Here is a 104702-nt window from a genome sequence, read left to right as displayed (position 1 = left end):
GCGACGACGATCGCCGAGCAGATCGGCTATCCGGTGATGATCAAGGCCTCGGCCGGCGGCGGCGGCAAGGGCATCCGGGTGGCCTGGAGCCGCCAGGACGTCGAGGAAGGCTTCCCGGCCGTGCGCGCCGAGGCCAAGGCCAGCTTCGGCGACGACCGCATCTTCATCGAGAAGTTCATCGAGAGCCCGCGCCACATCGAGATCCAGGTGCTGGGCGACAAGCACGGCAATGTCGTCCACCTGTTCGAGCGCGAATGCTCGATCCAGCGCCGCAACCAGAAGGTCATCGAGGAGGCCCCGTCGCCCTTGCTGGACGAGGCGACCCGCGCGGCCATGGGCGCCCAGGCCGTGGCCCTGGCCAAGGCGGTGAACTATGACAGCGCCGGCACGGTCGAGTTCGTCGCCGGCCAGGACAAGAGCTTCTTCTTCCTGGAGATGAACACCCGCCTGCAGGTCGAGCACCCGGTCACCGAGCTGATCACGGGCCTGGATCTGGTCGAGCAGATGATCCTCAGCGCCGCCGGCGAGAAGATGGCCTTCGCGCAGAAGGACCTCTCGATCAACGGCTGGGCCATCGAGAGCCGCATCTACGCCGAGGATCCCTACCGCAAGTTCCTGCCCTCGATCGGCCGCCTGGTCCGCTACGCCCCTCCGGAGGAAGGCGACAAGGGCGGTTACACGATCCGCAACGACGCCGGCGTGCGCGAGGGCGACGAGATCTCGATGTACTACGACCCGATGATCTCCAAGCTGTGCGCCTGGGCCCCGACCCGGCTGGCGGCGATCGACGGCATGGGCCGGGCGCTGGAGGACTTCCACATCGAGGGCCTCTCCCAGAACATCCCGTTCCTGGCCGCGGTGATGGACCAGGCGCGGTTCCGGTCCGGCAAGATCTCGACCAACTACATCAAGGACGAGTTCGCCGACGGCTTCGCCGGGACCGAACCGACGTCTGAGCAGATCGACATCCTGACCGCCGTCGGCGCGGCCATGCAGCGGGCCTACGCCGCCCGCGCCCGCTCCGACGTCTCGGGCCTGGCCGGTCCGCCGCGCGCCGAGTGGATCGTCGCCGTCGGTCCCGCCAAGCGCCGGGTGAAAGTGGCCGGGGAGAACGGCGAGGTCTCGGTCGCGCTGCTCGACGAAGGCCGCGCCCTGGTCCTGACCGACATCGACTGGCGTCCGGGCAAGCCGGTGTTCAAGGCGGCCCTGGACGGCAAGGCCTTCACGGTCCAGGCCGCGCCCGCCGCCGAGGGCTTCACCATCCGCCACCGCGCCGCCAGGGCCCGGGTGCTGGTCCTGACCCCGCGCAACGCCGAACTGCACGACAAGCTGCCCGAGAAGCAGGCCGCCGACACCTCCAGGCTGGTGCTGTCGCCGATGCCGGGCCTCGTCGTCTCGATGGACGTCGTCACCGGCCAGCAGGTCCGCGAGGGCGAGGTGGTCTGCGTGCTCGAGGCCATGAAGATGCAGAACATCATCCGCGCCGAGCGCGACGGCGTCGTCAAGGCCGTCAACGCCAAGTCCGGCGATCCCGTCGCGGCCGATGAGGTGCTGGTGGAGTTCGCCTGATGAATTACCTGGCTCGTGACCCCTACGCGCCAAAGCGCCTGATCGACATAGGCGACGCCGCTCGCGGGCTGGGCGTCACCACGCGTACGCTGCGCTACTACCAGGATCAGGGCTTGATCCGATCTCATCGCCTGGCCCGCAATGTCCGGGGCTACGACCTCGCGACCATCGAGCAGCTCAAGGCCATCGTCGCGCTTCGGGCGGTCGGGCTGCCGGTCGCCGCCATCCGCGCCATTCTGTTCTTGCGCGATCAGCCCGACGCCCAGCGTCGCGCCTTGCGTTCGGCGCTGGCCGAGGCGCTGCGCGAGCAGCAGGCCCAAATCGAACGGTTGGCGGCCCTGGCCGATGGCGTCGCCACCGACGACGCGGGGCTGCCACCGGCTATCGCCGGGCTGCAAGCCGCCTCCGCCGCGTGGCCGACGACGAGTCCGTCGCCCGACTGAACGCCGTGATCCGGCCGTGCAGGCGTTACGGTGAGCCCTATCGCCCCGCGGGGCGATCGCCGCGCGGGGCGATCGCCGCGCGCGGCGTTCACAGCGATTGGCCGTCGTCGATGGTGAAGTCGGCGCCGGTCACGCCCTTGCTCTCGTCGGACAGCAGATAGACCAGCATGGGGTCCAAGGCGTCCTCGTCCAGGATCCGGCGACGCGGCCATTTGCTCATCTGCTTGCGGCCGCCCTCGGTGTCAAACCAGTCGCCCGCCAGTTCGGACCGGATATAGCCGGGGCAGAGGTTGTTGACGTTGGGCCCCGTCCGCGCCCATTCGCGCGCCAGGTGGCGGCCCATGTGGCTGACGGCGGCCTTGGAGGCGCTGTAGGCGGTCACACCCGGCGTCACCATCCTGGCGGTGATCGACGAGACCAGCACGATGCGGCCGCGCTCGGCGATATCGGCCTTGCGCATTCGCCGCGCGCCTTCACGGGCGGTCAGGAACACGCCCCGGACATTGACCGCGAACACCTGGTCGAAATCCTCGACGGAGAGATCCGCGGCCAGCCCCTCGGCCGTGATCCCCGCATTGGCCACGACGCTGTCGACCGGCCCGAAGGCGGCTTCGGCGGCGTCGTAGGCGGCGATCGTCGAAGCCTCGTCCGCAACGTCCAGAGCCACGGCCAGACACCGCCCGCCCGCCGCCACGATCTCGTCGCGCAGGGCCTCCAGCCGATCGACGCGCCGCGCCCCGATCACCACCGCCGCGCCCTCGTCGGCCACGACGCGCGCGAACCGGGCGCCGATGCCCGAAGAGGCGCCGGTGATCAGCACCGTGCGGCCGGCCAATCGCTGGATCTTGCTCATGTCTCTCGCCTCGGGCCTCGCCCGGTCGCCGCCCGTGACGACGGCGACCAAAGCATCACGGAACTCTCTATCAGCCCTGGAGGCGTTCGATGATGATGGCCGGGGCCATGCCGCCAGCGGCGCACATGGTGACTAGGCCATAGCGGCCGCCGGTGCGTTCCAGCTCGTCCAGCACCGTGCCGATCAGCATGGCGCCGGTGGCGCCGATCGGATGGCCCAGGGCGATGGCGCCGCCGTTGACGTTGACCTTGGCGCGGTCGAGACCCAGGTCGCGGATGAACTTCTCGGCGACGACGGCGAAGGCTTCGTTGATCTCCCAGAGATCGATGTCCTCGACCTTCAGGCCCGCCTTGGCCAGCACCTTGCGAGCGGCCGGAACCGGCGCGTTCAGCATCAGGGTCGGATCATCACCCATATTGGCCATGGCCACGACACGGCCGCGAGCCTTCAGGCCATGCTTCTCGGCGTAGGCCGGCGAGGCCAGCAGCACCGCCGCCGCGCCATCGACGACGCCCGACGAGTTGCCGGCGTGGTGGACGTGCTCGATCTTGAGGTCCGGATAGCGGCGATTGATCTGCCCACGGAAGGTCGAGCCCTTCGCGTCATAGGGATAGTCGGCGATGGCGGTGAAGGCCGGCTTCAGCTGGGCCAGCCCCTCGGCGGTCGTTTCGGGACGCGGATATTCGTCGTGGTCCAGGGCGACGCTGCCGTCATGGTTCAACACCGGCACGATCGACTTGGCGAAGCGGTTCTCGGCGATGGCGCGGGCGGCGCGCTTCTGGCTCTCGAGGCCAAGCGCGTCGAGCTCTTCGCGGGTGATGCCCTCCATGGAGGCGATGGCGTCGCCGCAGACGCCCTGGTGCGACTGCGGATGCACCGTGTCCAGATGTTCGTTGCCCGATCCCATCAGGCCCGGCGGAAAGCCCGCCGCCTGCTCCTTGGCGGCCATGGCGGCGGTCAGGCTCATCATCTCGACGCCGCCGGCGACGACCAGATCCTCCATGCCGCTCATGATCTGGGCGGCGGCGAGGTTCACGGTGGTGATGCCGCCGCCGCAGAAGCGGTCCAGCGTCATGCCCGAGGCCTTGACGTCATAGCCGGCGTCCAGCGCCGCCATGCGTCCCAGGTCCCCGCCCTGCTTGCCCTTCTGCGTCGAGGTCGACCAGATCACGTCGTCGACATCGGCGGTGTCCAGCCCGTTGCGCTCGGCGATGGCCTTGAGGACCGTGGCGGCCAGGTGTTGGGGGTGCAGATGGGCCAGCGCGCCCTTGCCCACCTTGCCAATGCCGCGCGGCGTACGCACGGCGTCGATGATCAAAGCCTCGGCCATGGCAGCCTCCTCCCGCGTCTTATTCGTTATTCGAGCGATTAATTGTTCGATTAATTGTCGTCAAGCGGTTTGCGAATGGGGCGCGCCAGGACGCCATAGAAGACCAGGTCCATGACGTGCTGGACGTATTGCTGACGAACCTGCTCGGTCAGTTCGGACAGGCCCAGCGTGGTGGGCAGCGCGTAACCGGCGTAGAAGATGTGCTCGCAGGCCCCGACGACGCTGTAATACAGCATGCCCGGATCGAGCGGCCGGAACGTCCCGTCGTCGACGCCCTGAGCGACGATCGCGCGATAGGCGGCGATCATCGGCTCGACGAAGATCTTGACCACCCGTTCGCTGGACGCCTTGTCGCCCCGGACGATCATGTAGTTGATCAGACGGTTGACGTAGGGCGATCGGTAGTAGGTGTTGATGATGCCGCCGATGTGGATGCGCAGCTTCTGTTCGGCGGAGATTTCCATGCGGACCAGGCTGGCCAGATCGGCCATCGATCGCTCGGCCACGCGCTCCAGCAGCGCCAGCAGCAAGCCCTCCTTGCCGCCAAAATAGTACTTGATCAGCGCCGAGTTCAGGCCGGATCTCAGCGCGATCTCGCTGAGCGAGACCTCGATCGTGGATCGCTCCGAAAGCAGCGCCGCGGTGGCGTCAAACAGAGTGGCTCGGGAATCTCGCCGCTCAAGACCCGCTTCCTTAGCTCGCGTTCGCGCCATGCTTCATCCAACCTTCGAGATTGGACTCAGCTAATCGATTGACTAGAAAGGTCAATCAGATTTGGCTTTGAGTCCCGGCCGGAGAGACTTCAGCGACGGGCGCGAGCATGTTTCAGTGTCGCCTGGTCGAGAAATCAGCCCGCCTTGGCCGACGGGCACGACCGCGCAGACGCCAGGCCCGCCGCCCATGCCTTCGGCCCCTCGGACCGCACCTTGGCCAACATGTCCGGCGCGTCGCTGAACGCCCCGTCGATCCCCTGGGCGAACAGGCGCCGGGCCTCGGCCTGGACGTCGCCGGACCGGTGGTCAAAGCCGGGCTTGGTCGGATCGCCGCAGCGCAGATCGACCGGCAGGTCCAGATTCTCCGGATTGACGCTCCAGACATGGACTTTCAGCCCCGCCGCGTGGGCGTCGGCCACGAAGGCGCTGGGCGGCAGGCTGCGGCCCTCGGCGTCGCGCGGCAGGATGATCTGGGTCTCGGGCCCGACAATGTCGGCGAAGGCGGCGATCTTCTTCAGGCCGTCCGGCGACCACACATCCGACCATCTGGCGATATGGTTGGCGGCCAGGATCGAGGCCGGCGGCGGCTGACTGTTGACCAGGAACATCAGCTTGATCGGCGTCATCTGGCGCAGGGCGATCAGCGCCGACGGGAAGAACGACTGGATGATCACCGGCGCGTCGGCGGTGTTGAGGCCGTTGGCCGCCAGGACGTCGATCAGCGCCTTCTCCATCGGCAGGCCGATACGCCGGAAATAGTCCGGGTTCTTCAGCTCGACATAGAGGCCCACCGGCCGGCCGCGCGCGGCGCCGGCCTTGGCGATGTCGATGATCTCCTGCAGCGTGAACACCGACTCCCGGCCGTCGTACCGAGCGCTCCCGGGTCGCGCCTCGGGCCGGCGCTCGCGCGATCGCAGGGTCTTCAACTCGGCCAGGGTGAAATCCTCGACGAACCAGCCGGTGAAGGTCTCGCCGTCGATGGTGCGCGTGGCCTTGCGGTCGGCGAACTCGGGATGACTGGCCACGTCGGTGGTGCGGCCGATCTCGTTCTCGTGCCGCGCCACCAGGACGCCGTCCTTGGTCATGACCAGGTCCGGCTCGATGAAGTCAGCCCCCATCTGGATGGCCAGCTTGTAGGACATGGCGGTGTGCTCGGGCCGGTAGGCGCTGGCGCCCCGGTGACCGATGACGATGGGCGCGGCGGCCGGCGTCTGAGCCATGGCGGGGACGGCGAAGGCCAACAAGGCCGCGGCCGACAGCAGAAGGCGTCGCATGATCTGGCCTCTTCCCTAGTGGTGGATGGTCAGGCGCAGGCCATAGACGCGCGGCTCGCCCAGCACGTTGGTCGGCAGGCCAATCGACTTGCCGGCGCTCCCCGCGCCCTTACGGTAGATCTCGTCGGTCAGGTTGCTGCCGAAGGCCTCGACTTCCCAGTCGCCCCGCTCCGGCGCGTAGCTGATCCGGGCGTTGAGCAGGCCAAAGCCGTCCTGGAACTCGTCCTGGCCGGCGTCTGGAACCAACAGGCCGGCCTGCAGCTCGGGCCGGTCGTTGTCGTCGGCGAAGAAGATCTTCGAGCGCCAGGTGTAGGTCGGCCGGAAGTCGAACTTGCCGCCCAGGCCCGTCCAGCGGACAGACGCCCCCAGCGAGACCATGTGGTCCGGCGAGCGGGCGAAGTGGTTGCCCTCATAGGCGCCGCGCGTGAAGCGGGCATGGTTGTAGGCATAGCCGCCGAACAGGTCGAGGTTCGGCGTCACCGCGAAGTCGGCCTGGCTTTCGAACCCGTAGGCCCGCGCCGTGCCGGCGTTGGTGGTCACGAAGGTCGAGCCGCGCTGCTCGCGGGTCTGGAAGTTGTCGTAGTCGTAGTAGTAGAGCGAGCCGTCGATCCGCAGGCGGCGATCCAAGAGGTCGGCCTTGATCCCGGTCTCGTAAGCTTGCGCCGTCTCGGCCGGCGCGATGGCGAAGATCGGCGTCCCGTCCGGCGCGCCCGGGGCCCCGGCCGACAACACCCCCGGCCGGCGGCCGCGCGAATAGCTGGCGTAGAGGTTGGCGGTCGGGCTGAGCGCATAGCGGCCGGTCAGGCGCCAGGTGACGCCGTCGTCGCTCAGGTCGCGGCTGGTGAAGTCGCCATTATGAGCCGTGGGCTGAGCCGACACCCCGAACAGCGGAACCGGACCGTCCAAGGTCGCGCCATAGAAGCTCATGCCCTGGATCAGGGCGCGGGCCGTGGCGATGCCGGCCGGCGCGCCGGTGGCGGCGAGGCCGGCCGCGCCGATGGCGCCGCCCAGGATGCTGCGCCCCTGCACCGAGCTCCCCCAGATCGTGGTCTTCTCGTCGCGGCTGTAGCGCAGGCCGCCCGACAGCTCGAAGCGGTCGGTGAGGCGGAAGGTCATGTCGCCGAACAGGTCATAGGCGTCGAGGTCGGACTCGTTGCGCGAGGTCTCGACGTGGCGCGGGTCCAGCCGCGCGGCCAGGGCGGCGGCTTCGGCGCTGGTCAGCACCAGATTGCCCTTGCTGGACTGGGCGACCAGACCCTGCAGCAGCGCGCCGGTGAAGGCGGTGTTGTCGAAAAGGGCGGCCGGGGCCGGCGTGGTCTTGGGCAGGCCGGTGAGCGGTCCGCCGCTCAGCATCCCCGCCGCCTGGGCCAGCAGCATCCGCTCGTCGAAGCGGACATCGACCCGGGCCTTGGAGCGCTCGCGGTAATAGTTGGCCCCGGCGAACCACGAGACGCGGCCGCCCTTGTCGTAGTTCAGGCGCATCTCCTGGCTGAACTGCGTGCCGCCGACATCCTCCATGTTGGTGAACAGCGGCAGCGACGTGCCGTCGGCGTCGTAGACCTCGACCGCGTCGATGTCGCGGTAGCTGGTCGTCGCGTTCAGGGTCAGGGCGTCGGTGAGCTTGTACTTCACCAGCGCCATGACGCCGTTCTGGTACTGGTCGACGCCCAGAGGGTGGCCGAGCGCGAAGTCGGCGGGCTTGGACAGCCAGACCGGATCGTTCACCCGCGCGCCCGCCAGCACCTTGCCCGTCGCCGGGTCGGTCGGGCTGACGTACATCGACTTGAAGCCGGTGCCGTTCGTCTTGTCGTCCTGGTGGTTGTAGATCAGGTCGGCGCTGAAGCGGTCATTCGGCTTGAAGCCGAGCGCGACCCGGTAGGCGTTGGTGTCGATGGCGTTCAGATCGCCGTCGGCGTTGGGGTTGAGGTTCTTCTCATAACCGTCACGGCTCTTGCGCCGCCCCGCCACGCGCAGCGACACCGTGTCGGACAGCGGCAGGTTCAGCATGCCGTCCAGCTGGTAGTAGCCCAGGTTGCCGGCCTCGCCCGCCACCGACCAGTCGAGGTCCGGACCAGCCTTGTTCTGGATTACGTTCAGCGCGCCGATCAGGGCGCCGCGCCCGAACAGCGTCGACTGCGGCCCCTTGGCCACCTCGACCCGGGCGTTGTCATAGAGCTCGATGTAGGAGCCGCGCGACTTGGAGATCGACACGCCGTCCTGGAACACCGACACGCGCGGCTCGGTGAACGAGTCCCCACCCGACGAGGTGATGCCGCGCATCACGAAGATCGGATTGTTGGGCGATTGGTCCTCGACCATCAGGCCCGGCACATGGGTCGACAGCTCGCGGAAGTTGGTGACGCCCAGCCGCTCCAGCGCCTTGCCGCTGTAGGCGGTCAGGGCGAACGGCACGTCGATGGTCTTCTGCTCGCGCTTCTGGGCCGTGACCAGGATCTCGTCCAGGGCCACGGCGGCGTCGCGCCGGGCCGGGCGCAGCGAGATGGTGCGGCCGTCGTCGGCTGCGATCTCCAGCTCCCCAGCGGCCAGCAGCTTCGACAGCGCGGCGCGAACCGGCATCGAGCCCTTGATAGCCGGAGCCTTGCGGCCCGCCAGCTCGGCCGAGGGGAAGAAGATCTGCACGCCGGCCTGGCGCGCGAAGGCGTTGAGCGCCGCGGTCAGGTCGCCGGCCGGGATGTCGAAGGTCGCCGCCGGAGCCTGGGCCAAGGCTGGCGCATGAACGGCGACGGCGGCCGTCGCGGCCAGCAGGGCCGCGTAGCTGATGTCCCTGTAAGTCATCGAAATTCCCCGAAAGCCTCGCGCCACGGCGCGGTCGATGGGGAGACGCTCAGGGGCGCGGCCACCGCCAAGTTCGGCGGAAATTATTTCGCGCGGGTCAGGATCACGTCGTCGCCGGCCTGGCGAGAGGTCACCCCCAGGCTGGCCGACAGAGCCTGCAGAAAGTCGGCCGGGTCCGACGAGGTGAAGCGCCCCCCGACCCGCACCGCGGCCAATTGCGGGTCGACGATCATCAGCTTGCGCGTCAGGTATCGGTTGTATTCCTCGACCGCGGCCGCCAGCGGCTCGTCCTCGAACACCACCTCGCCGCGCCGCCAGGCTTCGATGGCCTGCAGCTCGGGCGCGGCGGTCGGCCGGGTCAGGGCGCCGCTGGCCGTCAGGGTCAGGTTGTGGGCCGGCGCCGCGGCGACGGAAGACGCGGCGGCCTGACCGCTCAGCACCGTCACGTCGATGACGGGTCCCCGCATGCGGGCGTTGTAGCGGCCGCCTGGCCGCAGTCGCGCCGTCTCGGCGACCGTGCGCAGCAGGAAGGGCCGGCCGGCCGCGATCAGGCCGACCTCTCCCCGCTCCAGCCACACCTCGACGCCGTCACGGCCCTCGCGCCAGCGCACCTCGGTGTCGGTGTTCAAGGTCATCACCGCGCCGTCGGCCAGCTTGCGGTCCAGTCGCTGGCCCACGCCGGTGACGACGCGCTGGCGGGCGAAGGCGCGCGTGGCGACGCCGCCGCCCAGGATCGCGACCGCGCCGATCCCGGCCGCCTCAAGCAGTCGCCGACGCGACGGCCGGCGCGCGGGCGCGGCGACGGGCGCGGCCACGGCCCTTCCCATCCGGGCCAGGTCAGACCACAGGGCCGCGACCTTGGCGAACGCCACCGCGTGGCGCGGATCGGCGCTCCGCCACCGCTCGAACTCCGCCTCGTCCGCCACGCCCGTGTCCAGTCGCGCCAGCCAGGCGGCGGCCTGGGCGGCGATGGAATCCGGAGCGTCGTCCATCGGAGGTGGCGGAAGGGAATCGGGCACAGGCAGGGTCTCGGTCGCGATTTCACCCTAGAGACGCGCGAACCGCGACGCACCTCCACTTTGACGCCTGGGTATTATTCAGTCGCCGCGAACGCGCCGTCCGAGCGTGTTCCCCGCCGCCGCCGAAGGCGGCGTCTCGGCCGCCGCCCGGACGTCCGCCTCCATGGCCTGGGACAGCAGGAACATGCCCCGCGCCAGGCGCTTTTCCACGGTCGACAGGCTCAGGCCCAGTTGCCGGGCGATCTCCTGCGGCGGCTTGTCCTCGAAGCGGCGCATGATGACGATCTGGCGGCAGCGGTCCGGCAGCCGCTCCACCGCCTTCAAGAGGCGCCGTAGCTGTTCGCGGTCGATGGTCTGGCGTTGGGCGTTGGGCGCCTCGTCGGCCAAGTCGCCGGCGTCCAGACCCGCGATCTGTCGGATGCTGACCACCCGCGCCCGCCGCAGCTTCTGGATCGCGAGATTGCGGATCATGGTCAGCGCATAGGCCTTCGGGCTGGCCAGGCCGCTCCAGTTCTCCAGCCCGAACAGCTTGGCGTAGGCGTCCTGCACCAGATCGGCCGCGTCGTCGGCATTGCCGCAAAAGCGCCGCGCATGGGCCAGGTAGGTCGCCTCGTGCGGCAGCACCTCCTCGATGAACCATCGGTCCAGGTCGCGTAGATATGACATGGGGAGGCGATCCTGACGACGTTCCGTCGGGACTTAAGAGGGGCCTATGTCACCTGTATGAAGGGCGATCCGCCGCGCCGAACCGAAGATCGCCCTTTGGCCGGCCGACTATCCCAGGTAAGTCGCTCGCAACGTCGCGATCTTCGCATCGGTCAGGCCGAAGCGCGCCTTCACCAGGGCGACCGGTCCGCCGAACCTGGCGTCGATCGCCGCCAGGGCCCGACGCATGACCTCGGGGTCGGAGCCCATGATCACCTGCAACACCTCCGGCGGCAGCTTGGCCAACGCCTGGGCCTGCTGGGCCGAGACGCTGGTGTTGGCCGCGCCGTTCGCCATCTGCTTCATGTAGTAGGACGGCGGCGTATAGACCTGGGTCAGGGCGTAGTCCTCGATCACGGTCGCGCGCGGCGCGCCCAGCACCGACAGGATCAGGGCCGAGGCCATGCCCGTCCGATCCTTGCCCGCGCTGCAGTTGAAGGCCAGCGGGCCTTCGTTGGCGACCAGGCGCGCGAACAGGTCGGTATAGTGCGGCGTCAGCATGTCGAGGAACGACACGTAGCTGTCGGCGAAGCCCTGGATGGCCTCCTCGCGCGTGGTCATTCGCGCCAAGGCGGCCATCGAGGCGCTCATGTCGTAGTCGGTGGCCACGACCTTCGGCGCCCCGGCCTTGCCCAGGAACGGGCTCGGTTCGGAGGCGCGCTCCTGCGGGCTGCGCAGATCGCAGATCGCGGTGACCCCCAGCCTCGACAGATAGGCGTAGTCGGCCAGGGTCAGACCGCTCATCACACCCGAACGATAGATCTTGCCCCATTTGATCTGGCGGCCGTCGGCGACACGCCAGCCGCCGACGTCGCGGAAATTGCGGCCGCCTTCCAGCGGCAGCAGGCGCTCGGCGACCCGGGTCTGGCGACCGTCGGCCGCCGTCACCAGGAAATACGGGCGCGGCGAGATCGGGGCGTCCAGATCCGCCGAAGCGCCGGCGGCCGTCTTCAGCGGGCGCATGGCCGGCTTCCTGGCGTCCGGGTCGGCGGAGACCAGGACCGAAACCGCCCGAGCGTCGGTCCAGTCCAGGCGAACGGCTGTCGGCGAAGTGCGGGCGGCCTTGGCGTCGAGGACAGTGGCGGCGCGGGCGGCCGGGGCCAGCGCCAGAGCGCCGGCCGCGGTAAGAAAGAGACGACGATCCATGGTGATCCCTCCGCTTAGAACTTGACGTTCAGTTCGACGCCGTAGGTGCGCGGCTCGTTGTAGATCCCGTAGGTCCCCAGGGCGGCGTTGTAGGCCCGCATGAACAGATGGGCCTCGTTGAGCAGGTTGCGCGACCACAGCGAGAGCTGCATAGCCGGACCGTCCTCGCTGACCCGGATGTCGGTCAGGGCCAGGCGACCGTTCACGATCATCGAGTCGTCGCTGAGGGTCGGATCGGCCGTGTTGGCGTACTGGGCGTCGGCATAGGCCGCGTCCAGGTGGGCCCTCAGGGTCGCGCCGAAGGCGGGGCGCTCATAGTCGACCGCCAGGCTGGCGGCGTTCTTGGGCGTGAAGATCGGATAGATCTTCGAGCGGGCGTTGATGAACGGGTTGAAGGCGTCCGACAGGGTGGTCTTGGTGTAGGCGTAGCCGGCCGTGACCGTCAGGCCTTCCATCACCGCCAGGGTGAAGTCGGCCTCGAAACCCTTGGTCTTGCCCGTCGCGGCGTTGGTGGTTTCCAGCGTGCCGCGATTGTTGTTGAGGATCAGGACGTTGAAGTCGACCTGGGCGTCCTTGATATCGCCGCTGTAGGCCGCGACGTTTAGGCGGGCGCGGCGGTCCCAGAACTCGGTCTTGGCGCCAAGCTCGTACATCTTGACCACTTCTGGATCGAACGGGCGGTAGGTCAGCGAGCGCGAGTTGGCGCCGCCGGCCTTATAGCCCGTGCTCCAGCGGCCATAGACGTGGACGCTGGGAGCGACGTCATAGGCCAGGGTGACCAGCGGGTCGAAGTGGCTCCACGATTCGTCCAGCGGGATGACGCCAACGATCGTGTTCTTGTTGGCGTCGACATAGCTGGGGATCGCGCCGTTGACGACGTCCAGCGAACCCTTCTTGGCGTCCTTGGTCAGGCGACCGCCCAGCGTGACATGCAGGGCGTCGTCCAGCACCGGCGGCGTCCACACCGCCTGACCGAACACGCCGTAGCTGGTGGTCCGCACGTGGCTGAAACGGTCGAAGGGCACCGCGTTGAGGTTCAGCGACAGAACGCTGTAGCCCGTACCCGTGGCGTTCCACTGCAGGCTGTTAGGAGTCTGGGCGTTGTCGCTGACCTTCTCGCGGAAGTAGAAGGCGCCCAGGACGTAGTCGAGACGGTCGAGCTTGCCGATCGCCTGGAACTCCTGGCTGTATTGGTTCTGATAGGTATTGGCGATGCTGTAGCGAGCGAACGGCGCGTTGGGCGCGAACACGCCCAGGATCGCCCCGGCGTTGTCGTATTGGCCTTGTTTGAGTTTGCGGTAAGAGCTGATCGACTTCAGCTCCAGGGCGTCGTTGACCTTCCAGTCCAGGCTCAGGCGATGGCCCCAGGTGAAGCCCTCGCTGAGGCGCAGCGGCACGCCGACGGTGGCCGCCTTGGCGCGCTCGGGCTGCGGCGGCGCGATCGGGGCGGTCGGATACAGGCCCTTCGAGATCAGCTGCACCAGATAGGGCGTGCTGCCATCGTAGGAATCGTCGAAGGCGTAGTCGGCGCTGAAGCCGTCGACGGGCTTCCACAGGGCTTCGATCTGGAAGCCGCGCTTATCGTAGCTGTTGAAGTCCGGCTGGCCCGAGGTGGTCGGGTTCTCCGCCGTGCCGTCGCGCTTGCTGAGCAAGGCGTCGACCTTGACGCTGACGTTATTGTACTCGGGCAGGTCGATGTGGGTCTCGGCCTTGTAGGAATTGAAGTTGCCATAACCCAGCGTCGTGCTGGCGCCGAACACGCCGGTCGGCGCCTTGGTGACGATGCTGATCGCCCCGCCTTCGGTGTTGCGGCCGAACAGCGTGCCCTGCGGTCCCTTCAGCACCTCGATGCGCTCGACGTCGTACAGCGCCGAGCCCAGACCCTGAGCACGACCCAGATAGACGCCGTTGATATAGACGCCGACCGCCTGGTCGCGGGCCGGCTGGTTGGCGTCGCCGGACGAGCCCACGCCGCGCATGCCGATCGTCAGGGCCGATTTGCGCGAGAAGAACGGGGCCACGCGCAGGGTCGGGATCGAGCCGTCGCCCAGATCCTCGATCGACTGGACGTGGCGGGCCTTCAGGGCCTCGCTATCCATGGCCGAGATCGCGATCGGAGTGTCCTGCAGGTTGGTCTTGCGCTTTTGGGCCGTGACCACGACCTCCTCGAGGCTCACCGCGCTATCCGCGGCGGCGGGTGCGGCGGCGCTGAGCTCGGCCGCGTGGGCCGCGCCGCAAAGCGCCAGAGCGGCCACGCCGGCCAGCAGGCCGGCGCGCAACGCCGACGTCTCAAATCCCCGATTCATGGTGTGTCCCCTGGATGCCCGAACGACTGTCGGCGTCGAGGCGGCATCTAGGCTTCGCACATGAACTTAGAACGAATGTTATGTTTCAGTTCCATGAAGCTCGGCATTATCCAGCAGCCAAGCTTGCGATCCTCGTCCGACCAGGGAATATGCGACATGCCCTTGCGCCCGCCCTATTCCTCCTCGGCCAGATCATCCGCCAGCGCGAACGTTCTGGAACCTCAGGACAATACACGACAGCGCTTGATCGCCGCCGCGGCGGCCCTGATCGCCGAGGGCGGAATCGCCGCCGCCTCGGCGCGCGCGATCGCCGCTCAGGCCGGATCCTCGGCCAGCGCGATCAACTACAATTTTGGCAACATAGAACGATTGTTACTGACCGTCTTCGAGCAAGGCGTCGAAGAGACCCGCGTCTGGCTGGCCAGTCGCACGCGCGAGATCGCCGCCCTGCCCCGCACCGCCGACGGCGCGGTGTGGGCGCTGACACACGTGATCCTGGCGTGGACTTCACAGGGCCGCTCACGCGCGCTTGTTTACCAGGAAGCCCTGGCCGCGAACGCGGGTCAGGGCGCCGCAGCCGCCTGGACGCGCCTGTGGCAGGATTTCTGGACGGAGACGGCGGCCCTGTTCGAGCTGGATCCGATCGATGGCCGAATGATGCATGTCCTCTTCGAGTCGGAGGCGCTCTATCACCTGTCGACCTGGTCGCCGGCCCTGGAGGCCGCGGCGCTGACCGAGATGGTCGAGCATTTCGCCTCGATCTGGCTCGACACGCCCCCTCGCGCGCCCTGGGGCGCGGCGGCCCTGGCCGCGGAGGCGGCCGGCGCCCGTCCGTACAATTCCGTGCCGCCAGCAGCCTTGCGCATCGCGAAGGCCGCCGCCGAGGTCGTGGAGGAAAAAGGCCTGACAGGACTGACCCACCGCGCCGTCGCCACCCGCGCGGGCGTGACGACCGGCTCGGTCACCCACCACTTCCGTTCGATCGAGGACCTCGTCGCCGGCGCGATCCGCGGTCAGGTGCAGTTGATGACCGAACAGGTGCGCGCCCAGAGCAATCCGCCGCCCTCGGTCGACGAGATTCAGACCGTCGAGCAATATTTCGAGGCTCTGCGCCACCACGTGGCGTCCGGAGCGCCGCCCAGTCCGGTCCTGCGTCGCCGACGCCTGTTCCTGGCCGCCGTCCGGCGCGAGGATCTGGCCGCCTCGGGCGCGGTCATCCGTTTCTCACAGGGCGGCACCACGCGCGACACCCTGGAGCGGATCTTCAGCCTGCCCGAGAGCGACCTAGTTCTACATGCCAGCGTGGTGTCGCGCTTGCTCTCGGCCATCTGGTTCGCCTGCGCCGGCGACGCTGAGCCGGCGCGGGCGCGGACAGCCGTGTTCGATCGGATCGAGACACGCCTGCGCGCCCGGCTGACGCCGCCAGGAACCGAGGGCGCAGGCGGCGGGTAGAGCGGGTTGCGGACCTCGCTGCTCGTCAGCGCGACGAGGCGGGATCGCTGAAACTGGCCCTCCCCGCCTCGACGTGCCCCGCCAAGCGATAGCTCAGCCCGGCGGCGCTGATCTCGAGATCGTACCAGTGGGCGCTTTGCTCAAGGCTCAGGGACCGAATGACCCGTGCGCTGGAACGGATCGACAGGGATTGCGACGCCAGGTCATACCGATCGCGAATTTCCAGGTCCAACGGGCCCGCGCCCCGATTGCGGAGATAGAGCTTCAGCCCGCCGTTGGCCAACGCTCGCAGACGAACCTCCAGACCGACGTCTTCACCGCCCTCGAACGCCCGATAGAAGCCCGCGGGGCCCTGCACGATCAGTGCGTGGCGCCCCTGGGTCGTCTTCCACAGATCGGAGAGCGAACGCCGGGAGCCGACCGTGAACCGCCGCGGCGGCGCCTCGGGCGCCAGGCGATCGGACACGTAGAAGCTGGCGCCCGCCTTGCCGTCGTTGACGAAATCCAGCTCGACGCCGCCTTCGGCCTGGCGAAGGTCGACGGCCAGCCTGTAGGGCAGCGGCCGCCAATTGCGCGGCCCAGGCTCTACTATCGGATCCGGCGGCGTCGCCGGCGCCACGGGCTTGGGCCTTTTGCCGACCACCGCCTTATAGGCATTGAACGCCGCCTGGTCGGGCAAGGCCAGATCGGCGCTGATCGTGGCCAGCTTGCGTGGCGTCTCGCCGTTCGGCGTATTGAAGTCGAAGGCGGCCGTCAGGTCACCGCAGACCGTCCGACGCCATTTGCTGATATTGGGCTCGCGCACGCCGAACCGCGCTTCCAGGAAGCGGATGACCGAGGTGTGGTCAAACACCTCCGAGCAGACCCAGCCCCCACGGCTCCAAGGCGAGATCACCAGCATCGGCACCCGCATGCCCAGGCCATAGGGCTGCCCCGTCGCGGGGTGGCGCTCATCGTGGGTCGGCACGGTGCTGAGACCCTGCTCGCGGTTCAGCGGCGGCGTCGGTGGAACGACGTGGTCGAAGAAGCCGTCGTTCTCGTCATACATGACCAGGAAGACGGTCCTGCTCCAGACCTCCGGGTTGGAGGTCAGGGCGTCCAGGATGCGGGCCAGATATTCCACGCCGTAGGCGGGCGGCCAGTTGGGGTGTTCGCAGAAGATGCGCGGCGGCGTGATCCACGACACCTGCGGCAGGCGATTGTTCTGGACGTCGGCCTTCAGGGCCTCCAGCCGACGCGGCTCGGCCCCGGCGTGATACAGTGGGTCGCCGGGCTTGGCGGTGTGAAACCGCTCGAACGCCATCAGGGTGTTCATGCCGCCGTCGCTGTCGTCGTCACTGGCCAGGTCCGTTCCCTGCCGATAGACGCGCCACGAGATCCCGGCGTCCTGCAGCCGCTCGGCATAGGTCTTCCAGCCGGGCCCAAACACCACGCCGTCGGGCTTTTGGGTGATATCGATGTTCGCAATCACCGGCCCGCCGCCCTTGCCGTGGTGATCGACGCAGCCGGTCATCAGATAGAGGCGGTTTGGACAGGTCGGCCCCTGCAGCGACGAGAAATAGGCGTCGCAGACCGTGAACGCGTCGGCCAGGGCGAAGTGATAGGGAATATCCTCCCGCGCCAGGTAGCCCATGGTGAGCCCGCCCTTGGCCGCGATCCAGTTATCGTAGCGCCCCTCGTTCCACGCCGCGTGGCCGGTGGCCCAGTCGTGATGCAGGCTTTTCATCACAGGGAAGTTGGTGCCGTTGGTGTCGAACCTGAACGGCGCCGCCGCGCCGCCCTTTCCGTCCGGTTGCCGCCAGACCGCGCCGCCGCCGGGCAAGGTCCAGGGAAAGCGGTCGGCGAAGCCGCGAACCCCGGACAGGGTCCCGAAGTAGTGATCGAAGGAGCGGTTCTCCTGCATGAAGATCACGACGTGCTCGACGTCCATGATCGTGCCGGTGCGGTGGGCGGCCGGGATCTCCATCGCCCGAGCGATCGCGCCGGGCCAGAGCTCGGCGGTCGCGGTCAGCCCCATCGCCGCGCGCAGAAACGCACGGCGTGTGGCTTCGTCTTGGTTCGCGCTCATCCGGCCGGCCTCAGTAGCGGTATTTGAAGCCGGCGAAATAGCTCCGCCCGCCGCCAACGCTGTTGTAGATGGCGTCCGTCGCGCCGGTGGTGATCGTCGTATAGCTGTCGGTGATGTTGCGCGCCTCGAACGTCACCTGCAGTCCCTTGGCCAGGCGCCAGTTGATCTGGGCGTCGAGCTGGTCGGTGGGCTTGATCCACTGGTCGCCGGTCGGCGTGGTTCCGAAGGTGGTGGTGAACGCGCGCCCCCGGACCCGATAGTCGACATGCAGATCGACCTGTCCCAGGTTGTAGCTGACCCCGACATTGCCCAGATACTTCGGCTGGTTGCGCAGGGAGTCGATGGTCCGCACCGTTCCGTCGGTCAGGATCACCGTCCAGCGGCTGTCCAGGTAGGTATAGTTGGCGCTCAACCCCAGACGGTTGAACGGCGCGGGCAGAAAGTCGAGCCGCCGCTTGGCGAACGAGGCCTCCACGCCCGTGACCCGGGCGCTGCCGCTGTTGAGAGGCGTGGTCTGGGTGAGGATCACCGCACCCGTGCTGTCCAGCGTCAGGGTCTTCTGGCTGAAGGTCTCGTGGCTCAGGTCCTTGTGAAACACGGCCAGCGAAACGAAGCCGCCGGCGAGATAATATTCCACGCTGGCGTCGTAGTTGGTGGACAGGCGCGGGCCGAGCTTCGGGTTGGACCCGCTGATGACGGGGTTGCCATTGGCGTCCACCCCAACCGATCGCCCCGGCGCGATGTCCGCGAAGTCGGGCCGCCCGATGGTCTTGGTGAAGGCCGCCTTCAGCTTCAGACGCGCGGTCAGGTCGTAGCTGCCCTGAATGTTGGGCATCCAGTTGCCGTAGTGGTTGATCCGGCGCGACGGGGTCGAGACGCCGCCGACGGTGTCGCCGGTGTCGTCCTGATCATGGGTGTTCTCGTAACGCAGGCCGGCGATCAGGCGATAGCGCTCGCCCGACAGATAGGCTTCGGCGTGACCGGCGAACACATCCTCGACCAGGGCGTAGTCCGAGGCCGGCGCCTGGTCAGTGGTCTTGATTCCGTTTGCGTAGACATAGGTCCAGAACTTGTCCCAGTTCATCCTGATCGCGGCGTTGTCGGCCATGGTCGCGCCCGGCGCGGCCACGTCGGACAGCTTCAGCACCGTACCCTTGGGTAGCAGATAGTTGGCCTGGCCCTGGTCATAGGTGCGGTCCAGCCGGGTCCAGCTGGCGCCGGCCGCGAAGCCCAGTCCCCGCGCCTCGGGGAAGGTGTTCTGACTGTAGTCGGCCTTCACCGCGCTGACCTTGTCGCGCAGGTCCTGATCGCGGACGTAGGAGGCCGTGGTGTTGCGGTTGATCCAGTTGGCCGGGTCGTTGTAGGTCGCCGGACTGTCGTACCGGGTCGTCGGCAAGTCACCGTTCAGGTCGTAGTGACCCGACAGATTGCTCAGCTGAAACGTCTCCGGGTAACGGGTGACGATGGTGTTGTTGAAGTCGGTATAGTTGGCGCGCACCGCCAACACCCCCGCGCGACCGACCTGATAGTCGACGCCGCCGCCCAGCATCTTGGCTTTGCGCTTGATGTCGTAGTCGTACTGCTTGGTCTGGCCGATCGCCTTGTTGAAGTCGGCGGCGCCGTTGCTGAAGTTCGTGGTGCGGCCGGCGGTGTTGTAGATGTAGGTCCCTTCCCGATCCAGGTACTGGCGCCGGGAGTCGTCGATGATCGTGCCGGACAGGAAGGCGTACAGCCCGTCATTCTTGCGCATCTCGACCTTGGCGTAGCCGACCGCGTTCCTGACGTCCTTGTCGTAGAGACTGTTGCTGTAGAGATTGCTGGCGTTGACCTGGTCCTCGCCATTGACCTGCGCATAGGTGTCGACGCCGCCGTATTTGTCGGAATTTCGCATCCGCTGGGCGTTGAAACCCACGACCACGCCATATTGACGGTCAGCGCCGAAGGTCGTCTTCGCGGCCCCGTAGAGGCGCATCGACGGACCGGAATTGACGATGCTGTCCTGGTCGAAGCGGCCGATGCGGCCGCCCAGCGACAGGTAAGGCCGGCTGCCCCCGTCGAAGGCGCGCAGGGTGCGCAGCGAGATGTGACCGCCGACCGAATTGCCGTCCTGGTCGGGCGTCACCGTCTTGTAGACGCTGGTTTCCTTGATGATCGACGATGGGAAGACGCCGATCTGCGCGCCGCGATTGTTCTGGCTGCTGAACCAGATCGGGTTCCCGTCGATGTCCATGCTGTTGTAGCGGGAATCGAACGCCCGGACCGACACATACCCACCGTCGCTGGTGCCGTAGTACTTGTCGGCGCTGACGCCGACCACGCGGTCCAGCGCTTCGGGCAGGGTCGTATCTGGCGTGTTCTCGATGTCCGAGACCGTCACCGAATCCGAGATCCCCGGGGTCAGCCGCTTGATCTGCTCGTGGGGCGTATCGATGGTGCGGCGGCCGATCACGACGACCGCGCCGATGTCGGCCACGTCCTGCGCCGCCGTCGCGCCCCCCTGGGCGGCGACCCGGATGATGAAGCCGCCCGTCGCCGTGCCCTCGAACGTAAGGCCCGACCCCGCCAGCAGGCGCCGCAGGGCCTCCTCGTTCAGATACCGCCCCTTGAGCGAGGGCGCGGTCTTGCCGCGCACCAGACCGGGGTCGAAGACGATGTCCTTGCCGCTCTGCAGCGCGAACACGCGCAGCGCCGAGCCCAGCGCCTGCGGGGTGATCTCGAACGCACGGGCCTGGGTTTGAGCGCAGGCGGTCTGAGCCGATAGGGCCAAGACAATCGCCAAGGCCGAGCCGCCCATGAACTGGGCGGGCAAGAATTTCTGCTGCATGGTCATCCCCGTCGACCGGTCCTCGCCGGCAGATCAGAAGACGCAGCCCGCTCTCCTTACCCCTGAAATCTTATCGTGAACTTTTGACGACATCTGGCGCCTGGATACGAGCATCCGCGGCCTGCGATCCCAGGACGATTTGCTTGTCGTCGTTCTTGACGATCCTTATCGGGAAGGCGCCGACGACCTCGCTCACGACGTCATAAGGTCGCCCGGTATGGAACACGCCGCTGATCCGGATATCGCCAAGCCGAGGATCGGCCAGCACGATCTGGGGGCCGCCGTAGCGATTCAGGTCCGCGACCGCCTCGTCCAGTCTGACATTGTCCAGCACGACACGTCCGTACCGCCACGCGCTGGACTGAACCACGTTGGCCTCCCGCGCGACGGAGGGTTTGGCGCCGTCGAGATCCACGGACTGGCCGGCCGACAGGTAGAGCGCCGGCTTGACGGCGGGAACGGTCGAGGACTTCGCCAGGAGGCGCTTGCTTTCCGACGGATCGACGCCGTGAAAGATCGCCAGACGCCCTTCCTCCAGCACCACCTCGGCGCGGTCCTCCAGTCGCCGCACCTCGAACGCGGTTCCGACGGCCCGGACCTCGTCATCGCCGACGAACACCCGAAACGGCCGCGCGCTGTCCTTGGCGACCCGGAAATAGGCCTGGCCATGCTCCATGAGCACGCGGCGCTCGCTCCGCGTGAAACGCGTGCTGACCTTGGAATCGGTATTCATCAGCAAGGTCGACCCATCGCTCAGCGAGATGGTCCGCAGTTCACCGGGCACGGTCGCGTAGTGCTGCGTGGGCTGAAGCCCTCCCGCCAGGAAGAAGACCAGCGCCGCGGCCGCGGCCAACCCTCCCGCGCCGACTCCCCATTGCGCCAGCCGCCGACCAAATCCCGACCACAAGGGCGAGAACTGCAGCACGGCGCGCGCCTTGGGATCGTCGCCCCACGCCGCCACGGAATCCCAGATCGTCACGTGAACCGAGAAGGCCTCCACATGGGCGGCGTCCGCCTCCAGCCAGGCGTTGAAGGCCTCCCGATCAGCCTGGGTCCGTTGATCGGAATGCAGGCGCACGACCCAGGCCGCGGCCTCTCCTTCAATGCGTTCAGCGTCGGTCATGATCAGGAAGCCGTTGTCGAAGATGACTGAGAGCCTTGCCCATCTCGCGTTCTATGACCTTCACATTGACCGCGTAGCGGGCGGCCAGCTGGGTGTAGGTCAGGCCGTCCAGCCGGTTCAGCAGGAAGATGTTGCGGGTCCGCTCGGGCAGCTCCCCCAGGGCCTTGGCCGCCTGTTCGAGCGCTTCGCGCCCTTCCAGGATCCGCGAGGGCGAGCCTTCGGGGCTGATCAGCTGGAAGTCCGCGATCGGGTCGTGCTGCCCTTCCCGCCTGACGTTGGCCCGGCGCGCGCGATCGATCAGGACGTGGCGGGCGACCTTGAACAGATAGGCTTCGGAGTTCTCGACCTCGGACTCCGCCACCCGCGCGAGGCGCACGAAGACGTCCTGGACGCAATCCTCGGCCGCCTCGGGCGACAGCGCCCGGCGGGCGAAGAAGCGCAGCAGCGGCTTGCGATAGAGCTGCGCCAAACCGGCCAGCGAAGCCGCGACGGGGGCGTCCAGGCGATCGGTCTGTCTCAACGCCGCCCCCCCATCACGTCACATTTCCCTCAAGGATCACGGCGCCAGATGACGTCTCCAAGGTATGAAGACGCAGCGTGACGGATATCCCCCGAGCCAACGGCGAAATTCTTCCCGGACAGTCCCGCTCAGGCTCGCCCCAGCCGCGCCGTCGCGCATTTCCAGGGGCGCGTCGACGGCGGACTTCAAGCCCTGACCGCTCCGGCGCGACCATCCTCGACGACCCAGGTGTTCAGCGTGGCGACCGTGGCGCGGGGGTCTCGGACATCCGAGATCGCCTTGTAGCGGGTCGTCATCCGGCCTCGCCCCACGTCGATCGACATGTAGCCGCGCACCCGGCTGTCGAAGAACTTGATCTGCGGATTGTTGGGCATGGCCGCCATCAGACCTTCATACGGCGGCCCCGACGAGGTGATCGAGGTGCCGACGAACTCGGTGGCGATGGTGGCCGAGGCCGGATCGTCCGCGTTCAGCTTGACGTCATTGGTCCAGAACGAGTGGTAGTCGCCGCTCAGCACCACCGGGTTGCGCGGCTTCAATGTCGTGATCGCCTGGGCCAGGCGGTCGCGCGCGCCGGGGAAGCCGTCCCAGGTGTCGGTCCAGAACTTGGTGTCGGGCCCGCCGTCACCGAAGCGCAGGCCGGCCATCACCAGGTCCTGCCCCAGCACGGTCCAGCGCGCCTGGGTGTTGGCCAGGCCGTCATACAGCCAGCGCTCCTGGTCGAAACCCAGGAACGTGCGGGCCGGATCGCGACGGTCGGGACAGGCCGCGTCGGTGACGATCTGGCCCTTGCCGCCGTTGGGACCGTCGGCGCAGGGCTGGCGCGAGCGGTACTGGCGGCCGTCTAGCATGAAGAACTCGGCCAGCTTGCCGTAGCGGACCCGGCGGTAGATCGGCATCTGCAGGCGCGCGTCCAGCCGCGTGCGGCGGATCGGCATGGCCTCGTAGAACGCCTGATAGCCCGCCGCGCGGCGGCGACGGAAGCTATCGGGCGAGACGCCCGGCGTCTTGGACCAGATCCCCGAATAGTCGTCCTGGATCTCGTGGTCGTCCCAGGTCGCCAGGCACGGCGCGACCTGGTGCAGGCGCTGCAGGTCGGCGTCGGTGCGATGCAGGGCGTAGCGGTTGCGATAGCCGGCCAGGGTCGTGGCCTCTTCCAAGCCGTAGGGGCGGACGATCTGGTCCTTGCGGTCGGGGCCCATCGAATATTCGTAAATATAGTCGCCGAGGAACAGGGTCAGGTCCGGATTCTCGTCGGCCATGTGGCCATAGGCGCTGAAATAGCCGCGCTCCCAGTGCGAGCACGAGGCCACGGCCAGGCGCAGGCGGTCGATGTCAGCGTTCGCGGCCGAAGCGGTGCGGGTGCGGCCGACCGGGCTCTGCTGGCCGAGCGCGGTGAAGCGGTACCAGTACGGGCGGCCGGGGCGCAGGCCGGCGACCTCGACGTGGACGCTGTGGGCGGCGGCGGGCTCGGCCATCGCGTCGCCGGCCATGACCACGTGGCGAAAGGCCTCGTCGGCGGACACTTCCCAACGCACGGGGACAGCGGCGCCCATGCCGCCCAGGCCGTCGGCGGCCAGGGGATCGGTCGCCAGGCGGGTCCACAGCACCATGCCGTCGGGGGCCGGATCGCCGCTGGCCACGCCTAGCGGAAAGACATAGGCGCCACCGGCCTGGGCCTGGCCGAAGCGCAGCACGGCCGGGGCGACGATCAGGCCGGACAGCAGCGCGCGGCGGTTCAGGGTAAGCGAAGACATGACGACTCCTAGAGCTGGGTCCAGGCGCCGACGCCCTTGGCCTCGGCGACCGCGCGCACGCGGCGCTGCACCGGGGTGGGCGAGCCGGCGACGCGCGGGTTGGAGACGCTGACGAAGCTGGCCTCGACCGCCTCGCGCGTGACATGGACGGCGACGAAGCCGATCGCCAGGTGATCGCACCAGACGATGTCGCGGTTACGCTCGGCCAACCGCTCGCCGAAGGGCGCGTCCTTCATGGCCAGAACCACGCCCAGCGACGGACCGGTGAGCGTGCTGGTCGACAGCTCCACAGCCACCCGCCCTTGCTCGTCGTGCAGTTCGTTGACGAAGGCCATGTGGCTGTCGCCCGACAGCACCACGGTGCGCGCCCCGCTGGCGCGGATGGCATCGTAGACCCGTTGTCGCTCGGCCGCGTAGCCCGACCAGGCGTCAAGGTTCAGCAGCGGCAAATCGAGCTTGGTCAGCTCGAAGAAGCCCTTCAGGGCGCCCGAGGTCGGAGCCCAGCGGCTCATGTCCGGATAGGCGTAGTCGGCCATCACCGTGGCGCTGCCCAAGAGCACCCAGGGCCGGCCGGCGGCCACCGAGCCGCGCATCTCGCCAGCGATCCAGTCCACCTGCTGCTGGCCCAGCATCCGGCGCTCCGGGTCGGCGATCTTGCGGCGGAAGCCGTCGAGGTCGGGGCGCTGGTCGGGCAGCCGGTCCAGATCCTTCGGCAGGGCCAACTGGGCCTCGCGGGCCTTCAGCCGGGTCTCGGGCACGATCAGGGTGACCAGGTCGCCAAACGCCACCGCGCGCTGGATGGCGTAGGGATCGGCCGGGTCAGGATCGCGGATCGGCATCCACTCGTAATAGGCGCGGACGGCGGCGACCTTGCGGGTTTCCCAGTCGCCGTCCTTGGCCGGATCGTGGTGCTGGGCGCCGTGCATCCAGTCGTCGTTGGCGATCTCGTGGTCGTCCCAGGTGCAGATCCACGGCGCGCGCTGATGGGCGGCCTGAAGGTCGGCGTCCGTCCGGGCCTGGGCGAAGCGGCGGCGATAGTCCTCGATCGTGACGGTGTCGCGCGGCGGATCGGCCGGCCGCAGGGTGGGCAGGCCCGGATAGGTCGAGGCGCCGTACTCGTAGATGTAGTCGCCGACGAACAGCACCGCATCCAGCTTCGGCCGCTCGGCAATGGCGCGGTAGGCCTGGAAATAGCCCATGGTGTACATGGCGCAGCAGGCGACCACGAGGTCGAGCTGGTCCAGCCGTCCGACCGGCAGGGTGCGGGTGCGGCCGACCGGCGAGCGCTGGTCGCCAGCCTCGAACTGGTACCAGTAGTCGGTGGCGGGCTTCAGCCCTTGCGCCATGACCTTGACCGTGAAGTCCCGCTCGGCCAGGGCGATGAAGCGCCCTTCTCCCACGACCTTGCGCATGGCCGGGTCCGTGGCGATCCACCAGCGGCCGTCGACTTCACCCAGGCCCGTGACCCGCGTCCACAGCAGCATCCGGTCCGGGCCCGGCTCGCCGCTGGCCACGCCGTGGCGGAAGGCGGTCTCGGCGGCTTTCGCGCCGGAGGCCAAGGCCGCCGCGCCCAGGGCCAGGCCCGTCCCTACGACCCGTCTGCGATCGACCGTCATGACAAGCTCCTATCCAGAACGAGGAAACCTCGCCGCGGCGCGAAACGCGCGCCGCGGCGAGGCCGATGGCCGAAGGGGAAACGGCCGTCGATCAATAGCGCCAGCTGACCCGAACGCCATAGGTGCGCGGCTCGTGCGGCGAAGCCGTCGCCGCCGAGATGAAGGCGTTGCGGGTCTCTTCGAAATAGTCGTCGGTGGCGTTGTTGACCCAGACGCCGACCGCGTACTTGCCGTTGGCCGGGCGGGCCGTCAGGCTGGCGTTGAACAGCCAGTAGTCGCCGATCACCGAGTTGGACGACGTGCTGAACATGTCGCTGCGGTAGTTGTAGTTGGTCTCGGCCTCGACCTGCCAGGCGCCGACGTCCATCACGTAGCTGATGGCGCCCTTGTAGTCGGTGCGCGGGAACGGCAGGCGCTCGCCCGAGCGGTCGCTGTAGACGATCTTGTTGTATTGGCCCGTCACCGGGTCCTTGGCCGCCTCGGTGGCGGTGGCGTTGACGAAGAAGAACTCGTCATACTGACCGTACTTGTAGCCCAGCGACTGGCTGATCGTCAGGCGCGCCGTCGGCTTCCAGGTGATCTCCAGCTCGCCGCCCTCGATGTGCGACTTGGGGACGTTGATGATCCGGCCGACGCGGCCGGTCTGGGTGTAGAGCACGCCCTGCAGCTGCTGGTCGCGGTAGTCGTAGTAGAAGGCGGCCAGGTTGACGCGCAGGCGGCGGTCGAAGAACTCCGAGCGCAGGCCCGCCTCGTAGGCGATCAGCTTCTCCGGATCGAACGGGTCCAGCTGCGTGGGCAGGCCGCTGTTGTAGGTGGTGAAGCCGCCCGACTTCACGCCGCGCGCCACGCTGGCATAGCCCAGCACGTCCTTGGTGAAATGGTACTCGCCGCCGACCTTGCCGGACCATTCGCCCATGTGGCGGTCCTTGTCGGTGTTGGCCAGCCGCGAGTAGGTCGGGGCCAGGATCTCGGTCTTGAAGCCCTTCAGCTCGCGGGTCTCGTCCTCGTAACGCAGGCCGCCCGACAGGGTGAAGCGGCTGGTCAGGTCGTAATCGAGGTTGAAGAAGGCGCCCGTGGTCTCGACGTCCTGCTTGTAGGTGGTCGAGAACCAGTTCTTCAGCGTCGAGGCTTCCGAGAAGTCCGAATAGAAGCCGCCGTCGACGGACTCCGTGGAGTGGTAGAGGCCGGCCAGCCAGCGGAACGCCTGGTCGCCACGCGAGGCCAGGCGCACTTCCTGCGACAGGGTGTCGATATCGTTGAAGAAGAAGGTGCCGGCTTCGTTCGAGGCCGTGGCGTCCCAGTCGTTGAACTCGCGACGCTTGAAGGTCTCGTAGCCGACCACCGCCGTCAGGGCGGCCCAGCCGAAGTCGTGGCGCAGGCGGACGTTGGCGCCGACGCCCTCGTTGTCGCGGAACGGCTTGGCGTTGGTCGAGGCGCCGATCAGATTGGCGAAATAGGGCGTGATGCCCCAGCCGGTGATCCGCGGGTCGCTGTCGATCGGGTAGAGCTTACCGATCGGGGCGTAGTTGTGCGACTGGAAGGCGCGGGTGACCAGACGCAGGCCCAGGCCGTCGGACTTGTCGCGGTTGTAGCGCAGCGAGCCGTCGATCTCGGTGACGTCGCTCGGCTTCCAGTCCAGCTTCAGCCGGGCGGCCCAGCGGTCCTTGTCGCCCAGCTTTTCATGGGTGTCGCGGTGATACTGCCAGGCGCCGCCCTGGTCGGTGGTCATGGCCAGGCGGGCCGACAGGGTCTCGGTCAACGGACCCGAGACGAAGCCGTCGACATGGGCGGCATTGAAGCGGCCGTAAGACGCGGTCAGGCCCGCGTCGAAGGTCTGGGTCGGGGCGTTGGTGATGACGCTGACCGCGCCGCCGGTGGTGTTACGACCGTAGAGGATGCCCTGCGGACCGCGCAGCACCTCGATGCGGGCCACGTCGAACAGCGCGCCCTGGGTCATCGAGCCGTAGGGATAGGCGACCTCGTCGACATAGACGCCGACGGTGCCGGTATTGTTGGCGGCATAGTCGGTCAGGCCGACGCCACGGATGCGGAACTGCGGCTGGCCGCCGCCCAGCTGGCTGGTGACCTCCAGGTTCGGGACGCTGTTTTCCAGGTCGTTGACGGTCTGGATGTTGCGGCGGTCCAGTTCGGCGCCGCTGACCACGGTCAGGGCGGCGGCGACCTTCTGCTCGGATTCGGCGCGGCGTCGCGCCGTCACCGTGACCTCGTCCAGACGGGTGGAACTGGCCTCATCCGCCGCCGGAGCGACCGCCTCGGCCGCCATGGCCGGCCCCGCGAAGATCGCGGCGCTTCCCATCAGCAGAGCCACGAATTTCACTTTCGACAGTACACGCATCACGCCCCCTCTTCCCGACGACAAACGGCCGGAAAAATCAGTTGTTCGACATCGAAGGGGATATAGGAGCGGCCCGTGTCGCTTTGATGAAGCCCGAACGAAGGAACTCTTTCACGCGCCCCTGGGCGAAACACAACCAATGAGAGAATTGAATAATATCGTTCGTTCGACGCGCTACGCGGTCACGGGCACCAGGGCCAGCGCCGCCGCGCCAAGCCGCGCTTCCGCCCCTTGAGCCTCGGTCTCAGGGAAGGCCGCGCTCAACAGGGCCGAGCCCTTGATCCAGATCGCGAAACGCATGGCGCCGAGGCGGGTCATGTCGAACGTCGGCGGCCACACGGCCTCGCGCCGCGCATAGGTGCCGCCGCCTTCGGGGCCACGCAGCAGCATGGCCATGTTCTCGAAGGCGGCGTCGCGCCGGGCGATCAGGCAGATCTGCGCGATCAGGCGGGCGTACTTGACGTAGAAGCCGGCGCGCCCCGGGTCTTCGGATGATCCCGGCCGCAAGGTCGGCGCCAGCAGCGCCGCCAGGCCCTCCAGGTCGGCCGGCCGCTCGCGGTCGCGCGGACTGCGGGTGTCCAGATAGTCGGGGATTTCGCGAAACACGCTGTGCCAGATCGCTTCGGTCAGGAACGAGCGCATGTCGGCGAAATGATAGAGGATGGTCGAGGTCGAGACCCCGGCCGTCTGGGTCACGGCGCGGTTGGTGACCGCCCCGATGCCGCGCTCCAGGATCTGGTCGGCGGCGATGTCCAGCAGACGCATCTTCACCGACCCCGGCGCGTGACGCTTGCTGGGCGGCTCCGGCAGAACCAGGGCGTCGGTGAACCATCGCGCCACCTTGGCCTCGCCGCCGGACGGCTCACCGAACGCCATGGCCAACAACCCCTCCAGGCTCTCGCGAAGCAGCAGTTCGTAGTCGAGCCGCCGCGCCAGGGCCGCGGCGTAAAGCTCTTCCATCAGCAGATAGGGCAGATAGACCGCGCCCAGGCGCGCGAGCCGGGCGTCACGGGCCAGCAGCCCCTCCAGCTTGCTTCGCCGCATCGCCAGCCAGCGCGCCAGCGGTTCGCGCGCCGCCTGGGCGGCCTCGGGATCGATCAGAACCTCTTCCCAGATCCGGGCGAAGCGCGCCGAGGGCTCGGCCCGCGCCAGGACGTAGCGCGCGGTGATGTCGACCATTCGCCGCTGATCCAGGACCAGTCCGTCGACCTGGGACAGAAAGGCGTCATGGAACGCCAGATCTTCCTCCATCGCCGCCTCGACCATGGCGCCCAGCACCCCGGCCTTGGTCTGGAAGAGATTGAAGATGACGGTCGTGCTCTTGCCGATCGCCGCGGCGAGGTCGCGCACCGACAGCGCCGCCAGCCCCTGCCCCGCCACGATGTCCATGGCCGCCGCCACCGTCCGCGCACGGGCGTCGTCGCGGTCAGGAGCGGTGAAGGCCATCGGGTCCGATCGTGCTGGCATCGCGCTATGTAAGCCAGATTCCGGCGCGCGCCGCGCGTTTCTGCTCGCCCGCCCGACAACATTCCGCCCGTTGCACGGCGGCGTCAGTCGGATCTCATGGCGCAATCGGCCGATCCGTCCCAGAGCACCGCCTTAAGGCCCCTTAGGCCTCCCCCATCACCGAACGTCGCCCCGGTCGTCGCCGCACTTCACGCTCCAGCGCCACGGCGTTGACCAGCACGCCGTCCCTGTCGTGGATCGGAAAGACCTCGACCTCACACCGATAGGCCTCGCCCGACTTGCGATAGTTGATCAAGGCGACCTTCATCCGCTTTCCTTCGCGCAGCGCGCGCGCCAGCGTGCGGCGCGTCGCGAGACTGGTCTTCTCGCCTTGAAGCAACCGGGGCGTTTGCCCCACCAGTTCCGAACTCGAATAACCGGTCATGCGCTCGAAGGCGCCATTGACGTACAGGATGGTCGGCCCTGGATGCGAAAGCTCGCCATCCGTGACAACCACCGCCGTCTCCGAGGCGGCTGTCAGGGCGGCCACTAGATCCTCTAAGCCCATACTCTCACAACCCACGCACTGAACTCACCCACCGCGACTGCGGCTTAGATGAGATCGGCCAGATTGCAATTCACTTGCTGTTAACCGTGGCCAATCGTCGCGCTTTCAGGTGGTTGCTCAGTTTGGGGAGGCTTTGCCTGCGTCACATCTGCCCTTTGAATAGGAAATTAGCACCTCGTTAGTATTTTGCAGCAACGTTCATGCAACAATGTTCTTAGAGCGAAATCGAACCGCCATGCTGTTTTCGAATACGGCCAAGACCAAGCAAGCCGCCATCGTCGCCGAGCTGCGCGAGCTAAAGGCTCAGGTCGCCGCCATGGACCGGTCCCAGGCGGTGATCGAGTTTAAGCTCGATGGAACGATCCTTCGGGCCAACGCCAACTTCCTGAACGCCCTGGGTTACCGGGCGGAGGAAGTCGTCGGAAAACACCACAGCATTTTCGTCCCGCCAGCCGAAGCGGCGAGCGCCGACTATCGCGCCTTCTGGAATGAGCTCAACAGCGGACAGTTCGTCGCGCGCAAGTTCCTGCGAATCGGCAAGGGGGGCGCCGAATGCTGGATCCAAGCTTCGTACAACCCCGTGCTCGATGAGAACGGCAAGCCCTATAAGGTCATCAAGTTCGCCACCGACGTCACGGCCATCGAGAATGAGCGAATGCGTTCCGAGGGCGAGCGGCAACGCGCGGCGGAAGAGCAGGAGGAGGTTGTCGCCAATCTCGCCGAAAGCCTCAAACGCATGGCGCAAGGTGACCTGACGGCTCGGATCAGCGCCCAATTCCTGGGTCGCTATGCGCAAATCAAGGACGACTTCAACGCCGCGATCGACAGCCTGCGCGAAGCCATGAGTGGGATTACGGCGACGACGGGCGGCTTGCGCGCCGGCGCCGATGAAATCTCCAGCGCTTCGGACGACCTGTCGCGCCGCACGGAGCAGCAGGCCGCCAGCCTGGAGCAGACGGCTGCGGCCCTGGACGAGATCACGGCCACCGTCAAGCGAAGCGCCGAAGGGGCCAAGCAGGCTTCATCCGCCGCTTCGGGCGCGCGAACCGACGCCGCCCGCTCGGGTGAGGTCATGCGCGACGCGGTCTCCGCCATGGGCGAGATCGAGCAGAGTTCAGGTCAGATCACCCAGATCATTGGCGTGATCGACGAAATCGCTTTCCAGACCAACCTCCTGGCCTTGAACGCCGGCGTCGAAGCCGCTCGGGCGGGTGAAGCCGGGCGCGGCTTTGCCGTCGTCGCCCAGGAGGTCCGGGCTTTGGCCCAGCGGTCGGCTGAAGCGGCCAAGGAGATCAAGACCTTGATCGCCAGCAGCACCGCCCAGGTCGAACGCGGCGTCAAGCTCGTCGGCGACACCGGCCAAGCGCTGACCGGGATCGTGACCAAGATCGCCGAGATCGATGTCCTGATCTCCGAAATCGCCACGTCGTCGCAGGAACAAGCCACCGGCCTGAATGAGGTCAATACCGCTGTCAATCAGATGGATCAGGTCACCCAGCAGAACGCCGCCATGGTCGAGGAAGCCACCGCCGCGGCCGCCAATCTGAAAACCGAAGCCGCCGAGCTGGCCTCGCTGGTCGCGCGCTTCCAGACCGGCGCGCCCGCCACGCGCGTCGAACGCGCTCAGCCTGGTCGTCATGCGCCAGCGGCCAATCCCGTGGCGCGAGCCCAGGCCAGGATAGCCGCTTTCGCGCGGCCCGGTGGCGGCGCTCAGGCGGCGGCGCAGTCCTGGGAAGAGTTCTGACCCGCGTCGAGGGAGACGGCCAGATGGTGAGCGAGAGCAGCCTGCCCAGCGCGGGCAAACTGGAGCTGATCTCCTTCGAGATCGGCGGCCAAGAGTTCTGTATCGACATTCGCAGCGTGAGAGAGATTCGGGGTTGGACCGCGGCGACGCAGATGCCGCACACCCCGAGCTACATGCTGGGGGTCATCAACCTTCGGGGCGCGGTGATGCCGGTCATCGACCTGCGCTGTCGCTTGGGTTTAGGCATGACCGAAGTCTCGTCGCGCCACGTCATCGTCGTGATCCAGCACGGCGCGCAGTTGGCCGGCGTCCTCGTCGACGGCGTTCAGGAAACCTTCCAAGTGGACGCCAGCGTGCTGCAGGAGCCTCCGCAGATCGAAACCACGACATCGGACCTTTTCGTCGACGCCATCATCCCGATTGGGGATCGCTTGCTCAGCCGGCTGGTCGTGAGCGCGCTTCTGCCAGCCCAGCGTCTCGTCGCGTAGGAAGCACTCGCTTCAGCCCCCACTATCAAGAGCGGCCAGCGTTACGATTGTCCGCTCGCGAGCGGGTTCGGCGCCTGACCCGGGTGGCCACCGCTCGACCGCTCCAGTTCCTGCCGCATGCGCAGCACCTGGCCGCCGAGGCTGGTGATGTCGTTCTGCAACTGGGCGTTCCGGCGCTTGAGATAGTCGTTCTCGCGACGCATCGCCTGGGCGTCTTCGTCGGTCATGGGCGCGCCTCCCCGATCGTGGACCGCGGGGTCATGCGAATGACCGCCCGCAGCAGGGCCGCGCGATCGGGATGGAGGCCCGGCGCCAGCAGTTCCTTCCGCGCCCCCTCCCGGATCTCGCCCTTGTGCCGACCGCCAAGGAAGAAGGCCTCGGCCCGCACATCCCGCATCGAAACCTGGCGCACGCCGAAGATCGCCAACACGGCGCCCCACGGGTTCATTGAAATACCGCGCGCGTGAGCTCGCGGACTGGACTGTTCGAGGGGGAGGACATGACGTCCCTCCAGGCCGACGAGCCCGCATGGCGCGGGGTAATCCGTGGCCCGGACAAGATAGCGCGATCCAAGGCCAATAGCTCCCCACGACGCAATCTTTTCCCCGCCCCGCGGCCGCGCGTGCTAGGGTCTTGCCGAGGCGCGCAGTAACGCCATCCGGCCCTGCCCCTCCCAGCGGACGGTCCCAAGGTCCCGAAGCCGGGGCGCCCAGACGCTCTCTTCCAGACATCAAATCACGGTCGACCGCTTCAGGTCGGGCTTGGCCCGGCCTCCGCGCGCACGCTCGCCCCCTCCCCCACGGCCCTTGAAAGGAAAACTCTCTTGTCCAAAGGCAATCGTGAAGTCCGCAAACCCAAGACCGCCAAACCCAAGGTGATCGCCGCCGCCCCCCCGACGCTCTCGCAGACCCTGGCGCCGCGCAAGAAATAGCGGCCAGCCCCCAGACGACCGAGCGCCGCGGACCGGCGCGCTCGACGAAAAGGCCACGCCGTGAACACCTCCCCCGGAACTCGCCCCTCGGGCCCTAAGGGCTTGGAAGATCTCCGCTCGACCAGCGGCCAGCCCTCGCGACCCCATCCCATCGCCCCCCGGGCCCCGCGAGGCGCCAGGTCTTGATCCAAGCCCCCCGCCGCGCGCCGCCGACAATCGCCTACCTGATCCTGGTCCATCGCTATCCCGAACAGTTCAAGCGGCTGTTCAAGGCGATCCACGATCCGGCCAACCACTACCTCGTCCATGTCGATAAGAACGCCGGCCCTGAGCTGGAGAACGACCTGCGCGCGTTCCTCGCCGCCTATCCCAACGCCGCCGTCCTGGAGAGCAAGCGCGCCCTGTGGGGCGGCTACAGCCTGGTCGACGCCGAGCTGCGCGGCATGGCCCGGCTGCTCGAGATGGACGCCCGGTGGGACTACTTCATCAACCTGAGCGGCCAGGACTTTCCGCTCGCGACGCAGGGCCGCATCCGGGACTTTCTCGACGCCAACCGGGGCCGGGAGTTCATCCGGGTCCTCGACCAGGCCAGGAGTCGCCCCGAAACCATGGGCCGCGTTCTCGGGCACGTGGTCGAACAGGGCGGCCGCATCATCGACAGCCTGGTCACGCGGCTCTTCTTGAACGACGCCACGCCCTATATCGGCAATCAGTGGAAGATCGTCAGCCGGGCGTTCTGCGAGTTCGTCTGCCATGACCCGTCGGTCGATCGCTACAAGGCCTTCTACCGCAACACCTTCATCGCCGATGAGGGCTTCTTCCAGACCGTGATGATGAACACCGCCATGCATGGCGAGATCGTCAACGACGACCTGCGGATGATCGACTGGGTCCCCGACGGAGACATCAAGCTTCGCCCCCGCACGTTCACCAAGGCCGACGCGGACAGGCTGACGTCGAGCTCGGACCTCTTCGCGCGCAAGTTCGACGCCGAGGTTGATGGGGAGATCCTCGACATCCTGGAATCCCATCTGCGGACCCAGCTCGTCGCCAGCGAGCGCGCTCTGGCGGCCGTCCCCGATCCGCTCGCGATGTTGGTGGCCTAGACACCGCGAACCGGTGTCTCCTTCAGTCGATCAAGGAGTCGCGGCTGGATTGTCCTTCTGAAGGCCATCCAGCCGGCGCCCGGCTAGCGCGACCGCGACTCCAGGTCTCCATCGCCCTAGATCCCGCTCCCGCCACCGCGGGCACATGGACAGTCGACTAAGAGCTCGCGCTATTCGAGCAACACGTCCAGGAGGCGGACATACTGCTGCCCGCTGTGCATATCGCGCTCGACGACGCCACCTTGGGGCGACTTCCTGGGATAGGAGATCTTCAGCACGCTCAGGGAGTCGACGGCGAAGCGCTTCACCTGTGTCGGATCGGCGCCGTAGGCCTCGCCGATCGCCTCGGCCGAGAGCGCGGGCGCGTCCTTGAACCGCGCATAGGACTCCGGTCCGTCGAAGAAGACGTCAATCGTCACCCAAAAGGGCCCGGCGTTCTTCGAGCGCACCTGGTGGCAGACCTCACGCAGCGTGACCATGGTCCGCCTCCTTGCCTTGTTCGAGGTTGTCCTGGTCAAGGTCGACCCAGCGCGTGCGAACCAGTTCGAAGGGATCCGTGGTCTCGACAACATGATTGAGCTTGAACTCGAAGACCTGGCCCCGCTCGATCTCGGCCGGGGAGAACGGGAAGGCGTAGCTGGGCAGCTCGATGCCCATGCGGACAGGAAAATGGAAGAAATAGGGATTGCAGGCCTTGGCGATCTGGGTGGCCAGGGCTTGGCTTTCGGCCGTGGCCACGAACAGCAGGCCCACCTCACGCGGCGGCGGGGTTCCGGCTCCTGGCGTCTGACCTGAGACAGCGTTCCAGCCATAGGCGCGTAGCGAAATGTCGAAGTCGCCGGCCGCGTCGCCCATGGCGCGATGGATGCGCTCGTTTAGCGCCTGCGCCATTCGCGCCATGAACCCTTCGAGATCGGCCAGCACCGCGGGGTCCTCGATCCCCACCAGCATGACCGTTTGAAATGGCCCGCCAGCGGCCCCTTCCAGCTTCATGGTGTAGGGTCCGGGCGTCCATCGCGAGCCGGTGACCCGCACGCTGCGATCGTCCAACGCGAGGTAGACCGAACCGGTGACGTCCAGCACGCCGCCGGGTTCAACCAGACGGAACGGATCGCTGTTCTCGTAGAGCATGTGGGCCGAGACGGTGTGCGGCTCGCAGCGGTTGTCCGGCGAAAGCGGCGCGATGTCGAAGCCTTCGTCGTCGACCGAGAACAGAATGCCGGGGTTCATCGGATTGACCGTGCATTGCCCCCCGCACTCGGCGACCTTGGCGCCGTGCCAGGCCGGACCGGCGGCGGCGCCCAGCATCAGAGGCACGGCGGCCAGGACCGCTGTATCCGTGGTGCGTCCGCCCAGCACGATCTCGGCGCCAGCCCGCAGCGCGGCGACATAGGGCTCGGGCCCAAGCAGGGCGACGATGTGGGCGCAGTCATCAATGACGCCGTCATCCAGCGCGCCCAAAGGCGGTAGAGGATAGATACGGCCCTGCGCGTTGCGGGCCTTCAGCACGGCCTTGTCCTGCTCGGAATAGAGCACCGCGATCCTGGGCGAGATCCCCTGCTCGACCGCGATCTCCCTCACGATCTCCAGGGTCCAGTCGACGGCCTCGTCACAACCAGAGGTGCCACATGAACCGACCAGCAGCGGGATTCCGGCCCTGGCCCGGGCCGCCATCAGGATCGAGAGGTCGCGCTTGACCGCCGCGCGGCTGTACTTGGACTTGCCCGTGCCCAGATACGCCGGGCCGCTGTCGGTGGAGCCGGCGTCCAGGGCGATGGCGTGGGCGCCGGCGGCCAGGCCCGCCTCGACCTCGTCGGGCCGCACACCGCCGCCCAGCGCCCCACAAGGCACCAGGACCTTGACGCCGCCCTCCGGTAGCTTGCCGTCGTACATGGAGACATCCTTCGGAAAATCGTTTCGAGCCACTAGCCGGCTCGCAAGGGGAAGGCGCCGGTGGCCAGGGCGGCGACCAGCAGCAGGAGACAGGCGGCGATCGCCCACTTCAGCGAGAACCGCTGGGCCTCGCCGACCTCGACCTTCAGCAGACCGGTGACCAGGTAGATCGCCGCGATCAGGGGGCTCAGCCCGTGCACCGGCTGGCCGACCAGCGAGGCGCGAGCGATCGCTTCGGCCGGCACGCCGAATTTCGCGGCCGTTTCGGCGATCACCGGCAGGACGCCAAAATAGAAGGCGTCGTTGGACATGAAGAAGGTCATCGGCATGCTGATCAGGGCCGTGATCGGGGCCAGATAGGGCCCAAGGCTTGGCGGGATCGCCACCAGGGTCGCGTCGGCCATGGCCTTGACCATGCCGGTCCCCGAAAGGATGCCGGTGAAGGCCCCGGCCGCGAAGATCAGCAGGACGACGCCCAGAACGTTGTTGGCGTGGGCGGCCACGCGCTTCCGCTGGCTGGCGATGTCGGGATAGTTGACGATGGCGGCGATCGCGAAGGCGCCCATCATCAGCACCGGCAGCGGCGCCAGACCCGTCACCAAGCCGGCCACCAGGGCCAGGGTCAGGGCCAGGTTGAACCAGATCAGCTTGGGGCGCTTGATCGTCGGGTCGTCGGGGAGGTCGAGACGCGGATTCCCCCCCTCCCCCGTCACGACGGGCTCCAGCCCCAGGCGCCCCAGACGCTTACGCTCCCCGTTTCCCAACCACCAGGCCAGGACCAGGACGCCGGCTAGGCCGATCAACATGGCCGGGATCATCGGCAGGAACACCGCGCTGGGCTCGAGACGCAACGCCGTGGCGGCGCGCGCGGTCGGTCCGCCCCAGGGCGTGAGGTTGACGATCGTGTTGCTGAGCCCCAGCAGCAGGGCCAGGATCAGCGGGTTCAGCTTCAAGCGGCGATAGACTGGCAGCAGCGCCGAGATCGTCACCAGCGCCGTGGTCGCGCCGTCGCCGTCCAGCGACACCACCATCGCCAGCAAGGCGGTGCCGACGGTGACGCGGACGGGGTCATCCCCCACCGTCTTCAGCACGAGCCGGACCAGCGGATCGAACAGGCCCGCGTCGATCATGACGCCAAAATAGAGCACCGCGAAGGCCAGCATCAGGGCGGTGGGCGCCAGCTGGGCGACGCCTTTGATGATCATGCCGCCCAGATCAGGCCCCGCCCCCGCCAGCAGACCGAACAGGATCGGCACGACGATCAGGGCCGTTACGGCGGACAACCGCTTGGTCATGATCAGCGTCATGAAGCTGATCACCATCAGGAAGCCGAGCAGCGCCAGGTTCATGACCGCCTCCAGGGTTTGGCGATCATCCTAGTACTTCCAGTTCAGGGTCGCGCCGAACGTCCGCGGCGCGCCGAAAGTGACGAGGTCCGCGCCCTGGAACACGACCTGGTGGGTCCGATAGTAGCGGTCGGTCAGGTTCTTGCCCCACACCGACAGGTTCCAGTGGCCATCGGCGCTGTCGTAGACCAGGCGCGCGTCGGCCAGCAGCTTGGGCTTGCGGACCGTGATCGGGTTGTTGTCGATATCGTCCCAGACCTTGCTCTCGTAGGCGAGGTCGACGGTTCCGGTCAGGCGCGCGCCTGAAGCGAAGGGCTGTGCGTAACTGGGCGACAGGGTGATCTTGTGCCTGGGGCTGCGGGTCATGTGGTTGCCCGAGCGATCCTGCCCGCGATCGACCAACTCCAGGAACTTGCCGTCCGTATAGGCGTAGCTGGCGCCGACCCGCATCCGCGGGCTCAGTCGCGCGTCCAGCGAGGTCTCCAGACCCCGGATGCGCGCGGTGCCGGCGTTGGTGGTGATGGTGTCGAAGCCCCGGGTGCTGCGCACCTGCAGGTCCTGGTAGTCGGTCTGGTAGATCGAGGTGTTCCAGGTCAGGCGACGATCCAGCAGCGTGGTCTTGGCGCCGAGTTCGTAGAGGGTGGCGGTCTCGGGATTGAACGGGGTGGCGGCCGAGGTCGCCGTTGACGGCGTGTCCTGGTAGCCGCCGCTCTTGAAGCCGGTCGAGATCACGCCGTACAGCATGACGTTGTCGCTGGGTGAGACGTCGCCGCCGATCCGCCAGGTCAGCTTGTCCCAGCTGTGGCTCGTATCGATGCTGTAACGGGCCGCGGCGCGCAGCAGGGCCGTGGAGTCCAGGTTGTTGAGCGCGTAGTCCTTCTTGTCCTTGGAATAACGCAGGCCGCCGAAGACATTGATCTTGGCGGTCACCGGCCAGGTGGCGTCGCCGAACAGCGCCCAGCTGGTCGTCTGGGCGTCCTGGTGGAAAAGGTCCTTGGCCGCATAGGTGGCCGGCGGCGTCGGGCGCGACTTGATGTCGGCCAGAAGACTGTCGGTCCGCTGCGTGTCCGCGCCAAAATAATAGCCGCCCACCACCCAGCGCAGCTTCGAGCTGGGCAGCGCCGAGGCCCGTAGTTCATGGCTGTGGAAGTTGGTGTTCTCGTCCTGGCCGCCTCGAAAATTCAGGGCGTAGATGCTCGGATTGCCGCCGTCGAAGTCCTCGGCGTAGTGGTAGGTCAGGTCGCGATACGAGCCGATATAGGTCAGGGACGCGAAAGGCAGGTCCCAGCTGAGATTGGCCCGCACGCCCCAGGTGTCGCGGTCGTTGCGGCCGTTGTTCTCGGCGAAATACTGGTCGCGCTGGCCGTTGATCCGCCACAGGGCGCCGGCCGGTACGCTGGGATCCACCTGCACGACGTGGCGCGCGTCGCCATTGCCGCGATCGCGCGTGCCGTCGACGGCCAGGACCGCCGAGAAGGTCTCGCTGGGCTTCAGCAGGAGCTGCACGCGGCCGCTGTTGGTGGCCTGGTCCTCGGCCGCGCCGCCGGCGAAGGCGTTCTTGGTGTAGCCGTCGTGGTTGCGCGAACTTAGGCTGACACGGACCGCCGCCTTGCCGTCGGCCAGCGGGGCGTTGACGAAGCCAGCGCCCTCCACCCGTGAATAGTTGCCGACCGTGATCGACGCGCCCGCGTTGAACGCGGCCGTTTCGGGCTTGTGGTTGATGATGCTGAGCGCGCCGCCGACCACGTTCTTGCCCAGCAGCGTGCCTTGCGGCCCCTTCAGAACCTCGATGCGCTCGACGTCGAAGGCGTCAAAGGCGACGGCGGAGGGGCGACCATAGTAGACCTCGTCGATGAACACCGACACCGACGGGTCGCCGGCCGCGCCTCGATCGGACGAGCCGATGCCACGCAGGGTCGGGCGCGGCTGGCTGCTGGGGAAGGTGTCGAAATTGAGCCCCGGCGTGCGGTTGGCCACGTCCTGGACCTGGACGATGCGCGCCTGCTCGATCTCCTTGGCGCCGAACACCGACAGGGTCAGCGGCACGTCCTGCAGGTTCTCCGAGCGCTTCTGGGCAGTCACCACCACCTCGTCGATGATCGAGGCCTCCGGCGTCGGTGACGCGGTCTGTGCCTGCGTCGCCGAAGCGGTCGAAAGCGCCAGGGCGCAGGCGGATGCAAGCAAGGCGTGACGAGCATTCATGGGTGTTCCCTCCGCTGCGCTTTCACATTGACAATTTTCGTCAATGTATATTTTGATATCGCGCTTGAGGTGATACAGAGCCCTAATGATCTGACTCGTCAATCTGTACGAAAATCATCAATATGAATGACGACGCGCTCTTCATGGACGCCGGCGAAGCCGCCGAGACCTTGGGCGTCAGCCTGACCACCCTCTATGCTTATGTCAGCCGAAAGGGCATCCGCTCGGAAAAACAGCCGGGCTCGAAGAGCCGCCGCTACTGGCGCGCCGACGTCGAACGGGCGCGAAAGCGCGGCAAGCCCGCCGATCCCTCGGCCGGCCTGATCAAGTCGACCGCCGTCACGCTGATGACCGCCAAGGGCCCGTTCTACCGCGGTGTCTCGGCTATCGACCTGGCCGAGACAGGCGGCATCGAGGAGGTCGCTGGCCTGCTCTGGAACGCACCCGACGCCTTCGCCGCAACGGCGCTGGTGCTGCCGCCAGACTACGATGAAGCCGCCAGGGTTTTCTCGTCCCTGCCCCGCACCGCGCGCGCCATCGCCCTGTTTAGCCTGATGGAGCAGGCCAACCCTCGCGCCCATGATCTGTCGCCCAGCGGATATGCCCGCGCGGGCGCCGGCGTCGTCCGCTGCTTCGCCTCGATCGTCTGCGGCGGCGCGCCCTCGGAAACGGGGCCGATCCACGAAGTCCTGGCGCGCAATCTGGGCGTCTTGCCCGCCTATGCGGATATCATTCGCCGCTGCATGGTCCTGGCGGCCGATCATGAACTGGACCCGACCACCTACGCCGTCCGCGCCGCCGCGAACGCAGGGGTCACCCCCTATGGCGCGGCGATGGCCGGTCTGGTCGCCGGCCGGGGACGACGCCTGCACCAAGGCCGCGCCGAGACCGTGGCGCGGTTTATCGAGGAGGCGATGAATGGCGATCCACGCGAGGCGGTGCTGGCCCGATTCCGGATCGGCGAGCCGATCCCCGGTTTCGGCGGCCACCTTTACGCCGACAAGGATCCCCGCGCCCAGGCGCTGATCGTCGCGCTCGAGCGCGTTGTTCCCGAACCCCTCTTCGCGCGCCTGCGGATTGTCGCCGACACGGTCGAGGATCTGACCGGCGCGGCTCCCGACTTCATCGTGCCGACGGTGTTCCTGGGCAAGATCCTGGGCCTAAAGGGTGAAGAGCTCGCCATTTCGACCGTGGGCCGCATGGTCGGCTGGATCGCTCACGCCATGGAGCAGTATCAGGACAACGAACTTTTCCGCCCGCGCGCATCCTATGTCGGACGCCTGCCGGGCTGAGAGCTAAGGCGCGACGCCGCTGTGGAGGCTGATCATATGCATATGGCGAAGCATAGATCAGCCCGCCCGGTCGGCCGGATTCGGCGGGGACAGGCTGACGCCGCCGCCTCGCGCCCGACCACGGAGCCGCCGTCATAGGCCAACCTGGAGCCGCTAAGCCGCCTACAGCGCCCGCCAGCCGATCAGTTCGACGTGCGGGCTGAGATAGCCGGGCCGCACAGGCTCTTCCTGAGCCAGAGCGGTGGAGAGATAGCGGGCATGGTTGTCGCAAAGGACTGTGGCGACCCGGGCGTCGGGCCGCCCCGCCTCCAGCACCTTGATTGCGGCGATCAGATTGGCGCCACTGGAAATACCCACGCCCAGACCCAGTTGCCGGGCGACCTTCTGGGCCATCAGGATAGCGTCGCCGTCATGCACGGCGATCACCGGCGCCAGTTCGTTGAGCTTGACGATGTCGGGAATGAACTCGTCGGAAACGCCCTGGATGCGGTGGGCGCCGACCTTGTGGCCGGTGGAAAGGGTCGGCGACTCGGCCGGCTCGACCGGATGGACGCTGGCGGCCAGCCGCCGGTCGCGAAACAGCCGGGCGAAGCCCATCACCGTTCCGCCCGTTCCCACGCCGGCGACGAAAGCGTCGGGCTCGAGGCCTTCGGCCGCCATCTGGGTCAGCAACTCCTCGGCCGTGCCGTGATAGTGGGCCCGCCAGTTGTCGTCATTGGAGAACTGGCGCGACAGGAACGCGCCTTTGGCGGCGGCGTAGGCCTCGGCCATGCGCACCGATCCGACGAAGCCGCCCTCGGCCTTCGACACCAGGCGGATGGTCGCGCCGTGGCTGCTCAGTAAGGCCCGCCGTTCCAGGCTCATCCAGTCGGGCATGAAGATCGTCACCGGGTGGCCGAGCGCCTGGCCGACCGCGGCCAGGGCGATGCCGGCGTTACCGCTGGTGGCCTCGACGATCTCCTGACCCGGCGCCAGTTCGCGACGCTCATAGGCCGCGCCGATGATGCTGCAGGCCATCCGGTCCTTGATGCTGCCGGTGAGGTTATAAAGCTCGGCCTTGGCGAAGACGGTCGCGGCCCGCCCCCGCCACAACAGGTCGATCGCCAGCAGCGGCGTGCGCCCGACAAGACCCGACATGGCCGAAAGCGCGGCGATCGCCTGGTCGCAACCCCTTGCGGGCGCGTTCGGCGCCTTGGCGAAACGTCGCGTGTCGGCCGCGCCGATCGAACTCGCAAGCATGAAAAGACCTTTGTTGTTGATGTCGTCGCGGAACGGCGCGCCTGAAAGCGTCAGACCTGACCGGCCAGGCCGCGCCAAACCGGTATGGTCCGCCACCCGCCACGGCCGCGACCCGAGCGCCCTGGCCTGGGCGCCGACGGCGCCAAATCAGCTTGGTGGGCAACGCTCATGCCAAGACCCTCGATCAAGGCCGCAGAACCTGCCTAGCCCCGCGCCAAATGTCTTCCCAAATTTTCCCAAGAAATGACCGAAGTGCGATGGTTTTATCCCACACCATCGACACCGATAAGAACGAGACCTGAGATATCGGTCGCAACACAAGCGCCAGGCGGAGCAGATCCAGAGAGATTCCCGCCCAGGACCGCCAGACCCGAACAAAAACCCATGCAGATCGGGAATGTTGGAATTTTGTCCACCAGATGGAGTTTCAAGCGATCCAGTTTGGGATGACACCACAGCCGCCTCTATGAAACAGTTCAGTGACGAACAAGGTTCGCGGAGGCGTCAGCAAGACCGCAGGCCACGCCTCCGCGCCAAACAACAGATGAAGACAACTCTGAGATTAGTAAGACGATAGGTCGCGTGACTGGGGGCGTTACAACGTGTCGCAATCTGCTTTAGGGGCTCAGCTGGCGTCCGACTATATTGCTACGAGCGCCGCGCTCGACACCTTGCTCGTCAAGAGCCCCGCCGATTACTTTTGGCGCTATGTGCCGGAATTGAAGAGCTATCTGTCCAAACGGCTCGACAGAGGCGAGATCGACGACGTCGTGCAGGACGTGATGCTGAAGCTTCATACCCGCGACGCCCGCTGGGACATCCGCTTTCCCAAGCGCTACTTCTACCAGGTGGTCCGCTCGACCCTGGTGGATCTCTATCGGCGCAACCGCTCCCGCTGCGTCCATCACCATTGCGAGCTGTCGCCCGAGACCCATCCTCGCGACGACCTTTCGCCGATCCGCATCCTGCAGGCGCGCGAGGAAGTGCGGGCGGCCCGGGCGGCCCTGGCGCTCCTGCCCCAGAGGACGCGCGAAATCTTCCTGGCCGTGCGCCTGGAGGGCCAGAGCCTCAAGCAGGTGGCCGCGAGCCACGGCATCTCCACCAGCGCGGTCGAAAAGCACATCACCCGGGCGCTCAACACGCTGTCGGTCCAGCTCCACGACCGCGATGATCCGATCACGGACAGCTGGGGCGCGGGCGCCCGGGTGCGTCGCCTGGCCATGAGCGCGGCCCCAGCCCTGAGCTGATCGCCGCGCTGGACGACACCTCCAGAGACTAGGCGCGAAGCCGTCCCAGGAACGCGCGGGTCCGCGCCTCGCGCGGATCGGCGAAGAAGCTGGCGGGCGGGCCGGACTCGATGATCCGTCCCTGGTCCATGAAGATCACCCGATCGGCGACATCGCGGGCGAACTGCATCTCGTGGGTGACGACCATCATGGTCATGCCGGACTCGGCCAGGCCGCACATCACGTCCAGCACCTCGCCGACCATTTCCGGATCCAGCGCCGAGGTCGGCTCGTCGAACAGCATGACCCTGGGCGCCATGGCCAGGGCGCGAGCGATCGCCGCGCGCTGCTGCTGGCCGCCCGACAGCTGGATCGGAAACTTCCGTGCATGATCGGCGATGCGCACGCGCTCGAGCAGGGCCATCGCCTGAGCCTCGGCCTGAGCGCGCGCCAGGCCGGCCACGCGGATCGGCGCCAGGGTGCAGTTGTCCAGGATGCTCAGATGCGGAAAGAGGTTGAAGGCCTGAAACACCATGCCCGTCGCGCGGCGCGCGGCCGCCCCGTCCTGGCCGCGGGCGTCCAGGTCATGGCCATCGACCCGGATCGTTCCGCCCTGGTGAGGCTCCAGGCCATTGACCGTGCGGATCAGGGTCGACTTTCCCGAGCCGGACGGTCCCAGCACCACGACGCGCTCGCCTGGCCGCACCGACAGGTCCACGCCGCGCAGGACGTGCTGGTCGCCGTACCATTTCTGCAGGTCGGCGATCTCGATCATGGCTTGGCTCATGAGGGGGCTCCTTGGGCGCGCGCGACCCGCCTTTCCAAGGCCGCCGACCAACGCGAGAGGCCGAAGCAGAGCAGCCAGAAGGTCAGGCCAACGAAGATGTAGGCCTCCGGCTCCAGCCCCTGCCAGGCGTAGTCGCTGACGGCGTTTCGCAGGACGCCGGTGATGTCGAGCACGCCGATCACATAGATCAGGCTGGTGTCCTTGAGCAGGCCGATGAAACTGTTGACCAGGGCCGGCGTCGCCGTGCGAAGCGCCTGGGGCAGCACGACGAAGGCGAGGACCTGCCAGCCCTTCAGGCCAAGGGCGCGGGCGGCCTCGCGCTGCCCCTGGGGCACGGCCATCAGTCCGCCGCGAACGGCTTCGGCCATGTAGGCGGCCTCGAAGAAGGTGATGGCGATGATCGCGCGGGTCAGCTTGTCGAGGCTCCACTGGGGCGGAATGAGCAGCGGGACGAGCACGGCGGCGGCGAACAGCACCACGATCAGGGGCGCGGCCCGCACTGCCTCGACATAGGCGCCGGCCAAGATCCGGATGACTGGCAAGGGGCTGCGCCGGGCCAGACCCAGGAGGACGCCGATCGGCAGGGCGAAGATGGCGCTGACCGCGCCCACGATCAGGTTCAGGGCTAAGCCGCCCCAATAGGCGCTGGGCACGCTGGGCAGAACGCCGGCGCCGCCCATCAAGGCCAGGCAAGCCAGCGCGCCGACGGGCCCGGTGAGCATGGTCAGCCCCGCCCGGCGTCGCCAGGCCAGGGGAGCCAGGCCGACGGCCAGCATCGCCACGGCCAGGCCCACACGCCAGCCATGGCCGGCCGGATAGAAGCCCAGAAGGATCTGCGGCGCGCGGGCGGTGATCATCGCCCAGCAGGCGCCGGCGGGATCGCAGGCGGCCCGGCTTTGCCCGATCCAGGTCGCATCCCAGAAGAGCCACCGCAGCGCCGGCGCGGCGAGAACAAGCGCCGCCAGGGCCATGGCGAGCCCCGCCGCCCAGGCGGTCCATGGCTGGCGCGCGCGCCCCGGAAGGCTCGGAAAACGGCGGACGCTCATCGCACCGCCCATCGCGCCTGACGCGCGGCCCACAGATTGATCAGCCCGCTCAGCGACAGGCTGAGCACGAGATAGAAGCCCAGGATCATGCCCAGCGTCTCGACCGCCTGGCCGGTCTGGTTGAGGACGGTGCCGCCAAACAGCGCCACCAGATCCGGATAGCCGACGACGATCGCCAAGGAGGCGTTCTTGGCCAGGTTCAGATATTGGCTGGCCAGGGGCGGAGCGGCCACGCGCAAGGCCTGGGGCAAGGTCACCCACCGCAGGGTCTGGATCGGCGACAGGCCCAGCGCCTGGGCGGCCTCGGCCTGACCGGCGTCCACCGCCGCCAGCCCGCCGCGGACGACCTCGGCGATGTAGCCACCGCTATAGAGCGACAGCGCCGCGACCAGGGCCAGCAGCGGCGGGGAAAGGACACTGCCGCCGACGAAACCAAAGCCCTGCGGGCGCGGGAGATCCAGGCCCGATACCGAGAGCACGAGCCCGAGTCCGCAAAATCCGAGCCAGCTGATGCTCAGCGCCATGGCGACGCGGCGCGTGGGCGCGGCGCGCCAGATCCCGACCAGCGCGGCCAGGGCCAGGCCGGCGCCGGCCAAGGCCGTCCCAGAACCCCAGCGCCATTCGATCCGCGGCAGATAGAGCCCGCGATTGCTGACAAAGCCCAGGCCGCCAAGCTCGATGGCCTCGCGCGGCGGCGGCGCCATGGCCAGGAGGCTGTAGAGCACCAGCAGCAGGATCGGCAGCGGCATGTTTCGGGTCAGCTCGACATAGGCCCGCGCCAAGCCGCGCATCCACGGCGCGCGGGTCCGCAAGGCCACGCCGAACCCGACGCCCAAGGCCGTGGCGAACACGCCGGCCAGCGCGGTCACGCGGAGGGTGTTGACCGTGCCGACCCAGAACACCCGCGCATTGCTGTCACGCGGCGAATAGGCGATGGCGGTCTCGGCGATGTCGAACCCGGCGGCGCGGTGCAGGAAATCAAAGCCCGAGGCTAGGCCGCTGGCCCGCAGGTTGGCCGCGCCCGTGCGAGCGGCCATGACCAGAACCAGGCCGAGAACGGCCAGGGCCAGGCCCTGCCAGGCCCAGCCCGCCAGGCGCGCGGAGGTGATGGGGGAAACGGGCGGGCGGCTCATCGCATCGGCGGCGCGAAGATCAGACCGGCCGGCTGGGCGTTCCACAGGCCGTTGAGGCCGCGTTCGATCTTCAAGGGCGTGGCCGCGCCAAGGTTGCGATCGAAGACCTCGCCGTAATTGCCGACCTGTTTGATCAGTTGGTAGGCGAAGTCGTCCGACAAGCCGATCATCGCCCCATAGCCGGGCTCGGCGCCGAGCAGACGGCGGATTTCGGGATTGTCGCTGTGCTGACGCATGGCCTCGACATTGGCCGAGGTCACGCCCAGTTCCTCGGCCAGGATCATGGCGTTGAGCGTCCAGCGCACGACATTGCCCCAGCCGTCGTCACCCTGGCGCACGACCGGCCCCAAGGGCTCCTTGGAGATCACCTCGGGCAGGATCAGGTGATCGTCGGGCCTGGCCAGGGTGGCGCGGGCGGCGGCGAGGTTGGAGAGGTCGGCGGTGTAGACGTCGCACTGCTCGCGGCCATAGGCGGCGCGGGCCTTGTCCTCGGTGTCGAAGACCACCGGCTCGTAGGTGAGCTTGTGGGCGCGGAAATAGTCGGTGAGGTTCAGCTCGCTGGTCGAACCGGTCTGGATGCAGATGCGCGCGCCGTTGAGCTGGGCCGCGTGCGTCACCCCCAGCGCCTTGCGCACCATGAAAGCCTGGCCGTCATAGTAGTTGACCCCGGCGAAATCGAACTTGGCGTCGCGCGAGAAGGTGGCCGAGGTGTTGCGCCACAGGACGTCCGCCTCCCCGGCCTGCAGCACCGTCAGGCGCTCGGTCGAGGAGGTCGGCACGAAGCGCGCGGCTTCGGCCCGGCCGAAGATGGCCGCGGCCGTGGCCCGGCAGAAGTCGGTGTCGAACCCCCGCCAGCGGCCGGTGTTGTCGGCGTAGGCGAAGCCGATGAGGCCCTGCTGGACACCGCAGACGAGATAGCCGCGCGCCCGGACGGCGGCCAGGGTCCGCCCCTGCCCCGCCCCGGCGCCGGCCAGGGCGACCGGCGCGCCCTCGACGCCGACCGCCTTGGGCGGCGGGCCATCGACGGCGCTGCCGGGATCGCCGCAGGCGGTGAGCAGGCTCAAGGCCGCCCAGGCGGCGAAGGCTCTAGCGCGGCGCGCCATCGCCGGCCTCGTAGCGGTCGCGCAGGTCGAGGGCGCGCGAGCGCAGGGGCTGAACGATCCCGTCGATATAGATCGCGGTGGGCAGGGTGCGCGGCTCCAGGGGATCGCCGTCCCAGACGACCAGGTCGGCCACGCGGCCCGGCTGCAGCGAGCCCAGCTGGTCGGCCAGGCCGAAGATCCGCGCCGGAGCCACGGTGATGGCCTCCAGGGCGGCGGCGTAAGGCAGCCCCTGGGCGACCGCCGAGCCAGCCTCGTAGCGCAGCTCGCGCACGCGGTGGGCCGGATCGGGGCTGACGATGGCGATCTCGACGCCGGCCGCGCGCAGCCGCGCGGCGTTCTCCAGACTGGCCCCGACGATCTCGAAGGTGCGCGGCAGGTCGGCGGTGGCGTTGAGGATCACCGGGACCTTGGCGGCGGCGATGTCGGCGGCCACGCGCCAGCCCTCCTCGGCGCCGTTGAGGATCACGCGAAGACGCTGCTCGCGCGCGAAGGCCAGGACCTGGCGTATGTCGGACGCGCGATGAACCGTCACCAGCAAGGGCTCGCGCCCTTCGACCACGGGGATCAGGGCTTCGAGATCCTCGCGCGACAGGGCCAGGGTCCGGGTCTCGCCGCGGTCATAGGCGGCGCGGTTTTGCTTGTAGAAGCGCACCTCGTCGAACCGCGCGCGCAGCAGGCCGATCTCGGCGCCGCGCGAGCCGCCCGCCCCGTTCTCGCCGAACGACATCGCCACCGCCAGGCGGGGCTTGAAGAGCAGGTCTCCAGCCAGGCGGATGGCGAAGGCCTGACCGGCGAACAACGATCCGCCGCCGTCGTCGCCGCCGCCCTCGCCGTCCCCGCCGGGGGCGGGCACGACGATCGCTCGGGTCACTCCGCCCAGACGGGCGACCGGGACCAGGGTCGTTTCCGGGTTGAGGCCATACTGCGGCTCGAAGGCCGCGCCCAGTTCGGACGAGGCGCTCTTGGCGTCGTCGGTCCCCTTGACCGAATTGACCTCGCGCACGCCCAGCACGGTGTTGGCGGCGAAGAGGCCCGGCGTGACGACCGCGCCCTTGGCGTCGATGACGGTGGCGCCGGCCGGCGGGGTCAGGTTGGCGCCAACCGCGACGATCTTGCCGTCGCGGATGATCACCGCGCCATCGGCGATCTCGCCGGCGGGCCCCATGGTCAGCAGGCGGGCGTGGACGATGGCGGTGGTGGGCCCGGCCAGGGCCGGGACGGCGATCGCCGAGGCGGCCAGAAGCCCGGCCAGGAGGGTGCTGAAGGGCTTCATTGGGTGAGGTCTCCGCGGTTCTGGCCCAGCTCGAAGTCGGACGGACGCCGCGGCGCCTTGCGGTCGAACTGAAGGACGCCATCGATGAACACCTGGTCGGCGACGGCGTAGATGCTCAAGGGATCGGCGCTCCACAGGACGATGTCGGCCATTTTGCCCGGCTCCAGCGAGCCGGTGCGGTCGGCCACGCCCATGACCTTGGCCGAGTTGAGCGTGATCCACTGGATGGCTTCGGCGTCGGGAATGTCGATGCCGGCGCGGCGCCCCGCCGCCTGGGCCACGGCGGCCTCGCGGTTCAGGCGCTGGATGATGTTGGGATCGTCCGAGTGCAGGGAGACGCACACCCCGGCCTTGGTCAGCAGGGCCGCGTTCTCCTCGATGCCGTCATAGGCCTCCATCTTGAAGCCCCAGCGGCCCGACCAGACGGCCGCGCAGATGTGCTCGCGGGCCAGCAGGGGCGCGATCTTGTAGGCCTCGACCGCGTGGTGGAAGGCGGTGATGTGGTATCCGAACTCGTGGGAGACATCGATCAGATTGGCCATCTCGTCGGCGCGGTAGCAGTGGTTCTGCACCAGCAGTTCGCCGTCCAGGGCGCCCGAAAGGGTCTCCAGGGTCAGGTCGCGCTTGGGCGGCTCGCCTCCCTCCCCCTTGGCGGCCTTCTTGTCGTAGGCGCTCCAGCGCTTGCCATAGTCGGCCGCCTCGATCCAGCCGCGGCGATAGCCGGCGACATTGCCCATGCGGGTGGCGGGCGTGCGGCCGCGCGCGCCGTAGCGGCCCTTGGGGTTTTCGCCGCAGGCCATCTTCAGGCCGTAGGGCGCGCCGGGAAACTTCATGCCCTGGGCGGTGACGGCCGGAACGTTCTTGAGCGCGACCGTGCGGCCGCCAAACAGATTGGCCGAGCCGGGCAGGACCAGCAGGCTGGTCACGCCGCCGGCCCGCGCGCGCTCGAAGCCGGCGTCCTGGGGCCAGACGCTATGCTCGGCCCAGACATAGCCGGTGTTGGGATCGATGTTCTCGTTGACGTCGATCTGGCCGGTCACGGCCGGCGCGGGAAAGACGCCAAGGTGGGAGTGGGCGTCGATCAGGCCGGGCGTGACCCAGCGGCCCTTGGCGTCGATCACCTTGGCTCCCGGCGGCGGGGCCGCGCTCGGGCCGACCGAAACGATCTTGCCCGCGTCGAACACCACCATGCCGCCGAGGATCTTCTGGCCGGTCCCGGTGTAGATGTTGGCGTTGACGATCGCCACCAGACCCGAGGCCGGGGGGGCGTAGGTGCTGGGATAGGGATCGCGGACCGGAACCAGGCCCTTGGGCGGGGGAGCGGCCGGACGCGGCGGCGCGGCGGGAGCTTGCGGCTTGGGCGCGGCGGCGCAGGCCGTCAGCAGCAGGACCGCCGAGGCGGCGAGCCAGGGCGCGCGGCGACGCGCCTGGGCGTCCCGGACGGGTCTGGATTGTTGCAACACGAGAGTCTCCTGAACCTGTCCGGGCCAATCCGGCCGGCGGCCAACGCGGGAAGAAGAAGGCGGTCCCCGCCGGACGCTTTGGGCAGAAAGCACCCGGCGGGCCGTGGCGGTCATGCGCTCCGAACGCCCCTGGGGAGAAAGCGTCCTTCAAGAGCGCCCCCGACGGACCCGAAGGTCCGCCGGGGCGTCATGACCCGCCTCGAGGCTAGAAGGACTTGCTGAGGCTGAAGTACCAGTAGCGGGCGTAGGGCTGGTAGACCGCGCCCAGATAGCCGTAGGTTCCCGACGACAGCGGCGGGGTCTCGTCGGTGATGTTGTTGACCCCCAGCCGCAGCTTGGCGCCGTCGAACCGGCCGCTGGCGACCGTCCACTGGCCATAGAGGTTGCCGGTGACCTGCGACTCCACCTGCCAGGGCGTGCCGTCGGCCGCCAGCAGGCTCGTATCGTCCATCGACGAGATGTACTTGGTGAAGGCGCCCACGGTCACTTGCTCGTAGCGCCAGGTCAGCGAGGCCGAGACCTTGGTCTTGGGGGTGCCGTTCTGGCGCAGAAGATCCCCGCCGCCGGTGATCGAGGTGCCCGCATTGATCTTGCCGGCGTCACGCGCGGCGATCAGAGCGGCGATGTCGGCCGACGGTTGGCGATAGAACTTGTTGAAGTGGGCGACATTGATGTCGGCGTCGAAATCGCCGAAGCGGGTGCCGTGCAGACGCCAGTTGAGGCCGACGTCGAGACCGCGGACATCCTGCGGATTGAGGTTCTGGTACTGGTCCTTGACGTAGGTGACCTGGCCGACGGCCGCCAGGCCCGTGCCGGCCACCCGGGCGATATCGTCGGCGGTGGGGGCCAGGCGGATGACGTTGGGATTGCTCGAGCCCTGGACCCGCATCAGATAGTCCAGGATCAGGGCGTTGCCCTCGCCGAACACGCCGATGATGCCGTTCTGCTTGGTGTCCCAGACATCGACCGTCAGGGTGAAGCGGCCAAGCTCGGAAGGAATGAACTTGGGCTGCAGCACCAGGCCGATCGACTGGCTCTGGGAGGTCTCGGCCTTCAGGTCGGGATTGCCGGCCCGCTGGGCGGTGGCGACGATCGAGGCCGAGCAGGCGCTGAAGGTGCTGATCTTGCCGGACCGCAGGTCGGCTTCGCAGAAGATGTAGTCGGTGCGGGTGTTGCCGCGTGTGACGATCGCGGAATTGACCTGCAGCAGGTTCGGCGCGCGGAAGCCCTTGGAGTAGGAGCCGCGGACGCGAACGCCGTCGACCAGGTCCCAGGCCAGGGCGACCTTCGGCTTGGCCACGTCGCCAAAGTCGCTGTAGTGCTCGTAGCGGCCAGCCAGCTGCATCTCGACATTGCGCACCAGCGGCACGTTCATGTCGGGCGAGATGATCGGCACGGCCAGTTCGGCATAGGCCGAGGCGACCTTGCGCGACCCTTTGGAGTCGGGGGTCGGGCTGACGCCGAACAGGTCGGACGTCTGGACTTCGCCGGTCACCGCGTCGGTGAACTTGATGGAGCCGTCGACGCGGGCGTCGCGGTTGTCGCTGATCGTCTCGCGGCGCAGCTCGACGCCGGCCGCCAGGCCAAGGTCGCCGCCCGGCAGAGCGATCAGATCGGCCTTGGAGACCTTGAAGTCCCACTGGGCCAGGGTCGAGCGGCCCTTCAGATAGGTCTTGACGCGGATGGCGTCGAGCGCGGCCTTGCTGCTGGGGGTGGTGTCTGCGCCGGTCGGGTTGCTGACGCCGCCGCCATTGAAGGGGTTGTAGGCGTCGGGGGTCGACAGGGCCAATTGCTTCTGCAGGGCCGTGGAGCTGACGCCGTCCTGGACGTCGGTGACGCCAGCCTCGGTGTAGAGCAGCGCGCTGTCCCAGCGGAAGCCATAGGCGTCGCCCTTCAGCCCGCCCAGGACGCGGACCTGCTTGCCCTTGACGTCGACATTGGTCGGGCCCAGGTCGCCGAACCGGTAGTTGGTCAGGGTCACCGCGCGGCCGGAGGCGGGAATATTCAGGTTAGCCAGGCGATTGGGATTGACCGTACCGTCGGCGAAGGTGGTCGGGCCGAACGGATTCCAATAGTTGGAGGTCGGGACCGTGATTTTGGTCGAGCCGATGGTGAAGACCGAGTCCTGAACGCTGTGGGTCTTGGAGAAGTAGTAGCCCAGCTCGCCATAGGCGGTGACGTTGTCGGTCAGGTCATAGCGCCAGGTCGAGAACAGGTTCGTCCGGCGCAGCTTGGGCATGACCGACAGGCCATAGGTCGCCTGACCGTCCGAGCGGGTGTCGCGCGCGGCCCCCGCGGTGGCGCGCGTGCCCGTGCCGATGCAGATACCGTTGGCCAGGACCGAGGCGCAGGAGCCGTCGGCGGTGGGCTGGATGTGGAAGACGCCGGCGGCGGTCGTCAGATTGGTCGTGCCTTGGCGGACCGCGCCGGTCTGGCCGACTACCGTCAGGTCGGCCCAGGGGCTGAGCGTGCTGCGACGATCTAGCGTGTTGGACCCGGCGAAGCTGGTGTCGGCGAACAGCGGGCGCTTGTCGCCGCTGGCGGTGTAGTCAAGGTCGGTCGACTTCAGGGCGCTGCGGTAGGCGTAGTCGACCGACACGGTGACGTTGCCGCGGCGCTCCTTGAAATTATGGCCGACGGTGGCGTTGAGGTTGAAATCGCGCATACCCGTGCCCTCGGCGCCGCCGTAGCGCACGCTGACCGAGCCGCCGTCCAAGTCGTCGCGCAGCATGGTGTTGAGCACCCCGGCCACGGCGTCGGCGCCATAGAGGGCCGCAGCCCCGTCGCGCAGCACTTCAAGGCGTTGGATGCCCGAGACCGGAAGGGTATTGGAGTTGGTGGTCAGCACGGGAGCGAGGTTGGCGTCGGCCTGGGTGCCCGGCCAAGTCGCCACCCGTCGGCCATTGAGCAGAACCAAGGTGTTGCCCACGCCCAGGTCGCGCAGATTGATCGAGCCGACGTCGCCGCGGGCGAAGTTGCTGCTGGTGGCGCCGTTGGTGCTGTTGAAGGTGACATTGCCCATCTGCGGCACCGCGCGCAGCAGATCATCGCCCGAGACCGCGCCGGTGGAGGCGATCTGAGCGGCGTCGACCACGGTGACCGGCACGGCGGCGGTGACCTTGGAACCGGCGATCTGACTGCCGACGACAATCACTTCCTCGACGGTGGCCGCGTCCTGCGGCTCGGCGGGCGGCGTGGCTTGGGTCTGGGCGTGGGCCACGGCCGCGCCCAGGAAGGCGGCCGTCGTGGCCATCAAAATCGTCCGCCCACGGCGGTTGGTGTGCTGGTTCATCTTGATCCCCTCTGGTCCTTGCTTCGCCGCCGGCAGGCTTGCGCCGTTCTCGATCGACAGGCTCTGAGACGTAAGCCGCCGCCGCTGCCCCACCTGGGTCGGACGATAAAATCGCCTCCGCCGATGTTGCCTGCGGGCTGGGCGCCCATCGCCCGGGAAGCGGGCGCCGACTGGCTCCCGAACCCCCACTAAACTTCTAGGTTTTTGCCGGCGCGGCAGATTTTGGCGGAGCGGCGCCAGGGAAACTGAGCCTTTGGCGCCTTGACCACGCCGCCGCTCAGCTGTCCTCGGCTGATCGCTTCAACGTCAGTAGAAGCTGACGTTATCGATCTCCATCCAGAGCTTCTCGCCCCCCTTGCGGCCACCCATGAACTCAACCTCGGTCAGGTTGGCGGCGGACCATCCGTCCTTGCCGCGCACGGCCGTCAGGGCCGAGAACGGAATCTCGACGACGCGCCAGTCCGCGCCGGCTTCGAACGGCGCCGACCAGCGACCCGAGACGGTGGTGACGCCGAGCGCGTAGGCGCCCTCACCGCGCACTTCGAAGCGCACGCCCTTGAAGGCGCTCGCATCGACCGGCTGGATGGACCCGCGGGTCAACGGGATGATGACTCCGGCGCTCGGCTTGGCCTTCATGGCCATGCGCGCGGCGATCGACAGGGCGCGCCCTTGGGGGCCTCGCGAGATCACCTGACTGATCTCGACGGTGCGATCCATGCCGCCGTCGGGGTCGTCGGTGCGCAGGGTGTCCAGGCTCGAGCGGCCATCGGCGCGCTCGAAGTCGTCGATCAGGGCCTTGGCCGGGATGGCCGGCATGCTGGTGGCGGCGTTGGCGCTCATCGGCGGGGCGCCTGGGCCAAAGACGAGCTTGCCGTCGATCAGGACGCGGTCGGTCTTGCGCACGTCGGCGATGTTCGTCCAGGGCTCGCCCTTGATCAGCACGAGATCGGCGCGCTTACCCGGCTCGATGGTGCCGCGGTCGGCTTGCAGGTTCATCAGCTTGGCGCTGGCGGCGGTGCCGGCGATCAGGGCCTGGCTTGGGGTGAGGCCCGCGCGCACCAGCAGCTCCATTTCATGCAGGCTGGCCTGGCCGTGGGGAGCGCCGGGCATGCCCGCGTCCGTGCCCAGGCCGAGGGTCACGCCCGCGTCGTGAAGGCGCTTGGCGTTGGCCAGGGCGTAGTCGAACTTGCGGAAGCTCTGACGGTTCTTCGGATCGGCCGGATCGCGCGCGGGCTCGCCGGGTTTCACGGGTTCATAGACCGCCAGGGTCGGGGTGTCGGCCGTGCCGCCGGCCTTGATCGCGGCCAGCGCCTCGTCGTCGAGCAAGCGATCCTGCAGGCTGTGGGTGATGACGTCGACGCCCGCGCGCCCCGCCACCGCCCCGCGCTCGACGGTCACGGTGTGGGTGAAGACCTTCAGGTTGGCCTTGTGGGCCTCCTCGACCAGCGCGCTGAGCGTCCAGCCGTCCATGCTGGTGTTGTCGGGTGAGGAGCCATAGCGCCAGCCGTCGGTGAAGGCCTTGATCAGGTCGGGCTTGTAGGGGGCCAGGGACTGGATCGCGGCCCGGGCGGCCTCGGGGGTGTTGACCCACTTGGTGGTGGCCGTATCGGCCCAGTCGGCGCCATGACCGCCGGGCGTGCTGACGCGCGCGGCGAAATTGACGTGCGGGGCCACCAGGGTCGAGAGCCACTGGCGGCGCGGCGCGAATGACTCCGGCGCGGCGTTGAAGTCGTTGACCGTGGTCACGCCGGCCGAGACGTAAGCCGTGGCGATCTGCGGCGTGGTCGCCGGAACGCCGCCGCCGGTCCAATGGGTGTGGAGATCGAAGAAACCCGGCAGCAGGGCCTCGCCCTTGGCGTCGATCACCTGGGCTCCGCGCGGAACCTTGACGTCTGGCCCGACCTCGGCGATGCGCCCGTCGCGGATGACGACCGTGGCCTTGCGCGGCGCGGCGCCCGTGGCGTCGAAGATGCTCGCCCCGACGATGGCGATCGGCGCCGCCGGCCGCTCGGCCGCCTGGGCCGCGTGCAGCGCCAAGACGGACGCCGAAACCGCCGCCGCCGCTCGCCAGGTCCAGCCCCGCTTCGTGTTCGCCATCGCTCTGTGCTCGCTCATCCGCCCGACGCGCCCCGGCGCCGCTTCCTAAGACGTAGCGCGCGCCCTTCGCCACATCGGAAAGCCGGCGCTCGGATGAGTTTTTTTTGCGCCGCCGCGCTCGGTCAGAGGGCGATGGGCACCGAGGTGGTGAACTTCATCTCTTCCATCGCGAAGGCCGAGCTGATGTCGAGCAGGCGCACGGCCTTGATCAGGCGCCGGTAGACCCCGTCATAGGCGGCGATGTCCTTGACGCGAAGCTTCAGGAGATAGTCGACCTCGCCGCTCATGCGGTAGAATTCGACCACTTCGGGGATGGAGCGGACCGCGCCGGCGAAGGCGGCCAGCCACTCGTCGCTATGCTCGGCCGCGCGGACGGTGACGAACACCACCATGGCCGAGCCGAGCTTGACGGGGTCGACGAGCGCCACCCGCTTGAGGATGTAGCCGTCGTCCTCGAGCCGCTTGAGACGACGCCAGCAGGCGTTCTGAGACAGAGAGACCGCCTCGGCCAGTTCGTTGACCGTCAGCGAGGCGTCTTCCTGAACGATCTCCAGGATGCGCCGGTCTATCCGATCCAATCCACCATCCGCCGCCAAATCAAATTCTCCCAAGCCTTCTCCGCGAAGCCAAATTGTCTTGCGACTTTCGCGACAGAGTCCAGGGTTTTCACCACATGCCTCCAAAACGGCGGGATAACACCCACACGGCGTACGGGGCTTGCGAAGGCGAGTCTCCGGCCGGCTCCGCGACTAAGCCTGGCGAAACCTCTTCTCGCGTCGAGTCGGCGCCTGCGCGACGGGCGCGACGCGCCAACACATTCGGCATCGATCGCCGATTTCACGCCAGTAAGTAACAGCTTCATTATCCAACACCCCGCGCGGCTACGTCGCGGCTATCTGTCTGGCGACGAAGAACAGGGTCCGTCGCCACGGCGCGCCTGGCTTCGCGGACGTCGCGCGCATTCCGCGCGAGGCGCCCTCTTATTTGGCGTACCGGCGCCCTCCTCGGGGGCGCGGCGAAGGATCGGGAAGACCTATGAGTGGTAAGGCCTCGCAGGGCGCGACAGGAACGACGGCGGCGCTGGACCGTCACTTCGGCGTCAGCGCGCGGGGGTCCAGCGTTCGGACCGAGATCCTGGCCGGGGCCACGACATTTGTCGCCATGGCCTATATCGTCATGGTCAACCCCGCGATCCTGTCCGACGCTGGCCTTCCGGTCGCCGCCGTGGCCGTGGCCACGTGCATCGCGGCCGGCTTCGCCACCCTGGCCATGGGTCTCGTCGCCAACGTGCCCCTCGCCCTGGCGCCCGGCATGGGCTTGAACGCCTACTTCACCTACACCGTCGTGCTGCAGATGGGCGTACCCTGGCAGGTAGGCCTGGGCTGCGTGTTCCTGTCGGGCGTGATCTTCCTGCTGCTGACGGCAGCTGGCATCCGGCAGATGATCATCGCGGCCATTCCCGTACATCTCTTCGCCTCCGTCGCCGGCGGCATCGGCCTGTTCATCGCCTTCATCGGTCTGAAGAACGCCGGCATCGTGGTCAGCAATCCGGCGACCTTCGTGGCCCTTGGCGACCTGCGCCAGCCAGGCCCCGCCCTGGCGCTTCTGGGGCTGGTGCTGATCGCCAGCCTCAGCGCCTGGCGCGTGAAGGGCGCCCTACTGATCGGCATCGTCGTCACCAGCATCATTGCCTGGCTGTGCGGCCAGGTCGCGTTCACGCCTCAGCCCTACAGCCTGACCGCGCTGACGCAGACGGCGTTCAAGCTGGATATCGCCGGCGCCCTGGGTTTCGGCGGGCACGGTCTGGGCCTGCTCGAGATCATCTTCGTCTTCCTGTTCGTCGACATCTTCGACAACATCGGCACCCTGGTGGCGGTGACCAAGCGCGCCGGCCTTGTCGACGCGTCGGGCAAGATCCCCGGCCTGAACCGCATCCTGACCACCGACTCGGTGGCCACCATGGTCGGGGCCGTGGTCGGCACCAGCACCGTGACCAGCTATGTCGAGAGCGCGGCCGGCGTGCAGGCCGGCGGTCGCACGGGCCTGGCCTCGGTGGTGACCGGCATCCTGTTCCTGCTGGCGGTGTTCGTGGCGCCCTATGCCCAACTGGTCCCCGCGGCGGCGACCGCCCCCGCCCTGATCATCGTCGGCGGGCTGATGATGGCGCCCCTGGCCGAGGTTGACTGGGACGACGCCTACACCGCCGTGCCGGCCTTCCTGACGCTGATCATCATTCCCCTCACCTTCTCGATCGCCAACGGCCTGGCGTTCGGCGTCACGATCTTCGCGGCGCTGAAGATCGTGCGCGGCCAGGCCCGACGCGGCGACTGGCTGCTGTTCGTGCTCGCGGGCCTGTTCGTCGCCCGCTTCGTCTGGATGACGGCGGGCTGAAACAGGACAGGCTCTACGGGGCGAGCTTCGGGACGATGGCCTTCATCTGGGTCTCGAAGGTGTCGAAGGCCCGCTCCAGACGCCACTGATCGCGCGCCTTGGGGCTGGTCTTCAGCACCGCCGCGCAGGGTCTAGACGGCGTCGGGCCGCTGGCCTCGGCGCAGGGACCATCCCACAGGCTCGCGCCTTGCAGGAACGCGTAGGTCAGGCTGTCGCGCGACATCTGTTTCAGCTGACCGTAGCGCACGCCCTGTTCCAGCACCGCGCGCATGTATTCGTGAGTCAGATCGCTTCGCGAGACGCCCAGGTCATCCGTCGACAGGGTCACGGGCACACCGGCCGCCAGATACAGCGGCAGCGGATGGTCCTTGCCTTTCACGCCCAGGATGACGTCGTTGCTGGTCAGGTTGATCTCGACGGCGATCTTGTCGCGAGCCATGCGCGCCAGCAGCTTTTCGGCGTCATCCTCGTAGGCGATGTCGACCCCGTGGCCGATGCGGCGGGCCCCGGCCACCTCGACCGCCTCGGCGATATGGAAGCGCAGGTCGCGCGGCGGCGTCAGGCCCATGGCCAGCTCGCCCGCGTGGAGGGTCAGGGGCACGTCGGGATACAGCGTCTTGAAGAAGGCGAAGAGGCGCATGTGCAGCCGGTAGTCGCGCAGCGACACCGGCCCGTCCTCGGGCTCCAGGATATTGATCCCGACATAGCGCGGATCGGCCTTCACCAGGGCGAAGGCGGCGGCCATCTGGCCGAACACCACCTCGGGCGGGCGTTGGCGCGAGATCGACAGCAGATAGCGCAGCGTCACATCGCAGGCCGGCTCGGGCTTGGCGGTCCCACAGCGATTGAGGGCGGCGATGGCCTTGTCATTGGCGTCGGCCCCGGCGATCGCCGCCGGCATGGCCTTGGCGATGGCCGGCTTCAGCTGGTCGAGACGGGCCTGAAGGATCCTGGCGTCCAGGCGCTGGGGCGGCGAGCCGTCGGCCGTCGGGACCCAGGGATCGGACCACGGGATGGCGGCCGAAGCCTCGATCACCCCGCGCGAGGCGCTCGAGCCGGCCATCAGCTCCAGATACAGGGTGTTGTCGAGCGCGGCCTGGCGTAGAGCCTCGGCCTGGATCCGCACGCCGCGGTCCTCGCCGCCGCCCCGTCCCGAGCGACCAAAGGTGCGGAAGAAACGACGATGGCCGGAGATTTCCGGATCGCCTACTCCCTGCTCGAAGCGGCGGGTGGAGAGCGCATCGACGATGTCGCTGTAGAGGTCGGGGTCACGCTCGGGCAGTCCCTTCAGCGGGACTCGATCGGCATTGGCCTCGCCAGCGCAGGGAGCCGATACCAGGGACTGGGTCGACGTGGAGAAACAGCCATCGGCCGCCGCGGCCCAGGCGATGAAGTCCTCGGCATAGGTGCCCCCGCCCGCGTGGTTGTGCAGGTCCGCGCCCTTGGGCAGCTTGGTCAACAGAATGCGCAGCAACGGTGGCGACGTCGCCGCCTTGGCGAACAGGGCGTCCAGTTCGGCGTCCGCGGGCGTTCCCGCCATGGCCGGACAGGCCAAGGTCAGACAGCTGGCGGCGAACAGGGCCGCAACGCCCCTCATGGATGCGGACATCATGCGCTGCCCCCTAATATGGAATCGGCCTCGGCGCGAACGCCGAGGCCAAAGCTTAAGCGGTAAAAACTAGAACTCGAAGCGGGCCCCCAGGCGGACCCGCCAGACGCCCAGCTGGGCGTTCGGCTGCAGGGTCGGCTTGGTGAAGGCGGTGTAGGAATACTGATTGCAGCTCGAGCCGGCCTGCTGAGCGCAGGCGACGTTCACCACCGAGGTCAGCGGGTTGTAGGTCCGGTAGGAGCCCCAGTCGCTGTTGATCAGGTTCAGCAGGTTCTCGACGTCGCCGAACAGCTTGAACCGAGCCGAGCCGAGGAACGGCGCGGGCACCTCCTGTTCGACGTGCAGGTCGACCTTGAAGTAGTCCGGGGACTTTTCGGTGTTCTTGCCAATCACGCCTTGGCTCAGGTCGTTGGCCCGCACGAAGTCGCGGAACGCCTCGTAGACCGCCGTCGAGGCATAGCTGACCTTGGAGTCGGCGGTGATGCTCGACACATCCGGCACATACAGCAGGTAGCGGTTGGAGCCGCCGGTCGTGCCGAACAGGGTCGAGCGGCTGTTGGACAAGGTGGTGTTCATCGTCAGGCTGTAGGGCGAGCCCGAGCGCAGTTCCCCGAACAGGTTGAAGCTGGTCTTGTAGTCGCCGAAGAAGGCGTGGGCGTAGTCGATGTTGAACTTCCAGTTGTCCCGCACCTCGTAGCTGGACCGGCCATACGCCGGCTGGTTCGGATCGACCATCGGCTGGCCGCCATAGGTGCCGCTGGCCGTCGAACCGCCCGAGGCGTAGCTGCCCATGTCCGACAGCGACTTCACGTTGGAGTAGGTATAGCTGACGCCGGTATCCAGGCCGAAATCGAAGGACTTGCTGGCCCGGGCGACGGCGATGACCGACTTGCCCTTGTCGGTGCTCAGCATGGCCAGGTCGCTGTTGGCCGTATTGGTGTAGGTGTCGGCATAGATCGCGCGACCGTCGGGCGCCGTCCCGACCTTGGTCAGGCGCAGGTCGGTATAGTAGGCGGCGGAGTCCGCGCGCCCATAGAACAGGTCCGCGCCGAAACGCCAGCCGTCACCCAGTCGCTCGCCCAGATCGGCCACGTAGTCGACCGACAGGTTGGTCTTCCACTGCGCCGGCAGCTTGAAGGTCGGCAGGATGAACGAAGTCGGCGAGGCCCCGAGGGCGGAGGTGTTGGTCTGCAGGTAGCTGGACACCAGCGGGTCGATCTTGTTGCCCTGGACATTGTTCAGGGCCGCCGCGCAGATCGCCGCGGCGTTGGCCACCGTCGCTGGGATGGTGCAGCCCGTACCGCCGACGGCGCGGCCGATCGTGACCGTGTTGGTGAACACCCCGGCGTTCGAGAAGCTGTTGCCGACGAAGACGTCTGGCGCGCCGCCGTTGAACAGGCCCACGCCCGTGCGCACCGTCAGGCGATCGGTCGGCCGCCAGGTCAGGCCGACGCGCGGCTGGACAACCAGGTTGCCGTCGATATTGGCGTTGTTGGCGAAGCCGTAGCGATTGACGAAGGACGTCTTGAGCGGCGCCTTATCCTGCATCTTGTAGCCGTCGAAACGGACGCCGGCGGTGACGTTCAGCTCCGGCGTGATGTCCCAGCTGTCCTGCGCCCCGAAGGTCAGCTGATCATAGTCGAAGCTGGCGCTGGCGTCCGACAGCTTGCCCGTGATCGAGTACTGGTACAGAAGCTGGCCGGCCTGGCGGGCCTGGAAGTCCGCCAGGGAGTCGAAATAGTAGGTGCCCAGCGAGTTGGCCACGAAGGTGTTGCTGATCTTCAGCCGGCTGTAGGACGCGTGCAGCTTGAAGGCGTGGTCGCCGAGATTGTAGCGGGCGACGAATTCGGCGCCGTACTGCTTTTGCCCGACGACGTCGGCCTGGCTGAAGGCTTCGGTGCCGAAGACCAGTCGCGGCGTCCCCGTCTGGGTGCACTGGTTCAGCGAACCGACGGCGACCGGGTCGAGGCAGACGGTGATATCGCTATAGCCTGGCGAGCCGAACGAGATCGGGACCTTCATCGAGTCGCGATAGTTGACCCGCAGCTCCGTGCTGAAGGCGTTGGTCCAGCGGGAGTTCAGCTGCAGGACGTGGGTCTCGACCTTTTCCGGCTCATGGGTGGCGTAGGAGCCCAGACCCAGGCCCGGCGAGGTGATCGACGAGGTGCCGCCGCTCAGCGCGACCGTCTCACCCTTGTTCTGGATGGTCGAATAGGACAGGCGCTGGTTGTCGTTGATGTTCCAGTCGAGCTTCAGCGTCCATTTCTTGTCCTTTTCAGGACGGCTGGTGAGCACGCCGAGCGTGTCGTAGCCGTAGACTGACTTGGCGATCGAGGTGACCTGATCGACCTGGGCCTGGGTCAGGTTCGGAATGGCGTTGCCCGAACCGGGCGGGCCAAAGACCGACGGGACGGTCTCATCGAGCTTCTCGTAGGCGAACGCGAAGAACAGCTTGTCCTTGATGATCGGCCCCGAGATGAAGGCGTTGCGCGTCTTGGAGGTCATCTCCTGCGAGAAGCTGCTGCCCTTGGACTTCGTGCCCATCAGGCTGTCGTCCGAATAGGTATAGCCGGCGGCGCCGGTGAACTTGTTGCCCCCCGAGCGCAGAACGACGTTGATCGAGCCGCCCTGGAAATCCCCTTCGGAGATGTCATAGGGCGCGATCTTGACCGACAGCTGCTCGATCGCGTCCAAGGGGATCGGGCCGCGCGCGCTGGGCAGGCCGCCCTGGTTCAGGCCGAAGTTGTCCGAGAAGCGCACGCCGTCGACCGAGAAGCGATTGGTCCGGCCGTTCTGGCCCGCGATCGAGACGCCACGGGTGCTGGGATTGAACGAAGCGAACGGATCGCGACGGGCGATGTCGCGGATATCGCGAGACACCGAGGCTACGCTGGCGATGCTGTCGCGATCGAACACCGTGACCAGCGGGCCGCTCTTTTCCCCCCGCGTGGCGGTCACCACCAGGGCGTCGACCTGCGTGTCGCCCACGGCGATCGGCAGGACATAAGGCTGACCAACGCTCAGGAAGAGATTCCGCGAGGTCACCGGCGGGAAGCCCGGCGCGGTCACCGTCACGGTGTAGGGGCCGCCTGGACGCAGGCCGGTCAGGTTGAAGGCGCCGGCGCTGTTGGTGGTGGCGTTCGCGGTCGTGCCCGAGGGCTCGTGCACGGCGCTGACGCTGGCGTTGACGGCGGCCGCGCCGCTGGCGGTCACCGAGCCCCGGATCGAGGAGGTGGTCTCCTGGGCGACGACCGTCGTTCCGGTGGCCGCCAAGGCGAGCGCGATGGCGCTCGCGGCATAAAGATGTCGCATTTGGGTCCCCTTGAGATGGTGGGCCACGGTCCCCCCGAGCCACACCGAACTGAAGTCGTTACGCCCGCCGCGCCTATGGCCGCGCCTACGCGCCAATGCGCGCGGCGAGCCGTGAAGCGGAGTTTGCGGTGTTTCCCCCAACGGTCGGGACACTTGACGCGTCCTCGCGGCTGGACCGACCGCCAGGGCCGATCCGCCGTTTCAGGTCGTTACTTCCCGTCGCCGGGAATCTTGTCGCGATAGACGGCCCAGTTGCCCGAGAGCTCGTCGACGACCTTGCCGGCCACCACGAGGGCGGCGTAGGCGGCGGCGTCGCCGACCCCGGCGTAAGGCCGGTTCATGCTGTCGACCGGGCTCTCGCCCGGAGCCTGCTGCGAGTAGTTACTGGCGGTGCGCAGAACGACCAGCCGATCGTAGTCGGCCTTGCCGACCACGGTGAGCCGCCGCAGCGCGTTGGCGACGCCGGTGTCCTCCATGGCGGTCATCACGAACCGGCTCTTGCCGCCACTGAAGTCGGTGGCGAGCTTGGCGTAGCGCTTGGTCAGCATTTCGCCGTGCCAATAAGCCTGGCCGGAGATTTCGTCGCCGGTCAGCACGAAGGGCGGCTTGGAGCCGTTCGGATAGCCCGAGAAACGCGCCCGCGCCGTCTTCAGCGCGTCGGTGTCGGGAAGCTGAATGCCCTTCGTCAGCCCATAGGCCCAGTCACGCAGGCCGACGTTGAGCGGATAGTAGACGCTGCTGGGGCGGTCGGCGCGCGGCGGCTCGAACGGCGGATAGCCGCCCGTCCATTCCGGCGGGGCCTCGCGCGGATCGACCCACTTGCCGAAATCGACGTCGATGACGTTGCCGATCCACGCCGCCGACCCGGGCGAGGCCTCGTTCGGATTGACCCCGGCGATGGCCGCGATCACCCAGTAAGCCTTGGAAAGGTCGAAGCGCGGATCGGTCGCCAGGGCGAAGGTGGTGATGGCCGCATGGTTGGTGCCCACGCCGGTGCGGACGATCAGGACGCCCTTCGCCGGATCGTAACCCAGCGGCGCGACGCCGTTGGGGAAGTCCAGAGTCTGGGGCGCCTTGGCCATCCAGGCCTTGTCTTCCAGCGCATAGGCCGTGACGACGACGACTCGGATCGGGATGGGCGCGGTGACCGCGGACGCGGCGGGCGGCGAAACCGGCGCCTGCGCCAGGGCCGACGTCGCCGTCACTCCCGCGAAGGCCGCGGCCAAAAGGGATCGGCGTGTCCAGGCGGACAAGTTCAACATGATCGCAAATTCCCCCAACTCGGCCCTGTAACGCTACGCGAAGACCCCGGCGCCGCGGCGGATCGCCGGGGACGCTGAAACCCTTGTTCTGGTCGGATGCAATGGCGTCGGGCGCGCGCCGGTCAAGCGAGCGGGAGAGTGGAAATAAATTCTTACTTCATGTGACGCCGGACCGGGCAACCCTGCGCCCGCCCTGCTGCTTAGGGCAGCGCCAGGAGGCCGCTCGCCGGCGGCGACGCCGCCAGGCCCCATACGCCTGGCCATCCCGCTCCCGGCGCGACATGCTTCAGATCTTTTCGAGACTGGGCGTCATGCAAGGTCGAGGTTTTCCGCGAGCGCTTCTTCCGGCGCTTCTCCTGCTCTCGGCGGCCGCGCCGCCGCCGTCCGCCTTCGAGGTCGTCGCGCTAGGCGTCAACGGCGGCGTGGAAGAGCCGACGAGCGCCTACCATATCGTCGCCCATGGGAACCGGTCGGGCGTGATGTGCGACGTGGGCACGCTAGCTTCGGGCCTGGATCGGGCCGTGCGCAAGGGCCGCTACCCAGGGGCGGACTCGCGCGGACAGGTGATGGACTCCATCGCCGCCTACCTGATCACACACGCCCACCTCGACCATGTCGCGGGTCTTGTGCTGGCGTCTCCAGACGATACCCAGAAAGACATCATGGGCCTGCCGCAAGTGAACCAAGCGCTCGCGGATCACTATTTCAACTGGGTCGCATGGCCCAACATGGGCGACCGCGGCCCCCCGCCACACATCGGCAAATATCACTACAAGGACCTGGAACCCGGCGGGACGCCCACGCCGATCGCTGGAACAGGGATGACCGTCACGGCCTACCCGCTGTCGCACGGAGGGGTGACGTCGACCGCGTTCTTGCTCCGGAGCGGACCGGACGCCTTCCTCTGCCTGGGCGACACGGGTCCCGACGCGGTCGAACACGCGACGAACCTAGAAGATCTTTGGCGCGCCGTGGCCCCGTTGGTGCGGCAGGGGCGGCTGCGGGGAATGCTGATCGAGGTCTCGTACCCCGACCCGGTTCCAACCACCCGGCTCTACGGGCACCTGACCCCGATGTGGCTGAACACCGAGCTTGAGACGTTGCGCGGCATGACGCAGGACGACGCTCGCATGCGGGCGTTGCCGATACTGGTCACGCACATAAAGCCTTCGGGAGCGGCGCGATCGAGCCGTACATCGGTAGAGCGGCAACTCGAAAAGATCGGCTTCTTCAACTTCATGATCGCGGAGGAAGGGCGCAAATACGCTCTTTAGCCGCCGGATCACGCAGCCTTCGCGTCGACCATCTGTCCGAGGCCCTCGCCCGTCAGGCGTTCACCCGCCTCGCGAAAAAGGCCCGGCGCAAGCCGGGCCAGGTGATTGGATCTCTCAAAACCCGCGAAGGCATGAAGCCCTCACAGGCCTCCTTCTGAGAGCCCTCCGACCGTATCTGGAAGAAAATAAGTCGCGACCAAACCGCTGAGGTTGCCGTTCAATCATATTGCGCGAACGCGAGGCACGGGCTGAGTGACCGATTGACAGTCGAGCGTCGCGCGTCACGACAGGATCGGGCCGTATGACGTGCTCGACCGCGATCCGGCCGGAGCCAGGCTCATCGCCGCCGATGGCCCGCGGCGAATGTCGAATCGATCAACGACCAGCGCCGGCGACCTGCGCGGGCTTGAGGATATGGGTGAACGCAGAAACGAGGTTCGGCCGCTTCAAGAGCCAAGGCCCGAAATCATGTCTGTTCAGGCCGACATCAGCCACCGACCTAGTTGCCCGTAGAGCCAGCCAGCGTCTTCGCCCACGCCTCAGGCGACAGTTCTGGCCCCGCATAGGCGGTGGCGAAGTAGGTCTTGAGGTCACCGGCGAAGGGCCAGTCAGACCCGGCGACGAAACGATCCGGACCGATCCGGCGGATCAGGGCGGCCATCCGGGCGCGGTCCTCGGGCGTCGCATTGTCCTTGAAGACCTGGGCCAAGTCGAAGCGGACGTTGCGGACGCGACCCGGGTCCTTCTCGAATGTGTTGGCGAAGGCGCCCAGGGCGTTCAGCGTCGCAGCGTCGATCCCGCCCCAGCCCGCCGCGTGGGCGATGACCACGGGCCAGCCGCCGGCGGCCGGCAGCACCTGGTCGATGAAGGCTTCGACGTCCCGCGCGCCATAGTCGGCCGCGCTGGTGCGCATGTGGATCATGATCGTCCAGCCATTGGCCGCCGCGGCACGGAAGACCGCCGCCAGCTTGGCGACCTGCGCGGGGTCGCGCAGGTCCACGCCCGAGTTCGTGAGGTGCAGCTTCAGGCCGGTCACGGCGCGGTCGCCTTTCCAGTGGGCGATCTCCGTCAGAGCGTCGGGCGCCGTCGGATTGACGCTGACGAAGGCGGCGAAACGATCGGGCCGGCTCCGCGCCAGGGTGACCGTGAAATCATTGGCCTCGCGGACCACCCCGGCGGCGTCCTGCTGGGGCGGGCCCAGAGGGCTCTCGGCCAGATAGGCCGTCGACATCAGCCAACCCTGCCTGATCCCCGCGCCGTCCATCGCCTTCAGGGCGTCGGCGGCGGTCAGGGGCGCGGTGAAGCGCGGGTCGCACGGGCTCTTGCGCTTGGGGCTGGCGCAATAGGCCGGCAGGATCTTGAGGATCGCTGGCGAATGGACGTGCATGTGGTGGTCGATCGCCGGTCCCGCCCAGGCCCGGCCGGCCGAAAGCAGCAGCGCCAAGGCCGTCGCGCGACGCAAAAGGGTCGACAAGGTCCTACATCCTTCCAAGGAAAGGCGCGGAACCTCGGCTCCGCGCCCTCGCCCGTCCTACTGGCCCAGCAGGGTCTTTCGCCAGAACATGATGCTGGTCCAGAAGTAGTAGTCCTCGTTCTCCTTCTTGCGGAAAACGTGACCCTCGTTCTTGGCCAGCACGTGCCAGACCGAACCGCCGTTGGCGCGGACGGCCTTGATCATCTGGTCGGCCTCGGACGGCGGCACGCGCGGGTCGGTTCCGCCCGTGGCCACCAGCAGCGGCGTGGTGATCTTGTCGACGCTGGTCAGCGGCGAGATCTTCATCAGCTGTTCGCGCTGCTTGGGATCGCGCTCGTCGCCGTACTCCACCCGGCGCAGGTCGCGGCGATAGGCCTGGGTGTTCTCCAGGAAGGTGACGAAGTTGGAGATCGCCACGTAGCAGTTGGCGCCCTTCAGACGCGGGCTGTAGTGCGTGGCCGAGGCGTAGCACATGTAGCCGCCGTACGAGACGCCGTTGACGGCGAAGCGGCTGGCGTCCAGGGCCGGGTCCTTCTCCAGCGCGTCGAGGAAGGCGCCGATGTCCTTGACCGAGTCCTCGCGCTTGAACGGGCCGTTGTCGAGATTGACGAACCGCGCGCCATAGCCGGTCGAGCCGCGCACGTTCGGGAAGAACAGCGCGATGCCCAGCTCGTTCAGAAGATAGTTGTTCCCACCCAGGAAGTCGGGACGGGTCTGGCCTTCCGGACCGCCGTGGATGTCGACGATCAGCGGACGCTTGCCGGGGAACTTGGCCGGGTCGGGCTGATAGAGGAAGCCCGAGACCTTCTCGCCGTCGAAGCTGGCCACCTCGACCAGCTTGGGCTCGACGTTCAGGCTGGGATCCAGGCCGCCGGTCTCGCTGTGCGTCCACTGAGTGACGGCCAGGGTCTTGGGGTCGATCGAGAAGGCGTCGCCCGGCACCTTGGCCGAGGCCATGCTGAGACCGATCTCGCCCCACGGGGCGATATCGATCGCCGCGCCGATGCTGTAGGGGATCACGCCGGCCGGCAGGCCCGTCACCGGGCGCACGACGCCGGTGGCCAGATCCAGCACCCGCACGCGCGACACGCCGGCCTCGTTGATGGCGTAGACCGCGAACGAACCGTCCGGCGAGACGGCGAAGTCGCTGACGTCCCAGCGCGGTTCCTTGGAGACCGGGACAAAGCCGCCCTTGCCGTCCAGCTTGCCCAGGCGCTGGAAGTCCGAGTCCTTGCTCGAGGTCAGCCAGACCGAGCCGTCGCGGGCGTACTTCGGATCGACGTACGAGACCTTGGCCTTGGGATCGGTCAGGGGCTTCATCTTGCCGCTGGCCAGGTCCAGTTCGTAGACCATGGCCTCGTTGACCGACATGCGGTTCAGCACGAGCGCCTTGGCGCCGTCCGCCGAGAAGTCGGCGATGTTCCAGCCGCCGCCGGTGACCTGGGCGACCAGGCGGTCGGTCTTGGGGTCCTTCGGATCGACGACATAGAGGTCCATGTCCGCGCCGTTGCGGCGCGACGAGGCGTAGCCGACCCGCTTGCCGTCCGGCGACCAGGCCCCGAACCAGTTGCGGCTCTTGCCGTCGGTGATCAGGCGCGGACGGCCGGCCTCCAGCACGTAGAGCTGGTAGAACTCGTCGCCGCCCTTGTCCTTCTGGATCACCAGCGTCCCGCCCTTGGGCGACAGGGCGGCGGCCAGGATCGGCTCGTTCTCGAAGCTGATCTGGCGGCGGTCGCCCTCGGGCTTGGCCACGACGTGGACCTGATCGGAGCCGCCGAAGCGGGTCTTGATCAGCATCGAGCGGTCGGCGGCGTTCCAGCCCAGGAAGTTGGCGTGGCGCGCCTGCAGATACGGCGCGGCGGCCGCGACCAGCTCTTGCGGAATGGCCGGCGCGCCATCGACGACGATGGCGGCGGGCGGCGCGACGGTCTGGGCCGCCAAAGGCGTGGCCAGCGGAGTCGCGACGGCGGCGGCCAAAAGGGCCAGCGCCAAGGCTTGACGAGAGATCATCTGGAGAATGCCTCTGAAGAAAGGGGGAGCGCCGCCGGCGGGGGGAGCTAGGGGAAGCAACCGGCGGCGCGATGTCGGGCGGGCTTAGAAACGCATCCGCGCGCCGACGGTCACATAGCGACCGATCACGTCGTAGTAGGGCGAGTACAGCGACGAGACGGGCGGGTCCTTGTCGAAGAGATTGGTCGCGTTGGCGTAGAGCTCGACCTCATGGCCCATGACCTCGGGCAGCTTCGCCTGAACGCCCAGGTCGACATAGGTGTAGGCCTTGATGTGGCCGTTCACGAGGTCGACCGTTCGGTTGTACGTGCCCGGCGAGATGTAGCGCGCCCGCAGGTTGGCGCTGAACACCTTGCCCGACCAGTCGAGCGCCGCGGTCATCCGGCTCTTGGGCGTGCCCAGGCCGAACGAATAGCCTTGCGACTTGACGTACTCGATCTTGCTGACGCCGTCGTTGGTGGTCAGGCTGTTGACCCAGGTCATCAGCCAGCGGGCGCGGATGCGGCCGGGCGCGTCGGGGATCAGGCGGTCGAGATTGGTCGCGTACGAGATCTCGGCGTCGACGCCGTCGGTCTTGTAGTTGGCCAGGTTGACATAGGTAGAGACGATCCGCGAGATCCCGCCGGTGGCGTCGCGGGTGACCCGCGAACACATGTCGGCATTGCCGTTGGCGCAACGCGTGACGATGTCCTGCGCCGAGACCGTGGTGATCACGTTGTCGATGTCGATGTCGAAATAGTCGACCGAGATGTTGAAGCCCGGCAGGGCCGGCGGCGAATAGACGAAGCCGGTCGTGAAGGTCTTGGCCGTCTCGGGCGTCAGGTTCGCATTGCCGCCGCCATTGGTCAGCACGTAGACGCTGGAATTGGTCTTCGGGTCGACGATGGTGTTGTAGCCGGTCGTGCTGGTGGTGAAGAGTTCGTTCAGGTTGGCCGAGCGGATGTCGCGCGACTTGGTGATCCGTCCCCGGAAGCCCGGGAAGAACTCGTTGGTGGCGCCCAGCTTCCACGACCAGATCGAGCCGGTGGTGTTGTAGTCGGAGACGCGCGCGGCGGCGTTGATTTCAAGTTTGTTGAAGACGGGCACGTCGCGGACGACTGGCACCAGCACTTCGGCGAAGGCCTCCTTGACGCTGTAGTCGCCGGCCATGGCCGAGAAGCTGAAGGTGGTGAAGGCCTTGGCCGCGTCCAGGGCGCCGACCGTGCGATTGACCGACTCCTTGCGGGCCTCCGCGCCGACGGCGACCGAGACCGGGCCGGCAGGCAGGCTGAAGGGCTCGCCGCGCAAGCTGAAGCCGCCGACGTCCAGCTTGCTGGTCTCGCGCTGGCTGGGCGTACCGGTCACATAGTCCAGCGCCGCCTTCGAGGGCGCGCCCTGGCCGAACAGGTTGATCGGCACGCAGTTGGTCGAGGCGTTGGTCAGGGCGACCCGGCAGATCGGCTGGCCGGTGGTCGGGCTGATCACCGAGTCGACGGCGTTGGCGTAGTTCTGGGTCAGGAAGAACCCAGGGGTGTCGATATTGTTCTCGTTCTCGCCGTGGCTGTAGTAGGCGCTCCAGCGCCAGCCGTCGCCGAACGCGCCGTCGAACGCGATAGTCCCCTGGGTCGAGACGCGCTCGAAGTCGATCGTCGGATAGGCCTCGGTGTTGAAGCGGCCCATGGTGAACGAGGTCTGTCCCGCCGCCGCCAGGGCCGACTTCACCGCCGTCGGCAGATAGGCGTTGTCCGACTTGATCGTCAGGTTGCCGCGGTTGTGGTCCCCGAACCAGATGTAGTTGTTCCACATCCGTGAGCGGCGCAGCTCGGCCGTCATCTTGATCTTGTCGGTCAGGTCGTAGGTGACGCTGGCCATGGCGGCGTAGCGCTTCTGCGGCGTGACGAGGGGCGAGAGGTCGTCGTTCGAAGGGCCTTCGCCGCCGACCGAGTTGGTGCCGATCACCGTGCCGGCGTTGAAGGTGCGCAGGCTACCGTCGGGATTGAAGGCCTGGCCCTTCAGCACGCCCGACATGATCAGGCCGCCGTAGGCCGCGTTCGAGAAGCCGACGTTGGGGGCCAGGATGAAGCGGCCCGCGCCGTTCGACACCGTGGCCCAGCGGCCGATGTTCGGCCGGCTGTTCTTCGGGATGACCCCGTCATTGTCGATGTACTCGCCGCCGATCACGAAGTGGCCGCGGCCGTCGGCGAAGCTCTTGCCCGCCGCCGCCTCGAGGCGGACCTGCTTGGCGTCATGGTACGAGGACTCGCCCGCCTCCACGCCCAGCTTCAGGCCGGTGAACGTGCGGTCGATGCTGATGTTGACCACGCCGGCCACGGCGCCGGAGCCCCAGGCGGCCGAAGCGCCGCCGGTCACGACGTCGACGCCCTTGGTCAGGACGCTAGGGATCAGGTTCAGGTCATTGTCGCCCGAGAAGCGGCGGCCATCCAGCAGCACCAGGGTGCGGCTGATGCCGAGGCCGCGCAAGTCGACCGGGGCGTTGCCCGCGCCCGTGTTGGTGCCGGTGGTCTGGGCCGAGGTCGTGGCGCGGAACTGCGGCAGGTCGTTCAGGGCCGCGGCGATGTTCGGACGGGCGCCGACGCTCAGGTCCTGGGCGGTGACCCGCACCGTCGGGGTGGGCGCCTCGAAGCCGGCGCGGTCGATGCGCGAGGCCGTGACGATGATCTCACCGACGCTGGTGTCGTCGGTCTTGGCGGCGCCCTGGGCGGCGTCCTGGGCGAAGGCGGCGCCGTGCAGGGCCAGGACGGCGGGAACCAGGCTGCAACCCAGCAGCAGTCCCCGGCGAGTTTGGCGTGAAAGAGTCAAGGTAAGATCCCCTATGTTTCAGCAGTCGACAGTCGCTCTCTCCCGCGCGCCCGCTTGTTCGGTCGCGTCGGTCGCGGCGCTCGGAAAGACGTGCGCCTTCCCGGACTCCGCCAGGCGGTTCCTCTGCCCCCGCTGTCCCTTGGCCTGAGAGATTCAGACGCGGTCGCGCCCTTGCTCCTTCGGCGAGGCCGCTCACTTGTGGAGCGGTCCTGCTTTCCAGCGTCCTCGTGCTCTGCGGTCCCTGTTGCCTGAGCGTTTCCGGGGCGGTTGCGCCTTCGGCGTCGGGCTGACCCGATCTCTTCCGCGAGAGCCAGGCCAGTACGACCGGCTCGCCCCATCGCGTCAAAGCGTCGAAATCCGGTACAATGTTGCCCGGCGCGCGATGAGGACGAAAGGAATCCCCCTGAGCTCAACCGGTGGGCACGACGCGCGTTCGTCCGTCGCCGCGCGATCCGCGAAGGTGACAGGTCGGTGACAGCTTGGGCTCATCGAACACAGCGGCAAAAACCGCCAAGCTTTCGTGAAACTGTCCGAAAATGATGATTTTTCAGGCAGATTTTGATCTATATTTAGGCAACATCAACGGTCGCGGGCGGCTTTCCAGCGCGCCAGCAATTCGGCGCGCCGCCCCTGGTCGAAATTGGCCAGTAGGGCGGGACCGACACGGATCGGCCGGCCGGCCGCGCCCAGCGCCGGCGCGCCGCCGGCGGGACGGATCGGCGTCAACCTGGCCTGGGCCAGTCGCCTCTGCCCTTCGTCCGACATCAGATAGTCCAGAAACAGCCGGGCCGCCTTCGGATGCGGCGCCGAACGGGTGATGAAGGCCACGCGCGAGAGCGACAGGTGATAGTCGCTGGGCACGACATAGCCGATGTCGGCGTTGCGATGGCGCGCCCACCAGTCGGCGTAGAAGCCGTTCATGTCGTAGGCCAGATCGTGCGCGCCCGACAGGCTGGTCAGCAGCGGCGCGCCCGGGACGAACAGGCCCGGCTCCGATTTGGCCAACGCGTCATACAACGCCCAGGCGTCCGGATAGGCCTGCAGGTCGCTCGACAGGTACATGAACCCGACCCCACTCTTTTCGGGGTCGTACATGGCGATCTTGCCGCGCCAGCGTTCGGGGTCGGCGCGCAGGGCCGCCAGCAACTCGGCGTGGCTGCGCGGCACCTCCGACTCCTTCAGCGCCTTCCTGTTGTAGGCGAAGACGATCGGCTCGGCCGTCACGCCGAAGCCCTGGTCGCGCCAGACGGCCCAGGCCGGCAGGCCCTTGGCCTCCGGACTGCGATAGGTCTGGGCGTAGCCGTCGTTGATCAGCTTGACCTGGATGTCCATCGACGAACTCCAGGCCACGTCGGCGACCGGCGCGCCCGCGTCCGTCTCGGCGATAAGGCGCGCCTGCATCGGTTTGGCGGCCAACTCGACGAAGCGGACCTTGATCTTGGGAAAGCGCTCGCGGAAGCCCTCGCCAATCACCTGGTGGACATCGGTGTTGAGATAGACGACGAGCTCGCCTTCGCGCTCCGCGGCGCGAATATCCCAGCCGCTGGTCGCCTGTCCGATCGACTTCGGCGCGCAGCCGGCCAGCGCGGCCGCCAGGGCCAGCGCCGCCACGATCGCTAGCGCCCCGCGTCTCTTGACCTGATGAGACAATCGGCGTCGGATGATGATCTCCCCTGCGTGTTCGGTTCCTACATCCCCGATGAAGATACTGGTTGTCGAGGATGATCCGCCTCTGCGTCGCTCCCTGACCGCGACGCTGGAGAGCGAAGGGCACGAGCCCGTCTGCGCCGAAACCGGCGAGGCCGCCCTGGCCCTGGCCCTGGCGCATGGGGCCGACTTCGACGCCGTCGTCCTGGACATCGGCCTGCCCGACATCGACGGCTTCGAGATCCTGGGCCGGCTGCGCCGCGAGGGCGTGCTGACCCCGATCGTCATGTTGACCGCGCGCGACGCGGTGCGCGATCGCATCGCCGGCCTGGACATGGGCGCGGACGACTATGTGCTCAAGCCGTTCGACCCGTTCGAGCTGGTGGCCCGGGTGCGGGCGGTGGCGCGGCGCAAGGGCGGCTACGCCACCCGGACGGCCCATGTCGGCGCCCTGGTCTGCGACTGGGAGGCCGGCGCGGCCTGGATCGGCGAGCGGCGGCTGGACCTGCGCCCGCGCGAGTGGGCCGTGCTGAAGGCCCTGGCCGCGCGTCCCGGCCGGGTCGTCGAGCGCGACCGCCTGGCCGCCGACGTGTTTCCCGACGAACAGGCCCCCTCGCCCAACGCCCTGGACGTCCATGTCGGCCGACTGCGACGCAAGCTGGCGCCGGACGGCCCGCGCCTGAGTACGCTGCGGGGCGTGGGCTACCGGATCGACCCATGAAGGCCAGGCCTTGGAAGGGCGGCCGTCCCAGCCTGGTCGGGCGCCTGCTGCTGGCGCAGGTCGTCCCCCTGGCCCTGCTGGGCGCGGCGCTCGCCCTGGCCGGCGCCCTGGCCGCCCGCGCGGTCGTGGAGAAGTCTTCCGACCGGCTGCTGGCCGGATCCGTGACCTCGATCGTCGCCCAGATCGGCGTGCGGGACGGTCAGGCCCAGGTGGCCCTGCCGCCCTGGTCCCTGGCCCTGCTGGACAGTCCGGAGCGCGACGCGGTGTTCTACGCGGTGCGCCAGGGTTCGCGCCTGGTCACCGGCTACGATGACCTCCCTCTCCTACCCGCGCCCGCGCCGAACGAGACCAGTTTCAGCTACGCGAAGATGCGCGGCTATGAGGTGCGTATCGCCCAGTCGACGGTGATGGTGCCCGGCGTGCGCGAGCCCGTCGTGGTGGCGGTGGCCCAAAGCCTCGACTCCCGTCGCGCCAGCGTGCGCGAGCTGCTTTCGACGCTGATCGGCCTGCCTGTGCTGCTGGTCGCCGTGGCCGCGGCTCTGGTCGTGCCGGCCGTCGGCTGGGGCCTGGCGCCGCTGCGCCGCCTGACGGCCGATCTGAAGCGCCGCGCCCAGGCCTCGCGCCCGGACCTCGCGCCGATCGACGCCGCCGACACGCCCGCCGAACTGTCGCCGGCCGTCGAAGCCTTCAACCACCTGATGAGCAGCCTGGAGCGCTTCACCCGCGCGCTGGAGCGCTTCTCGGCCGACGCCTCCCATCAGTTGCGCACGCCCTTGTCGGTCATCGTCGCCAACCTCGCCCTGCTGGAGCGCTCGGCCGCCACGCCGCGCGACAAGGCCCTGCTGGGCGACTCGCGAGACGCGGCGGCCAACCTGCGCCAGGTGCTGACGCAGTTCCTCGCCCTGGCCCGCTCGGAGGCGACCGCGGCCGATGGCGAGGCCGATCTCGCCGCCCTGCTCAAGACGATCCAGGTCGAAGCCGCCCGCGCGTTTCCCGAGGTCGAACTGCTGACGCGCCTGCCCGCCGATCTGGGGCTCGCGCGCGGCAACGCGGTGCTGATCGGCGAGGTTCTGCGCAATCTGGTCTTCAACGCCTGCGCCTATGGCGGGGGCAAGGTGCGTATCGTCGCCAGGATGGACGGAGACGGACCCAGGGTCGTGATCTGGGACCGCGGCCCCGGACTGGACCAAGACGCGCTGCGCAACGTGTTCGCGCCCTTCAACCGGGGGAGCGCGGGCCAAGGGTCGACCGGCGCGGGCCTGGGCCTGGCCATCGTGCGCTCGATCACCCGGCGCCTGGACATCGATCTCGAACTGCGCGCCCGCCATCCCAGGCCGGGCCTGGTCGCCGACCTTCGCTTCCCCGCGGGATAGCATCAAGGAGACGCCGTAGCGTCGGGAGCGGGCGCTGGCGACAGCGCCGATCAGGCGGATGGCAGGAGCAGGAGTGGCTTCATCCTGGCTCGCCATGCTCACCGGCGCGATGAGTCTCCCCATGCCCAGCTTATCCGGCTGACGAGGGACACTCTGGCGGCCATTCCAGATCCGGCGCCTTGGGACACGGACAGCGCCAGGGCCTTTGGCCTCGGACCTGAAATCCGAGTCGTTGAGGTCAGGCGCGGCGAAACCAGGTGACGCCAATCGCTCCACGGAACGGCCAGCCTGACGTTTCACCCCTGGCCATTACAATAGTTTTTGCTATCCTTTGAATCATCAGAAGGAGGATCCCCTTGAGCATTCATCGCATGACACCCGAAATCGGGGATCCGATCACGCCGATCTCGCCCGGATGGACGGTCCTGGAAGGCGAACCGACGATGTGGACCTGGTTTGAGCACCAATCCGGGGACGGCTCGCTGGTCGAGGGCACGTTCCGCTGCACGCCCGGGACCCTGCGCGCCGAATACTCCTACTACGAGTATGTCGTGATGCTCGAAGGCCGGATCGAGATCACTCCGGACGGCGGTGAGACCGTCGTGGTCAAGGCCGGGGACGCCTTCGCGGTCGAAGCTCACCACAAGGGCGTGTGGAAGGTGACCGAGGCCGTCCACAAGCGCTTCCTGCTCAAGATCAAATAGGGCGTGCGCCTGCCCTAGCACGCTTGGCCGCCGGTCTGGACAAAGCGCTGCTTTTCGCGTTGAGGCGAGACATGAGCCAACAGAATCCAGAAGAGAAAGTTCAAGGTTCGTTCTTCGACTCGCGCGGCATGTCGATCCGGGAGGCCACGGTGCGCTGGGCCCAGGCCCTCAGCGTGATGTTCGATGTCCGGATCGGTGGCGACGTAGACCACTTCCAAGGCCAGGCCGGCGGCTACGCGCTAGATCAGCTGCTGCTCGGACGCAGTCGGTCGACCGCCCAGGCCTTCGACCGGTCTCGCTATCGCACCGCCCGCGATGGGCTTTCGAACTATCTGCTGCAATTCTACGTCGAGGGCGCCTGTGGACAGCGCGACAGCGCCTCGGATGCCTGGACCAGGCCCGGGGACTTGCTGATCATCGACCTTGCCCAGCCGCTGGCCACCGCGGCCAGCGACTTCGAGAACCTCAACCTCTTCATTCCCAGGCGTTTGCTGGCGCCCCTGCTCACAGCCCCGGACACCCTCCATCTGACCGTGCTGCGTCGAGAAGAGCCCCTCGTCGCCCTGCTGCTCGGGCACCTGCGGATGCTGATCGAACTGGCCCCGTCCCTGACGCGCGGCCAGGCCGCCAGCCTGGTGCGTCCCACCGTGGAACTGGCCGCGGCCACGATCAACGGCCAGGTCGATGACGCCTCGGCGACGAGCGCCAACCAGTGTCTGCTGGAACAGATTTGCCACTGCCTCCAAACCCAGCTGACAGACCGCTCGCTTACGGCCGAAGCGGTCGCCAGCCGGTTCGGCATATCCGAGCGCAAACTCTACTACCTGTTCAAGGAGTTGGGCGGATTTTCCGGCTATGTCCGGCAGCGTCGGCTGCACGCCGTGCGCGCGCGGCTGGCCGAGCCGGAGGCCCGGTGCGAGACGATCGCCAGCATATCAGAGGCCCACGGCTTCACCCACCGGTCCAGCTTCGTATCGGCGTTCCGCGGCCTCTACGGAATGACTCCACGCGAGTTCCGCAGCCTGGCGGCCACACGCGCGCCCATGCTCGACGCCAGCTCGCCCGCCGACTGGCGGCGCTGGATCGCCGAGCTGCGCTAGAACGCACAAATCGCCAGGCGAAATTGCGCCCCGCCGCACATTGAGCCCCAGGCGCCCGACGTTCACTTTCCTTTCCCCCATAGCTCCTTTCCTTCCGCGCCTGAGCAAGCGTTCAGGGCAAAGATCGATGAGCATTTCCGGGTCCCAAACCTACACCCGCCATGACGGCGTTTGCCTGTGCGACTGGGACGACGACGCCCGGAACGACTACGCCCGGCTGGTGTCGGACCCGCGCGTGATGGCCTTCATTTCGGATGGAAAGCCTCGATCGTTCGAGCTGGCCGCCAGCGAGGTCGACACTTTCAATCTGGAACTTCAGGCGCGCGGCTGGTCACGCTGGGCGGTCAGACGCGAGGCGACCGGCGCGTTCCTGGGCTATTCGGGCTTCGCGCAAAAGGAATACGGCATCAATTTCGGCCAGCGCTTTTTTCCCAAGCTGTGGCGTTCAAGGGCGCCGATAGCGGCGGCGCATCTGGCCCTGGAGTACGGCTTCCTGAAGCTGGGCTTCGATCAAATCCACACCTTGACCAACTTGAACCACACGATGGCGATCCGGCTGAACCGCAATTATCTGGGCGTCGACGATAGCTATGGCGTCGTCTGCGACACGCCGTTTGGTCCCCACCTGCGCATTGACGTCACCCGCGCCATGTTCCTGTCCGGGCTGCAGCGTAACCGCCAGCGGATCTTCGCCCATGCGGTCGGCGCCGCCGGACAGGACGCGCCCCCGGCTATCAGCCCCCCGGTGACCTTGGCATGACGCGCCCGCCCCCCGAGGTTCCGTTAAGTCGCCTGTGCGACCTGGAGACGTGGCGCGCCGGAGCAAGCCCGCCCTTATGGTATTGGCCCTTCGGGATCGCCCTGGCGGCCAGCCGGCTGGCGCTGGCGATCGTGGCCGCGCCGCTGGCCATGGCGGCGCCGCCGAGCGTTTCCTCGCGGCTGTTTCCTCTGATCCGCCGGGCGATGGGCGTGCGCGTCATCGGCAACCTTCCCCGCGAGGAGGTGGCCCGTTTGACAGACGGCTGCGTGGTCGCCCTCAACCATGTCAGCGTATTCGACCTGCTGGCGGTGTGCGGACAGCCCCAGGCCTGTATCGCTATCGCCCAGGACGGCGGCGCGCTGGGCCGGGCGACCGTCATGCCGCTGGCGCGCGGCTCAGGCGCGCAGCTGTGGCGTGTCGCCGACCGCAAGGCGCTGGCCCGCCACATCGCGGCTTGGCGCAAGCATCCCTCCGGAACCAGCCTCTACGTGTCGCCGGAAGAGACCATCGGCAACCAGCAGGGCCTGTTCCAGTTCCAGCCGAGTTTTCTGGCCCGCGGGTTCCCAGTCGTACCGACGGCCCTGCGCCTGACCACGCCATTTGGCCTGAACGCCGATCCGCTGTTGTCGTCCAAGCCGGCCAACTTCCTGCGCCTGCTGGCCATGCCCACCGTGACGTTCAAGCTGGATTACCTACCCCGGCTGGCGCGCGGGCGCGACGAGTCCAAGACCGCATTCGCCAAGCGCGTCCAGCAGGCGATCGCCGACCGCCTGGGCGCCGCCGCCACCGACTGGCGGCCACGGGACAAGCACGCGCTGCGCGCTCGGCTGAGGCGTGGCGAGACGTGAGCCGCTCGCTCCGCGGCTGCAATGTCATCTTCGACTATGACCAGACTCTGGTTCCCGAGGAGAGCTTGCGGGAAGTGCTCATGCTCAGTCTTCGCCGTCGCCCCGATGGGGAGGCCAGGATAGCGGCCCTGCAGGCCCGCTCGCAGCGGCTCATGGCCGGCGCCGCCCGCCCGGAAGATCCGCTGATACTGCTAGGAGCCCTGTTGTCGATCCAGCGAGAAGCGATCGATGACTATATCGGCGGGGCGCTGGACCGGATCATGCCGTTCCGCCCCCTGTTCCGGTCGCTGCGCGGCCAGGGTGTCCGCCTGTTCATTGCGTCGGCCGCATTCCACGACTGGTTAGGACCGATCGGGGCCGCCTGCGGCTTTCCTGCCGAGACCGTCGCCGCCAACCGCCTGCGCTGGATCGGAAGACAGGCCGTGGGCGTGGGCGACTGGGCTCTGTTGACTTCCGCCGACAAGACCGCCCTGGTCCGGCGATGGCGTCGTACCGGCGCTGTGAGCGGACCCACGGTGATGGTCGGCGACGGAGCCAGCGATTTGGCCATCCACGCCCGCGGCCTGGCCCAGGGTTTCGTCTCGGCAAGCTATTACGGCCACGGCGCGACCGCCGACGGCGACCTGGTACGGCGCGCAGGGGCGATCGACGATCTTGAGCCCATGATCGTGGACCTCTTACTTCGAATTTCCCGATAGAGCTCATCGACTATAGGCCGCCCGGGCGTGATGGCCCCAATGTCCGGCGTCGCGCCAATTGCCGCCGCTGGCGCGGATTCGGAAACTCGACCTTCATCAGCCTAGTGCGGAGGCATATCGTCCAGCAGGCGGCGCGCGGCCTGAAACGCCGTCTCCGCCAGGTGGGCGTCCACGCACCGTCCATCGTCGCTCTGGGCGTGATGAAAGCGATGAGCGCCGAAGATACCGACCAGTCGCCGATAGCCGGCCGCGGCGACATGGGCGAGCTCTCCGGCCGCGCCCGCTCCCAGCGGGTAGACCGCCTCTAAACCTGGCAAGCCTTGGAAGGCCGCTCGGCATGGCGCGACGAGTTCCGGGCTAGCGAGCAGGAAACGCTGAGGATCGGCGCTGGGCAGCGGCGCCAGTCGTCCACCGAACTCATGCCAGTCTCGAGCGGCGACATTCGCTCCGAGATGAAGCCACAGATGGGTCTGGTCTGGCGACGGAGCGGCCTTACGCAGAAGGTGCTCGGCTCCGAGGTTCTCATATTCGTGACCGCTGTTGCACACGAAGGCAAGATTTACGGGCAGGCTCGCGCGGCTGGCCCAGTCAGCCAGCATCATCCAGACGGCGACGCCAGGTCCCCGCTCACCAGCGCAGGTGAACCAGCCCGAACGCGGGGTGGAGACCACCAGCCATCGGCCTTTGCCGCTGTCCTTGCGCCCGATCAGATTGAACGCCTCTCTACGGCCGCCCTGGCCGGTGATCACCAGCATGCCTTTCTCCCCGGACCCCGCCGCCTTGATCAAGGCTGGCGCGTCCTTGGGCGCGAGCACGGCCACGGGCGCGGCGAACATCGGCGCGCGGCCATCGGCGTTCAGCGCCAGAGCCTCGCCGCTGGGCCCGTAGGTCACGAGAACGACAGCAAGGGCGCCGGCCCGCAGGGCCGCCTCGACCGGCCCTCGCACGGCCGGCGCGGCCGCGCTGCTCCAGCGTCCGTACGGCAATCGAATGACGACGATGGCGCCGTGCGCGGGGGCGCCCGCATCTTCTGGCTCGCGGACCAGGACCGGCCCTTCGACACCCCTAGGCCCGGTCTGCGTTACGATCGCCTGCGGAATGACGTTCACCCTCGTCTCCCCGACCTGGAGCCAGGCGTCCTCGACCTCGAAGAACGGCGCGTCGAAGGCAAGGCGCTCGACAGAGAAGCCGCGCGCGGCGAGCCATTCCGTCATCCAATTCCCACAGGCGATGTCGCCGGGCCCGCCACTGGCCTTACCGCCAAAGGCCACATACCGCTCAAGCAAGTCCGCCGCCGACAGAGACCCCGCGGACGCAAAAGCCTCGGCGCCATCCGAAAGGCTGGCCGCCAGGGTTCCGGCGAGGGGCGCCGTGAGCAGGGATCGACGCGTCGGCGTCATGGCCGGTCTCCTTCAGCGCAGGCTTGTTTCCGCGGGCCCACCTTAGATCAGTTGAACAGCTGCACCTTGCGGCCGTCGACTTCAGACCGGAACTGTCGGCGACTGGTGAACATCGGCTCGACATTATTCTTGTCCCAAGTCGCGAAGTCGCGCGACAGCCGGGCGACCACCTCGGGATGGGCGCTAGCCAGATCGTGCTTTTCGCCAGGATCGTGGACGACGTCGAAGAGAAGCGTCCACTGGCCCAGCGGCGAGACCGTCGCCTTGACGCCGTCGGGGGTTGGGGAGCCCAGGACATTGCTCATGTCATCGACCGTGTCGGACTTGTTGACGACCAGAAGCTTCCAGCGTCCCTCGCGCACGGCGTGGTTGGGTCCCATGCGCCAGAAGAGCGGACGCTCGACAATCCCAGCGGTCGGGGCCAGGGCCGAGGCGATGTCACGCCCCTCGACGCCGCTGGGCGCCTTGACGCCGGCAAGGCGCGCCGCGGTGGGCAGGATGTCCAGCGTCGAAATCGGCCGGCTCGACACCAGGCCCGGCACGATGCGCCCAGGGGCGGAGACCATGAACGGCACCCGCACGCCGCCTTCCCAAGGAAAGGCCTTGTAGCCGGACAGGGGCGCGTTGGAGCAGGCGCCGCGAATATAGTTGGGGCAGCCGTTGTCGCTCAGGAAGAAGATGACCGTGTCCCGCTCCAGCCCCTCCTCGGCCAGGGCCTGGCGCAACCGCCCGACGTTGTCGTCCAGCGAGGCGACCATGGCCGCGTAGAGCCGCTGATGAGGCGAGGCGATGCGGGCGAAGCGGTCGGTATAGGCCTTGGGAGCCTGGAGCGGGGTGTGAGGCGCGTTGTAGGCCAGGTAGAGGAAGAAGGGCTGGCGACGATGGGCCCGAATGAAGCCGACGGCTTCGTCGGTGAAGACGTCGGTCAGATAGCCGCCCTGCTCGACCACCTCACGCCCCCGCACGATCGGAAAGCGCGTGCGCGTCATGGCCCCGTCGGCGCCGGTGTCGGCTTGAAGCCCGCTTTCCGCCGGATCCTTGAAATAGCTGGCCGCGCCACCCAGGAAGCCGAAGAAGCTGTCGAACCCCCGGTCCAGCGGATGGAAGCCGCCCGCCTGGCCGATATGCCACTTGCCGACCATGGCCGTGGCGTAGCCGGCCGATTTCATGACCTGGGCGATACTCGCTTCACTGACCGGCGCGCCGGCTTGCTCGTCGCGCCCAACGGGATTGAATTCGAAGCCATAGCGAGCCTGGTGACGTCCGGTGATCAGCCCCGCGCGCGAGGGCGCGCAGACGGCGGCCGTCGCATAGGCGTCGGTGAACCGCACGCCCGAAGCCGCCAGCGCGTCGATATGGGGCGTTGGGATGACCTTTCCGCCATAGACGCCAAGATCGCCATAGCCGAGGTCGTCGGTGAGGATGACGATGACATTGGGCGGCCGCGGTCTGACGCCGGGCTGCGAGAAGCCGGTGGTGGCGAGGCCCACGAGGCAGGCGGCGAGCGCAACGATCCAGCGCTTCATGGGGCCTCCACGGGTCTAATGGGCGTGGGCGCGCCGCAGGCCTTGGCCCTGACATAGGCCTCGCCGGAAGACGCGAGCGTGGCGGGCAGGTCGCAGAGCGCCTTGGCCGCCTGGACGTCGCCGTTCAGATAGGCGCGCCAGAAGGTCAGGGTCTGCTCGACGATGACAGCCATCTGGGCCGCGTCAGTGGGCTTGGCGACGCCCATCATCTGCCGCCGCCCCGTAAAGACGCCGTGGTCGCCGTCGCGCAGAACGATCAGGAACTGGTCGGCGCCGGTGATCTTCTGGAACGGGATCGTGCGCTCCCATGGGGTCTTTTCCAGATCCAGCGGCGTTCGATCCTGCGTGCCGGTGAAGTGCAGCATCGGCGTGCGGATCGAGCTGAAAGCGGTGTCGGAGCCACCCTGCCTGGCCTTGTTCGGACTGTAGACGACAGCCGCCTTGATCCTCGGCTCCCGGAAAGCATCTGGCGGAGCCCCCGGCAGGCGTTGACCGACCGCAACCAGGGTGGCCAGCGCGCCGAACGAATGGCCGCTCATGCCGACCCGCGAAAGATCCAGCTTGCCGGCGAGTTCGCCTCCCGGCGCGTTCATTTTCGTCAGTTCATCAAGGGCGAACGGAATATCGGCGAAACGATTGGCCGCCGCGTCGGGAGAGAGCTTGCCCAGCAGGCTGGCCTCCTCTCCAGGCCGCGCGCCGGCCAGGATCGAAGCGTCCGAGCCGGGATGCTGCAAGGCCGCCACCACGAAGCCCGCCTCGGCGACCGCCTGCAGGATGTAGGTCGAGCCCTCCCGGGAACCGCCCAGGCCGTGGGAATGGACAATCAGGCCGAAGGGCCCCGTCCCGGTCGGCGCGTAGAGCTTGTAGGGAACCTTGCGGCCGCCGCGCGCGGGATCGGTCCATTCGCCGTAGACGATAGTCGCCTTGGCGGGCGCGACGACCGGCGCGGGGCTCGCGGCGGCGGGTTCCGGCGAGTTGGCAAGGAGGGCGAGACCCGCCGCGACCGCTCCAGCCCATCGCCTCTGGCTCATGGTCAGAACTCCCACCCAAGCTCGACCCCGACCACGCGCGGATCGGTGTAGAACTCGTTCACGCTGACGATGTTGGCCAGATAGGTCTTGTCGCCGAGATTGCGGCCGAAGACCGAAAGCCTCAGACGGTCCGAGCGCACCCCGATCCGCGCGTCGATCAGGCCGTAGCTCTGATAGGAGCGGCTGTTGTCGGGGTTCTCGAACCCGCCGTCGGCCATCTGCAGCCCGGCCGAGGCGAAGCCGCGCCAGCCGCCGCCCAGAGGGAAGGTGTAGGTGGCGTTCACAGCCAGCTGATAGTCGCGCAGGCGCGGGACCTCGTTGCCGCTCAGATCGGCGTCGTCGGGCAGACCATCGCCGTTGAGGTCGAGCTTGGCCTTGGCTCCGTCTTCGAACTTGCCCCTCTGGCCGCTAAGAGTGGCCGCCAGCGTCAGGTCCGACGCGCCCAACAGGAATCGGCGGCGAGCCTCGATTTCGTAGCCCGAGATATGGGCGTCGCCGGCGTTCTGCAGGATGAAGCCGCGAGAGAGCGAGCTTGGCGCGCTGACCACCTGCACGTTGTTTGTCCAGGTGTAATAGATCGCGGCCGACAGCTGAACGCCCTTCCAGCGCCCCTTGGCCCCGGCTTCATAGGAATAGGCGTACTCTGGATCGTAGAGCAGTTGCTGGGCGATCTGTGAGCGCACGGTCGTGGGCGGCAGATTGCTGTTGAAGCCTCCCGGGCGATAGCCGGTGGCGAAGCGGCCGTAGACATTGACCCCGTTGTCGAAGCGATGGCGCAGGGTCACCGTCGGGGTGACGAAGGTCCAGCGGCGTTCGGCCTCAACGCGGACGGTCTCGCTGCCTGCCGCGCAGGCCGGGCCAGTCACGGTCGGCGGACAGAACTGAACCGAGCTGGCTGGCAGCGGGCCGCCAGCGCCATCGGGATCGACCGTGATCGCCGCCATCAGTCCCGTAGGCGTGGCTCCGCCGCCGAAATAGACAAGCGGATCCTTGGCGTAACGTTCAAACCAGAAGGACTTCTTATCGCGCTGAAGCCGCGCCTCCACGCCCAGGGTCGTGGCGCCCGAGATCTTGTACTCAAGACTGCCAAACAGCGAAGGCGACTTCAAGGTTTCGGAGAAGGCGTCACGGTTCACCGCCAGGCGCGCGGCTGATCGAACGCTGGCGGCGGTTCCGGTCAGAGTTCCGACCTGGCCCACCGCGCAGCCGGCGGCGCTGGCCTGCGAGGCGCCCGTATAGGCCGGGCAGAGATAAGGATCGATGACCACGTCGTCGCTGGTCTTCAGGAACTCGACGCCCGCCAGCCAGGTCAAACGCCCCTCACCCTTCGAGCTCAGATAGGCCTGCGCCACGAAGCGGCTGTAGTCCTCGAACTGGCCCAGAGTGTAGTCGGGCGTGAGCACCGCCGCGCCCGGGGCGACGTCGATGCCCGAATGGCCGGCGAAGTGATCGTTGTCCTCGTTGTCTCGCCCCGCGTCGCGGGCTTTCCAGCCCACCTTGGCGGTCAGCTCGGCGAATCCGTAATCGTGCTTGGCCGTGAGATAGACCGAGTCCTCGGTGATGCGGGCGCGCCCCTCGCGGTCGAGGTCGGAGCGTGTCCAACGGGAAGCATCAAGCACCGAGCCGTCAACCCGCACCGGCCGCCGCCCCAGACTCGAAAAAGCGGGGGTGTCGCTCTCGTAGCGTTCGTAAGTCAGGTCAACCGTGGTGGCCGATCCTGGCGTCCAGCGCAGGCCGGCCCGCGCGCCCTTGTAGGTCTGCCAGTCGATCTTGTGACCGGTCGTGGTGTTCTCAATGAACCCGCCATCCTGGTCGTCGTAGAGACCGGCCACACGCAGGGCGAGCTTGTCCTTGACCACCGGCAGATTGAGCACCGCTTCGACGGCGGCGCGCCGGGGCTGGCTGTAACGGACCGTGACCTCTCCGCCGATCGTCTGCTCAGGCGCGTGCCCGACGATATTGACCGCGCCCCCGACCGAATTCCGCCCATAGAGCGCTCCCTGAGGACCGCGCAGCACCTCGAGCCGTTCGAGGTCCAGCAGGTCCATACGGCTTAGCGAGCGCCCGCCAAAGCCGCCGCCCGCATTGTAGAGCCCCTCCTTGTAGAGGCCGGTGGCCGCCTCGGAGAAACCCAAGCGTCCGCTGCCCTGCCCCCGGATCGAGATGTCCTGCAGGTACTCTGGTCCCGACGTCACCAGCGTGGCGCTAGGCGCCTGGCGCAGATAGTCCTTCATGCCGTCGAGCACGAGGTTCCGCCTCTCCTGGGCCGTGATCGCGGATATGGCCGCGGGCACTTCGACCAGGGTTTCGGTGCGCTTGCGGGCGGTGACGACGATCTCGTCGAGCGCCTGGACGTCGGCTTGACTGGCCCATGTCGTCGCTGGAGCAGCCGCCAACACCAACCCCAGGGCTGTCATCAGCCCGCCTCGTCCCGCTGCACGCAGCATCTTCGCCTCCCCGCAATTTTATTGTTGCGGAGAGGCTCAAGCCAGAAGCGTCAATTGTCAAACAATTTTTTGAAACGCCAAGCTAAGTCACGATCACTCGCGCTCTAGCGCCAAGGCCAGGGACCGCCTTGTGATCATCACAATCATTCGCGCGGCCGCGGCCGCGATCTCCGGATGATGATCCTTGACCGCCGAAACCAGGATCCGGTGAGCGGAAAGCGATTGTTGCTCGGATTGCGAGGTCCCGGGCTTTAGCAACCTCTGCTGCCACAGCGCCAAATTGCCGACCTGGGTCAGCATCCGATAAGCCAGCTTACTACCGGAATGACGGCCAATCAGCTGCCCCAGGCCAAACGACAGGGCGTAGAGCTCAGAGCGATCGGCGTCGCGAGCAACCGCCGCCTCGATCGCCTCCATCAGCCCATCAAGTCGCGAAATCAGCCTCTCCGGGAAGCGCTCGGCCGAGAGCCGAGCGCACTGGGCGTACATCTCCTCAAGCAGACTGAAGATGTCGAGCAGCTCTTCGCCCCCAACCGCAACGACCTGGGCCCCGCGCCAGGGCTGCATCTCCACGAAGCCAGCCCGCGCCACGCTACGCAGCGCCTCACGCACGGAAGCGCGACTGACGCCATGCCGCGCCGAAACCTCCTGCTCGCGCAACCAAGCCCCAGGAGGATACCGATTTTCGATAATTTCGCGGATGAGCGTCTCAGACAGGCGCGTGTCCAGCGTCTGATCAGTCTTGCGCCGCACTCGCGCCGCGCCGGGCCTCGCCTCGTCCATCAATCCTCCCTAGCTTGACGTTACAGTAAATCAGAACGAGACAAAACGGAACGTCAGACAATTGCCAATCGCGCTGTCGGTGATCTACGGTTCGGCCATGGGCGCTGCGGACCACTCAAGAGATAGGACAAGACGATGATCCTGCGACGCGATTTCTTGGCCGGGGCCATGACGCTATCGACAGGCTTCGGCGCGCGGGCGGCGGGCGGCGAGCCGTTGCCCCTGGTCGAGGCGGCCAAGCTCGCCTGGCTTTACGGCCTGCCGATGATCGAGACGGCCGTCGTCCGAAGTCGCACCGCCAAGCTTGGAACCTTCAATCGGCTCTATCACCAGACGGATCTGGTGACTCCCGCGAACCAGAAGGTCACCTCGCCCAACAACGACACCCTCTACAGCCGCGGCTTCCTCGATCTGCGCCAGGGCCCGGTCGAGCTGACCCTGCCGGCAAGCGGAACGCGCTATCTGTCCGTGGCCTTGATGGACCTTTGGACGAACAACTTCGCCATACTGGGGACCCGCACCACGGGTCCCGACGGCGGCCGCTTCATCGTCGCCGGCCCCACGGGTCCCGCGCCGTCGGGAGCCATCCGCGCTCCGAGCGACTTCGTGTTTGTCCTTGGCCGCACCCTGGTCGACGGCCCCGCTGACCTTGCTGCGGCGCGCGCGGTCCAGGCGGCCATCGCCGCCTCGGGTCCTGAACGGGCGCCGGGCGATTTCGTGGTTCCAGTCGCGCGCACGGCGCCTTGGCGCGCTTATTTCACGAGCGTCGGAGAACTCCTGCGCGAAAACCCGCCACCCGCGACGGATGCGGCTTTCTTCCATGCGGTCCACGCCTTGGGCCTCACCGCGCAGGGCTTTGCGCCGCCCGCTTTCACCCCGGCGCAGGAACAAGAGATCGCTCAAGGGATCGAAAAGGCCAAGCAAATCGCCGCCGAGCCGCGAGGCGGGCTCTACGCCGCCCAAGGCTGGGTTTATCCACGGGCCAATCTCGGCGACTTTGGCCAGGACTATGTCTTCAGGGGTCAGATAGCCTTGACCGGGCTCTTTGGTCTCCCCTTGGCCGAGGCGGTCTATACCCGGCCGGTTGGCGACAACGGCGCGGGACTCCTGCACGGCGACCGCTATCGGCTAACCTTCCCCGTAGGCCGCGCCCTGCCGGTCGACGGCTTCTGGTCTCTGACCATGTACGCGGCCACGCCCGACGGCCAGTTCTTCCTGACGCCCAACGCCATCGATCGCTATGCCATTGGCGATCGCACCCGGGGGCTCAGGCATGGTTCGGACGGTTCGCTGGATATCTGGATCTCGCGCCAGCCGCCGGGCGGGGCGCGGGATGACAACTGGCTGCCCGCGCCCGCTCAAGGCCCCTTCATGGTCAGCCTTCGCGCCTACCTGCCGCGACCAGAATTGCTTACTGGGGACTACCGGGCGCCGCCTCTGCGGGCGGGCTTCTAGCGGGCGCAACGCGGCGCCCCACGATGGCCTATTTGACCCGCTTTCGGCCATGATCATGCTCAAGGGGCCGGCGAAAGCCGGCCCCTTGCCTCTTCCTAGTGACCGACGCCGCAGGCCTTGAGCTTGCGGGCATAGGTCGGATCGGCCAGCAGGGCCGTCGCGGCTTCGACGGGACGATTGGAGACGATCATCCGCGGGCCGGCCTTGGCCAGGGCCTGGAAGGTCCCAGCGTCTGCGGGCGTACGATAGACGGCGTCCGGCGTCTCGGGGCCGCCGTAGGTTCCCGACATCACCGTCACGCCCATCGCCTCCAGCTCGGGAATAAAGGCCGCGTCCACCTTGTCGGGACGCACCATGGCCACGAGGTGGTCGTTGACCAGACCGGCCGCCTTGGCCTTGGCCAGCATGTCGCGATCGAACACCGGCAGGGCGATGACGGCGTCGGGACGGCGCTGGCGCTGCCCCAGGGCCTGGGCGACCGTGTAGGCCAGGAAGAACACCCGGTCGCCGGCCTTGGCCTTGTCGACCTCGGCCATCAGCAGATCGGGGTCGGTCTGCGGCTTCACGTCCAGCAACACCAGCGCCTTGCCGTCGGCCCATCCCAGGATTTCCGATAGCAGCTGCGGGGCGTAGCCGGTCGGATAGGCCGTGGTGTCGCGGACCTTAAGCTTGGAGATCTCGGCCCAGGTCTGGTCGCGGATCCTGCCCTTGCCGGTGGTGTTGCGATCCAGGACGTCATCGTGGTTCTGGAACAGCACGCCGTCCGAGGTCTGCTGAACGTCGGTCTCGATGAAGGCCGGGACCAGGGAGGTCGTGCGCTGCATCGTGGCGACGACATTCTCGGGGAACTCCGGCAAGGGGCCGCCGCGGTGGGCGCCGACCAGCGCCACCTTCTGCTCGCGCAGGCAGGCCAGCAGTTGCGGCAGGCGGCCCTTGGCGGCGGTGAGCATGTCGGCGGAGGTCGGACCGGCGGCGGCGGACGCCGACGAGGCGGCCAGCAGGGCGGCGCTGGCCAGCAGCGCCCGAAGCAGGATCTTGGTCATCTTGAGCTCTCTTTGGAGGGCGCACGGGCCTGACGACCCGCGCGGAGGAAGGCGGGCGGCGTCAGAACTTGAAGTTGACGCCCAGGAAGTAGCGGCGGCCCAGCATGTCGTAGAGGGCGGTGTCGGTGGCGCTCTCGCCGGTCCAGGCCGGGGGCTGGCGGTCGGCCAGATTGAGCGCCCCGGCCCGTAGCTCGACGGTGGAGCTGACCTGGTAGCGTCCCGTCAGGTCGAAATAGTCCATCGCCTTGACGCCCCGCGCGGTGGCGGTGGCCGAGCCGACATTGGCGGCGTTGCCCATGGCCTCGACCCAGCGCCAGCGCAGGCTCAGGTCGATGGGCCCCACATGGTAGCCCAGGCTGGTGATGGCCTTCCACTTGGGGTGCGAGATGGCGTCGGCGCTGATCTGGGCGTTGCCGATCGTGCCGGCGTAGTTGACGTAGGCCGCGCCGGCCAGGGTCTGGATCTCGTACTTGTTCATACGGGAGATCAGCACATTGAGGCTGACCGAACCTGCCCGCTCGGAAGCGCCGAACGCCGCCAGATCCGCGCCCCAGTCGACCTGCAAGTCGACGCCCGAGGTCCGGTAGCCGGCCAGGTTGAGCAGCGGCGTGGTGATGCTGGAGAAGCCGCCCGAAGAGCCGCGATGGATCAGCTTGCAGTAGTAGTTGGCCGGATCATAGGTCGGGTTGGCGTTGCCCTGACCGTTGAAGCAGCGTTGGGCGATCACATCGCCGGTGATCAGGCCGATCGCGTCGGTCAGCTTGATGTCGTAATAGTCGACCGAGGCCGAAAGCCTGCGCAGCAAAGGTTGCTGGAAGGTCGAGCGCCAGACCAGCCCCGCCGTATAGGTGTCGGAAGACTCTTCCTTCAGGTCGGGATTGCCCGCGACGTCCGACTGCACCGAGGTGCCGGCGAACTTGTGGGCGTCGATGACGCTGAGCGGAATGCCGTTGGCGATGCACAGGGCGCGCACCTGGACGGCGTTGGGGCCGGTGCGATAGGCGCTGGCGATGTCGCAGGGATCGCCCAGGCCGGCGGAAATCCGCCCGACGGTGGTCGCGCTCTGCTCGGAGGGGCGGAACAGCTCGCCCACCGAAGGCGCGCGGATGGCGTGCTGATAGCCGCCGCGCAGGCTGACCGCGTCGTTGATCTCCCAGGCGCCGCTGGCCTTGTAGGTATGAACGCCGCCGACCGTGTCGTAGTCGGCGTAGCGATAGGCCAGATCCAGGTCGAGCTTGCGGATGAAGGGCAGGTCCTTCAGCAGCGGGACCGCCAGTTCGAGGAAGGCCTCCTTCGAATTGGTCTCCCCTTCCGTCGATCTGCTCAGACCCGTGGTCAGGACCGTACCGGTGAGGCGCGCGGCGTCCGGCGAATAGGCGTAGCTGTTCTTGCGATAGCTGAGCCCTGCGGCGAACCGCAGGTCGCCGGCCGGCAGGGCCAGCACCCGGCCCTGGACGTTGGCCTCGGCGTTGGTCTGCCGCAGCGTCGTGGTCTCGTGCATCTCGCGCAGGAGATAGGTCAGGCACGATTTCGAGGGCGCGGTCAGGGCCAGGGGGTCCAGGCCGCCCTCGCAAAGGCTCTTGCCGCCATCGACCGCGTTGACCAGCGACAAGAACGAAGCCCGGTCGATATAGCCGCCCAACAAGGCGTTCTGCTCGGTGCGGCCATAGGAGGCGAACACGTCCCAGGTCCCATCGATCGCGTCGAACCGGCCCTTCAGGCCGCCCAGGGCCTGCCCGACATTATAGGTCTGCTGGGCGATGTCGGGGGAGTAGCGGCCGGTGTTGAAATAGAACAACAGCGGCGCGGTCGGGTTGGGCCGCGAGGCGGCGATCGCCTTGAGGTCGGCGGGCAGGAAGGGGTTGGTGACCGGCAGATAGACGTCGCGGGTGATCGCCTGGTTGCGGCCGTAACCGCTCTGGTTGGAGACATAGTGGGCGTAGTTGAACTGGCCGTAGGCCTCGACGGCGTCGCTGAGCTGGTAATTGACCTGGCCAAACAGGGTCTGGCGCTTGAGCGGCTGCTGCAGGGGCGCGGCCTCGCCCAGCGGCACGGCGACCTGGCCGTTGCTGGTGATGGTGTAAGGGCCGTCGGCGGGGAAACGGTAGTTGAGGATCGGCGAGGAGATCGTGAACAGCGTGCCGTCGAGGTTCTGGCTGTAGGTGGCGTTGCGCGGCACGTTGGTCGTCACGCCATATTTGGCGAAGACGCCGTTGATCGCCGCCTGGGTCGGCAGGTTGGCCGCGTCGGCGTAGATCAGGCCGCTGGGCAGCACCGAGGTGATGCCGCCGTCCTTGAAGAAGGCGCGGGAATTTCGGTTGACCCGCTGGCGATCCATGTAGGACGCCGACAGCATCGCGTGACCCTTGTCGTCGGCGAAGGCGCCGCCGACCGTGGCGCTCAGATCGGCCGTCTCGCCATCGCCGCGCTCGGTCTGGCCGTATTGGGCGTCGATCTCCAGGCCCTCGAAATTGTGCTTGAGCTTGAAGTTGACGACGCCGGCGATCGCGTCGGAGCCGTAGATCGCCGAGGCGCCGCCGGTGATCACCTCGACCGAGTCGATCAGGCTGGGCGCCAGGGTGTTGAGGTCGATGGCGCCCAGCGGGTCGGACGGCTGCAGCCGACGGCCGTCCAGCAGCACCAGGGTGCGGGCCGTGCCCAGGCCGCGAAGGTTGGCGTTGGCGCGCCCGCCGCCGGCTTGGCTGGCCGAGGTCGAGCCGGAAGTAGCGGCGAACTGCGGCAGCTGGTTGAGGGTGTTCTCGATCGAGGTCGGCCCCTGGGCCTGGAGAACGGCCTTGCCGACCGTGACGATGGGGCTCTGGGCGGTGTAGTCCTGGCGCGCGATGCGCGAGCCGGTGACCACGATCTCTTCAACCGAGACGGCGGCCTCGGTCGCCGGCGGCGGCGGCGCAGCCTGGGCGCTGGCGACTCCGGCGTGAGCCAGACTCAAGGCGAGCGTCGACGCGGCGCCAAAGAGCGCGAAAATTCTAGATTGCATAGGAACTTGGATCCCCTTGAACGGTGACCCCCGCTCTGTCGCGGAGGGCGTCTAAGGGGTTAGGACGCGGCCCCTCTCGCGATCCTCACCACTTTTTTCGGACGTCGCCCGGAAAGAAAAACTGTCGCAAATCCGTGGGAAGAAGACGCGCGCCCGGTCGCGGACCGTTCCTTCGTCCCGCCCAGCGACGCATGTTCGGGAAGCTTCTCGTGACCTTGAAGGACGACGCCCATCGGGCCGACGCGCGCCCTCGCCTGCCGCCGCCCGAGCAGATCAGCCACGCCTATCGCCGGCCGCTGATGACCTATTTTCTGCGCCACACCGGCGACCACGCCGAGGCCGAGGACCTGACCCAGGAAGCGCTCCTGCGCGCCTTGCGGGCGGGCGACGGCGAGGCGATCGAGACCCCCGACGGCTTTGTCTTCACCATCGCCTCCAACCTGCTGCGTGACCGCGCGAGAAAGCGCATCACCCGACAGGCCGACCGCCATGTCAGCCTCTATCCGCCGGGCGACGGCGAGACCGCCGCCGAGCCCCTGCAACTCGCCGCTGAGGATTTGCCGGCCGACCGCGTCCTGATGGGTAAGGAGAAACTTCGAAGGACCCTCGACGCCCTGGCCGAACTGCCCGACCGCACGCGGGAGATCTTCATCCTGTTCCGGGTCGAGCGCCTTCGCCAAACCGAAATCGCCGCCCGTCTGGGCATTTCGGTCAGCGCCGTGGAAAAACATGTTGTTCGGGCCGTGGCCCATCTGGCACGGCGGTTCAGGTAGACTTTGACACATTCCCCCGCTCCAACTCCACCGTTCGAAGACGTTCACGAGGCGGCCGCCGCCTGGTGGATGCGCCAAGTCTCCGACGATTGGACCGACGCCGACGAAGCCGGGTTGCAGGCCTGGCTGGCCGCGGACGCGCGCCATGCGGGCGCCTACGACCAAGTGCTCGAGGCGATGTCCGCGTTCGATGATCAGGACGACGCCGCGGAGCTCCAGGCCTTGCGCCCGCAGCTCCAAGACAGCGCGGCCCCGCCTGGCGGCGCGCGACGGTCGCCCCCTCGCCCTTCGCGGCGCGCCTGGATGATCGGCGCGGGCGCCCTGGCCGCCGGCCTCGTGGGCTTTGCGGTGCTGAGCCGCCCCTCACCCGCGCGGATCTACACCGCGCCCGCGGGCGCCCCGGCCGAGTTCACCCTGGCCGATGGCTCGCGGCTGTCGATCGAGGGGGGCGGCGCGGTCGCGGTGCGGCTTGGCCGTCACGCCAGGGACCTCGAACTGACCCGCGGCCAGGCCCGCTTCGAGGTCGCGCACGACCAGGCGCGGCCCTTCTCGGTCACCGTCGGCGACCAGGTCGTGGTGGCCACCGGGACGATGTTCAACATCGATCGGCTGAGCGAGCGCTCCGTCGTCAGCCTGTTGGAGGGACGGGTCATCATCCATCCGGTCCGGGGCGAGGGCCCGACCCTGGCTCTGACGCCGGGAGAGCAAGCCGTGCTGCGCCCCGGAAGCCCGCCCCTGCGCCAGACGGCCGATGTGCGTTCGGCCGCGGCCTGGAGGAACGGACGATTGATCTTCGATGATACGCCGCTCGCCGAGGCCGTCGAACGGGTCAATCGTTATGGCGCCAATCTTCGTGTGGGCGACGAAGCCCTGGCCCGCCTACGGGTGACCGGGGTGTTCAAGGCCGGCGACAACGCCGCCTTCGTCGAGGCGATCACCGCCTATCTCCCCATCGCGGCGCGACGCGGCGCCGACGGGCGCACCGCGCTGGTTCAACGCCCCGCCGGGGGTTAACTGTCGCCGCGAGGAGCGCTTGGCGCATGAGGTTCTTGCGCGTCACGGCCCACGGGATCTGCGCGACGGCGCTCCTGGCGGCGGCGCCGAGCCTGGCCAGCGCCGCCGAACCGCGCCGCGCGTTCGATCTGGAGGCCGCGCCGCTGGGCAAGGCGCTGTTGGCGTTCAACCTGGCGACCGGCGCCCAGGTCATCGTCTCGCGCGACCTGCTGGTCGGCCGCGTCTCGCGCCCGGTGCGCGGTCAGTACACCGCCACCCAGGCTCTGGCCCGCATGCTGACCGGATCGGGCCTGCATGCGGAGCGCACCGGGCGCGGCGTCCTGATGATCCTGCCCGACCGGCCGCCGCCGGCCCCAAGGCCCAGGCCCAGCGCGCCCGAAGCCGTCGCCATCGCCGAGATGGAGGGCGTGACGGTCACCGCGCCCCGCATCCTGCCGCCCGTCGCCCTGACCACGCTGAGCGGCGCGCGCCTGGAGCAATTGGGCGTGGTTGGCATGGATCAGGTCGGGCGGCTGACGCCGGGCCTCAATGTCGTCAACCTCTCCCCGGCCGCGGCGGCCTTCTCGATGCGTGGCGTCACCCAGGCCTCGGGGGACGCCAGCCGCGAGCCGAGAATGGCGGTGCTGCAGGACGGCATGCCGGCGTCCAAGGAGCGCGGCGCCTATTTCGAGCTCTTCGATCTTGACCGCATCGACATCGCCAAGGGCCCTCAGCCCACGCTCTACGGCCGCGGGGCGATGGCGGGGGCGCTCGACGTCATCCAGCACAAGGCCGATCCGCGCGCCAAGGCCTGGAGCCTTCATGGCGAGGTCGGCGACCATGGTCAGGGCCTGCTGGACGCCATGATCAACCAACCGATCGGCCCGGACCTGGCGGTGCGTGTCGCCGCTCGCTGGCGGGGACGAGACGGCCTGACGCCCAACCTTGCCGGTGGCGACCGCCTGGATTCGGTCGCCACCGACGCCACCCGCGTCTCACTGGCCTGGCGTCCCGGGGATGGCGAACGGCTTGACCTGATCGTCAACTACCAGCGAGACCGTCCCACCGGCCGGCCGCTCAAATCCTTCACCTTCGCGCCCACCGACCCGGTCACGGGCGCGGCTCTGGGCGATCTTGACCGCCACACCCCGCCCGCCTTGAGCGCCGTCGACGAGAACGGCCGGCCCGCGGCGCTCGGCTTGGACCGCACGCTGGGCTCGGTCGCGGTCCTGGCCGCGCGGCGGCTGAGCCCGGGTCTGAACCTGAGCGCGTCCCTGGGCTATCGCCGCTTCTACGCCGACGAGCGTCAGGACGGCGATGGCCTGTCCCTGCCGGTGATCAGCGTCTTCGAGCAGACCAGGGGCGTGCAGTACAACGCCGACCTGCGCCTGGCCTATGACGCCGGCGAGCGTTGGCGGGGTTTCGCGGGCGTCAGCCTGTTCCACGAAAGCGGCACCCAGCGGGCCTATTTCACGATCGACGAACGCCTGTTGTTGGCGCGCATGGTCGGCGGCCTGAACACACCCGTCCCCCAAGGCCTCGATACGCTGACCCAGCCGGACTTCGTCGCCGCGCAGTTGCGCCAACTGGCCTCGCGGCGCGGCTTCGACCTGCCGGGCGATCTGGCCCTGGGCGCGGCCGGCAACCTCAAGCCGGCCTATGTCGAGCGCAACCAGAACTTCGCGCGGACCACCGCCGTCGATCTCTTCGGCGACCTCACCTTCTCGCCAAGCCCGACCTTGGCGCTTTCGGCCGGCCTGCGCTACAGCCACGACGCCAAGGCCAGCGCCGTCGCCACCGCCCTGCCCGCCGGCCCGTCGGTGCTGGCCGGAGCCGTCCAGGCCTTTGGCCTGCCCTTGGCGCAGAGGGCCGCCCTGCTCGCCGCGCTCGGCGCGCCAGGCGCGGGCGCCAGCGCCGAGACTCCCCGCGCCTGGCCCAACTACGCCTTGGTGTTCCAACCGACGTCTGGAAATGGAGACAAGGTGTCGAACACGCTGTCCGACGAGGGTTGGAGCGGGCGACTGGTGGCGCGCTATACCCCATCGCCGTGGTTCAGCGCCTATGGCTCCTACGCGCGGGGGCGACGGCCCAGCGTCCTGGTGGCCGGACCGCCTCTGGCGGCCGAGGGCCCGGCGCGGTTCGGAATCGTGCCCGCCGAGACGATCGACTCCCTGGAGATCGGAACCCGCGGCGTCGGTTTCGACCAACGCGTGGATCTGAACCTTGCCGCTTACGCCTATCGCTATGTCAACTTCCAGACCACCAAGCTTGTCGACGGTCAATTGCAGACACTGAACGCCGGTCGAGCCGACGCGACCGGCTTGGAAGCCGAGGCGCGGTTTGAGCTGTCGCGCTCGGTCCGGCTGTTCGCGACCTACGGCTACAACCATTCAAGGCTGCGCAGCGGCGCCTTCGCGGGCAATCAATTTCGCCTTGCCCCCGATCACAAGGTCTCGCTCAACCTGGAACTGACATACGCCACGCCCAACGGCGCGGTCACGGTCCTGCCGACCTGGAGCTGGCAATCGAAAGTCTTCTTCTCCGACGACAACGATCGCCCCGAACTCTCTCGCGGACTATTGCGCGATCTCGTGCAGGATGAGGTGCAAGGCGCCTACGACTTGCTGGATCTGCGGGTGAACTACCAGCCACGCGCCGCCAACTGGAGCGCGGGCGTCTTTGTCACCAATCTCCTGGATCGGCGCTATCTTCAGGAGGCCGGCTTCATCGGCGAAAGCTTCGGATTCACGGCGTCGGCGCGAGGGACGTCGCGTCTCTGGGGGCTATCTCTGCGGATCGTTGGAGGAGCGAGGCAAGACCTGGCGAGATAGGTATCTCCCGTCGCGGCCCGGATATCGAACTCCCCGCTGCTCTCGTCCGCACCACCGCCCGCCTCCAAAGACGCCTGTCGATCTTGGCGTTGGCGAGGCGACGTCGCAGGCGTGCGGGTCCGCCAGACTCAAGGCTCCAAGCCGATAGCCGCCGCGTCGGGACGCCGCGTGTCGACGCCGCCGTGGAGCAAGCCCTCCTCGATGAGGATCGACTGGGCGCTGCCCATGGTCAGCCCTTCAGTGACGCGATGACCCCGCGCCGCGAGCAGACGAGCGATGTCTCGCGGAAATCCCGGTTCGAGCTCCAAGGCGCCCCTATCGTCCTGAAACAGCCTGGGTCGCTCGGTCGCCTCGCCGATATTCAGGCCGTGGTCGATCACGTTGACCAGGACCTGGGCGACGGTGGGCATGATGCGCGTCCCGCCCGGACTCCCCGACAGGATCCAGGGTTTGTCGTCCTTGAAGGCGATGACCGGACTGATGGTGGAGATCACGCGCTTGCCCGGCGCGGGAGCGTTCGCGGGTTCGGCCGCGGCCTGGGCCGCGTCCCAGGAGAAATTGGCGACGGCGTCATTGAGGAAAAAGCCCGTGCCCGGCGCCATCACGTGCGCGCCAAAATCCGAACCGAGCGTGAAGGTGTTGCTGACCGCGTTTCCGTAGCGGTCGACAACTGAAAAGTGCGTGGTGTCCCGACTGGCGAACCCGACCGGGTCACCCGGCGTGAGGCTGACGGCGGGCAGGCTCGCTTCCATCCTGATCGCGGCGGCCCGATCCTTGGCGTAGGCCTTGGACAGCAGTCCCTTGCTGGGCACGACATAGTCGGGATAGCCGCCCATGTAGCGGCGGCGATCCGCGAACATCAGCTTGCTGGATTCGGCCAGGACATGGAGACTGTCCGAGGAGTTCTGCCCCAGGTCCCTCATGGGGAAGGTCTCGATCAGATTGAGCAGCTCGCCAAGCAGCACGCCCGCCGCCGGTGGCGGCATCAGGGCGATCTTCACCCCGCGATAGGTGGTCCAGAGCGGCTCTTGCGCCTTGATCCTGTAGTCGGCCAGATCCTGAGCGGTGAGGATCCCGCCATTGGCGGTCGAGGCCGCCACGATGCGCTTGCCGATCTCGCCGCGATAGAGCGCGTCCGCGCCGTGGTCACGCAACTGCTCGAGCGACCAGGCCAGGTCCTTCTGCACCAGGCGCTCGCCACGTTGATAGGGTCGTCCCCGATGGTAGACCGTGCGCGCGGCGACCGGGTCGCGAACCAGTTCCGGAGCCTTGATCCGGAAGGCGTAGGCCATGTCGTCGGAAACGAACACGCCGCTTCGGGCCAGATCGATGGCCGGCTGAACGACCGAGCGCCAGGACAACTTGCCGTACTTGCGCTGGGCGAAATAGAAGCCCGCCGGCGTACCGGGAACCGCGACCCCGCGATAGGAGTAGCGCTTGTCCGGATCGAGCTTGCCATCCGGCCCCGTCAACAAGGTCGGGGTGATCCCCCGGGGCGCGGCGCCATAGTACTCGATCGCGAGCGTCTGACGGGTTTCGGCCAGATAGACGAGCATGAACCCGCCGCCCCCCAGATTACCCGCGCGCGGCAGGGTGACGGCCAGCGCCAGACCCGTGGCGACCGCCGCGTCAACGGCGTTGCCCCCCTTGGCCAGGACGGCGCGACCGACTTCGGACGCGATGGCGTTCTGACTGACCACCATTCCCCGGGCGGCGATCGTCGGGTGATGGATCGCGTCGTACTCGATGATGTAGCTGGCCGCCCCGGGCGCGACCGCGGCGGCCGAACCCTGCGCCTGGGCCGTGCCCGCCCCGATCGCGACCAAGCCCAGAAAGGCCAGCTTGGCCGCCAGCATCAGACGTTTGAACACAAGTGCCTCATGATCGAGTGGAAGGACGCGGGACCGGCCTGACAGGCGCGGGCAAGGTCAGAAGGACTTGGTCATTTCCAGGTACCAGAACCGCCCCCGGGCGCTGTAGAGGCTGGTGAAATAACCGAACAGCTGGTTGGCCAGCGGCGGGTCCTTGTCGGCGATATTGTTGACGCCGACCCGGATCGAACCGCCCGAAAGCGGGCCCTTGTCGAAGCTCTTGCGCACGGCGGTGTTGAACGTCGTCCACGACGAGACCGGGAAGTTCAGCGCCGAGGTGTCGTAGATGCCATCGATATAGGTTCCGCTGCCGGTGACCTGCCAGCCGTCCTTGGCCCAGACCAGGCTCGCCGTGGCCCGCGAGCGCGGGTTGCCATTGAGGCCGATCTGCGAGCCGCCCGAGGTCGTCGACAGGCCTGCGGCGAGCAAGGCCGCGGCGCTTTCCGACGGCGATTGGTAGAAGCGCCCGAAGATCGAAACGTCGGCGTTGAGGCGGAAGTCTCCGTAACGATCGGTGGGGATCCGATAGGCAAGACCGATGTCGGTCGCCTCGACCTCGCGCGCGTTGAGGTTCTCGAAGATGGCCCGAACGCCGGTCACCTTGTCCGAGGCGTCACGCGTGACGAGGGGATTGCCCGTCCCGCCCCCGAGCCGGCGGATGGCGTCGAGATAGATCTGGTCTTGCGTCGAGAACACGCCGACCAAGCCCGTCTGCTTGATCCGCCACCAATCGACCGTCAGGGTCAGGTTGCGAACGGGCGTCAGGACCACGCCCGCGCTGGCGGACTTGCTGTCCTCGGCCTTGAGACGGTCATTGCCAGAGCGGGTCTCGCTGACGTCATAGCGGTAGGCCGCGCAATTGCTGCGATTGATGGCGGCCACCGAGGTCGCGCCCTGGGCCAGGCCGCAGGCATAGAGGTCGAGTTGGTTCTGCTGGACGCGGTTGGCCGCCGCGGCGTTGATCTGCTCGAGGTTGGGCGCGCGGAACGCCTCCGAGTAGGACGCGCGGAACTTCAGCCAGTCGGTCACGCCCCAGCTCGCGGCGATCTTGGGCTTCAGCACCTCGTCCTTGGTGTCGGAATAGCGCTCGTAACGGGCGGCAAGCTGCACATCGAAGCTCTGAACCAACGGAACGCCGTCCTCAGGGCGGATAATCGCGCTCTGCAACTCGGCATAGGCCGAATAGACGTTGCGCTTGCCGTGGGTGTCGAGCGTCTGGCTGTTGCCCATGACATCGCTCGTCCTGGCGCCGGTCGACGTCACATAGCTGATCGTGCCGTTGATGCGGGGGTCACGATAGTCGTCGTAGGTCTCGCGGCGCACTTCCACGCCCGAAGCCAGGCCGATGTCCCGACCGGCGATGCTCAGCACCGCCGGGTTGGACAGGCCCGCGCTCCACATCGCCAGCGAAGTGCGGCTGTCGCGCGTGACGTCGATACGCAGGCGGTCAAGCACGGCGGCCGAGTTGAGCGTGGAATCGCCGACGCGCAGATTGGCCGGATCGCCGCCATTGAACGGGTTATAGGCCGTGGCCAGATCGCTGCTGCTCAGCGCCGCCTGCAGGGCGGTGTTGCTGACCCGGTTGTGCTCGGTGTCGACGGTCTTGGCGCGCGAATAGACCGCCGAGGTGTCCCAGCGCCAGTCGCCGATCCGGCCGCGCAGGCCGGCGACGGCGCGGATCTGCGTGTTGTCGACATCGAAGTTGCGCATCCCGACGTCGAGCACATCGTAGCCAACGATGGTCACGTCCTGGGCCGGACCGGTATAGCTGGCCAGCCGCCCCGGGCCGCTGCCGAAGGGGTTGTAGGGATTGTTGCGCGACACGACCAAGGGCGCGTCGGTCAGCGTGGTGGACCCGCCGCGACCGGCCCAGGCGCTGGCCTTGTAGTAGAGCAGATCGCCGAAGGCGGACACGCCGCCGGCGAAGTCATGGTCCACCGTCGCCATCACGCTGCCGCGCGTCGTGCGCGGAACCATGGTGCGCAGCGCGCCCTCGTCGGACCGAAGGCTGGACGGCAGGGTCGAGGACCCGCCATTGACGCAGACGCCCGAGGTGGCGGTCTCCGCGCGCGACCCGGTGAACGAACAGGGCTGCATGAAGAAGGTGGTGAAGTTGGCGCCCAAGCCCGTCACGGGCGTGGTCACCCGCCCCGTCATCCAAGGCGATTGCGAAACCGTGCGATTGAACAGCGAGGCGTAGGTCGACGAGACCCGGCCGCTCAGATCATCGGTCGCGGCGTAGTCGCGATCCGAGCCAGGCATGTCGGTGTTGTGATAGACCTCGCCGAACAGCGCCACGTGCGTCGCGCCGCCATTGAAGGCCGCGCCCCACTTCATGTTGATGTCGTTCTCGCGCAGGCTGCCGCGCTCGACGCCGCCCAAGCGCGCGGACACCTCCGCGCCGGTGAAGCGTCGATCGATGACGAAGTTGAGAACGCCCGCTGTCGCATCGGAGCCATAGAGGGCGCTGGCTCCATCGCGCAGAACCTCGACGCGACGAAGCGCTGAGGTGGGAATGGCGTTCAGGTTGACGATCTGGACAGGAACCGTGCCGCCTTCCTGCTGAGAGGTCGGGTGCGGCGTCATCCGGCGGCCGTCGAGCAGCACCAGGGTGTTGCCCGAACCCAAACCGCGCAGGTTGGCCGAGGAGACATCGCCACGGGCGTTGTTTGGCCCCTGGACGCCGCTGTTGAAGGCTTGAGCGCCGCCCTGAGGCAGACTCGCGATCAACTCGCCAGCGCTAACGACGCCCTGCGCGCGCAACTGATCGGCGTCGAGAACCGAGACGGGCAAGTTGCCCGTGACCTTGGCGCCGGCGATGCGGCTGCCGATGACCACGACCTCGTTGACGATCGCCGGCTCCTCGGGCGGGGCCGCCGGCTCGGCGCGGGCAGCGACCGTAGTTTCCTGGACGGCGATCGGCTGGCGAAGCGCCACGGCCGTCGGAGGCGCGCCGGCCTTCCGGACGACGAAGGTCCTGGGACCGGTGCTCTGATAGGAAAGACCCGATCCGGCCAGTAGACGACGAAGCCCGTCGTCCGGCGACAAGGCGCCCTGAACGCCGCTCGTCCGGCGTCCCGTGACGAGGTCTGGGTTGAAAATCACTTCGCGGCCGCTCTGGATCGCGAACTGGCGGAGGGCCGCGTCCAGGCTGGCCGGCGCGATATTGAATTCAAGTCTCGCGGGAGCCTGGGCCACGGCCGGCCCCGCGCAGAGCGCCGCGGCGGCGCACCCAAACATAGCCCAGTTCTTCAGCGTCAAAGCGGTCATCAAAGCCCCCAACGGCCAACAAGAGGGCCCTCTCGCCCCACGCCGTAGACGCCCGTCCGTCCGAACACCTCACCGCGATTGTCACATTTTCTTCGTCGGCGCGCCTTGGCCGGCGACGAGCACCTGATCACCCCGATCTCCCACGCGCACCTCGACCCCGTAGAGCGTGGTCAAGGCCTTGAGAAAGCCGCTGGCGCCATCGGTGAAGAAAACGCCGCTGACCTTCAAGCCGTCCAGGGATGGGTCACCGACACGGATCGGACTGGCGCTGTAGCGGTTCATTTCCGCGACCGCCTCCCGCAGAGGCGCGCCGGCGAACTGCACTCTGCCATACCGCCAGTCGCCCAAGGCCGCGACGTCGAGACGACGCACCTGGACCTCGCCATCGGGCTGGGAGACCAGCAACTGGCCAGCGCCGATTTCCGTCGGCGTCTTCTTGCCGGCGGCGACCGCCACTCGGCCTTCGCTGACGGCGACATGAACGGCGCGATCAACCACCCGAACGTCGAACGAGGTCCCGATGTCGGTGATCGTCCGGCCGCCGGCCTCGACCTTGAACGGCCGCTTGTCGTCGGCGACATCGAACCAGGCTTCGCCCTTCAGAAGCCGGACGGTTCGGCGACGTCCGGTGATCCGCACGTCGATGGCGCTGTCTCCGTTGAGATCGACCCGCGAGCCGTCCGCCAGACGCAGGGTCGAGCGCGCGCCGTGCGCATTCTCATGCCGCTCCATGGCGCCAAAGCCCAAGCTCCAGAATGTCGTGGCCGTCATCAGGCCGAGGAACACCGCGCCGACCACGCCGGCGGCGATGGAATAGCGCGAAAATGAACGCTCCGGCGGCATCGACAGGGCGCGCTCGCGCACGGCCAGCAACCGCGGCTCGGCGGCCAGCAATGCGGCCGCGCCGAAAGCCTGCTGAGCGCGCTCGAACGCCGCAAGGTTGGCCGGGCTCCGCGCCAGCCACGCTTCAAGCGCGACCTGCCGCGCACGGGTCCACCGCGGCGAATGCTTCAGGCTTAGCCACCAGGCCGCCGCTTCGGCGGCATCCTCCGGCGGCGCCCATCGCTTGAACAGGGTCATCAGAACGCCCGCCTGGCCAAGTGCGCGATCGCTTTCATCATGTGCTTTTCGACGGCGCTGACGGAAATGCCCTGCCTGCGGGCGATCTCCGCATAGCTGAGTTCCTCATAGCGTTGCAGCGCGAAAATGGCCTGGGTGCGCAATGGCAATTCCTGGATGGCGACCAACACCCGGCGCAGGTCTTCCCGGGCAAGCGCCACAACCTCTGGCGACAGCGGATCGACCGGGTGGTGTTGGTCCGTCAGGGTGGCGTGCCCGCCTCGATGACGGGAAATGTCCCGCCGACCGGAATCCCGCCAGACATTCGAGGCGATCACGAAGAGATAGTTCTCCTCGGCCCGCACATCCTCGAGGCCGCCACGCGCGACAAGGCGCATGAAGACTTCCTGCACCAGATCCTCGATATCGTCGGGACTCCGCGTACGGCTGCTGAAGAAGCGGGTCAACGGCATGCGGAAACGGCGGTTCAGCGCTTCAATCCGCGCCGAACGGGCCTGGGCGGCAGCCTCTTGCTGATCGGCGCGCTCGTCCTCCACGATCTGTCCCGCCTGCTCCAAACGCTCGACCCCGTTGCCGACGGCCAGCCCACCGGGCCTCGCCGTAGGTCGTAGACGCACGTGAAGCCATCTACCTCACGGGATGAGCAACCATTCTTTCGATCGGATCCGGGCGGCTCGGCGCTATTTCGTCGCCGACCATCCACCCCAGCGTTTTCAGGGATCGGCAGGAAACTCCGCCTCACCGTCGAGCGGTTGGCCGTGTCGCGCCAGAAGCCAACCTTGGATCGCCCCTGAAAGAACCTGGAATGGCCGACGCAAGGCGCCTCTGTCTCTAGGCCACGAGTTCGACGTCCCGGATCAAGGACTGGTGCGCGCCGACGCCGGCCATCACGCCGTCGGCCGAGGCCAGGGTGGCGTTGTGCATAGGCCGAGCCGCGTCTCCGGCCGCGTAGAGACCAGGAATGCTGGTCGCCTTCCAATCGTCTGTGCGGATCATGGGTCCCAACGGACCCTCGTTGAACACGCAGCCCAGTTGCTCCGCCAGGGGACTGGCCATGCGTGTGGATGGGGCGACGAACAGGGCGCTGATGGACACGACGCGACCGTCGGCCAGGCGCACGGCGTCCAGCGCCGGGGCGTCGCCCATAAGCTCGACCACTGGCTGGCGCTCGATCGTCACGCCCCGCGCGCTCAGGTGGGCCAGCTGTTCGGCGTCAGGCTCGAAGCGGCCCTGGGTGAACAGGGTGGCGGGTCCCCAATCGGGAATCATGGCGGCTTGGTGGGCGGCCATCGGATGGTTCGCCAATACGCCCAGTGGACGGTCCCGCACCTCGTAGCCGTGACAATAGGGACAGTGCAAAACTGTGGCGCCCCAGCGCTCCTTCAGGCCGGGCACATCAGGCAGGCTGTCAGCCACGCCGGTGGCCAGCACGAGACGTCGGCCTCGCGCGGTGCGCCCGCCCGACATCTCGATAATGAAATCGCCGCCCACCTCGCGCCGAGCCTTCAGCACTTCGCCACGCACGATTTCCACTGTTGGGTAGGCCGAGACTTGGCAGGCCGCCTCACGCAAGATCTCGAAGGGCGCCTTGCCGTCTTGGCCTAGGAATCCATGCGAAGCCTCGGCGAAACGGTTGCGCGGCAGGCCGCTGTCGACCACCAGCACGCGCCGCCG

73 protein-coding genes, 1 pseudogene and 2 riboswitches (1 of these 76 only partly in view) are annotated in these 104702 nt (G+C 67.8%); of the genes and pseudogenes, 21 read left to right on the top strand and 53 right to left on the bottom strand.

What is annotated here, in order from left to right; all coding sequences use genetic code 11:
• Together AC07R7_RS11490 and AC07R7_RS11485 are read left to right on the top strand one after the other, a co-directional pair.
• Positions 1-1569, top strand: a 1569-nt coding sequence (locus AC07R7_RS11490; RefSeq protein ID WP_494635223.1) for an ATP-binding protein, incomplete at its 5' end; no start/stop codon positions are given.
• On the top strand, positions 1569-2012 hold the full coding sequence (locus AC07R7_RS11485) for a MerR family transcriptional regulator (RefSeq protein WP_492839918.1): 444 nt from the start codon (positions 1569-1571) through the stop codon (positions 2010-2012). The genes AC07R7_RS11490 and AC07R7_RS11485, both read left to right, overlap by 1 nt.
• An 88-nt stretch (positions 2013-2100) precedes the next feature.
• Here the strand turns inward: AC07R7_RS11485 and AC07R7_RS11480 are convergent, their stop codons facing one another.
• From AC07R7_RS11480 to AC07R7_RS11440, 9 genes are all read right to left on the bottom strand, one after another.
• Positions 2101-2865, bottom strand: a complete 765-nt coding sequence (locus tag AC07R7_RS11480) for an SDR family NAD(P)-dependent oxidoreductase (protein WP_492839917.1) — start codon at positions 2863-2865, stop codon at positions 2101-2103.
• Between the two features lie 70 nt (positions 2866-2935).
• Positions 2936-4195, bottom strand: a complete 1260-nt coding sequence (locus AC07R7_RS11475; protein ID WP_494635222.1) for an acetyl-CoA C-acetyltransferase — start codon at positions 4193-4195, stop codon at positions 2936-2938.
• A 50-nt stretch (positions 4196-4245) separates the two neighbouring features.
• A complete protein-coding gene (locus AC07R7_RS11470; protein WP_494635221.1) occupies positions 4246-4908 on the bottom strand; it encodes a TetR family transcriptional regulator in 663 nt (220 codons plus the stop codon).
• Between the two features lie 134 nt (positions 4909-5042).
• Positions 5043-6182: a glycerophosphodiester phosphodiesterase gene (locus AC07R7_RS11465; protein WP_492888680.1), complete on the bottom strand. Its 1140-nt coding sequence runs from the start codon at positions 6180-6182 to the stop codon at positions 5043-5045.
• A 15-nt stretch (positions 6183-6197) separates the two neighbouring features.
• The gene (locus AC07R7_RS11460) at positions 6198-8978 is read right to left on the bottom strand and encodes a TonB-dependent receptor (protein WP_494635220.1); all 2781 of its coding nucleotides are present in this window, start codon (positions 8976-8978) and stop codon (positions 6198-6200) included.
• 83 nt (positions 8979-9061) lie between these two features.
• On the bottom strand, positions 9062-9997 hold the full coding sequence (locus AC07R7_RS11455; protein ID WP_494635219.1) for a FecR family protein: 936 nt from the start codon (positions 9995-9997) through the stop codon (positions 9062-9064).
• Between the two features lie 78 nt (positions 9998-10075).
• Positions 10076-10663 (bottom strand): RNA polymerase sigma factor, encoded by a 588-nt coding sequence (locus AC07R7_RS11450; RefSeq protein ID WP_494635218.1) that lies wholly within the window; start codon positions 10661-10663, stop codon positions 10076-10078.
• A 108-nt stretch (positions 10664-10771) separates the two neighbouring features.
• Complete coding sequence (locus AC07R7_RS11445; protein WP_494635217.1) at positions 10772-11848, bottom strand: tyrosine-protein phosphatase; 1077 nt, start codon at positions 11846-11848, stop codon at positions 10772-10774.
• 14 nt (positions 11849-11862) lie between these two features.
• Entirely contained in the window at positions 11863-14154 is a 2292-nt protein-coding gene (locus tag AC07R7_RS11440) for a TonB-dependent receptor (protein WP_494635216.1), read from the bottom strand.
• A 243-nt stretch (positions 14155-14397) separates the two neighbouring features.
• On the opposite strand from AC07R7_RS11440, the gene AC07R7_RS11435 reads away from it, so the two are divergent.
• Positions 14398-15606 carry a TetR/AcrR family transcriptional regulator gene (locus tag AC07R7_RS11435; RefSeq protein ID WP_492888686.1) on the top strand — a complete coding sequence of 403 codons (1209 nt, stop codon included), beginning with the start codon at positions 14398-14400 and terminating at the stop codon, positions 15604-15606.
• A 25-nt stretch (positions 15607-15631) separates the two neighbouring features.
• On the opposite strand, the gene AC07R7_RS11430 is transcribed toward AC07R7_RS11435, so the two are convergent.
• The 9 genes from AC07R7_RS11430 to AC07R7_RS11390 form a co-directional block, all read right to left on the bottom strand.
• Complete coding sequence (locus AC07R7_RS11430; protein ID WP_494635215.1) at positions 15632-17674, bottom strand: phosphocholine-specific phospholipase C; 2043 nt, start codon at positions 17672-17674, stop codon at positions 15632-15634.
• 10 nt (positions 17675-17684) lie between these two features.
• Positions 17685-20498, bottom strand: coding sequence for a TonB-dependent receptor (locus tag AC07R7_RS11425; RefSeq protein ID WP_494635214.1), 2814 nt, complete (start codon positions 20496-20498; stop codon positions 17685-17687).
• A gap of 70 nt (positions 20499-20568) precedes the next feature.
• Positions 20569-21621: a FecR family protein gene (locus AC07R7_RS11420; RefSeq protein WP_494635213.1), complete on the bottom strand. Its 1053-nt coding sequence runs from the start codon at positions 21619-21621 to the stop codon at positions 20569-20571.
• Positions 21608-22141, bottom strand: coding sequence for an RNA polymerase sigma factor (locus tag AC07R7_RS11415; protein ID WP_494635212.1), 534 nt, complete (start codon positions 22139-22141; stop codon positions 21608-21610). Before AC07R7_RS11415 ends, AC07R7_RS11420 begins: the two co-directional genes overlap by 14 nt.
• 185 nt (positions 22142-22326) lie before the next feature.
• Positions 22327-23898, bottom strand: coding sequence for an alkaline phosphatase D family protein (locus tag AC07R7_RS11410; protein ID WP_494635211.1), 1572 nt, complete (start codon positions 23896-23898; stop codon positions 22327-22329).
• A gap of 8 nt (positions 23899-23906) precedes the next feature.
• Complete coding sequence (locus AC07R7_RS11405) at positions 23907-25514, bottom strand: alkaline phosphatase D family protein (protein ID WP_494635210.1); 1608 nt, start codon at positions 25512-25514, stop codon at positions 23907-23909.
• A gap of 91 nt (positions 25515-25605) precedes the next feature.
• Positions 25606-27870, bottom strand: a complete 2265-nt coding sequence (locus tag AC07R7_RS11400; protein WP_494635209.1) for a TonB-dependent receptor — start codon at positions 27868-27870, stop codon at positions 25606-25608.
• Positions 27871-28044: 174 nt separating this feature from the next.
• Positions 28045-29316 (bottom strand): TetR family transcriptional regulator, encoded by a 1272-nt coding sequence (locus AC07R7_RS11395; RefSeq protein ID WP_492888694.1) that lies wholly within the window; start codon positions 29314-29316, stop codon positions 28045-28047.
• 163 nt (positions 29317-29479) lie between these two features.
• Positions 29480-29866, bottom strand: coding sequence for a PAS domain-containing protein (locus tag AC07R7_RS11390; protein WP_492888695.1), 387 nt, complete (start codon positions 29864-29866; stop codon positions 29480-29482).
• 253 nt (positions 29867-30119) lie between these two features.
• Between AC07R7_RS11390 and AC07R7_RS11385 the strand changes: the two genes are divergently transcribed.
• Positions 30120-31628 (top strand): methyl-accepting chemotaxis protein, encoded by a 1509-nt coding sequence (locus AC07R7_RS11385; protein WP_492888696.1) that lies wholly within the window; start codon positions 30120-30122, stop codon positions 31626-31628.
• 23 nt (positions 31629-31651) lie between these two features.
• Positions 31652-32116 (top strand): chemotaxis protein CheW, encoded by a 465-nt coding sequence (locus tag AC07R7_RS11380; protein WP_492839897.1) that lies wholly within the window; start codon positions 31652-31654, stop codon positions 32114-32116.
• 41 nt (positions 32117-32157) lie between these two features.
• Here AC07R7_RS11380 and AC07R7_RS11375 read toward each other — a convergent pair whose 3' ends face one another.
• Together AC07R7_RS11375 and AC07R7_RS11370 are read right to left on the bottom strand one after the other, a co-directional pair.
• The gene (locus tag AC07R7_RS11375; RefSeq protein ID WP_492839896.1) at positions 32158-32343 is read right to left on the bottom strand and encodes a hypothetical protein; all 186 of its coding nucleotides are present in this window, start codon (positions 32341-32343) and stop codon (positions 32158-32160) included.
• On the bottom strand, positions 32340-32543 hold the full coding sequence (locus AC07R7_RS11370) for a hypothetical protein (RefSeq protein ID WP_494635208.1): 204 nt from the start codon (positions 32541-32543) through the stop codon (positions 32340-32342). The genes AC07R7_RS11375 and AC07R7_RS11370 overlap by 4 nt, the downstream gene beginning before the upstream one ends.
• A 605-nt stretch (positions 32544-33148) precedes the next feature.
• Here AC07R7_RS11370 and AC07R7_RS11365 point away from each other — a divergent pair.
• Positions 33149-34153: pseudogene (locus tag AC07R7_RS11365) on the top strand (beta-1,6-N-acetylglucosaminyltransferase); the annotation flags it as partial.
• A 170-nt stretch (positions 34154-34323) separates the two neighbouring features.
• Here AC07R7_RS11365 and AC07R7_RS11360 read toward each other — a convergent pair.
• From AC07R7_RS11360 to AC07R7_RS11345, 4 genes are read right to left on the bottom strand one after another with little or no spacing between them, the layout of a single operon-like run.
• Positions 34324-34632, bottom strand: a complete 309-nt coding sequence (locus tag AC07R7_RS11360; protein ID WP_492839893.1) for a DUF4387 domain-containing protein — start codon at positions 34630-34632, stop codon at positions 34324-34326.
• Positions 34616-36046 carry an acyclic terpene utilization AtuA family protein gene (locus AC07R7_RS11355; RefSeq protein WP_494635207.1) on the bottom strand — a complete coding sequence of 477 codons (1431 nt, stop codon included), beginning with the start codon at positions 36044-36046 and terminating at the stop codon, positions 34616-34618. The genes AC07R7_RS11360 and AC07R7_RS11355 overlap by 17 nt, the downstream gene beginning before the upstream one ends.
• A gap of 32 nt (positions 36047-36078) precedes the next feature.
• Positions 36079-37395, bottom strand: a complete 1317-nt coding sequence (locus AC07R7_RS11350) for a CitMHS family transporter (RefSeq protein ID WP_494635206.1) — start codon at positions 37393-37395, stop codon at positions 36079-36081.
• 27 nt (positions 37396-37422) lie between these two features.
• Entirely contained in the window at positions 37423-39594 is a 2172-nt protein-coding gene (locus AC07R7_RS11345; RefSeq protein WP_494635205.1) for a TonB-dependent receptor, read from the bottom strand.
• A gap of 122 nt (positions 39595-39716) precedes the next feature.
• Here AC07R7_RS11345 and AC07R7_RS11340 point away from each other — a divergent pair, with 122 nt between their 5' ends.
• Entirely contained in the window at positions 39717-40886 is a 1170-nt protein-coding gene (locus AC07R7_RS11340; RefSeq protein ID WP_494635204.1) for a citrate synthase, read from the top strand.
• A 162-nt stretch (positions 40887-41048) separates the two neighbouring features.
• On the opposite strand, the gene AC07R7_RS11335 is transcribed toward AC07R7_RS11340, so the two are convergent.
• Positions 41049-42125, bottom strand: coding sequence for a PLP-dependent cysteine synthase family protein (locus tag AC07R7_RS11335; protein WP_492888703.1), 1077 nt, complete (start codon positions 42123-42125; stop codon positions 41049-41051).
• A 602-nt stretch (positions 42126-42727) separates the two neighbouring features.
• Here AC07R7_RS11335 and AC07R7_RS11330 point away from each other — a divergent pair.
• On the top strand, positions 42728-43372 hold the full coding sequence (locus tag AC07R7_RS11330) for an RNA polymerase sigma factor (protein WP_492888704.1): 645 nt from the start codon (positions 42728-42730) through the stop codon (positions 43370-43372).
• Between the two features lie 28 nt (positions 43373-43400).
• Here AC07R7_RS11330 and AC07R7_RS11325 read toward each other — a convergent pair whose 3' ends face one another.
• The 9 genes from AC07R7_RS11325 to AC07R7_RS11285 all read right to left on the bottom strand — a co-directional run bounded on the left by AC07R7_RS11325 (position 43401) and on the right by AC07R7_RS11285 (position 56123).
• Entirely contained in the window at positions 43401-44138 is a 738-nt protein-coding gene (locus AC07R7_RS11325) for an amino acid ABC transporter ATP-binding protein (RefSeq protein ID WP_492888705.1), read from the bottom strand.
• The gene (locus tag AC07R7_RS11320) at positions 44135-45184 is read right to left on the bottom strand and encodes an amino acid ABC transporter permease (protein ID WP_494635203.1); all 1050 of its coding nucleotides are present in this window, start codon (positions 45182-45184) and stop codon (positions 44135-44137) included. Before AC07R7_RS11320 ends, AC07R7_RS11325 begins: the two co-directional genes overlap by 4 nt.
• The gene (locus tag AC07R7_RS11315) at positions 45181-46317 is read right to left on the bottom strand and encodes an ABC transporter permease subunit (RefSeq protein WP_494635202.1); all 1137 of its coding nucleotides are present in this window, start codon (positions 46315-46317) and stop codon (positions 45181-45183) included. The genes AC07R7_RS11320 and AC07R7_RS11315 overlap by 4 nt, the downstream gene beginning before the upstream one ends.
• Positions 46314-47420, bottom strand: coding sequence for an amino acid ABC transporter substrate-binding protein (locus AC07R7_RS11310; protein WP_494635201.1), 1107 nt, complete (start codon positions 47418-47420; stop codon positions 46314-46316). Before AC07R7_RS11310 ends, AC07R7_RS11315 begins: the two co-directional genes overlap by 4 nt.
• Positions 47404-48693, bottom strand: a complete 1290-nt coding sequence (locus tag AC07R7_RS11305; RefSeq protein ID WP_494635200.1) for an amidohydrolase family protein — start codon at positions 48691-48693, stop codon at positions 47404-47406. The genes AC07R7_RS11310 and AC07R7_RS11305 overlap by 17 nt, the downstream gene beginning before the upstream one ends.
• A complete protein-coding gene (locus AC07R7_RS11300; protein ID WP_494635199.1) occupies positions 48690-50153 on the bottom strand; it encodes an amidohydrolase in 1464 nt (487 codons plus the stop codon). Before AC07R7_RS11300 ends, AC07R7_RS11305 begins: the two co-directional genes overlap by 4 nt.
• Positions 50154-50361: 208 nt before the next feature.
• Complete coding sequence (locus AC07R7_RS11295; RefSeq protein WP_494635198.1) at positions 50362-53448, bottom strand: TonB-dependent receptor domain-containing protein; 3087 nt, start codon at positions 53446-53448, stop codon at positions 50362-50364.
• Positions 53449-53754: 306 nt separating this feature from the next.
• Positions 53755-55545 carry an amidohydrolase family protein gene (locus AC07R7_RS11290; RefSeq protein WP_494635197.1) on the bottom strand — a complete coding sequence of 597 codons (1791 nt, stop codon included), beginning with the start codon at positions 55543-55545 and terminating at the stop codon, positions 53755-53757.
• A gap of 122 nt (positions 55546-55667) precedes the next feature.
• The gene (locus AC07R7_RS11285; RefSeq protein WP_492888713.1) at positions 55668-56123 is read right to left on the bottom strand and encodes an Lrp/AsnC family transcriptional regulator; all 456 of its coding nucleotides are present in this window, start codon (positions 56121-56123) and stop codon (positions 55668-55670) included.
• Positions 56124-56580: 457 nt separating this feature from the next.
• Between AC07R7_RS11285 and AC07R7_RS11280 the strand changes: the two genes are divergently transcribed.
• Entirely contained in the window at positions 56581-57936 is a 1356-nt protein-coding gene (locus tag AC07R7_RS11280; RefSeq protein ID WP_494635196.1) for an NCS2 family permease, read from the top strand.
• Positions 57937-57949: 13 nt separating this feature from the next.
• Here the strand turns inward: AC07R7_RS11280 and AC07R7_RS11275 are convergent, their stop codons facing one another.
• The 3 genes from AC07R7_RS11275 to AC07R7_RS11265 form a co-directional block, all read right to left on the bottom strand.
• Entirely contained in the window at positions 57950-59548 is a 1599-nt protein-coding gene (locus AC07R7_RS11275; RefSeq protein ID WP_494635195.1) for an adenosine deaminase family protein, read from the bottom strand.
• A 66-nt stretch (positions 59549-59614) separates the two neighbouring features.
• Positions 59615-62857, bottom strand: coding sequence for a TonB-dependent receptor (locus AC07R7_RS11270; protein WP_494635194.1), 3243 nt, complete (start codon positions 62855-62857; stop codon positions 59615-59617).
• A gap of 209 nt (positions 62858-63066) precedes the next feature.
• Positions 63067-64119 carry a hypothetical protein gene (locus AC07R7_RS11265; RefSeq protein WP_494635193.1) on the bottom strand — a complete coding sequence of 351 codons (1053 nt, stop codon included), beginning with the start codon at positions 64117-64119 and terminating at the stop codon, positions 63067-63069.
• Between the two features lie 311 nt (positions 64120-64430).
• On the opposite strand from AC07R7_RS11265, the gene AC07R7_RS11260 reads away from it, so the two are divergent.
• A complete protein-coding gene (locus AC07R7_RS11260) occupies positions 64431-65393 on the top strand; it encodes an MBL fold metallo-hydrolase (RefSeq protein ID WP_494635192.1) in 963 nt (320 codons plus the stop codon).
• A gap of 499 nt (positions 65394-65892) precedes the next feature.
• On the opposite strand, the gene AC07R7_RS11255 is transcribed toward AC07R7_RS11260, so the two are convergent.
• The 4 genes from AC07R7_RS11255 to AC07R7_RS11240 form a co-directional block, all read right to left on the bottom strand.
• On the bottom strand, positions 65893-66867 hold the full coding sequence (locus AC07R7_RS11255; protein WP_494635191.1) for an amidohydrolase family protein: 975 nt from the start codon (positions 66865-66867) through the stop codon (positions 65893-65895).
• A gap of 57 nt (positions 66868-66924) precedes the next feature.
• Complete coding sequence (locus tag AC07R7_RS11250) at positions 66925-68877, bottom strand: S9 family peptidase (protein WP_494635190.1); 1953 nt, start codon at positions 68875-68877, stop codon at positions 66925-66927.
• An 84-nt stretch (positions 68878-68961) separates the two neighbouring features.
• The gene (locus AC07R7_RS11245) at positions 68962-71676 is read right to left on the bottom strand and encodes a TonB-dependent receptor domain-containing protein (protein WP_494635189.1); all 2715 of its coding nucleotides are present in this window, start codon (positions 71674-71676) and stop codon (positions 68962-68964) included.
• Between the two features lie 130 nt (positions 71677-71806).
• Positions 71807-71898: riboswitch (glycine riboswitch) on the bottom strand.
• A 3-nt stretch (positions 71899-71901) separates the two neighbouring features.
• Positions 71902-71990: riboswitch (glycine riboswitch) on the bottom strand.
• Between the two features lie 265 nt (positions 71991-72255).
• Positions 72256-73287 carry an ABC transporter substrate-binding protein gene (locus AC07R7_RS11240; RefSeq protein ID WP_494635188.1) on the bottom strand — a complete coding sequence of 344 codons (1032 nt, stop codon included), beginning with the start codon at positions 73285-73287 and terminating at the stop codon, positions 72256-72258.
• Between the two features lie 88 nt (positions 73288-73375).
• Between AC07R7_RS11240 and AC07R7_RS11235 the strand changes: the two genes are divergently transcribed.
• The 7 genes from AC07R7_RS11235 (at position 73376) to AC07R7_RS11205 (ending at position 79527) form a co-directional block, all read left to right on the top strand.
• A complete protein-coding gene (locus tag AC07R7_RS11235) occupies positions 73376-74044 on the top strand; it encodes a response regulator transcription factor (RefSeq protein ID WP_492888722.1) in 669 nt (222 codons plus the stop codon).
• The gene (locus tag AC07R7_RS11230; RefSeq protein WP_494635187.1) at positions 74041-75417 is read left to right on the top strand and encodes a sensor histidine kinase; all 1377 of its coding nucleotides are present in this window, start codon (positions 74041-74043) and stop codon (positions 75415-75417) included. The genes AC07R7_RS11235 and AC07R7_RS11230 overlap by 4 nt, the downstream gene beginning before the upstream one ends.
• Before the next feature lie 356 nt (positions 75418-75773).
• Complete coding sequence (locus AC07R7_RS11225) at positions 75774-76121, top strand: cupin domain-containing protein (protein WP_494635186.1); 348 nt, start codon at positions 75774-75776, stop codon at positions 76119-76121.
• A gap of 71 nt (positions 76122-76192) precedes the next feature.
• Positions 76193-77221 (top strand): AraC family transcriptional regulator, encoded by a 1029-nt coding sequence (locus AC07R7_RS11220; protein ID WP_494635185.1) that lies wholly within the window; start codon positions 76193-76195, stop codon positions 77219-77221.
• A 127-nt stretch (positions 77222-77348) separates the two neighbouring features.
• Positions 77349-77981, top strand: a complete 633-nt coding sequence (locus tag AC07R7_RS11215; RefSeq protein WP_494635184.1) for a GNAT family N-acetyltransferase — start codon at positions 77349-77351, stop codon at positions 77979-77981.
• The gene (locus AC07R7_RS11210) at positions 77978-78829 is read left to right on the top strand and encodes a lysophospholipid acyltransferase family protein (protein WP_494635183.1); all 852 of its coding nucleotides are present in this window, start codon (positions 77978-77980) and stop codon (positions 78827-78829) included. The genes AC07R7_RS11215 and AC07R7_RS11210 overlap by 4 nt, the downstream gene beginning before the upstream one ends.
• Positions 78826-79527, top strand: coding sequence for a haloacid dehalogenase-like hydrolase (locus AC07R7_RS11205; protein ID WP_494635182.1), 702 nt, complete (start codon positions 78826-78828; stop codon positions 79525-79527). Before AC07R7_RS11210 ends, AC07R7_RS11205 begins: the two co-directional genes overlap by 4 nt.
• 101 nt (positions 79528-79628) lie before the next feature.
• Here AC07R7_RS11205 and AC07R7_RS11200 read toward each other — a convergent pair whose 3' ends face one another.
• The 5 genes from AC07R7_RS11200 to AC07R7_RS11180 form a co-directional block, all read right to left on the bottom strand.
• Complete coding sequence (locus AC07R7_RS11200) at positions 79629-80927, bottom strand: hypothetical protein (protein WP_494635181.1); 1299 nt, start codon at positions 80925-80927, stop codon at positions 79629-79631.
• 47 nt (positions 80928-80974) lie between these two features.
• Positions 80975-82453, bottom strand: a complete 1479-nt coding sequence (locus tag AC07R7_RS11195; RefSeq protein ID WP_494635180.1) for a sulfatase-like hydrolase/transferase — start codon at positions 82451-82453, stop codon at positions 80975-80977.
• A complete protein-coding gene (locus AC07R7_RS11190) occupies positions 82450-83484 on the bottom strand; it encodes an alpha/beta hydrolase family protein (RefSeq protein ID WP_494635179.1) in 1035 nt (344 codons plus the stop codon). The genes AC07R7_RS11195 and AC07R7_RS11190 overlap by 4 nt, the downstream gene beginning before the upstream one ends.
• Before the next feature lie 2 nt (positions 83485-83486).
• Positions 83487-85901 carry a TonB-dependent receptor gene (locus AC07R7_RS11185; protein WP_492888604.1) on the bottom strand — a complete coding sequence of 805 codons (2415 nt, stop codon included), beginning with the start codon at positions 85899-85901 and terminating at the stop codon, positions 83487-83489.
• A gap of 123 nt (positions 85902-86024) precedes the next feature.
• Positions 86025-86714 (bottom strand): GntR family transcriptional regulator, encoded by a 690-nt coding sequence (locus AC07R7_RS11180; protein WP_494635178.1) that lies wholly within the window; start codon positions 86712-86714, stop codon positions 86025-86027.
• A gap of 168 nt (positions 86715-86882) precedes the next feature.
• On the opposite strand from AC07R7_RS11180, the gene AC07R7_RS11175 reads away from it, so the two are divergent.
• Positions 86883-88169, top strand: a complete 1287-nt coding sequence (locus tag AC07R7_RS11175; protein WP_494635177.1) for a DUF1254 domain-containing protein — start codon at positions 86883-86885, stop codon at positions 88167-88169.
• A gap of 95 nt (positions 88170-88264) precedes the next feature.
• On the opposite strand, the gene AC07R7_RS11170 is transcribed toward AC07R7_RS11175, so the two are convergent.
• Together AC07R7_RS11170 and AC07R7_RS11165 are read right to left on the bottom strand one after the other, a co-directional pair.
• Positions 88265-89212 (bottom strand): glycerophosphodiester phosphodiesterase family protein, encoded by a 948-nt coding sequence (locus AC07R7_RS11170; protein WP_494635176.1) that lies wholly within the window; start codon positions 89210-89212, stop codon positions 88265-88267.
• Between the two features lie 61 nt (positions 89213-89273).
• Entirely contained in the window at positions 89274-92162 is a 2889-nt protein-coding gene (locus tag AC07R7_RS11165; RefSeq protein WP_494635175.1) for a TonB-dependent receptor domain-containing protein, read from the bottom strand.
• 257 nt (positions 92163-92419) lie between these two features.
• Between AC07R7_RS11165 and AC07R7_RS11160 the strand changes: the two genes are divergently transcribed.
• From AC07R7_RS11160 to AC07R7_RS11150, 3 genes are read left to right on the top strand one after another with little or no spacing between them, the layout of a single operon-like run.
• The gene (locus AC07R7_RS11160; protein ID WP_492888599.1) at positions 92420-92983 is read left to right on the top strand and encodes an RNA polymerase sigma factor; all 564 of its coding nucleotides are present in this window, start codon (positions 92420-92422) and stop codon (positions 92981-92983) included.
• 3 nt (positions 92984-92986) lie between these two features.
• Positions 92987-93997 carry a FecR family protein gene (locus AC07R7_RS11155; protein ID WP_494635174.1) on the top strand — a complete coding sequence of 337 codons (1011 nt, stop codon included), beginning with the start codon at positions 92987-92989 and terminating at the stop codon, positions 93995-93997.
• Between the two features lie 26 nt (positions 93998-94023).
• Positions 94024-96807: a TonB-dependent receptor gene (locus AC07R7_RS11150; RefSeq protein WP_494635173.1), complete on the top strand. Its 2784-nt coding sequence runs from the start codon at positions 94024-94026 to the stop codon at positions 96805-96807.
• Between the two features lie 128 nt (positions 96808-96935).
• On the opposite strand, the gene ggt is transcribed toward AC07R7_RS11150, so the two are convergent.
• The 5 genes from ggt to AC07R7_RS11125 form a co-directional block, all read right to left on the bottom strand.
• Entirely contained in the window at positions 96936-98678 is a 1743-nt protein-coding gene (ggt, locus tag AC07R7_RS11145; protein WP_494635172.1) for a gamma-glutamyltransferase, read from the bottom strand.
• Between the two features lie 57 nt (positions 98679-98735).
• Entirely contained in the window at positions 98736-101948 is a 3213-nt protein-coding gene (locus tag AC07R7_RS11140) for a TonB-dependent receptor (RefSeq protein ID WP_494635171.1), read from the bottom strand.
• A gap of 81 nt (positions 101949-102029) precedes the next feature.
• Entirely contained in the window at positions 102030-103028 is a 999-nt protein-coding gene (locus tag AC07R7_RS11135) for a FecR family protein (RefSeq protein WP_494635170.1), read from the bottom strand.
• Positions 103028-103564, bottom strand: a complete 537-nt coding sequence (locus AC07R7_RS11130) for an RNA polymerase sigma factor (protein WP_494635169.1) — start codon at positions 103562-103564, stop codon at positions 103028-103030. The genes AC07R7_RS11135 and AC07R7_RS11130 overlap by 1 nt, the downstream gene beginning before the upstream one ends.
• Before the next feature lie 295 nt (positions 103565-103859).
• Positions 103860-104702, bottom strand: the 3' portion of a protein-coding gene (locus AC07R7_RS11125) for an NAD(P)/FAD-dependent oxidoreductase (protein WP_494635168.1). 72 nt of this gene lie beyond the right edge of the window; the window shows 843 of its 915 coding nt (coding positions 73-915); its start codon lies beyond the right edge, outside the window; its stop codon occupies positions 103860-103862.

The sequence above is a fragment of the Caulobacter sp. GW821-FHT05F04 genome (genome assembly GCF_059419665.1).
Note: the sequence above shows the minus strand (reverse complement) of the source record. Positions and strands in the feature narration are given on the sequence as shown.

Bases quoted from the DNA above. Each gene is read 5' to 3' on its own strand.
- AC07R7_RS11485 (WP_492839918.1), top strand. From the start codon at position 1,569: ATGAATTACCTGGCTCGTGACCCCTACGCGCCAAAGCGCCTGATCGAC.
- AC07R7_RS11480 (WP_492839917.1), bottom strand. From the start codon at position 2,865: ATGAGCAAGATCCAGCGATTGGCCGGCCGCACGGTGCTGATCACCGGC.
- AC07R7_RS11475 (WP_494635222.1), bottom strand. From the start codon at position 4,195: ATGGCCGAGGCTTTGATCATCGACGCCGTGCGTACGCCGCGCGGCATT.
- AC07R7_RS11470 (WP_494635221.1), bottom strand. From the start codon at position 4,908: ATGGCGCGAACGCGAGCTAAGGAAGCGGGTCTTGAGCGGCGAGATTCC.
- AC07R7_RS11465 (WP_492888680.1), bottom strand. From the start codon at position 6,182: ATGCGACGCCTTCTGCTGTCGGCCGCGGCCTTGTTGGCCTTCGCCGTC.
- AC07R7_RS11460 (WP_494635220.1), bottom strand. From the start codon at position 8,978: ATGACTTACAGGGACATCAGCTACGCGGCCCTGCTGGCCGCGACGGCC.
- AC07R7_RS11450 (WP_494635218.1), bottom strand. From the start codon at position 10,663: ATGTCATATCTACGCGACCTGGACCGATGGTTCATCGAGGAGGTGCTG.
- AC07R7_RS11445 (WP_494635217.1), bottom strand. From the start codon at position 11,848: ATGGATCGTCGTCTCTTTCTTACCGCGGCCGGCGCTCTGGCGCTGGCC.
- AC07R7_RS11440 (WP_494635216.1), bottom strand. From the start codon at position 14,154: ATGAATCGGGGATTTGAGACGTCGGCGTTGCGCGCCGGCCTGCTGGCC.
- AC07R7_RS11430 (WP_494635215.1), bottom strand. From the start codon at position 17,674: ATGAGCGCGAACCAAGACGAAGCCACACGCCGTGCGTTTCTGCGCGCG.
- AC07R7_RS11425 (WP_494635214.1), bottom strand. From the start codon at position 20,498: ATGCAGCAGAAATTCTTGCCCGCCCAGTTCATGGGCGGCTCGGCCTTG.
- AC07R7_RS11420 (WP_494635213.1), bottom strand. From the start codon at position 21,621: ATGACCGACGCTGAACGCATTGAAGGAGAGGCCGCGGCCTGGGTCGTG.
- AC07R7_RS11410 (WP_494635211.1), bottom strand. From the start codon at position 23,898: ATGTCTTCGCTTACCCTGAACCGCCGCGCGCTGCTGTCCGGCCTGATC.
- AC07R7_RS11405 (WP_494635210.1), bottom strand. From the start codon at position 25,514: ATGACGGTCGATCGCAGACGGGTCGTAGGGACGGGCCTGGCCCTGGGC.
- AC07R7_RS11400 (WP_494635209.1), bottom strand. From the start codon at position 27,870: ATGCGTGTACTGTCGAAAGTGAAATTCGTGGCTCTGCTGATGGGAAGC.
- AC07R7_RS11395 (WP_492888694.1), bottom strand. From the start codon at position 29,316: ATGGCCTTCACCGCTCCTGACCGCGACGACGCCCGTGCGCGGACGGTG.
- AC07R7_RS11385 (WP_492888696.1), top strand. From the start codon at position 30,120: ATGCTGTTTTCGAATACGGCCAAGACCAAGCAAGCCGCCATCGTCGCC.
- AC07R7_RS11380 (WP_492839897.1), top strand. From the start codon at position 31,652: ATGGTGAGCGAGAGCAGCCTGCCCAGCGCGGGCAAACTGGAGCTGATC.
- AC07R7_RS11375 (WP_492839896.1), bottom strand. From the start codon at position 32,343: ATGACCGACGAAGACGCCCAGGCGATGCGTCGCGAGAACGACTATCTC.
- AC07R7_RS11360 (WP_492839893.1), bottom strand. From the start codon at position 34,632: ATGGTCACGCTGCGTGAGGTCTGCCACCAGGTGCGCTCGAAGAACGCC.
- AC07R7_RS11355 (WP_494635207.1), bottom strand. From the start codon at position 36,046: ATGTACGACGGCAAGCTACCGGAGGGCGGCGTCAAGGTCCTGGTGCCT.
- AC07R7_RS11350 (WP_494635206.1), bottom strand. From the start codon at position 37,395: ATGAACCTGGCGCTGCTCGGCTTCCTGATGGTGATCAGCTTCATGACG.
- AC07R7_RS11345 (WP_494635205.1), bottom strand. From the start codon at position 39,594: ATGAATGCTCGTCACGCCTTGCTTGCATCCGCCTGCGCCCTGGCGCTT.
- AC07R7_RS11340 (WP_494635204.1), top strand. From the start codon at position 39,717: ATGAATGACGACGCGCTCTTCATGGACGCCGGCGAAGCCGCCGAGACC.
- AC07R7_RS11335 (WP_492888703.1), bottom strand. From the start codon at position 42,125: ATGCTTGCGAGTTCGATCGGCGCGGCCGACACGCGACGTTTCGCCAAG.
- AC07R7_RS11325 (WP_492888705.1), bottom strand. From the start codon at position 44,138: ATGAGCCAAGCCATGATCGAGATCGCCGACCTGCAGAAATGGTACGGC.
- AC07R7_RS11320 (WP_494635203.1), bottom strand. From the start codon at position 45,184: ATGAGCGTCCGCCGTTTTCCGAGCCTTCCGGGGCGCGCGCGCCAGCCA.
- AC07R7_RS11315 (WP_494635202.1), bottom strand. From the start codon at position 46,317: ATGAGCCGCCCGCCCGTTTCCCCCATCACCTCCGCGCGCCTGGCGGGC.
- AC07R7_RS11310 (WP_494635201.1), bottom strand. From the start codon at position 47,420: ATGGCGCGCCGCGCTAGAGCCTTCGCCGCCTGGGCGGCCTTGAGCCTG.
- AC07R7_RS11305 (WP_494635200.1), bottom strand. From the start codon at position 48,693: ATGAAGCCCTTCAGCACCCTCCTGGCCGGGCTTCTGGCCGCCTCGGCG.
- AC07R7_RS11295 (WP_494635198.1), bottom strand. From the start codon at position 53,448: ATGAACCAGCACACCAACCGCCGTGGGCGGACGATTTTGATGGCCACG.
- AC07R7_RS11290 (WP_494635197.1), bottom strand. From the start codon at position 55,545: ATGGCGAACACGAAGCGGGGCTGGACCTGGCGAGCGGCGGCGGCGGTT.
- AC07R7_RS11280 (WP_494635196.1), top strand. From the start codon at position 56,581: ATGAGTGGTAAGGCCTCGCAGGGCGCGACAGGAACGACGGCGGCGCTG.
- AC07R7_RS11275 (WP_494635195.1), bottom strand. From the start codon at position 59,548: ATGATGTCCGCATCCATGAGGGGCGTTGCGGCCCTGTTCGCCGCCAGC.
- AC07R7_RS11270 (WP_494635194.1), bottom strand. From the start codon at position 62,857: ATGCGACATCTTTATGCCGCGAGCGCCATCGCGCTCGCCTTGGCGGCC.
- AC07R7_RS11265 (WP_494635193.1), bottom strand. From the start codon at position 64,119: ATGTTGAACTTGTCCGCCTGGACACGCCGATCCCTTTTGGCCGCGGCC.
- AC07R7_RS11260 (WP_494635192.1), top strand. From the start codon at position 64,431: ATGCAAGGTCGAGGTTTTCCGCGAGCGCTTCTTCCGGCGCTTCTCCTG.
- AC07R7_RS11250 (WP_494635190.1), bottom strand. From the start codon at position 68,877: ATGATCTCTCGTCAAGCCTTGGCGCTGGCCCTTTTGGCCGCCGCCGTC.
- AC07R7_RS11235 (WP_492888722.1), top strand. From the start codon at position 73,376: ATGAAGATACTGGTTGTCGAGGATGATCCGCCTCTGCGTCGCTCCCTG.
- AC07R7_RS11230 (WP_494635187.1), top strand. From the start codon at position 74,041: ATGAAGGCCAGGCCTTGGAAGGGCGGCCGTCCCAGCCTGGTCGGGCGC.
- AC07R7_RS11220 (WP_494635185.1), top strand. From the start codon at position 76,193: ATGAGCCAACAGAATCCAGAAGAGAAAGTTCAAGGTTCGTTCTTCGAC.
- AC07R7_RS11215 (WP_494635184.1), top strand. From the start codon at position 77,349: ATGAGCATTTCCGGGTCCCAAACCTACACCCGCCATGACGGCGTTTGC.
- AC07R7_RS11210 (WP_494635183.1), top strand. From the start codon at position 77,978: ATGACGCGCCCGCCCCCCGAGGTTCCGTTAAGTCGCCTGTGCGACCTG.
- AC07R7_RS11200 (WP_494635181.1), bottom strand. From the start codon at position 80,927: ATGACGCCGACGCGTCGATCCCTGCTCACGGCGCCCCTCGCCGGAACC.
- AC07R7_RS11195 (WP_494635180.1), bottom strand. From the start codon at position 82,453: ATGAAGCGCTGGATCGTTGCGCTCGCCGCCTGCCTCGTGGGCCTCGCC.
- AC07R7_RS11190 (WP_494635179.1), bottom strand. From the start codon at position 83,484: ATGAGCCAGAGGCGATGGGCTGGAGCGGTCGCGGCGGGTCTCGCCCTC.
- AC07R7_RS11185 (WP_492888604.1), bottom strand. From the start codon at position 85,901: ATGACAGCCCTGGGGTTGGTGTTGGCGGCTGCTCCAGCGACGACATGG.
- AC07R7_RS11180 (WP_494635178.1), bottom strand. From the start codon at position 86,714: ATGGACGAGGCGAGGCCCGGCGCGGCGCGAGTGCGGCGCAAGACTGAT.
- AC07R7_RS11175 (WP_494635177.1), top strand. From the start codon at position 86,883: ATGACGCTATCGACAGGCTTCGGCGCGCGGGCGGCGGGCGGCGAGCCG.
- AC07R7_RS11170 (WP_494635176.1), bottom strand. From the start codon at position 89,212: ATGACCAAGATCCTGCTTCGGGCGCTGCTGGCCAGCGCCGCCCTGCTG.
- AC07R7_RS11150 (WP_494635173.1), top strand. From the start codon at position 94,024: ATGAGGTTCTTGCGCGTCACGGCCCACGGGATCTGCGCGACGGCGCTC.
- AC07R7_RS11140 (WP_494635171.1), bottom strand. From the start codon at position 101,948: ATGACCGCTTTGACGCTGAAGAACTGGGCTATGTTTGGGTGCGCCGCC.
- AC07R7_RS11135 (WP_494635170.1), bottom strand. From the start codon at position 103,028: ATGACCCTGTTCAAGCGATGGGCGCCGCCGGAGGATGCCGCCGAAGCG.